Here is an 83099-nt window from a genome sequence, read left to right on the forward strand (position 1 = left end):
TATTTATATAATACGCCTATATGTTCCGTTTTGTGGAATTTGCAGCTGTTTTGGTTCCAGAAACATGAAAGTTTCGAGGGCGTCGAGCGCGTTAACGATGGCGGAAATCTAGAGCAAGCTTGTGTCGATGCGTCGCGTCGGCGCAGGCTTGGCGCCTGCGACACTTGCTAAGCTTGACCATTGCAGGCGCGCCGCTCTCGCGCCGCGGCCCGGCGTGGCGAAACGACGCGCGGGTCGCGACGAAAGAAAAAAGTGCATTGGACCCTAGGCCAGCCGCACGGGCAGCACGGCGCGCACGCCCTCGACGGCAAAAGTCAGCTTGGGTTGGCCGCCCAGGTCGGCCGACAGGCCGCGGTCCAGCAGTCGGGTCCCGAAGCCCTTGCGGTCGGGCGGGGTCACCGGCGGGCCGTCGCGCTCGACCCAGGTCAGGATCGCCCCGCCCTCGCCGGCCTGGTCCCAGGCGATGGCCACCTTGCCGGCCGGTGTCGACAGCGCGCCGTACTTCGCGGCGTTGGTGGCCAGTTCGTGCACGGCCAGGGCCAGGGAGAGGGCGGTGCTGGCGCCGACCCGCAGGCTGGGACCGCCGATGCTCACGCGACCCGGCTCCCGATCGTCGACGAACGGGGCCACCCCCTGGCGCACGATGTCGTCCAGCGCCGCGCCCTCCCAGCTTTCGCGCGTCAGGACGTCGTGGGCCGCCGACATGGCCAGCAGCCGCTCGATCAGCCGTTCGCGCACCCGCACCGGCGTCTCGTCCGCCCGCAGGGTCTGGCGGACGATCGACTGGATCGAGGCCAGGGTGTTCTTGACCCGGTGGTTGAGCTCGTTGATCAGCAGGCGCTGGCGGGCCTCGGCCGTCTTGGTCTCGGTCATGTCCATGGCCATGCCGATATAGCCCTGGAACTGGCCCCGGGAGTCGATCTGCGGCCGGGCGTTGGCCACCATCCAGCGATAGTCGCCGTCGCCGCAGCGGAACCGGCCCTCGAAGCCCCAGGGCCGGGGGCCCCCGGGCGCGCCGCGGGCCGCCGCGCGCTTGGCCCCGATCTCGGCGATGTCGTCAGGATGGATCATGCCGATCCAGGCGTCGCCCAGCAGGGCTTCGGCGTCCATGCCGGCGAACTCGGCGAAGGCCTCGTTGGCGAAGGTGATCCCGCCTTCGGCCGAGGTCATCCAGACCGGCGCTGGCGCCGAATCGGCCATGGCCCGGAACCGGGCCTCGCCTTCGCGCAGGCGTTCCTCGGCGCGCTTGCGCTCGGTGATGTCGGTGTGCACCCCGATCCATTCGCGGATCGAGCCGTCGGCCTCCAGCACGGCGACGGCGCGGACCGCGAAGTCGCGCCAGACGCCGTCGCTCCGACGCACCCGGTGCTCGAAGGTGAAGGGGCCGCCCCGCGCGACGGCGGCGTTCCAGGCCCGGACGGTCGGACCGGCGTCGTCGGGGTGGACCGCGTCGACCCAGCCGAAACCCTGATAGTCCTCCGGGGTCTGGCCGGTCAGGGCGGACCAGCCGGGCTGGTCGCCGACCATCCGGCCCGAGGCGTCGTTGGTCCACAGGATGCCGTCCACCGCGCCGATGGCGGCCCGGAACCGCGCCTCGCTGGCCGCCAGCCGCTCATGGACCTCCACGCGGTCGCCGACATCGCGGATGAAGCCGAGGAACACCGTCGCGTCCGCTTCCCCGAACGCGGCCAGCGACACCTCGATGGGAATCTCGACCCCGTCCTTGCGCACGGCCATCAGCTGGGATTTCTGGCGTTCGACCGGCGGCTCGGCCGAGGCCAGACGCCGGGCCAGGATCTCGCGATAGGTCGCCTGATGGCGCAGCGGCGCCAGTACCTCGATCAGGCCCCGGCCCAGGATCTCCTCGCGCGACCAGCCGAAGGCCGTTTCGGCGCGGGCGCTCCAGTCGAGGATCACGCCCTTGGGGCTCATGACCACCACGGGATCGATCGCGGTTCGCAGGATCGGTTGCAGCGCGGCGAGGTTGGACATCCGCCCCTCCCTCCGGCCGACGCGATCGAAAACAGCTACAGGACGGGGTCGGGACTGTGAATTCCGCCCCCCGGCGCGGGCGTGGGACCTAATGTCGCAGGCGGACGCCCTTCCTAGTGGTCGGCGGCCCGGGCCAGTTTCCAGCGGATCTTGGCGCCCTTCTCGGGGCGGACCTGGCTCTTCAGCACGATGGCCCCGGCCCGCCGCGCGTGGCCGTGGTCGAAATGGGCCGAGGGGGCGATGCTGACGTCGGCGGCGTCGTTGCGCAGCCACCAGCCGACATTGGACAGTCCCTTGATCAGCACGCTCTTGCCGTCGCGGGCCAGCGAAGCCCGGGCGTCCGGGTGCAGGTGGAAGGTGACCGAGAACGGCAAGTAGCGGCGCGGGCCGTCGGGATTGGCCGAGCCGACCGGGATCAGGCTGTCCTCACCGCGCAGCTCGTCGGCCTTGGTGTCGAGATACAGGCGCCGAGCGTGGGTCAGGCCCAGGCGGCGCCAGCCGTCATGGATGATGTCCAGCCACACGCCGACGTCGGCGTCGTGGCGCTTGATCTCGACGTCGGTGGCGCCGTCGATCAGCCAGGGACCCAGGGCCTCGGCGCGCCAGCCCGACAGCGGCCGTCCGGCCGAGCCGTCGCCCACCGACACGGTCGAGGCGGCGGCGGACAGCCGGAAGGCGTTGGCGCCGGTCGCCTCGGGGCTCCAGCCGCAGCTGGTGATCAGCCGGTCCTTGCCGAACACGATCTCGACGGCGGCCGGTTGGGCGCAGGCGGCGACGCTGAGGGCGCCGACGGCCGGCGGCCCGGCGTCGGCCATCACCTGAATGCTGCCGCCCTGCATCTTCTGGTAGCCGACGTGCGGGGCGGAGTGGGGCGGGCGTGGGCCGTGGTCGTCATGGGCCAGGGCCGCCGCGATGCGTCGCGGCTCGACCGCCTCGCCGCCCTGGAAGGCGGCCAGGCGGCCGTCGGCCAGGGTGAAGAACCGCACCGCCGAGCTCAGGCGGTCGATGGCCCGGCCTAGGCTCTCGGGCGCGGGGCGGCCGCGCTGGCCCAGGGCGTCGTCGAGGGTCAGCAGGTCGAACAGCAGCTCCAGCCCCGTCTGCGGCGAGCGGCTGGCGTGGCCGCCGTCGGGCAGGACGGCCGCGTCCAGCAGGGCGTCGACCCGCTTGAGGCCTCGGGCCATCAGCCGGTCGCTGACCTTGCCGGTCAGGGCGCAGCCGGCGATGGCCGCCACCACGGCCCGTTCCAGCCTGCGGTCGGGAGCGTCGGAGGCCTTGAGCAACTGGCGCGCGCCCCGGGCGATGTCCAGCGCCATGGCCGAGATCTCGGCGTCGGAGGCTTCGGGCGACAGGGCGCGGGCCGCGCAGGCCAGGTGGAAGGTGCGCCGCTCCAGGCGTTCGCCGCTCCACGAGAAGACGTTCCAGGTCCCGAACACTCGCCGCCAGTCCTGCAGTAGGCGCAGGGCCAGGCGGGCCGAGCCGGGGCCGGCGGCCAGCAGGTGCGGCAACCAGTCAAAGCCGTGCAGGGCGGTGGCGAATTGGCGCGAGGGGCTGGGCTGGTCGAACGGGTCGCCGGTCTCGCCCAGCCGCAGGGCGCCGCCGTCCAGCACCATCAGGCCTTCCAGCAGCTGTCGCCCGCGCTCGGGATCGACGGGGCGCGGGTCGTGCGGGTGCGCGGCCAGGCCGACCGGGCGGGGCCGGCTGATCGTCGCCCGGTGGGGCGGCGAGCCGAACCATTCGCGCTCCAGGGCGCCGTTGATCGAGGCGCCCAGCGCCTTGAGAAAGACGCCCTTGGTGCGCTTTCCGCGGCCACGGGCCCCCTGGGCGCGACTGAGGGGGCCGCCGGCCAGGGCGGAGGACTTACGGGCGGAACCTGTCTCGGGAGCCCCCTCCATGCCGCTGGATCAGCCCCCTTTCAGAGCGCGGATATTGTCGGCGTAGGCGGCCGGCCCGCCCTTGAACACCGCAGAGCCGGCGACCAGGGCCGTGGCCCCCGCCGCCACGCATTGCGGGGCCGTGACCGGGGTGACGCCGCCGTCGACCTCGATGATGATGTCGGCGCCGGCCTTGTCGACCATCCGGCGCAGGGCCTCGACCTTGCGCAGCTGGCCGGGAATGAAGCTCTGGCCGCCGAAGCCGGGATTGACCGACATCACCAGCAGCAGGTCGACGTCCTCGAGGATCCATTCGACGTGGTCGATCGAGGTCGAAGGGTTGAACACCACCCCGGCCTTGGCCCCCAGTTCGCGGATGCGCTTGAGCGAGCGGTGCAGGTGCGGGCCGGCTTCCGGATGGATGCTGATCAGGTCGGCCCCGGCGGCGCGGAACGCCTCAAGGTACGGATCGGCCGGGCTGATCATCAGGTGGACGTCGAACGGGATCTTGGCGTGCGGCCGGATGGCTTTGACGATGTCGGGGCCCAGGGTGATGTTGGGTACGAAATGGCCGTCCATCACGTCGACATGCACCCAGTCGGCGCCGGCCGCCTCGATGGCGACGACTTCCTCGCCCAGCTTGGCGAAGTCGGAGGCGAGGATGGACGGGGCGATCAGCGGCGCGGTCATGCCCATGGCTTAGCGGGCTAAGGCTCGCGCTACAAGCGAGCCCGTGGCCGCGTCGGGGTTTGCGGCGGTCTTCGGTCCCAGAAGTTCGTGATCTTGACGCCAAAAGGTTGTCATCCCGGAAGCCTCGCAGAGGCTATCCGGGATCCAGGGGCGGCCGCATCGCGTCAGCCCGGTGGATCCCGGCTCTGCGCTTCGCTTCGGCCGGGATGACAACGAGCGGGAGTGGTTACGTCTTCACGAACCGCGCCGCGAAGAAGCCGTCCAACCCGCCTTCGCGATGGTGGGGCAGGATTCGCAGGGTTCCGCGCGGGGTCAGGCTGGCGGCGGGAGCGCCGCCTTCCTCCGCGGCGATCGGGTCCAGGGCCATGTCGGGGCGGCGGGCCAGGAAGGCCTCGACCTGGGCCTCGCCCTCCTCGGGCTCCAGCGAGCAGACGCAGTAGACCAGGCGGCCGCCGGGCTTGAGCCGGCCGGCGGCGCTGTCGAGCAGGCGGCTCTGGACGGCGGCCAGGCTGGCCACGTCGCCGGGGCGGGCGGCCCACAGCACGTCGGGATGACGGCGGAAGGTGCCGGTGGCCGAGCACGGCGCGTCCAGCAGCACGGCGTCGAAGGTCCGCGCGTCGTCCCAGGCCCCGGCGTCGGCGGCGATCACTTCGGCGGTCAGGTTCAGGCGGGCCAGGTTCTCGGTGACGCGCTGCAGGCGGGCGGCCGAGCGGTCGACGGCGACGACGGCCGCGCCGGCGGCGGCCAGCTGCAGGGTCTTGCCGCCGGGCGCGGCGCACAGGTCCAGGGCGGTCTGGCCGGGCCGGACATCCAGCAGGCGGGCGGGGATGGCGGCGGCGGCGTCCTGCACCCACCAGATCCCGTCGTCGAAGGCCGGCCAGGCCGAGACGTCGCCGCGGCGCGAGGTGCGCAGCGTGCCGCCGGGCAGGATCTCGCCCTCCAGCTCGCCGGCCAGGGCGGCCGCGTCGGCGCCGGGCTTCAGCGACAGGTCGGTGGCCGGCTCGAAGCCGATCTGGGCGGCGACGGCGTCGGCGGTCGCCTTGCCCCAGGCCCCGGCCCAGCGGGCGTACAGCCACGGCGGGGCCAGGTGCTCGGGCTCGGCCGAGGGCGCGCCGTCGCGCAGCAGGCCGCGCAGCACGGCGTTGACCAGGCCCTTGAACGGTCGGCTGGCCTTGTGGGCGCCGGCCAGCTCGACGCTGGTGGCCACGGCGGCGAAGGCCGGGACCTCCAGGAAGAAGGCCTGGGTGGCGCCCAGGCGCAGCAGGTTGCGCACGCGCGGCGGCGGCTCCTTGGCCAGCTTGCCGGCCAGGGCGCGGTCGATGGGGCCCAGGTGGCGCAGGGCGGCCATGGCCAGGGCGCGCGCGAAGGCCCGCTCCCGCGGTTCCAGAAAGCGGAAGGCGTTGGCCGAGGCGGCTTCGTCGAGGCCGCCGCGCCGCGACAGGGCCGCGTCGATGAGGGCGAGGGCGCCTTCCCGTGCCGGGAGGCCGTCGTTGAGTTCCTGAGTCACCCGCCCGCCGTGCCCCGAGGCGACGGCGAGCGCAAGCTTTTTGGCGTCGAAGGTGCTAGGAATGGGGTCATGTCCGAGACAGACCTGCCGCCCGGCGCGGCTCCCGACAAGCCGATCACGCCCGCCGCCCGTCGAGCCCTGGAAGAGGCCGCCGCCCGCCGCGCGGCAGAGCATGCGGCGGCCTTGCCCACCGAGGAAGGCGGCCGCGACGGCCCCGAGCCGACTCGCTTCGGCGACTGGGAGCGCAAGGGCGTGGCGGTGGATTTCTAGGGCTAGACCCCCGCCATCTCCGCCACCACCTTCAGCGCCGCCTCGCGCGGATCGTTGGCGGCCGTGATCGGTCGGCCGCAGACCAGGTGGCTGGCGCCGGCCTTCAGGGCGTCGGCCGGGGTGGCGGCGCGGGCCTGGTCGTTCTTGGCCGACCAGAAGGGACGCACGCCCGGCGTCACCACCAGGAAGTCGGGCCCGGCGATCTCGCGGGCCAGGGCGGCCTCCTGCGGGGACGAGACGATGCCGTCGACGCCGCAGTCCACCGCCTGGCGGATCCGCCGGGCGACCAGGTCGCGGGCGCTGAAGGCGTAGCCCATCTCGATCAGGTCGGCGTCGTTCAGGCTGGTCAGCACGGTGACGGCCAGGATCTTCAGGCTCGATCCGCCCTTGGCCTTGACGGCGGCGGCCATCACCTGCGGTTCGGCGTGCACCGTCAGCAGGTCGCAGCCGGCCCCGGCCAGCACCCGCGCCGAGCGCTCCACGGTCGCGCCGATGTCGTGCAGCTTCCAGTCCAGGAAGATCTGCTTGCCCTCGCCCTTCAGCGCGCGCGCCAGGCCCATGCCGTCGGTGGCCAGCAGCTCCAGCCCGATCTTGTAGAACGACACCGCGTCGCCCAGGGTCTCGACCATGGCTCGGGCCTCGGCGACGCTGGGCAGGTCGAGCGGCAGGATCAGGCGCGGATCAGCGGTCATGGGCGTTCCCCGGGTGTGGCGCGCGGGGTCGCATCACCCTAAGAAGGATGCGGATCCGCGCGAATTGAAGGCTAAGCACCCCGAATGAGCCAGGCTGAGCTCGCCGTCAACTTCTTCGTCGCCCTGTTCGCCCTGATCGATCCGATCGGCAACGTGCCGCTGTTCGCCGCCGCGACCCTGGGGGCGGCCGCCGCCGGCCGGCGGATGGTGGCGGTCTATATCGGCCTGTTCGTCGCCGCCTTCCTGATCTTCTTCTACTTCACCGGCGTCAGCTTGCTGGAATTCTTCGGCATCTCGATGCCGGCCTTCCGCATCGCCGGCGGCATCATCCTGTTCATACTGGGCCTGGACATGGTGCGCGACGACTTCACCACCATGTTCGCCGACGCGGCCGAGGGCATCGAGGGCCAATCGGCCCGGGTCTACGCCAAGCAGCGGTTCGAGCGGCTGATCGTGCCGTTCGCCATGCCCCTGTTGATCGGGCCGGGCGCGATCTCGACGGTGATCATCTACGCCAGCGAGGCCAAGGCCTTCGGCCTGGCCGGCATGGCCATCGGCTGCGGGGTGATCGCGGCCGTGGCGGTGGTGCTGGTGGCCACCTTCTGGGCCTCGCCGATCATCAGCAAGGTGCTGGGCCGGATCGGCATGAGCATCGTGGTGCGGGTCCTGGGCCTGATCCTCTGCGCCCTGGCGGTGCAGTTCGTGCTGATCGGCGTGGGCGACGCCACGCGCGGCCTGGTGCGCCAGGACGCCAAGGCGCCGTACGCGGAGCATCGGTAGGCCGGTTAGATCTTCCTGAACCGCGAGCCCTGGCTGGCCATCAGCGCCAGGGCCCAGTCGTCGGGGATCAGCTTGGCCAGCACCGCGATGGCCTTGTTGGGCGAACCCGGCACGCAGATGGCGCGGTTGGCCTCAGCGGCCTCGTAGCCGGCGGCGGCCACCTCGTCGGCCCCCAGCCACAGCCAGGCGGGCAGGCTCTGGCTGACCTGGGCGCGGGTGCCGTTGACGTCGTGGAACTCCGAATAGGTGAACCCAGGACAGAGGGCGGACACGTGGACGCCGGCCCCTTGGGTCTCCAGGTGCAGGCTCTGGGAGAACTTCACCAGGAAGCTCTTGGTCGCCGCATAGAGGGTGTGGCCCGCCGCGCCGGGCGCCAGGCCCGCCAGGGAGGCGACGTTGACGATCCGGCCGAAGCCGCGCTCGACCATGCCCGGCAGCACCTTGTGGGTCAGGCCGCAGACCGAGACCAGCAGCACCTGCAGGAAGGCGCCCTGGTCCTCCCAGCGGGTCTGGGCGTAGGCGCCCGGCAGGCCGTAGCCGGCGTTGTTGACCAGGGCGTCGACCACCCGGCCTTCGGCCTCGACGGCGGCCAGCACCTTGTCGACGGCGTCGGGCTGGGCCAGGTCGGCGGCGATCGGATAGGCCTCGACGCCGAACCGCAGGCGGATCTCGGCGGCCAGGGCCTCCAGCCGATCCAGCCGGCGCGCGGTCAGGGCCACGTCATAGCCGTGGCTGGCGTAGATGCGGGCGAAGGCGGCCCCGATGCCGGCGGAGGCGCCGGTGATCAGGGCGAGACGGCGGGCCATGCGGGGCTCAAGTCCAGGCGAAGCGGTGAAACTCGGCTGGAGTCGAGCACGGGCGGGGATTTGGTTCAAGGCGGGGGAAGAGGGGAGGGGGCGCTCGGGCTCAAACGCCCCCTCGGCGGCGCCGGAGCGCCGCGGGCCCGTCCTTCAGGCTGGGGGATCAGGAAGGGCGGGCGGACCTCATCAGGCAGCTTCGCTCAGAGCCGGCTGGGCGCCGCGCGTCCAGCGGACGGCGGCCTCGGCGATGCGGACGCCGAACAGGCGGGCGGTTTCGCGGTCGCCGGCCGGCGGGGTGATCTCGGGCGAGGCGTTGTCCGACTGGGCGGCCAGGCCGATGAACGAGCCGACGCGGTTGATCGTGTCCGGGCCGCGTTCGGCGGCGGTGACTCCGGGAGGGGCCAGGCCCAGGTTCACCCAGTTCATGCCGTGCTGGGCGGCCAGGATGGTCAGGCTTTCCAGGGCGTGGCCCTTGTCGCCGGCGAAGCTGTGCGAATTGGTGAAGCCCGCGGCCAGCTTGTCCTTCCAGGCGCCGGTGAAGAACACCCCGGCGGTGGCGTCGGCGAACACTTTGAACACGCCCGAGACGTCGCCCATGTAGGTGGGAGCGCCGAACACGACGGCGTCGGCCTCGGTGATCTGCTCGATGATCGGCGCGAAGTCCTGGGCGGCGCTGTCGATCTTCAGCACCACCGGGGTCTGGCCGGCGTCGCGGACGCCCTCGGCGATCTTGTCGGCCAGGACGGCGGTGTGGCCGTAGCCCGAGTGATAAACGATGGCGACCTTGGTCATTGGATCGAGCCCTGAAAAGATGGTTGCGGTCTCGCAACTGAAACCGTGTCGATTACTTATGTCACGGGTCGCGGCTTTCCAGGGGATCAGCAACAGAAGGTGGTGCAGTTATTCTGAAAGCGCATTCAGCGACGATATCGCTCTCGTCGATGGCGCGAAGCTCGACAAGGCGGACGGACCTCTCCAAGCTCGGCGCGAGTTTGGGGGAAATCCAATGCCGTTCTTGAGATCCGCATCGTTCGGCGGCCTGTTCGCCGTGACATTCACCGTCGCGGCGACCAGCCAGGTGGCCTTCTCGCTGTTGGGACTGCTGATGGTCGCGACCTCGCCCACGATGTTCAAGATGAATGGCGCGCCGGCGACCAATCCGGCCCAGGCCCTGGGCGTGCTTGTACTTCTGCTGGCCATGCTGCTGATCATGAACGCCGGCATGTCGGCGATCGGCGCCGGCATCTGGGTGCTGGTGCGGCGGGCGCTGCCGGGCATGAAGCCGGCTCCCGCCGCCGACACGGACGTTTTCTAGCGCGTTCTAGGCCGCGGCCTCGACCGCCGCGCTGTTCAGCAGGTCGGCCACCGAGATCTGCGACAGCCGATCGGCGACGGCCGTGTCAGCGGCGATCATCGCCCCGCGCACGGCGTCGGGGATCTTCTCGCCGACCGGGCAGCCCTTGACGCCCTTGGGGGCCACGCCCAGGTGGGCGCAGCCGTTCACGGCCCGAAGGACGACGTCCAGGGTGATGGTCTCGGGCGGCTTGAGCAGCCAGGCCCCGCCGTTGGCGCCGGCGCGCGCGCCGATCAGCCCCGCCTTGCCCAGCATGGCCGTCACGCGACGCACCACGACCGGGTTGGTCGGGACCGAGGCGGCGAGCTCGGCGCTGGCCACGGCGCGGTCGGCCGAGAAGGCGCTCTTGTGCGCCAGATAGGCCAGGGCGTGCGCGGCGACGGGGAATTTCTGACTGTCGGACATTTTTCTATGACAGGACCCTAAGGGCGTCGCTCGTGCGTTCAACCAAAAACTATCGTTGTCATCCGGCTTCAGGTCGCGATTGAACCGGAGCAGGATTGGGTGTATCGCGCCCCGCTTGATCGATATGGGGCTCCGCATCGCGTTTTGCGAGGGCGACCCCGGAGGGATTGAATGGCTTCCGAAGCCTCTGGCGCTCCCGCTTCCGACAGCGCCGCCCCCAACACCGCTGTGTGTGACGTCCCTCCGCAAGCCGGCCATGACCTGAAAGGGCATAGCTTCCTGGCGCTCGCGCTCGGCGCCGTGGGCGTGGTGTTCGGCGACATCGGGACCAGCCCGCTCTACGCCATGCGCGAGGCCCTGGCCCATTCGCGCAGCACCACCGCCACCGAGCACGCCGTGCTGGGGGTGGTGTCGTTGGTGCTGTGGACCCTGACCCTGTTCGTCACGATCAAGTACGTGATCTTCTTCATGCGGGCCGACAACAAGGGCGAGGGCGGCACCCTGGCCCTGATGGCGCTCGCGCAGAAGGCGCTGGGCAAGGTCGGCAACAAGCGCTCGACCGCGGTGTTCTTCCTGGGCGTGATCGGCGCGGCCCTGTTCTACGGCGACGGCATCATCACCCCGGCCATCTCGGTGCTGTCGGCGGTGGAGGGCATGAAGGATGCGCCGCACGTCGGCCACGCCCTGTCGGCCTATGTGCTGCCGATCTCGGCCGGGATCCTGGTGGCCCTGTTCCTGGTCCAGGCCAAGGGCACCCATCGGATGGCCGCCCTGTTCGGCCCGGTCATGGCCGCCTGGTTCCTGATCCTGGGCGCCCTGGGCCTGTTCCACCTGGTCGACGACCTGTCGATCCTGCGCGCCTTCAATCCCTGGTACGGCGTGCGCTTCTTGCTGGAGAACGGCTTCCTGGGCTTCGTGATCCTGGGCAGCGTGTTCCTGGCGGTGACCGGCGCCGAGGCGCTGTACGCCGACATGGGCCATTTCGGCAAAGGCCCGATCCGCGCCGCCTGGCTGTACCTGGCCTTCCCCTGCCTGGCCCTGAACTATCTGGGCCAGGGCTCGCTGGTGCTGGACCATCCGGCCTCGCGGCACAATCCGTTCTGGGACATGGTCCCGACCTTCGCCTACTGGCCGGTGCTGCTGATGGCCACGGTGGCCACGGTCATCGCCAGCCAGGCGGTGATCACCGGCGCCTTCTCGATGACCCAGCAGGCGGTGCAGCTGGGCCTGCTGCCGCGGCTGGACATCAAGCGCACCTCCGAGACCCAGGCCGGGCAGATCTACGTGCCTTCGGTCAACACCTTCCTGCTGGTCGGGGTGCTGATCCTGCTGGTGATGTTCCAGAGCTCGCACAAGCTGGCCAGCGCCTACGGCATCGCCGTGACCGGTGCGATGTTCGTCGACACCCTGCTGGCCTATGTGGTGCTGCGCCTGGTGTGGAAGTGGAACCTCTGGCAGACCGCCGCCCTGCTGATCCCGCTGGCGATGATCGACCTGGTGTTCATCGCCTCCAACATGCTGAAGATCCCGGACGGCGCCTGGCTGCCCCTGGCCTTCGGGGCCGTGCTGGTGCTGATCATGTGGACCTGGACGCGCGGCGCCCAGATCCTGACCGACAAGACCCGCCGCGACAGCGTGCCCCTGGTCGATCTGATGGAGATCCTGCGGGCCCGCGCGCCGCACCGCGCTCCCGGCACGGCGATCTTCCTGACCTCCGACCCGGACATGACCCCGGTCGCGCTGATGCACAATCTCAAGCACAACAAGGTGCTGCACGAGCGCAACGTGATCTTGACCGTCCGCACCGCCGAGACCCCGCGCGTCGCCGACGAGGACCGCGTCCGCACCCAGGCGATCAACGCCGACTTCAAGAAGGTCGAGATCTATTACGGCTTCATGGAAAGCCCGAACGTGCCCAAGGCCCTGGCCATCCTGCGCAAGCAGCAGGGCCTGAAGTTCGACATCATGGCCACCAGCTTCTTCCTCGGCCGCCGCTCGATCGTGCCCTCGGCCAACAGCGGCATGCCGCTGTGGCAGGACCGGATCTTCATCTTCCTGATGAAGAACGCCACCAACCCGACCGACTTCTTCAAGATTCCGCCCGGCCGCGTCGTCGAGCTGGGCGCCCAGGTGACGGTCTAGCCGATGGAAGCGGCCCTTCGCATCCTCGGCGACGGCCTGTCGATCGCCGCCCTGGCGATCATCGCCTCCACGGCCCAGACCGCCTGGAAGCGGATCCCGGACGGGACGCGGATCCCGATGCAGTGGGGAGCGGACGGCAAGCCGACCTGGCGGGTGTCCAAGGCCGTCGGCCTGCTGGCCATCCCGATCCTGGCGATCGTCATCCTGCTGTCGTTCACCCTGACCCAGCTGACCTTCACGGCCGAAGGCGTCGGCGCGGTGATCGTGCTGTGCGTGCGCTCGATCCTGGCCGCCGCCCTGGCGCTGAGCCAGCTGGTCCATCTGCGCAAGGTGATGGAGACCCTGCGCGACGACGGCGACTCCTAGGGTCGGGAGGCGATTTGCGGCGATCGACCCCGGTCGGGCCAACACCTGCGTTTCAATCGACACGAAACCGCGCTAAACGCCCCGCGACCTTGTGTTTCTCCACCGGAGAAACACGCTGCGACTTTGTGTTTCTCGGAAGGACCCCCTCATGGCTGGCAAGCCCGTGAAGAAGGTCGTGCTCGCCTATTCGGGCGGCCTCGACACCTCGATCATCCTCAAGTGGCTGCAGACCGAGTACGGGGCGGAGGTCGTCACCTTCACCGCCGACCTGGGCCAGGGCGAAGAGATCGAGCCGGCGCGGGCCAAGGCCCTGGCCGCCGGCGTCAAGCCGGAGAACATCTTCATCGAGGACGTGCGCGAGGAGTTCGTGCGCGACTTCGTGTTCCCGATGTTCCGGGCCAACACCGTCTATGAGGGCCAGTACCTGCTGGGCACCTCGATCGCTCGTCCGCTGATCGCCAAGAAGCAGATCGAGATCGCCCGCAAGACCGGCGCCGACGCCGTCAGCCACGGCGCCACCGGCAAGGGCAACGACCAGGTCCGCTTCGAGCTGGGCTATTACGGCCTGGAGCCGGACATCCACGTGATCGCCCCGTGGCGCGAATGGGACTTCAAGTCCCGCGAGGCCCTGCTGGACTTCGCCGAGAAGCACCAGATCCAGATCGCCAAGGACAAGCGCGGCGAAGCCCCGTTCAGCGTCGACGCCAACCTGCTGCACTCCAGCTCGGAAGGTAAGGTCCTGGAAGACCCGGCCGTCGAGGCCCCCGAGTTCGTGCACATGCGCACGATCGCGCCGGAAGACGCCCCCGACAAGGCGACGGTCATCACCATCGACTTCGAGAAGGGCGACCCGGTCGCCATCGACGGCGTGGCCATGAGCCCGGCCACCCTCCTGACCAAGCTGAACGAACTGGGCCGCGACAACGGGATCGGCCGCCTGGACCTGGTCGAGAACCGCTTCGTCGGCATGAAGTCGCGCGGCGTCTACGAGACCCCGGGCGGCACCATCCTGCTGGCCGCCCACCGCGGCATCGAGTCGATCACGCTGGACCGCGGCGCCATGCACCTGAAGGACGAGCTGATGCCGAAATATGCGTCGCTCGTTTACAACGGCTTCTGGTTCTCGCCCGAGCGCGAGATGCTGCAGGCCGCCATCGACTACAGCCAGGCCAAGGTCTCGGGTCAGGTGCGGGTCAAGCTCTACAAGGGCAACGTCGCCGTCATCGGCCGCACCAGCCCCTACAGCCTCTACGACCAGGACCTGGTCACCTTCGAGGAGGGCAAGGTCGCCTACGACCACCGCGACGCCGGCGGCTTCATCAAGCTCAACGCCCTGCGCCTGCGCGTGCTGGCCAAGCGCGACAAGCGCGACGCCTAGGCTTTACGGTCCTTCGACACGAGAAAGCCCCGCCGGCGACAGCGGGGCTTTTTTGTTTGGACCGGCTTTTGATCCAGGTCAGGCGTCAGCAGGCGCCGTTCCCGGCCCTACTTCCGCTTTCGAGTGGCCGCGGGCGCCGCTCGGGTTTGGGGCGTCGTCTCAGGCAGTCGCGGGAAAACCGAGAAATCCGGCAGCGGATGCGCCTGAAGTTCGGCGTCGTTCCCGATCGGCAGGATGGAGGCCTTCGACCCATCGAACGCCGGCCAGGCCGGCAGCCCGTCGCCCGTCGGGCCGCCCGTTCGCGCGAACTGGACCACGGTGTCGGCCAGCCGGTCCGCCAGCCGCCGATCCTCCGCGGCCCAGGACCGCGGGTCCACGGCGAGATTGTCGAACATGTACTGGACGTCGACGCCGTGGCCGGCGCCGCAGCCCCAGGAACAGGGCGTCGGCGGTTCCGCCGGGCGATGCGCAAAGTAGTAGACGTACGATCTGGAGCGCCCGTATTTCGCCTGCAGGGCGGCCCAATACTCCATGCGCCAGCCCCACCAGTCGTTGGTCAGTTGGTTGATGGCGGCGGCGGCCTCCGTATCGGTCGGGCCGGGATAGGCGGCCAGCAATCGATCGGACGGCGCATAGCCCAGGAGCTTGGCCATCTGGTCGCGGCGCCCGGCGGCGGTGGATGCGCTGGGGTCGAGGTAGAACCCGATCAGGTCCTTGCCCTCCTCGGCGGTCCATCCCACCAGCAGGGGCACGTCGTTCTGGCCGCCATCGCGATAGGTGGTGGTCAGGTCCGAGCGCAGCAGGCGCCCGTCGACATAGACGCGCGGCAGCCAGGCTTGCTTCTGCAGGTCCTCGACGCTCAGCTTGCGCAGGTCCGCCAGACGTTCCGCCCCGACGGCCTTGGCGAAGGCTAGGCCCTTTGCTTCGGCGGTGGAGTTCCGATCGAAGCGGTGATCGTCCTCGGGGTTGATCGGCATCGCATCGTTTCCGCTCGCGGCGATGGCCCGCTGAAACAGGCCCTTCGCCAAAGGAGACGCGACCAGCACAGCGACCGATTCACCTCCCGAGGATTCGCCCATGATCGTCACGCGGTCGGGATCGCCGCCGAAGGCCGCGATGTTCGTCCTCACCCAGCGCAGGGCCGCGATCTGGTCGAGAATGCCCTGGTTTCCGGACACGTGCTCCGGCGACTCGGCGCTCAATTCGGGAGACGCATAGAACCCGAATATGCCGAGACGGTAGCTGAGGGTGACCACGATGGCCCCGCGCCTGGCCAGATTGGCGCCGTTCTGCACGGGCACGGCGGCGGCGCCGCTGTCCATGGCGCCGCCGTGGATCCACACGATGACCGGCAGTTTCTCGGCCTTGGCCGGCGCCCACACGTTCAAATACAGGCAGTCTTCGCTCTTGGGGTTTGGAACCCAGGTCGCCGTCTGGGCGCAGGCCGGGGCGAAATCCCGCGTCGGCCTTTGGCCCTCCCACGCGACGACGGGTTGCGGCGGCCGCCAGCGGAGGTCGCCCAGGGGCGGCGCCGCGAACGGGATCCCGAAATATTCATTGAGGCCGCCGTTCTGCGATCCCACGATCGCGCCTCCGGTCACCTTCACGGGCTGGGTCGCCGGCAAGGCGTAGCTGGCGTGAGAAAAGAACAGGCTCAAGAGGCCGGCGACAGCGGTCCTCATCCCCAAACGCTTCACGATTTCCCCCTGCGGCGTCTTCCGGCCCCGTCATCGACCGGCTTGTTTTTGTTCGCGAGATTCCATCGCAAACAGACGGCCCATAACATGCCGACCGAGATATCCGTCTTCGATTTCACTGACGGCCGCATCAGCTGAATTGGCCGGCCGGTTTCCGAGGCCGGCGACCCTCGCGCCCTGACACCAGGCGTCGATCCGTTTTCGCGGCCCGGATCAGGGCGGTGTTCCGTTTGTCAGGCCGTCGCCGGCCCGGCCGTCGGCTGCACCAGGCTGGGCGCCAGGTTCACGCCGGTCTTGTTGTAGATCACCCAGCCGATCAGCCGGAACGCCGCGTCCAGCAGCTGCTGGGCCAGGACCAGGGTCATGAACTTGGTGAACTGCAGGGTCTGGTTGAAGGCCAGCTGCTGGTTGCGCATGATCATGTCGGCCGCCTCGGCCGGGATCTGGTGGTTGGCCAGGGCCACCCGCGTCTGCATGGTCGCCTCGGCCAGGCTGCGCAGGTAGCCGGCCACCACCGACTTGTTGGCGTTCCACCACTGGGTGGACACCCCGCCCAGTTCGTCCTCCAGCGCCGAGACCAGGTCGTCCACGTTGTCGATGTCCAGGCTCGCGAAGTCGACCATCGGTTCCCGCCCTCTAGTTCTTCATGGCGCCGACGGCCTTGGCCGCCTGGTCGCAGCTGATCATCATGGCCGTGGTGGCGCCGGTTCCCGGAACCAGGCCGTAGGTCCTGTGCAGCGTCGCCAGGCCCGAGACCTGGGCGCTGCAGCCCTTGATGAAGCCGACGGTGGCGCCGCGCGCGTCCTCGGCCCGCCTGCCGGCCACGGGCGCCGAGGCGGCGCGTACGGCGACCACGGCCAGGGCGCCCTGGATGGTGGCGTAGGTGTCGACCGCGCCCGGATAGGTCGCCTTGTCCTGGTAGAGCCCCATCTCGGCCTGGGCCGCCAACTTGGCCACGCTCTCGTAGGCGGCGGTGGTCTTCTGGTCGAGGGTCGCGTCATAGGGCGGCGCGAACAGCGCGCAGGCGCTCAGGATCAGGGCCAGGCCGGCGACGCCGGAGGCGCGGATCACGGAAACGATGGTCATGCGGCGCCTCCCCCAAGGCCAATCACGGGTGGTGATCGCGCCGGACTCAAGCAGTCGCTCATCGGGCCTCGCCCGGCCGATAGGTCCGCTCGACATGGCCGTTCAGCTGGTCCGGATAGAAATAGACCGCCCGCAGGTCGCCCTTGGCGTAGCGCTGGGCCTGGTCGGCGAAATGCCGGGAGGCCGGGTCGCCGCTCTCGCCGCCGGCCGACACCGCCAGGGCCTTCACCCTCGGCCCGAACTCGACCACGGCCACGAAGCTGTTGCCGCCGGTCCCGTAGTACTTCTTCGTGCCCGGATAGCGCTTGGCCCCGAACGAGGCCAGCGAGCCCCACTGGCCCGAGGTGAACGGCACGGGGATCGAGGGCTTGCGGTCGTCGAAGGTCTGGACGATGGCGCCGTCGTTGCGCTGGAAGCGGTTGATCTGACCCCAGGGCGTGCGCCAGTCGCCGAAGTCGGCCGCCAGGCGGTCCGAGGCCTCGGCCAGGGCCGCCAGCTTCTGGGCCGGCGTCGTGCGCTCGGCCATGTACTTGTAGACCGACACGCCCTGGGTCCTGGCTTCGGCCGCCGACTTCGCCCACAGAGCCTCGCCCCAGAACACCGCTAGCGAGGTCTCGGTCGAGCCTTCCGACCACTTCAGGTCCCAGGCCTTCAGCGCCGCCATCTGGGCCGCGAGCCGGGCCTTGACCGGATCGTGGTCGGGCGTCGCGTCATAGGCCTTGGAAAGCGTCGGGATCAGGTCGGCGAAGGCGGTCAGGTAGGGGTCGTAGGCCGCTTCGACCAGGGTCGGCGGGCTGAAGTCCTTGCGGGCGCTCAGCACCCGCGTGGCGTGGACCCCGCGCGGCGTCTCGCCGACGCTGTCCATGTAGCGCGGATAGTCGGCCTGTTTGGGGCTGTAGGGGCCGGCCGCCGAATAGGGCCAGTTGTTGGTGTTCATCAGCCAGCCGTTGGGCGGGTTCTTCAGGTGGGGCGCCTCGGACAGGGCGTGCAGGCCGTTCCAGTCGGTGGCCGGGTCCGAGCCGTCGACCGGTTTGGTGTAGTCGAAGCGGTCGTCGCGGCGCGGGATGAACTGTGGATGCAGATAGGCCACCTCGCCCTTGTCGTCGGCGAACAGGGTGTTGTTCGAGGAATTGGCCTTCAGCTCGGCCACCTTCAGGAAGCTTTCGTAGTCGATGGCCTTGGTGCGCAGGAACGACTGCTCCAGGGCCTCGACCGGCCGGTACATCATCGCGAAGGCGATCCATTTGTCGCCCGCCGCCCGAACGATCGGACCGTGATGGGTGCGATAGACGGTGAAGGTTCTGTGGGCCAGCGACCCGTCGGCGGCCTTGTAGGCGACCTCGACGGTCGAGGTCGTCACCGGCCGCGCCTCGGCCCCGTACCGGTAGAACAGCTTGCCGTCCTTGCGGACGATGGTCTCGGCGAACTCGTCGACCACGTCGACCGTGCTGGAGGTGTGCATCCAGCCGGCGCGGGCGTTGAAGCCCTGATAGACGAAGAACTGTCCCCAGGTCGCCGCGCCATAGGCGTTCAGCCCCGCGTCGCTGGTCATCTGCAGCTCGGAGCGGAAGAAGAACGAGGTGTGCGGGTTGATCAGCAGCAGGGCGTGGCCGTCCCTGGTGTTGGACGGGGCGATGGCGAAGCCGTTCGATCCGGTGGGCTCGCGGAACGCGACGCCTTGCGCGAACTCCCGGGCCCGGACCTCGGCCGAGGCCTGCCGTTGCGGCTGGCCGTAGAACGCCTCCAGCTCGCCCAGCGAGATCCGCTCGACGTCGCCGCCGATGCTGCCCTCGGTGAAGCTCAGCGCCATCCACGGCTCGAACCGGGTGATGACCTTCGGCTTCACGGCCGGATGGGTCGCCAGGTAGAAGTTCAGCCCGTCGGCCCAGGCGTCCATCAGCGCCTTCAGCCAGGCGGGGCTCTGGGCGTAGCGGGCCTTCAGGTCGGCGGGATCGACGAACAGCTTCATCCGCAGGTCCTGCCAGACGGCCTTCTCGCCTTCGGCTTCCGCCGTGCGGCCCAGGGCCGTCAGGTAGTTGGCCTCGACCCGGTTGAAGTCGTCCTCGGCCTGGGCGTAGACCATGCCGAACACCGCGTCGGCGTCGCTCTTGCCGTGCACATGGGCGATCCCCCAGTCGTCACGGACGATCTGGACCCTGGCCGCGACGGCGCGCTGGCGAGCCAGGTCGGCGGCGGGCGAGGCCGCCAGGGCGGGCGCCGACAGCGCCGCGCAGGCCGCCGACAGCAGCAACAGATTTCCGATATGCAAGACGCGCCCTCCCGATTCACGGGACCGGACCGTCGGGCGCCGCCCTGCCGTTGTCCAGGCCCGGACGGGGCGTCAGTCTTCCGCGACAGGGCGAGCCGCCAGCCAGAGGCAGATCAGGCCCCCGGCTGCGATGACCGGCAGCAGGGCCAGCAGCACCTGGTTGGACGAGCGCCCGGCGCCGATCAGGGCGGCGGCCAGCAGCGGGCCTGCGGCCGAGCCGAGTCGTCCCATGACCACGGCGGCGCCGACGCCCGTGCCGCGCAGGCGGGCGGGATAGAAGCCCGGCGCCAGGCCGTAGACCGTGGACTGCACGCCGGAGACGGTGGCCCCCAAGGCCGCGCCGACCGCCAGATAGACCAGCAGCGAGGCCGGCGCGCCGGCCGCCGCCGCCACCGAGGCCGCCGAGGCGCCGAACACGCCCAGGATGGTCAGGGTCCGCCGCCGGCGGTTGTCCATCAGCCAGCCGGTGGCGATGCTGCCGGCCGCGCCCGCCAGGTTGAAGGCCATCTGCACCAGGCCGGCGTCGGGCCGGCTCAGGCCCCGGCCGATCAGCAGCGACGGCAGCCAGCTGAGCAGCAGGTACATGATCAGCAGGGCCAGGAAGAAGGCGGTCCACAGCAGCAGGGTGGTTAAGGCCCGCCCTTCGCCGGCGATCGCCTCGACGAAACCCGATTTCCGACCGTCGGCCGCGCTCGGGGCCTTCGGCGGGTTGGGCAGCAGCGGGATGGCCAGCAGCAGGGCCAGCAGCGGTCCCACGCCGCCGACGTGGAAGATCATCCGCCAGTCCGACGGCTCGGCCCCGGCCAGGCTGACCAGGGCGGCCACGGCCCCACCGCAGGGCATGCCGGCATAGAGAAAGCCGACGGCCCGGCTGCGCAGCTTGGGCGTGACGCTTTCGGCCACGATGGCGATCAGGTTGGGCAGGGCCCCGCCCAGGCCGACGCCGGTGAGAAAGCGGGCCAGCAGCAAGCTCTTGAGATCCGTGGCCAGGCCCGTGGCGATCGACAGCAAGCCGAACGCGGCCACCGAGACCAGCAGGGTGACCTTGCGGCCGAAGCGATCGGAAAGCCGGCCGCCCATGGCGGCGCCCGCCATCAGGCCAAAGGTGCTGACGCTGAAGAACCAGCCCAGGTCCTCGGGCTTGAGGCCCAGATCCGGCGCCAGGCGCGGCGCGGCGACCCCGGCGGCCTGCAGGTCGAAACCCTCGAACAGGGCTAGGAGGCAGCAGAGGGCGACGGCGATCAGGCCGCCGCGCTGCGGGCTTGCGGTGGGGTCGCCGTGGCGCATGGGTTCTCCTGGGGTTTCCTCGACGTCGAACGTTTTCGTTCGATCTGTTGATTGGCGTCAGCCCAACTTGGACATGACCTCGGCGGCTTCGGTGAAGGCGGTGTTGGCGGCCGGCACGCCGGCATAGATGGCGATCTGCATCAGCACCTCCTTCAGCTCGTCCTCGGTGAAACCGCCCTGTTCGAGGCCGGCGCGGACATGCAGGCGGAACTCCTCCCAGCGGGCCAGGCTGGCGCAGATCGCCAGCACCAGCAGGCGGCGGGTGCGGTGGTCGAGGCCGGGGCGTCCCCAGATCTCGTTCCAGGCGTAGCGGGTAATCATCGCCTGGTAGTCGGCAGTGAACGGCGTGCGGCCGGCCAGCGACTTGTCGACCCAGGCGTCGCCCAGGACCTTGCGGCGGGTGATCAGACCGGCCTCGAACAGCGTGTCCTGGGCCTCGCGGACGGCGGTTCCATGCTGGACCTCGGCCAGGAAGGCGCGCACCGCCCCGGCGAAGGCGATCGGGGCTTCCAGGCTGGGCAGGTGGGCGCCTTCGACCACGGCGTGGCGGGCGCCGGGGACGGCGGCGACGATCCGCTCGCCGTGCCCCTCGAAGGGGGTCGCGGCGTCCAGGGTTCCGGTGATCACCAGGGTCGGGACGCGGATGGCGGGCAGGCGCTCCAGCAACGCCATGTCGCGGATGGCCGCGCCGCAGCCGCAGTAGCCGTCGGGGTTCTGGGCCAGGATGCCGGCCCGGACGGTCTCGACGATCTCGGGGCGCCGCGCGCGGAAGCCGTCGGAGAAGAAGCGACCCAGCACCATCTCGACGATGGCGGCCAGGCCCTCGGCCCGGATCAGGGCCAGGCGCTGGTCCCAGACCGCCGGATCCATGGCTGGGGAGGTGCAGGCCAGCACCAGCGCCTCGATCCGCCCGGGCGCCTTCGTGGCCAGTTCCATGGCGATCATGCCGCCCAGCGATGTGCCGCAGAGGCTGGCCTTGGCGATCCCCGCCGCGTCCATGACCGCCAGCACGTCGTCGGCCAGCAGGTCCAGGCTGTAGTCGCCCGCCGGCGCGTCCGAGGCGCCGTGGCCGCGCGTGTCCAGCCGAAGCACGCGGAAATCGGGCGTCAGGTGCGGGACGGCCAGGTCGTAGAGGGAAAGGTCCAGGCCGATCGAGTTCAGCAGCACCAGGACCGGCTTGTCGGCGGCGCCGTCCAGCCGCCAGTAGATGCGGGCGCCGTGCGAGATGGCGAAGGGCATCAGCGATCCTTCTTTCGGTGTTCGGCGAGCGCGCGGGCGACCAGCGTTTCGGCCTCGCCGAGGTCGGTTCCGACCTCGGCGGCGGTCAGGTTGGCGGCCATGCGGTCCGCATCGACCTCCAGCCCCTCGACGACCGGCGCCATGGCGCAAAGGGCGCCGTGGGCCAGCTGGAACAGGTCGGCCAGCACCGGCCCCTCGGCCTGCCAGCCGCCCAGGCCGCGCTCGTGCTGCTGGAAGGCTAGGGCGGAGACGGCGGTCGCGGCCAGGTGCGGCGCACGCACCGCGGCGGACAGGGCGACCTGACAGGCGGTGGGATTGCGCTTGTGGGCCATCGCCGACGAACCGCCGCGGCCCGTCACGCGCGGCTCGAACGCCTCGGCGACCTCGGCCTGGGCCAGCAGGGCGATGTCGCCGGCGATCTTGCCGACCGCCCCGACCAGGATGGCCAGGCTGGAGGCCAGGCCGGCGACGCCGTCGCGCTGGGCGTGCCAGGGCGTCCCGCTGGCGGGCAGGTCCAGAAGCGCCGCCATGCGCTCGGCGACCGCCTGTCCCTGGCCGTCCAGGCCGGCCAGCGTCCCGGCCGCGCCGCCCAGCTGCAGGCGGATCGCGGCGGCCTGCTCGGCCTCGAAGCGCGCGAGGGCGGCGTCCAGGCCCCGCAGCCAGCCGGCGACCTTCAGGCCGAAGGTGATCGGCAGGGCGGGCTGCAGCAGGGTGCGGCCCAGCATCGGCGTCGCCGCGTGGCGTTCGGCCAGGATCGCCAGGGCGTCGGACAGCCGCGCGCCCTCGGCCCGGACCAGCCCCGAGCCGGCCTTGGCCTGCAGCATCAGGGCGGTGTCGGCCAGGTCCTGGCTGGTCGCGCCCTTGTGCAGCCATGGCGCGACATCGGAGGGCAGCCGGCCGCGCAGGGCGTTCACCAGCGGGATGGCCAGGGTTCCGGCGTGGGCCGCCTCTTGGGCCAGCGTCTCGACGTCCAGCGGCCGCGCGCAGGCCTCGGCGATGGCGTCGGCCGCCGTCGCCGGGATCAGGCCGACCTCGGCCTGGGCGCGGGCCAGGGCGGTCTCGAAGTCCAGGGCCGCGCGCAGCAGGGCCTCGTCGCCGAAGGCCGCCAGCATGGCGGGGGGCGAGGCGGGAAGATCGCGCAGCAGGGACAAACGGAAACCTTTCGATCAGACGTCGAAGAAGACGGTTTCCCGCTCGCCTTGCAAGATGATGTCGAAACGCCAGGCGTCATTCCGCCCCTTGCGGGCGACCAGGGTGTCGCGGCGCTCGGCCGGCACGAGGGCCAGGATCGGGTCGGCGTCGTTCTCGGCCGCGTCCTCGAAATAGATGCGCGTGGCCAGGCGCTTGATCAGGCCGCGGCCGAACACGCCGACGGCGATGTGCGGCGCCTGCAGGCGGTTGCCGGGACCTGGGACGGGACCGGGCCGCACGGTCCTGAAGCGGTAGAGGCCGTTCTCGTCGGTGGCCGCGCGGCCGAAGCCGATGAAGCCCTCGTCGAGCGGGACGTCCGGGCGATCGTCGTCGGGGCTGGCGTAGCGGCCGGCCGCGTTGGCCTGCCAGATCTCGATCATGGCGTCGGGCACGGGCTTGCCTTCGGCGTCGTAGACCACGCCCTCCAGGACGATCGTCTCGCCGCCGACCGCGCCACGCGGCGGCGACCGGTTCAGCACGTAGTGCTCTTCCGGGAAGAGCTCCGGCCGCGCGCCCATGTCGGACTGCCCCACGAGGTCGGCGCCGCCCTTCCAGGGAAGGCCGTAATGGAAGAACGGGCCGACGGTCTGGGACGGGGTCTGGCCGAACAGGGCCGGGTCCTGGTTGTCCAGGCGGGGGGCGGGGTTGACCGGATCAGTCGTCATGGTCGTCCTCGCCATGTTCGGTGTCTGGGGGCGTCGCCTCGCGGCCGCGAAGCACGACGTCGAACAGATAGCCCAGCGCCCAGTTGGGCTGGGTCGTGGCGAGGTCGAACCGCGAGACCATGCGCTGGCGGAACGGCGTCGGCACGGCGTTGGCGATCGGGTCGATCTCGATCAGCGGGTCGTCGGGAAAATACATCTGGGTGACGAGGCGGGTGGCGAAGGCCGGGCCCAGCAGCGACAGGTGGATGTGCGAGGGCCGCCAGGCGTTGTGGTGGTTGCCCCACGGATAGGCGCCGGGGCGGACGGTCACGTAGCGATAGCGACCCTCGGCGTCGGTGACGACCCGGCCCGCGCCGGTGAAGTTCGGATCCAGCGGGGCGTCCCACTGGTCCTTCTTGTGGATGTAGCGGCCGGCGGCGTTGGCCTGCCAGATCTCCATCACCGTGTTGGGGACCGGACGGCCGTTCTCGTCCAGCACGCGGCCCGAGACGATGATCCTCTGGCCCTGGGGCGTTCCCTTGTGCTGGGTCGTCAGGTCGGCAAGGGCGCCGCCCATCAGGCTGTCCCAGCAGCCGGCCGGACCGGTGGTCTCGGTCAGGGTGTGCGGGATCTCGACCAGCGGCTGGCGCGGCGAGCGGGCCACGGTCGAGGCGTAGCCCGGGTGCAGCGACGGCGGTTGGCCGGCGTCCTCGCGGGCATAGGGCAGGATCAGGGACATCAGACGCTCCTAGACGCGCTCGAAGGCCAGGGCCGCGCCCTGACCGACGCCGATGCAGAGGGTGGCCAGGCCGCGCCGGCCGCCGGTCGCTTCCAGCTGGCGCAGGGCGGTCAGCACCAGCCGCGCGCCCGAGGCGCCGAGCGGATGGCCCAGGGCGATGGCGCCGCCGTTCGGGTTCACGTGCGCGCCGTCGTCGGGCAGGCCCAGCTGGCGCAGCACGGCCAGGCCCTGGGCGGCGAAGGCCTCGTTCAGCTCGACGGTGTCGAAGTCGCCGATCGAGAGGCCGGTCCTGGCCAGCAGCTTGCGGACGGCGGGGACCGGACCGATTCCCATCACGCGCGGCGCCACCCCGGCCGCGGCGTAGCCGGTGATGCGGGCGCGGGGCGTCAGGCCGTGGCGCTTCACGGCGTCCTCGGAAGCGATGACCAGGGCCACGGCGCCGTCGTTGACGCCCGAGGCGTTGCCGGCCGTCACCGTGCCGCCCTCGCGGACGATGGGCTTCAGCTTGGCCAGGGCCTCCAGCGTGGTCTCGCGCGGGTGCTCGTCGCGATCGACGATCGTGGGGCCGGCCTTGCCGGGGATCTCGACAGGGGTGATCTCGCCGGCCAGGAAGCCCGAGGCCTGGGCCGCCGCCGCCCGCCGCTGGCTGCGCAGGGCGAAGGCGTCCTGGTCTTCGCGGTTCACGCCATAGTCGGCGGCGACGTTCTCGGCGGTCTCCGGCATCGAGTCGACGCCATAGGCCTTGCGCATGGCCGGATTGATGAGGCGCCAGCCGATCGTGGTGTCGAAGATCTCGGCGTTGCGCGAGAAGGCGCTGTCGGCCTTGCCCATCACGAACGGGGCGCGGCTCATGCTCTCGGCGCCGCCGGCGACGACCAGGTCGTTGTGGCCCGACAGGATGGCGCGGGCCGCGTAGCCGACGGCCTCCAGGCCGGAGGCGCAGAGGCGGTTGACGGTGACGCCCGGAACCTCGACCGGCCAGCCGGCCAGCAGCAGGGCCATGCGGGCGACGTTACGATTGTCCTCGCCGGCCTGGTTGGCGCCGCCCAGCACCACCTCGTCGATCGCCGCGAGATCGAGCCCCGGGTTGCGGGCCGCCAGGGCCTTCAGCGGGATCGCCGCCAGATCGTCGGCCCGGACCTTGGCCAGCGCGCCGCCGTAGCGGCCGAAGGGGGTGCGGATTCCGTCACAGATATAGGCGGTGGTCATTGGAAGGCTCCCGGATCGAAGGCGGCGCGGGTCTTGGCGCGGACCTCATCCAAACGAACGTTTGGAGCCAGTTCAATGAGTTTCAGGCTCTTCTCACCCTTGGGGCCGCGCCGCTCCAGGTCGAAGACGCAGAGATCGGTGATCACCAGGTCGACGCAGCCTTGGCCGGTCAGGGGCAGGGCGCAGCGCTCCAGGATCTTGCTCTCGCCGGCCTTGTTGGCGTGGTCCATGACCACGATCACCCGCTTGACGCCGGCCACCAGGTCCATGGCCCCGCCCATGCCCTTCACCATCTTGCCGGGAATGGTCCAGTTGGCGATGTCGCCGTTCTGGGCCACCTCCATGGCGCCCAGCACCGTCAGGTCGATATGGCCGCCTCGGATCATCGCGAAGCTCTGGGCGCTGTCGAAGAAGCTGGAGGTCGGCAGCTTGGTGATCGTCTGCTTGCCGGCGTTGATCAGGTCGGGATCGGCCTCGCCCTCGTAGGGGAAGGGGCCCATGCCCAGCATGCCGTTCTCGCTCTGCAGGGTGACATGCACGCCGTCGGGAATGTGATTGGCCACCAGGGTCGGGATGCCGATGCCCAGGTTCACGTAGAAGCCGTCCTGCAGCTCGCGGGCGGCGCGGGCCGCCATCTCGTCGCGGGTCCAGGCCATTATGCTTGCTCCTGAGCCGCTTCACGCGGGCGGGTGGTCAGCTTCTCGATGCGCTTCTCGTTGATCGTCGAGCGGATGATGCGGTCGACATAGATGCCCGGCGTGTGGATCGTGTTGGCGTCCAGCTCGCCCGCCTCGACGATCTCCTCGACCTCGACGATGGTCACCTTGCCGGCCGTGGCCATCACCGGGTTGAAGTTGCGGGCCGTCATCCGGAACATCAGGTTGCCCTCCGGATCGGCCTTCCAGGCCTTGATGATCGCCAGGTCGGCGCGCAGCCAGGTCTCGCGGACATAGTCCTCGCCCTCGAACGCCTCGACCGGCTTGCCCTGCGCCACCACCGTGCCGACGCCGGTCTTGGTGTAGAAGGCCGGGATGCCGGCGCCGCCGGCCCGGATGCGCTCGGCCAGGGTGCCCTGCGGGTTCAGCTCCAGCTCCAGTTCGCCCGACAGGTAGAGCTGCTCGAACAGCTTGTTCTCGCCCACGTACGAGCTGATCATCTTCCGGATCTGGCCGTTGTTGAGCAGCATCCACAGGCCGAAGCCGTCGGCCCCGCAGTTGTTGCTGATCACGGTCAGGTTCTTCACCCCGGTGTCCTTCAGGGCCGGGATCAGGGTCTCGGGATTGCCCGACAGGCCGAAGCCGCCCGACATCAGGGTCATGCCGTCGAAGGCCACGCCTTCCAGGGCGGCCGCGGCGGACGGGTAGATCTTGGACTTCATGGGCGGATCCTAGACAAGCGGCAGGCCGACATAGTTCTCGGCCAGCGTCACCTGAGCGGCGCGCGAGCCTTTGATGTAGGCGAGTTCGGCGACCTGCATCTTGCGGTCGAAGCCGTCGCGGTCGGGGAAGCGGTGGGTCAGGCTGGTGAACCACCACGAGAACCGCTCGGCCTTCCAGACGCGGGCCAGGGCGCGGGCCGAATAGCCGTCGATCCCGGCGGACGAGCCGCCATGGAAGTAGTCGACCAGGGCCTCGGACAGCATGACCACGTCCGAGACGGCCAGGTTCATGCCCTTGGCGCCGGTGGGCGGCACGATGTGGGCGGCGTCGCCGGCCAGGAACAGGCGGCCGTGGCGCATGGGCTCGGCGACGAAGCTGCGCAGCGGCGCGATCGATTTCTCGAACGAGGGGGCGCGGACGATGCGCGAGGCCGCCTCGGGACCCAGCCGGATCGACACCTCGTCCCAGAAGCGCTCGTCGGGCCAATCTTCGATACGGTCGTCCAGCGAGCACTGCACGTAGTAGCGGCTGCGGGTGGGCGAGCGCATCGAGGCCAGGGCGAAGCCGCGCTCGTGGTTGGAATAGATCAGCTCGTGGTCGCATGGCGGCGCCTCGGCCAGGATGCCCAGCCAACCGAACGGATAGACGCGCTCGAAGGTCTTGAGCACGCCCTCGGGGATCGCCGCCCGGCTGACCCCGTGATAGCCGTCGCAACCGGCGATGAAGTCGCAGTCGAGCCGGTGCTCGACCCCGTCCTTGCGCCAGGTGACATAGGGATGATCGCCGTCGACATCGTGGGGCTGGACGTCCTCGGCGTCGAAGACGATCGGGACGTCGCGCCGCTCGGCCGCGTCGAACAGATCCTTCATCACCTCCTGCTGGCCGTAGACCATGACGGTCGAGCCGCCGGTCAGGTCGGCCATGTCGATGCGAAAGACCTCGCCGTCGCTGGCCAGGTTGGTCCCGCCGTGGACGAGGCCCTCGCGCCGCATCCGCTCGCCGAGACCCAGGCGCTGCATCAGGTCGACGGTGATCTGCTCCAGCACGCCGGCGCGCACGCGGCCTTCGACATAGGACCGATCCTTGCGCTCGAGGATGACGGCGTCGACATCGGCCCGCCGCAGTAGGTGGCCGAGGAACAGCCCGGCCGGGCCCGCGCCGATGATGGCGACCTGGGTTCGCACGATGGAGCTCTCCGCCCTGACGCCGCCTCTCGCGACTTGCGGTCAGCCTGACCCCGGCGCTCCGCGATGGGGATGGACAGAGCATCACAAAAGTTGGACTTTTCGAACAGGGGCGCCAGCGCCCGATCCCGGGCGTGGAGTTCCGAGCGTGTCCAAAAACCCCGCCGTTCCGAGCTTCTTCCTGTTCGGAGAGCCCTTGAGAACCGTCGAGGGCAAGTTCATCCATCTCGAGGAATTGGACGATCGGACGCGGCCCAACGACTGGAGCATCCGCGCCCACGCGCACGCGGACCTCAACCACGTGTTCCACATAACCGCCGGAGGCGGGGTGATGCACGTGGACGGCGAGGTGATCGCCTTCGCCGCGCCGTGCCTGTTGCTGGTGCCGTCCGGCCGGGTCCACGGCTTCGCCTACGAGGTCGAGACGGCCGGTTCGGTGCTGACCATCGCCGACAGCTATCTTCGCGACCTGACCGCGCGCGAGCCGGCCTTCGCCGGCCTGTTCCGCGCCCCGCGCCAACTGCCGCTCGGGCCGGAATCGACGATCGCCGCGTCATTGCGGGAGCTGTCGCGCGAGTTGGTCTGGACCGCGCCGGCCGGCGGGGCGGCGGTCGAGGGCCACCTGCTGACCATCCTGGTCGAGGCCTTGCGGCGGCTGGTCCGGGTCGAGGCCGCGACGCCCGCGGTCCAGGGCGGTCACGTCACCCTCGTGGCCCGGTTCCGCGAACTGGTCGAAGCGCACTATCGCGAAGGCCTGCCGATGGAGGCCTATGCAGGGCGGCTGGGCGTGACCGTCGCACGGCTGAGGGGCGCGTGCTTGCGGGTGGCCGGCGCGACACCTCTGCGCCTGGTGCAGGACCGGCTGATGCTGGAGGCCAAGCGCGCGCTGCTCTATTCGAACATGACGGTGGCCGAGGTGGCTTATCATCTGGGCTTCGACGACCCGGCCTATTTCTCGCGTTTCTTCGCCAAGGCCGAAGGCCTGTCCCCGAAACGCTACCGCGACGGACGGGCGGACTTCCCGTCGACCACCGTCGACTAGGCTTGGGCGTGGTCGAGAACCCTCGCTTGCGTACATTGTATGTCTGGTATACAAATTGCCGAGCATACAATGACGAGCGCCACGGTGCGCCTCGCGCCAAGGGAAGGAACCATCATGAGCTCGACCCAGGCCGTCTTCGAGCGTCTGGACCCGGTCACGGGCGCTGTCGCGACCACCACGATCGCCATGAGTCCGGACCAGGCCCGCGGGGCCGCCGACGCCGCCCAGGCGGCCTTTCCGGCCTGGAGCGCGCTGGGGCCGAACGCCCGTCGGGCCCTGTTGTCCAAGGCCGCCGCGGCGCTCGAGGCCCGGGCGGACGCCTTCGTCGAGGCGATGATGGGCGAGATCGGCGCCACCGAGGGCTGGGCGCGCTTCAACCTGATGCTGGCCGCGTCGATGGTGCGCGAGGCCGCGGCCCTGACCACCCAGATCAGCGGCGAGGTGATCCCCTCCGACAAGCCCGGCTGCCTGGCCATGGCGGTGCGCGAGCCGGTCGGCGTGATCCTGGGCATCGCGCCCTGGAACGCGCCGATCATCCTGGGCGTGCGCGCGGTGGCCACGCCGCTGGCCTGCGGCAACACTGTCGTGCTCAAGGCCTCCGAGAACTGCCCGCGCACCCACGGCCTGATCGCCGAAGCCTTCGCGGCCGCCGGCCTGCCGCCGGGCGCGCTGACGATCGTCACCAACGCGCCGAAGGACGCGGCCGAGGTGGTCGGAGCCCTGATCGACCATCCGGCCGTGCGGCGGATCAACTTCACGGGCTCGACCGCGGTCGGCAAGATCATCGCCAAGCGCGCGGCCGAGCATCTCAAGCCGGTGCTGCTGGAGCTGGGCGGCAAGGCCCCGCTGATCGTGCTGGAGGACGCCGACCTGGACGAGGCCGTCAAGGCCGCCGCCTTCGGCGCGTTCATGAACCAGGGCCAGATCTGCATGTCGACCGAGCGGATCATCGTGGTCGACGCCGTCGCCGACGCCTTCGTCGAGAAGTTCGCCGCCAAGGCCGCCAGCCTGGCGGTCGGCGACCCGCGCGAGGGCAAGACCCCGCTGGGCGCGGTGGTCGACCTGAAGACCGTCGCCCACGTCGAGGGCCTGGTGGCCGACGCGGTGGAGGCGGGCGCCGTCCAGGTCAGCGGCGGCCCGGCCCAGGGCGTGCTGATGCCGGCCACGGTCGTCGACAAGGTCACGCCGGCCATGCGCCTGTTCCGCGAGGAGAGCTTCGGCCCGGTGGTCGGCGTGATCCACGCCCGCGACGAGGAGCACGCCGTCGCCCTGGCCAACGACACCGAATACGGCCTGTCGGCCTCGGTGTTCACCCGCGACATCGCCCGCGGCCTGAAGGTGGCGCGGCGGATCCAGTCGGGCATCTGCCACGTCAACGGGCCGACCGTGCACGACGAGGCCCAGATGCCGTTCGGCGGCGTCAAGGCCTCGGGCTACGGCCGCTTCGGCGGCAAGGCCGGGATCGACGCCTTCACCGAGCTGCGCTGGATCACCGTCGAGACCCAGGCCGGCCATTTCCCGATCTGACACCCCCTCCGGGCGCCCCGCGCCGCCCTCTTCCAGTTCCAAGGACCGAGCATGACCGACGCCAACGACACCGCGACCTTCACGGTCGAGAACCGCATCGCCTGGGTGAAGTTCAACCGTCCCGACAAGCGCAACTGCATGAGCCCCACCCTGAACCGCCGGATGATGGAGGTGCTGGACGAGCTGGAGTTCCGCGACGACGTCGGCGTGCTGGTGCTGACCGGCGAGGGCTCGGCCTGGTCGGCGGGCATGGACCTGAAGGAGTATTTCCGCGAGACCGAGGCCAAGGGCCTGGGCGCGACCCGCCAGGCCCAGCGCGAGTCCTACGGCTGGTGGCGACGCCTGCGCTGGTACCAGAAGCCGACCATCGCCATGGTCAACGGCTGGTGCTTCGGCGGCGGCTATGGCCCGCTCTATTCCTGCGACCTGGCGATCGCCGCCGACGAGGCTCAGTTCGCCCTGTCGGAGATCAACTGGGGCATCCTGCCGGGCGGCGGCGCCACCAAGGTGGTGGTCGACCTGATGCCGCTGCGCGACGCGATGTACCACGCCATGACCGGCGAGCTGATCGACGGCCGGAAGGCCGCCGCCTGGCGCCTGGTCAACGAGAGCGTGCCGCTGGAGCGCCTGGAGGCCCGGGTGCGCGAGCTGGCCGAAGTGCTGCTGAAGAAGAATCCCGTGGCTCTGAAGGCGACCAAGGACGCCGTCCGGCGGGTCAAGGAGATGACCTACGACAACGCCGAGGACTACCTGGTCCGCGCCCAGGAGGCGGCCAACGCCTTCGACAACGAGGGGCGCAAGGAAGGCATCAAGCAGTTCATCGACGACAAGACCTACAAACCGGGGCTGGGCGCCTACGATCTCGCCAAACAGAGCTGAGACGGGGCCGGGTGGAGGAAACGACGACGGGAAAGATGTCCGCATGACCCCGATGGACCATGTCGCCCTCCAGGCGCGCCTGCAGCCGAACCGGCCGGCGGCGGTCGACCTGGCCGGCGGCCGCCGCTGGACCTATGCCGAGCTCGACGCGGCGATCGCCCGGGCCGCGGGCGTGCTGCGGCGGCGCGGGGTGGGCGAGGGCGACCGCCTGGCGGCGCTGGCCCGCAACCGGGTCCTGCTGGTGGTCCTGCACCTGGCCTGCGCCCGCCTCGGGGCGATGTTCGTGCCGCTGAACTGGCGGCTCTCGCCCACCGAGATCGCCGCCCTGGTCGAGGACGCCGAGCCCGGCCTGATCGTCGGCGACGCCCAGCTGGTCGCCGCGGGCGTGGACGGCGTCGATCTCGACGCGCTGCAGGCCGAGATCGACGCGGCCGAACCTGAGGCGCCGACCAGCGCCGACCGCGAACGCCCGTCGCTGATCCTCTACACCTCGGGCACCTCGGGCCGTCCCAAGGGCGTGCTGCTGTCCGAGCGCAACCTCGACCAGACGGCGATCAATTTCGGCCGGCTGGGCAAGGTCACCCATCAGAGCGTCTTCCTGGTGGACTCGCCGATGTTCCACATCATCGGCCTGGTCACCTCGGTCCGCCCCGCATTGATGCACGGCGGGACGGTGCTGGCGTCCGACGGCTTCGAGCCGGCGCGCACCCTGGCCCGCCTCGGCGATCCGGCGCTGGGCGTCACCCACTATTTCTGCGTGCCGCAGATGGCCGCGATGCTGCGCAGCCAGCCGGGCTTCGACGCCTCGGCGCTCCGGGGGCTGACGGCCCTGTTCACCGGGGGCGCGCCGCATCCGGCCGCCGACATCCGCGCCTGGCTGGCCGACGGCGTGCCCGTGGTCGACGGCTATGGCATGAGCGAGGCCGGCACGGTGTTCGGCATGCCGCCCGATCCGGCGCTGATCGACGCGCGGGCCGGCTCGGCGGGCCTGGCCATGCCGGCGGTGGCGACCCGGATCGTCGACGACCAGGACCGCGACTGCCCGCCCGGCGTCGCAGGCGAGCTGCTGCTAAGGGGCGACAACCTCTTCCAGGGCTACTGGCGCCGTCCCGAGGAGACCGCGCGGGCCTTCACCGCCGACGGCTGGTTCCGCACCGGCGATATCGTTCGCGCCGACGCCGAGGGCTACCACTGGCTGGTGGACCGCAAGAAGGACATGTTCATTTCGGGCGGCGAGAACGTCTATCCGGCCGAGATCGAGGCGGCCCTGGCCGACCATCCCGGCATCGTGGAATGCGCGGTGATCGGCATGCCCGATCCGCGATGGGGCGAAGTCGGCCATCTGGTGGCCAGGCCCTGCGACGGGGTCGTCCTCGACCTGGCCGCGATCCTGAGCCACCTCGAAAACCGGCTGGCGCGCTATAAACTGCCCAAGGCCCTGGTCCTGGTCGCGGCGCTGCCGCGCACGGGCTCGGGCAAGATCCAGAAGACGGTCCTGCGCGAACGGCTGATCGCGGGGGACCCAAGAACCTGAACGCCGGCGGACCTTTGGGGGCGACCGGCGAACCATAGGGAGGATGAGATGGCGCCCAGTCTCGACAGACAGGACGGCCGGACCGGGATGGGGCTCGACGCCTGGAACGCGATGGTCGCCTCGACCTTCGACAACCTCGTGGTGGACGCCGACCGCGAGGCGTTCCAGGGCGCCATCGATGTCCGCGACCTGGGCGGCATGGACCTGTCCCGGGTCGCGTCCAGCGCCGCGGTCGTGCGCCGCGGCCGTTCGTCCTCGGCGCACCGGCCGTATTTCAAGCTGCATGTCCAGGACGTCGGCCGCAGCCTGAACCTGCAGGACGGCCGCGAGGCGGTGCTGGGCGAGGGCGACCTGATGCTCTGCGATCCGGCGCGGCCCTACACGATCCGGTTCGACGATCCCAACCGCATGCTGGTCCTGCGGATCCCGTCCGAGCGCCTGACCGAGCGGACGCCCGATCCGGAGGCGCTGTGCGGCCGGCGGCTGGCGGGGAACGGCATGGCCGGCGCCCTGCTGGCGTCCTTCATCCGCACGCTGTGGATCAACGCCGGCCGGGACGGCGTCCCCATGGGCCAGGCGCTGCAGGACGCCGCCCTCTCCCTGCTGGCCGCCGCCCTCCAGGAGAGCGAAGGGCAGACCGGGCGCGGCCGCGATCTCGAGCCCGGCCACGGCGCGGGCGGCCGGATCAAGCGCTTTATCGACGAGAACCTCTGCGATCCAGACCTCAGCGTCGGTCGCGTGGCCGGCGCGCTGGGCGTGTCGCCGCGCTATGTCCAGATGGTGTTCGCCGGCATGGCGACCACGCCGCTGGCCTATATCCGCCGCAAGCGGCTGGAGCGGGCGGCCCGGGCCCTGCGCGAGGACGGCGCGGCCTGCAACATCACCGACCTGTCGTTCGGCCTGGGTTTCAACGACCTTTCGCATTTCAGCCGTGCTTTCAAGGCCTTCTACGGCGTGGGCCCGCGTGAGTTCCGGGCCAGCTGAGTCCCGGTCGAGCCCGAAAACGACGCCGGGCTTCGCATCCGTGAAAGTCGCCTTCGCGCCTGGCCAAGTCTGACGCCGCCGCCCGTGCTCCTCTGTCGTCAACGACATAAAAGGGAGGACGGGCCATGGGGCGCAAGCTCGGGTTACATCAGATGTTGGCGGCGGCGTCGGTGCTGGCGTTGGCGGCCGGCGCGGCGCACGCGCAGACCCAGATCGAGGAAGTCGTCGTCACGGCCCAGAAGCGGGCCGAAAACGTCCAGGACGTGCCGATCGCCATCTCGGCCTTCTCGGCCAACGCCCTGCAGGAGCGGGCGGTCGGCAATGTCGCCCAGCTGTCCAACCTGGCGCCCAACGTCACCCTGGACGGCGGCACGCCGTTCTCGGGATCGCCGTCGGTGCTGTCGGCCTATGTCCGCGGCATCGGCTCGGACGACTTCGCGTTCAACATCGATCCCGGCGTCGGCATCTATGTCGACGGCGTCTATCTGGCCCGCACCGTCGGCGCCAACCAGGACCTGCTGGACGTCGAGCGCATCGAGATCCTGAAGGGCCCGCAAGGCACGCTGTTCGGCCGCAACACCATCGGCGGCGCGATCTCGATCGTCACCCGCGAGCCGGGGGACGCGTTCAAGTTCAAGGGCGACGTCACCGTCGGCAGCTTCAACCTGATGCAGGCCCGCGGCAGCGCCGACCTGCCGCTGGCGGAGGGGCTCTCCTCGTCGATCACCTTCGGGATCAAGAGCCGCGAAGGCTATGTCGAGCGCCTCCCCTATCCGGATGCGCGGGCCCGCAATTCCACCTCGTACACCGCCTTTCCGTCGTCCGATTTCGACACCGCCTCGCGCGAGGGCGGCGAGAACAGCTGGAACCTGCGCGGCAAGCTGAAGTGGAAGAGCGAGGCGACCAAGGTCGTGCTGTCGGCCGACTACACCCGCGAGGACAGCGGCGGCCTGGCCAACACCCTGATAGGCACGACCGAAACCGTCCCGGGCAATTTCGCGGGCACGACCAACCTGCCGGGCACGGCCTTCGACCCGACCGGGACCACCGGCTTCCTGTTCGCGGGGCTCTACAACTTCTGCATCGGCGCCAACTCGACCCAGATCGCCGCCCGCAACGCCCAGGCCCTGTGCGGCGTGCGCGGCACGCAGTACAGCCCGAGCCTGCACGTGGCCTCGATCGCCGGGGTCAATGTCGACGGCAATCCCGCCAACGACCTGCTGCCCTATGACGGCCGCTTCATCAGCAAGGACATCGACAAGAGCTACGCCACCGGCAACAGCTTCTCGAACCTGGTCAACTGGGGCCTCGGCGCGACCGTCGAGCACAGCCTGGCCGACAACGTGACGCTGAAGTCGATCACCGCCTACCGCAAGCTGCTGTGGAAAAGCGGCACCGACGCCGACGGCTCGCCCCTCAACATCGCCCAGCTCAGCTTCGACATGAAGCAGTGGCAGATCAGCCAGGAGCTCCAGCTGCTGGGCTCGGCCTTCGACAAGAAGCTGAACTACGTGCTGGGCGGCTACTACTTCAAGGAGAAGGGCTCGCTGCACGACTTCGTCACCTTCGACGAAGGCCTGCTGCAGGTCGACGGCCCGAACCAGCTGGAGACCAAGAACTACGCCGCGTTCGGCCAGATCGACTGGCGGCCGATCGACTTGATCAGCGTCACCCTCGGCGGTCGCTACACCAAGGAAAAGAAGCTGTTCGAGGGCGGCCAGCAGGACCTGAACGGCTTCAACTACAAGCTCTTCGGCTGTTCGGACGCCAACGGGAACATCACCCCGAACGGACCTTTCCCCCTGGCCCCGATCTCATGTCAGACGGGCCTGAACTATCCCGATCCGGCCAATCCGGTGCGGGTCTACGCCCCCGGCGTCAACGAGCAGACCTTCAGCAACTTCTCGCCCAAGGTCGGGGTGCAGCTGCACCCGGGCGACGACCTGATGGCCTATGTCAGCTGGTCCAAGGGCTACAAGACCGGCGGCTGGACGACCCGCCTGACCAACCCGCAGCTGCTGGCCCAGCCGTTCGGCGAAGAGACCGCCACCACCTGGGAAGCGGGCTTCAAGTCCAAGCTCCTCGACCGCCGCCTGCAGCTGAACGGCTCGGTGTTCAAGACCCAGTACGACGGCATCCAGCTGAACTTCCAGCAGGGCACATCGCCGACCATCCGCAACGCCGGGAACGCCGAGATCAAGGGCGTCGAGTTCGAGGCGGTCGCCGTGCCGATGGAGGGCCTGACCCTCAACGCCTCGGTGGGCTATCTGCACGCCCGCTACACCGACGTGCTGGCCGGCGTGCTGGCGGTCAGCGGTCCCAATCCGTTCCAGGCAGGCACCTTCGTCGACGCGCCGCTGCCCAAGACCCCCAAGTGGAAGATCAACTTCAGTCCGCGCTACGAGTTCAAGCTGGCCAACGGCGGCTCGATCACCGCCATCGGCGACTGGACCTATACCTCCGGCATCTGGAACAACGCCCAGCGCACCTATCTGCTCAGGCGCCCGGCCGTGCAGGTGGTCAACGCCAGCCTGGCCTACGCCGACCCGGGCGGCGCCTGGACCGTCACGGTCGGCGGCACGAACCTGACCGACAAGCGCTACCTGACGACCGGCAACGAGAACATCGCCGCCGGCACGATCTTCGGCACCTACAGCCGGCCGCGCGAGGCCTATGTCCGCCTCGGCGTGACGTTCTAACCCCTGTGGCGGCGCGATCGCCGATCGCGACGACGCGCCGCCTCCCTGTTCCCGAGATCTTCGCATCGAGGCCGATATCGTCATGACCCTGCTCAAGGACCGCCCGACCGCCGAGGCGCCGCCGCCCTTCCTCGCCGACACGATCTGGAGCGACCGCCTGTTCTCGGGCGGCTGGGTCGCCAGCCGGGGCGGACGGCTGGAGGTCGTCGAGCCCGCCACCGGCGGCGTGCTGAGCCGGGTGGGACGGGCCGGGCGCGACGACGTGGCGGTCGCCGCCGCCGCCGCACGCGCGGCCCAGCCGGCCTGGGCGGCCCTGCCGCCGGACGCGAGGCAGGCGGTGCTCCTGAAGGCCGCCGCCCTGCTGGTCGAGAAGGCCGACGAGGCCGCGCCGTGGATCATGCGCGAGACCGGCTCGGTCGGCGCCAAGGCCGCGGTGGAGCTGGAACACGCCGCCGGCTTCGTGCGGCAGGCGGCGATGATGGCGACCGAAGCCCAGGGCCTGCTGCTGCCCTCGTCCGACGGCCGGCTCAGCATGGCCCGGCGCGTCCCGCTGGGCGTGGTGGGCGTGATCTCGCCGTTCAACTTCCCGCTGGTGCTGTCGATCCGCGCCGTGGCGCCCGCCCTGGCGGCCGGCAACGCCGTGGTCCTCAAGCCCGACCCGCGCACGCCGATCAGCGGCGGCTTCCTGATCGCGCGGCTGTTCGAGGCCGCCGGCCTGCCGACGGGGCTGCTGCACGTCCTGCCCGGCGACGCCGAGGCCGGCGACGCCCTGTGCCGCGATCCCAACATCGCCATGATCGCCTTCACCGGCTCCACCGCCGCCGGGCGCAAGGTCGGCGAGGTGGCGGGCGCCCACCTCAAGAAGGTGGCCCTGGAGCTGGGCGGCAAGAATGCGCTGATCATCCTCGACGACGCCGATCCGGACGTGGCCGCGTCCAACGCCGCCTGGGGCGCCTGGCTGCATCAGGGGCAGATCTGCATGACCACCGGCCGCGTACTGGTCCAGCAGGGGCTGCACGACGCGGTGGTCGAGCGGCTGGTCGCCAAGGCCGCCCACCTGCCGGTCGGCGACCCGACCACGGGCCGGGTCGCCCTGGGGCCGCTGATCTCGCAGCCGCAGCTGGACCGCGTCCGCGCCATCGTCGCCGACACGGTCGCGGCCGGTGCGACCCTGGCGGCCGGCGGTCCTGGCGAGGGGCTGTTCTTCCCGCCCACGGTCCTGACGGGCGTGCGGCCCGGGATGCGGGCCTTCGACGAGGAGATCTTCGGGCCCGTGGCGGTGGTCACCGCCTTCGCCGACGACGCCGAGGCCGCCGCCCTGGCCAACCGCGGCGACTACGGCCTGTCGGCCGGGATCATCACCGGTTCGGTCGGACGCGGCATGGCGCTGGGCGAGCAACTGGACGTCGGCCACCTGCACATCAACGACCAGACCGTCGAAGCCGGTCCGCATGCGCCGTTCGGCGGCATGGGGGCGTCGGGCAACGGCAGCCGGATCAGCGGCCCGGCCAATCTCGACGAGTTCACCACCTGGCGCTGGACCACGGTGAAGACCGCCGCCACGCCCTATCCCTTCTAGCCGCGTCCCGCCCGGTCCTGGCTGGGCGGGACATCCAGTTCTACAGTTCCCCGTCTTCGCAGGATCCTTCCATGCAGATCACCGCCGCCGTCCTTCGCAGCCGCTCGGGTCCCTTCGGCCTGGAGGCCGTCGAGCTGGAGGAGCCTCGCGCCGGCGAGGTGCTGGTTAGGGTGGTGGCCACCGGGGTCTGCCACACCGACATGGTCATGCGCGACCAGGACCTGCCGACGCCCCAGCCGGTGGTCCTGGGGCACGAGGGGGCTGGAGTCGTCGAGCGGGTGGGTCCAGGGGTCACCAAGGTCGCGCCCGGCGACCACGTGGTGATGACCTTCAATTCCTGCGGGACCTGCCCGTCCTGCCACGACCACGCCCCGACCTACTGCCACGAATTCTTCCCGCGCAACTTCATGGGCGCGCGGGCCGACGGCAGCTCGGGCCTGTCGCGCGACGGCGAGACGATCCACGCCAACATCTTCGGCCAGTCCTCGTTCGCCACCTTCGCCCTGTGCCACGAGCGCAACGCGGTGAAGGTCTCCAAGGCCGCGCCGCTCGAGATCCTCGGCCCGCTGGGCTGCGGGGTGATGACCGGGGCGGGCGCGGTGATGAACGCGCTGAAGGTCCCCGCCGGACGGTCGCTGGCGGTGTTCGGCGCCGGCGCCGTGGGCCTCAGCGCCGTGCTCGCGGCCAAGGCCTCGGGCGCCGGCCCGATCATCGTCGTCGACATCAACCCCGCCCGGCTGGCCCTGGCCCTGAGCCTGGGCGCCGACCACGCGCTGGACGGCCGCGGCGAGCCGGTGGTCGAGCGGATCCAGGCGATCACCGGCTTCGGCGTCGACTATTCGATCGACACCACGGCCAATCTGAAGGTCATGCGCCAGGCCGTCGACGTGCTGGCGCCGCGCGGGACCTGCGGTCTGGTCGGGGCCTCGAAGATGGGCGACGAACTGGCGCTGGACGCGGTGGCGGTGATGAGCGGCGGCCGGGTCGTGCGCGGCGTGGTCGAGGGCGACGCCGATCCCGACACCTTCATCCCCGAGCTGATCGACCTGCACCTGGCGGGCAGGTTCCCGTTCGAGAAGCTGATCGCCTTCTATCCGCTGGAGCAGATCAATGAGGCGGTGGCCGACGGCGAGGCCGGTCGCGTGATCAAGCCCGTCGTGCGCATGGGCTGACGGAAGCCGCTCGGCCTTCAACGACGGGATGACCCCCGGCTGGCTTGGCCCGAGCCGGCTGGGGTTTTTTACAGATCCAGCACCAGGACTGGCGAGCGCGCCCGCGAACAGCAGGGCGTGAACTGGGTGTTGGCGGCTTTCTCTTCGTCGGTCTGGAAGAGGTCGCGGTGGTCCGGCTGGCCCTCCAGGACCGGTGTCAGGCACGTGCCGCAGACGCCCTGTTCGCAGGACAGCGGCACGAAGACGCCGGCCGCCTCCAGCGCCTGGGCGGCGGTCTGGTCCGGCCCGACCGCGATGAGCTGGCCGGTGCTGGCGATCCGCAGCGAGAACGGCTGGGCTCCGGCCTCCAGGGACGCGGCGGCGAACGACTCCTGGTGGATCTGGGCTTCGGTCCAGCCGCGCGCCCGGGCGCCGGCGACCACGAAATCCATGAAGCCCCGCGGACCGCAGACGTAGAGATGTCGCCGCGACGACGGATTGGCCAAGGCCTGGTCGAGGTCCAGCCGCGTCTCCGGGGCGGCGTCGAAATGGCGCTGCAGCTGGGCGGGGAACAGGGCGCCGGCCTCGTCGAGGAACGCCGCGCGGGCGGCGTCGCGGGCGCAATAGTGCAGGGCGAACGGCTTGCCCAGCGCGGCCAGGCGATGGGCCATGGAAAGGATCGGGGTGATTCCGACGCCGCCGGCCAGCAGGACGAAGTCGTCGCCGTCCTCGTCCAGGGCGAACAGGTTGCGCGGCGGGCCGATCGTCAGGGTCGCGCCCTCGCCCAGGGCCTCGTGGACGACGGCCGAGCCGCCGCGCGACGCCGGGTCGCGCAGCACCGCCACCCGATAGTGCTCGCGCCTGGCCGGATCGTTCGACAGCGAGTACTGGCGGACCAGGCCGTTCGGCAGCATCAGGTCGATGTGGGCGCCGGCCGTGAACGGCGGCAGCGGCGCGCCGTCCAGCGCCACCAGGTCGAGGCGCACGATGTCCTGGGCGACCGTGGCGCGGGACGCCACCCGGACCTGGATCATCATGCCTGCGCCGGGACGGGCGCGGCGCCGAGCGCTTGCTCGGCCGCGATGGCCTTGTCGATCAGCATCCGCGAGCGCACGCCGCCGGCGTCGATGTTCAGCTTCAGCAGGCGACGGTCCGGATGCCGCAGCAGGTTCTGCTGCTGTTGCTCCAGCATCTCCAGGTCCTCGGAGAAGATCTTGCCCTGGCCCTCGCGGATGGTGTCGGTCAGGGCCGCGTCGGCCACCGCGAAGCTGCGGGCCATGCCCCAGAAGTACCAGTGCGAGGTCTCGGTCTCGGGCGTGATGAAATCGACCACGACGCTAGCGGCCTTCTTGTCGGGCGGGGCGGCGTGGCCGCCATGGCCTTCCAGCGCCACCCCGACCTCGATCATGACGTGGCTGGGCAGGGAGAAGCGGCAGATCTGCCAGCGGTCGACGACGGCGTCCTCGGGCAGGCCGGCGCCGCGCAGGGCCATGCGCCAGAAGGGCGGGGCCGAGATCTTCTCCATGAACCGGCTGGTGACGACCTCGTCGCCGTCGAGGCGGGTGGTCACCGGGGCCTCGTCGATCTCCTTCTGGCCGATGCTGCCAGCGTGGACATAGGTCTCGTGCGTCAGGTCCATCAGGTTGTCGACCATCAGCCGATAGTCGCAGGCGATGTGATAGAGGCCCCCGCCATAGGCCCAGTCCGGACTCTCGGCCCAGGGCAGGGGGTGAAGCTTGGCGGGATCGGCCAGTTCGGCCTCGCCGGGCCAGACCCAGACGAAGCCGTAGCGCTCCAGGACGGGAAAGCTGCGGATGGCCGGGAAGCCGGCCACGCGCTGGCCCGGCATCGCGGTCGCGCGACCCTCGCAGCCCATGGTCAGGCCGTGGTAGCCGCAGACCAGTTCGCCGTCGCGCACGAAGCCCAGCGACAGCGGCGCGCCCCGGTGCGGACAGAAGTCCTCCAGCGCCACGACCTGGCCGGCCTTGCCGCGGTGGAACACCATCCGCTCGCCGCAGATCCGCCGGCCCAGGGGCTTGTCGGCGATCTCGTCGGGCGTGCAGGCGACATACCAGGCGTTTCGCGGCCAGGGCGCGGCCTTGGCCGCTGTCTCGGGAGCCATCGTCGTTTCCTCGCGTCGTTGTTCTCGGCTGCTTGGCCTATTGGATCCAATCTTGATCGCAAAACCGGTCACGTCAAGATATTGGATCCAATTGTGAGCTTGTGGATGCGGAAGCCCGTCCGCTAGGGTCGCCGCCATGGAGACGCCGAGCATGAAGCCGGGCCAGCGCGTGATGATGGCCCTTCGCAAGATGATCGCCTCGGGCGAGCTCAAGAGCGGCGAGCGGATCGCCGAGATCCCGACGGCGGCCGCGCTGGGCGTCTCGCGGATGCCGGTGCGCACGGCGCTGCGGTCCCTGGAGCAGGAGGGGCTGGTGGTGCGGCTGGGCGCCCGGGGCTACGCGGCTCGCGGCGTGTCCAGCGCGGGGATCCGCGACGCCATCGAGGTGCGCGGCGTGCTCGAGGGCTTCGCGGCCGGCCGCCTGGCCGAACGCGGGATGCCGCCCGAAACGCGGACGCGGCTGGCCGGCCTGATCGCGGAAGGGGAGGCGCTGTTCGCGGCGGGCCGGCTGAGCGCCGAGGACCTGGACCGCTACGGCGCCTACAACCTGGCCTTCCACGACGCCCTGGTCGCCGCCTCGGGCAATGCGGCGGTGGCGACCGCCCTGGCGCGAAACAGCTTCGAGCCCTTCGCCGGCGCCGGGGCGATGGCGCTGGACCTCGCCGACCTGGCGGCCGAGTACGACCATCTGCTGGCCGCCCACCGCCAGCACCAGGCGGTGTTCGACGCCATCGCGCGCGGCGACGCCGAGGCGGCGGAGCGGATCATGCGGGACCACGCCTTCGCGGCGATCCGCAACGCCAAGGTCTTCGAGGCCGCCGCCGGCGCCGGCCGCCCGCTGGCGGCGGCGCGGACCATCCGGTCCGACTGATCGCCGCCGGGCGCCGGGGCTTGGAGGGGGCGTCCGGCTTGTTGTAATGTCGCCAGGGATACAGTTTGCTTGGCGTCCTAATTCGGGGCGACGCGAGGGGTCATGGAAGAAATCACCGCTTTCGGCGCCTTGGGCCAGCGATTGGGCTTGCAGCTCCACTATGCGGACGTGCGCGCCATGGCGGGACTGGCGGGGCGCCTGGCGCCCCTGAAGGTCACGCCGGCGCGGGCCACGGCGATCGTCTATATCGCGCTGCACGCCGGATGCGACCAGACGGCCCTGGGCCGCGCCCTGGGCGTCAACCGGGCCAGCACGATGAAGGCCGTCGACGAGCTGGAGATCCTGGGCGCGATCGAACGCCGTCCTGGTCGCGACCGCCGCACCAACGCGCTGCATCTGACCGCCGCCGGCGAAACCCTGCGCGAACGGATCGAGCAGGAGACCCTGGCGCACGACCAGGAAGCCTTCGCCAGCCTGACGGCCGCCGAGCGCTCCGAATTCAGCCGACTGCTGGCCAAGCTCCGATCGGTCGACGCCCGTCTCGAACCGGCCTGACGGGGCGAAGCAGTCTTTAAGCGTCTGAAGGAAGGTCCTTGGTGGAGCCGAGGGGAATCGAACCCCTGACCTCCTCATTGCGAACGAGGCGCTCTACCATCTGAGCTACGGCCCCAAGGAAGCGCGGAGATACGTTGGGGCGGCGGCCTCGTCAAGCGCTCGGTTGGCTCCGTCGGCGGCCTTTGCTTGCCAGGGCCGCCGAGGCGCGGCAAGAAGCGGTGTCACTGGACGGGAAGCTCATGGTCGACATCCTCAAGTTCGTCTTCTTCATCCTGGATGCGCTGCTGGGCCTGCTGTGGTGGGCGATCATCGTCTCGGCCGTGCTGAGTTGGCTGGTGGCGTTCGACATCATCAATCTGCGCAATCGCGCGGTCTATCAGATCAGCACCTTCCTCGACCGGGTCACCGACCCGGTCCTGCGGCCGTTCCGGCGGATCATCCCGCCGCTGGGCGGCGTCGACATCAGCCCGATCATCGTGCTGCTGATCATCACCGGCGTGCGCGCCATCCTCCTGCCGGGCCTGCTGCGGACGCTGATCGGCCTGAGCGGCGGTTACTACTAGCTCATGCGCCTGGCGGTCCGCCTCACCCCGCGCGGCGGGCGCGAGGCGATCGACGGCTGGGCGGCCGACGGCGACGGCCGGCCCTATCTGAAGGTGCGGGTCGCGGCCCCGCCGGTCGAGGGCGCGGCCAATGCGGCGCTGATCGCCTTCCTGGCCAAGACCCTGGGCGTGCCCCGGTCGTCGGTGACGCTGGCCTCGGGGGCCGGGGCGCGGCTGAAGCTGATCGACATCGCCGGTTGCGACCCGTTGTCGCTGGAACGCGCGCTGGGCCGTCCGCCCGAATCCACGCGATGAAACGCCCGGACAAGGCCTGAGCGGAAATCTCAGCTTGACCGCCGCCCGCGCCTGGAAATGCCCGCCTGGACCCGGAATGGGGGCAGGTTTCGACGGTTCCGGCCGAAAAAGGCGTGAGCGAACCCTGGTTTTTCATCCCCTCTTAGCGACGATGTTTCATGCTATGGGCTCTTGGTCGCGGGCGGGGGTCGCGCGGCGCGGGGGGCGGCGTGGGCGACGAACGACATCGGTCGGGAGAGGTGAGGGTGGCGCTCGCGCGGCGCGGCAACCTCCATCTGCGCGTCGTCGCCACGGTGATGATCGCCTTCATCCTGCACGTCTTCATGAACGCGGGCTGGGTCTGGCTGTGGGCCGGGACCTACGCGGCCGCCCAGCTGGTCGAGCTGGTCCTGATCCGCCAGCTGCTGCGCCGGCCCCATCCCGGCCGCGCCCTGCGGCTGGCCGTGGCGGCCATGCCGGCGATCACCTCGATTATCTTCGGCTTCCTGTCCGTGCCGCTGTTCGCCTCGGCCGTGCGCTTCGCCCCGACCCTGGGCGGCCTGCTGCTGGCCGGAGCCCTGTTGAACGTCATCGTCGTCAATTCCAGCCTGAGGTCGGCGACGATCTCGGCCGCCGCCCCGCACGTGGTCTACCTGCTGATCGCGCCGTTCGTGGCCCGGGCGGCCAATCCGCAGGCGCCCCTGGCCAACGCCCTGTGGTTCGGCGTGCTGCTGCTGATCGTCTCGGTGTTCGTGGCCGCCCGCACCCTGGAGCGGGCCCTGCGGGCCGAGGCCGCGGCCAAGGAAGAGGCCGAGCGCCGCCGCCACGAGGCCGAGGAGGCCGTCGCCGCCAAGTCGGCCTTCGTGGCGATGATCAGCCACGAGTTGCGCACCCCGATCAGCGCCATCCTGGCCGGGGCCGCCCGCCTGCACAGCGACGCGCCCGACGCCGCCTCCAAGACCCATGCCCAGCTGATCGGCGACGCCGGGGCGATGATGCGCACCCTGCTTAACGACCTGCTGGACCTGTCGCGTCTGGACGCCGGGCGGATGGCGGTCGAACAGGCCCCGTTCGACCTGCGCCAGGCCATGGCCGACACCCTGCGCCTGTGGCGTCCCGACGCCCACAAGAAGGGCCTGCGTCTGCGGGTCGAGGGCGCGGCCCATCTTCCGCGGTGGGTGGCGGGGGATCCCCTGCGGCTGCGCCAGGTGCTCAACAACCTGCTGTCCAACGCCATCAAGTTCACAGGGCGGGGAGCGGTCACCGTGCGGCTGGCCGCCCGCGAGGCCGGCGATCATCTGGTGTTCGAGGCCGTCGTCGCCGACACCGGCCGGGGCCTGACCGAGGACGAACTGGCGCGGCTGTTCACGCCGTTCGACCAACTGGCCGCCAACGTGGCGCGCGAGCACGGCGGCTCGGGCCTGGGCCTGGCGATCAGCCGCGAGCTGGCCCGGCTGATGGGCGGCGACCTGACGGTGACCAGCAAGCCCGGCAAGGGCTCGCGCTTCCGGCTCGAGGTCCGGCTCGGGGCCGCCCAGGCGCCGGACGTCCGGGCCGGCGGGATCATCGTCGAGGGGGCGCGGGTGCTGGTGGTCGACGACCACGTCGTCAACCGCCGGGCCATCGAGCTGGTGCTGCAGTCGTTCGGCATCCAGCCCACCCTGGCCGAGTCCGGCGAGCGGGCCCTGGAACTGCTGCGGTCCGAGGTGTTCGACGTGATGCTGATGGACGTCTACATGCCCGGCATGGACGGCCGCGACGCCACGCGGCAGCTGCGGGCGGCCGATGGCCCCAACCGCGACATCCCGGTGATCGCCGTCACCGCCTCGGCCACCGCCAAGGATTGGGACGCCTGCCGCGCCGCCGGCATGGACGCCCACGTCGCCAAGCCGATCGATCCCGGCCAGCTGCATGCGGCGCTCAGCGAGGTGCTGCGGGCGGGCGCGGACAGGGCGGCGGCCTAGGGGGTTTTCCGCGGCGCGGTCTCTTCCAGCAGCCTCGCCAGCCGCTCCCGCAACGCCCCCTGGTCCTTCATCTGGCACTCCCACACCGTCTCCACCCGCCAGCCGGCGGCGGCGAGGTCGGCGCGGTTGCGGGCGTCGCGGGCCACATTGCGCGCCACCTTGGCCAGCCAGTAGTCGCGATTGGCCTTGGGCGCCCGCGAACCCCGAGGGCAGTCGTGGCCGTGCCAGAAGCAGCCGTGGACGAAGATCGCCAGCCGTCGGCCCGGCATCGCCACGTCGGGCGAGCCGGGCAGATCCTTGCGGTGCAGGCGGTAACGCGCGCCCAGCCCGGTCAGCAGGCGGCGCAGCAGCAGCTCGGGCCGGGTGTCCCGGCTCTTGACCCGGGCCATCACGGCCGAGCGCTTGGCGGGGTCGAAGACGTCGGTCATGACGCCCTAACGCCCCCGCCGCCGCGGCGGATCAAAGGCCCTCGAACAGCGCCGTCGACAGGTAGCGCTCGGCGAAACTGGGGATGATCGCCACGATCAGCTTGCCGGCATAGTCGTCGCGCATGGCCAGGTCGAAGGCGGCGGTCAGGGCCGCGCCCGAACTGATGCCGACGGGCAGGCCCTCGGTCGAGGCGGCCTTGCGGGCCATGGCGAAACTGTCGTCGTTGCTCACCTGGATGATCTCGTCGATCACCCCGCGATCGAGGATGCCCGGCACGAAGCCGGCGCCGATGCCCTGGATCTTGTGCGGGCCGGGCGCGCCGCCCGACAGCACGGCCGAGGCCTCCGGCTCGACGGCGACCATCTTTACCGACGGCTTGCGGGCCTTCAGCACCTGGCCGACGCCCGAGATGGTGCCGCCGGTGCCGACGCCCGAGACCACGGCGTCGACGGCGCCGGCCGTGTCGTTCCAGATCTCCTCGGCGGTCGAGACGCGGTGGATCAGCGGGTTGGCGGTGTTCTCGAACTGCTGGGGCATTACCGCGCCGGGGGTGGCCTCGATGATCTCCTGGGCCCGGGCCACGGCGCCGCGCATGCCTTTCTCGGCCGGAGTCAGCTCAAGCTTGGCGCCCAGCAGCAGCAGCATCTTGCGGCGCTCGATCGACATGCTCTCGGGCATGACCAGGGTCAGCTTGTAGCCCTTGGCGGCGGCCACGAAGGCCAGGGCGATGCCGGTGTTGCCGCTGGTCGGCTCGACGATCACGCCGCCCGGCTTCAGCAGCCCCTTGGCCTCCAGATACTCGACCATCGCCACGCCGATGCGGTCCTTGACCGAGGCCAGCGGGTTGAAGAACTCCAGCTTGGCCACGACCGTGCCCTTGGGCTTCAGCTCGGCGGTCAGGTTGGGCAGGCGGACCAGCGGCGTGTCGCCGACCGTGTCGAGGATCGAATCGAAGATCTTGCCGCGGCCGGCGCGCTTGAACCGCGCGGCGTCGTAGATCGAGGAGGCGTCATCCATGGGAAGTCTCGCTTGGGTGTGGCGTTGGCGGCGTGGGCCTAACCCACCTTAGGCCGTGGGATTTGGCGTGTCAGCGGCTCATTCGGCCGCGAGCGGCGCAGTTTTCCTGAAGGCCAGAGGAGTCAGAAGCCCCTCGGCCAGCCAGCGCACGACCGGGGCGGCCACGCCGTCTCCGATCACATGCAGGCCGGCGGTGGCGCTGCGGGGCAGGCGGTAGCCGTCGGGCAGGCCCATCAGGCGGGCGCCCTCGCGCGGGCTGAGCAGGCGCGAGCGCACCCGACCCTTGTCGATGACCAGCAGGGTCTGGCGGGACGAGCCGCCACGCGGGGTGCGCAGGCAGCCGGCCAGGCCGTCGAACCGCACCTCGGCCCGCTGCTCGCCGCCGCGCATGCGCCGAAAGACCGCGCCGACCGCGCGCTCGCCGCTTTGGACCCTGGCCTCGACGGCGGCGCGGTGGGCCGGAGCCATCAGGTCGAGCAAGGTCTGGGTGGTCTCGTCGGTCCGCCAGGCGGCCTGGTCGTCGGGTTCGAGCAGAGCGGAAAGATTGGTGTTGCGGGCCGGCGGGGCGGCAAGGCCCCACCAGGTCCACAGGGCTTGCAGGTCGGCGGGCAGGCGGGCCTGGGCCTCGCGCACGGCGCGGGTCTGGAACGGGCTAGGGCCGGCCAGACCGTCGACCGGCAGGCGGGTGGCGATCACGAACACCCGCGGCCGCGACTGCGGGACGAAGCGGGCGGCGTCGATCTCCAGCGCCCCGAAGCGATAGCCCTGGCCGGCCAGGGCGCGGCACAGGGCGGTGAAGTCGGCGCCGCCGTGCGAGGTCAGCAGGCCGACGACGTTCTCGACCACCACCGTGTCGGGACCGCGGCCCTCGGCGGAGAGCGCCTCCATCAGCCGCCAGAAGCCGAAGAAGGCCGAGGAGCGGCCGCCCTGCAGGCCTGCTCGCGCGCCGGCCAGGCTGAAGTCCTGGCAGGGGCTGGAGGCCCAGGCCAGGTCCGCCTGTCCGGGCAGGTCGGCCGGCGCGATCTTCCACACGTCGCCTTCGTGGAAGTGTCCCGCCGCGTCCGGATGGTTGTCGCGATAGGTGGCGGCCTTGACCGGGTCGAAGTCGTTGGCGAAGGCGCAGGTCCAGGCCTCGCCCAGGCCCAGGCGCGCCATCCCGCCGCCGGCGAAGAATTCGTAGAAGACAGGTCCGGGCGGGGCGTTCCGATTCATCGCGCGGGAGTCTAGCGTGAGCCGCCCGTCCGAGGATAGCGCCGCCATGCTCCGTTCCGCCGCCGCCGTTTGCCTGATCCTGAACCTCGCCGCCTGCGGGCAGGCGCCGATGGGGGCGTCCGAGGGCGCGTCGAGCGCGCCGGCCGACGCCCCGGCCTCGGCGCCGCCCGGACCGGACTTCTCCGGCGACTTCGACCTGGTCGGGACCGAGCCGTTCTGGGGCGGCAAGATCCGCCGGGACGGCCTGAGCCTGACGCGGGCCGGCCAGGCGGAGGTCGCGTCCGCCAACACCGGCGTGCGTGTCGAGGGCGATGTCGGCGTCTGGGGCGTGGGCGGTCTGGTGCTCAAGTTGCGGCCCGAGCCCTGTTCGGACGGCATGTCGGACCGGCGGTACGGCTATCGCGCCGAGGTGACGATCAACGGCCAGGTCCTGAGGGGCTGCGCGGCAAGGCCGGAGGACCTGGCGCGCCAGCCGAGGCCTTAGGGGGCGGGGCGACCTCACAGTTGCCATCCCGGAAAGCGCGCAGCGCTTGCCCGGGATCCGGGTGAACCGCACCGCCTGAGCCCAGTCCCCTGGGTCCCGGACAGCCTCTGCGAGGCTTCCGGGATGACAACCGTTGGGGGCTCTGACGCCTGGCGTCTCGCGGGCGTCGAAGCCTAGTGCCCCACGTCCATCAGCTCATAGTGGCCGCGCGCGTCGAGGTTCTGGCGCACGCTGCCGGGCACGGGCAGCAGCAGGCCGATCGAGACGGCGGCGACGGCGGCGAGGGCGAAGAGGGCCTTGACGGGGGAGGTCATGGCGGCGGGTCCTGTTGACGATCTCCGCCGGGATGGGCGGTCAATCGGCAACAAAGATGGTTGCGGTTGGGCGGTGTTCAAGAGGGGCGCCGGCGCGCGACGCGAAGTTCGCCGATTGTCGAGCTGGAGGGCAGGGGTGGGACGCCGGCGCGCGCGAACCATGGTAGAGCTCGACGGAACCTTGGGGGAGGGGCATGTGACCGCCGAAGAGACACTGGAAGCCGGGGCGCGTGGCGCGCGCCGTTTCCTTCGCGGGCCCGTGGCCGGATGGATGGGCTTGGCGGGCTTGGGCGCGGGGCTCTGCGTCGGGGGCCTGGTCCTGGCCTCGCGGCTGACGGCGATCCCCTATTGGCAGATTCCCTTCATCACCTCGATCGCCCTGGTGATGGGCGCGCCGGAATCGGAGCCAGCCCGGCCGAGGGCCTTGATCGGCGGACATCTGGCCTCGGCGGGCGTCGGCTATCTGGCGCTGCTGGCCGGCGGCCCTTCGCCGACCCTGGCGGCGATCGCGGTGGGACTGGCGGTGGTCGTCATGCTGCGCCTGAGGGTCTTCCACCCGCCGGCGGCCGTCGACGCCTTCCTGGTCGTGAACCTCGGCCTGAAGATCGGCTATCTGTTCGAGGTGATCCTGCCGGGCGCGATCCTGCTGGCCGGTTTCGCGATCGTCTGGCGGAAACTGTCCGACCTCGTGGCGCCTCGGCCGGGCGAAGAGGCCGAGCAGGGTTAGGGGCGCGCGCATCCGCGCCCCTAACCCTTCGTCGCCTAGAAGATCTCGAACAGTCCGGCCGCCCCCATGCCGCCGCCGATGCACATGGTCACCACGCCCAGCTTGGCCTTGCGGCGCTTGCCTTCCAGCAGCAAGTGGCCGGCGCAGCGGGCGCCGGTCATGCCGAACGGGTGGCCGATGGCGATCGAGCCGCCGTTGACGTTGTACTTCTCCGGATCGATGCCCAGGCGGTCGCGGCTGTAGAGGCATTGGCTGGCGAAGGCCTCGTTCAGCTCCCACAGGTCGATGTCGTCGACCTTCAGGCCGTGGCGTTCCAGCAGGCGCGGCACGGCGAACACCGGGCCGATGCCCATCTCGTCGGGTTCGCAGCCGGCGATGGCGAAGCCCTTGAACAGGCCCAGGGGCTCCAGGCCGCGGCGGGCCGCCTCCTTGGCCTCCATCACCACCACGGCGGCGGCGCCGTCCGACAGTTGCGACGCGTTGCCGGCGGTGACGAAGTTGCCCGGACCCTTGACCGGCTCCAGCTTGGCCAGGCCTTCCAGGGTGGTGTCGGGCCGATTGCACTCGTCCTTGGTGACCACGTAGTCGACCAGGCTCTCTTCCTTGGTCTCCTTGTTGACCACCTTCATCTGGGTGGCCATCGGCACGATCTCGTCGTCGAACAGGCCGGCGGCTTGCGCGGCGGCGATCCGCTGCTGGCTGCGCAGCGAATATTCGTCCTGATATTCGCGGCTGACGCCGTAGCGCTTGGCGACGATGTCGGCGGTGTCGATCATCGCCATCCACAGGGCCGGCTTCTCGCGCATCAGCTTGTCTTCGGTGATGTGGAAGCGGTTCATGTGGCCGCCGCCCTGGACCAGCGAGATCGACTCCACCCCGCCGCCGATGGCGACCGGCGCGCCGTCGTTGCGGACATAGTTGGCGGCCGTGGCGATGGCCTGCAGGCCCGACGAGCAGAAGCGGTTGACGGTCTGGCCCGAGGTGGTGACCGGCAGGCCGGCCCAGATGGCGGCGTTGCGGGCGACGTTCATGCCGGTGGCGCCTTCGGGGCCGCCGCAGCCCAGCACGACATCCTCCACTTCCGGACCGTCCAGCTTGGCGCGCGACACGGCGTGCTGGATGGCGTGGCCGGCCATGGCCGCGCCGTGGGTGTTGTTGAACCCGCCGCGGTTGGACTTGGCCAGGCCGGTCCGGGCGTAAGAGACGATGACCGCTTCGCGCATGGGCGCACTCCCCTTTAAACGTTAGTTTGAATTGGGGTCACCCTAGACCGGGATTTCCGTCGGCGAAAGGTCACGCGAACGTAAAGCAAGGCCGAGCCGAAAAGCCGGTCTATGGCCGGTAGCGTTAACATTTCCAGGAAAAGCCTCAAAGCTTGACCATGGATCGACGTTCCCGGAAAGACCATCGCGGCATTGTTGCGTCTATCTCACGCTTCCTGCGAAAGATCCCATGTTTCTAAGATCCTGTTTGCTTTGGTGTTGACTTTCAACGATTCGGCCAAGAACGCTCAGGTTGTGGCCAAGGATTGAAAATCCGGAGGGCCGCCAGGATTGTGGAACCGGAGGAACACATGCGTCTTGTGACCCATCGCCGAGGGGCGCGACACGCGCTGCTGGCCGCCGCCTCGCTGGCGGCGCTCGTCGTCCCGCCGGCGGTCGCCTCCGCCCAGCAATCGAGCGACACCGTCGAGGAACTAATCGTCACCGCCACCAAGCGCGACGCCACGATCCTGGACGTGCCGTTCTCGATCAACGCCCAGAGCCAGGCCGACATCCAGAAGTCCGGCGCGGTGACGCTGGAGGACCTGTCGCGCAGCGTCGCCGGCCTGACGATCCAGAACCTCGGCCCCGGCCAGAGCCAGGTGTCGGTGCGCGGCGTCTCGGCCGGCCAGGTGGTCCGCGACCAGCCTGGGGTCAAGGAGCAGGTCGGGGTCTATCTCGACGAGTCGGTGATCTCGCTGTCGCTGTTCACGCCGGACATCGACCTGTTCGACCTGAACCGCGTCGAGACCCTGCGTGGGCCGCAGGGCACGCTGTTCGGCTCGGGCTCGGTCGGCGGCACCATCCGCTACATCACCAACCAGCCCAAGCTGGGCGCTCACGAGGGCGTGGTCGAGGGCAATTTCAACGTGCTGCGGAGCGGCGACGTCGGCGGCTATCTGAAGGGCGCGGTCAACCTGCCGCTGTCGGACAAGGCCGCCCTGCGGGTGGTGGGCTATGACACCGAGTACGGCGGCTTCGTCGACGCGCTGGGCGAGGGCGGCGCGCGCAAGAACAACGTCAACGACGGCTATCGCCGCGGCGGCCGGGCGTCGCTGCTGTTCCAGCCGACCGACGACATCAAGATCACCCCGCGCCTCGTCTATCAGAAGATCCACGCTGGCGGCTTCAACCGCCAGGAATCCTTCAACCTGTTCGCCAACCCGTTCACCACCACCCGCCCGGCCATCACGATGGGCGAGCGCGAGCAGTACCTGCTGCTGGACGAGAGCTTCGACGACAAGACCTTCCTGGGCGACCTGACCGCCTCGTTCGCCTTCGACGGCGTCGAGCTGACCTCGGTGACCAGCTATATCGACCGCAAGATCGCCGTGAACCGCGACGCCAGCGCCCTGACCGGCAGCGTGTCGGTCGACCTGGGCTTCCCGGCGGCGGCGGTGACCCTGCCGTCCAAGCTGGTCGACACCACCGATCTCGAGCAGTTCACCCAGGAGGCGCGCCTCAGCTCGAACAACGACAGCCCGTTCCAGTGGCTGGTCGGCGCGTTCTATTCCAAGGTCGACCGGGTCTATAACCAGCGCCTGCCGACGCCTGGCTACGACGCCTATACAGACGCCACCCTGGGGGCGGGCACCTCGGCCGCCGTGGCCAACGGCTTTCCGGCCAATTCGCCCTACAACGCCTCGCTGCCCTACAACATCAAGCAGAAGGCGGTGTTCGGCGAGGCCAGCTATGAGATCGACAAGCTGACGATCACCGCCGGCGGCCGCTACTACGACTTCAGCGAGAAGCGCCGCTTCACCTCCGGCGGCCTGTTCGCCAACGGCGACGACCAGGTCGACAAGACCTCGTCCGACGGCTTCACCCCCCGCGTCCTGGTCAGCTACAAGGCCACGCCGGGCCTGACCTTCAACGCCCAGGCGTCCAAGGGCTTCCGGCTGGGCGGGGTCAACGATCCGCTGAACCTGCCGCTGTGCACCCCGCAGGACGCGGCGATCTTCGGCGGCTTCCAGTCGTATGACGACGAGACGCTGTGGAACTATGAGGGCGGGGTGAAGTCGCGGTTCGGCGGCGTCACCTTCAACGGCGCGGTGTTCTACACCGACATCAAGAACCTGCAGACCACGCTGGACGCCGGCTCGTGCTCGTCGCGCGTGGTGTTCAACGTGCCCAAGGCCCACACCAAGGGGATCGAGGGCGAGCTGTCGGCCCGCGTGGCGCCGGGCCTCGACCTGCGCGTCTCGGGCAGTCTGCTGGAGGCCGAGTTCGACTCCACGGTGCGCGACGGCACGGGCGCGGTGATCGGCGGCATCCGCGAAGGCAACCGCCTGCCGTCGGTGCCCAAGTTCCAGATCTCGGTCAGCGCCACCTATACGCGGACCCTGACCGCGACGATGGACGGCTATGTCACCGCCTCTTACCAGCACGTGGGCAACCGCTTCACCCAGGCCAGCGACCAGGAGAACAACCCGCGCTCGTTCGTCTCGGGCCTGCCGTTCGGCGGGGCCACGGGCAACGACGCCACGGTGCTGAACCTGCAGCTGCCCAGCTACGACATCATCAACCTCAGCGCCGGCCTGCAGATGGACAACGGCCTGGACATCATCGCCTATGTCAACAACGTGGCCGACGAGAACGCCCTGCTGTCGTTCGATCGCGAGCGCGGCGGCCGGGCCCGGCTGGGCTATTCGATCGGCCAGCCGCGCACGGCGGGCCTGACGATCCGCAAGTCGTTCTAGGCTTCGATATCGATCCGGGGCGGCCGGGAGACCGGCCGCCCTTTCTATTGGCCCGCCGCCTTGGCTTCGGACAGGAAATCGGCGTGGCGGTGGATCATCTTCCAGGCCCCGTCTTCGCGTCGGAAGATCTCGGTGACGCGCAGGTGCATCTCGGCCGGCTCGTCCCGGCCGACGAACCGCACGGTGGCGTGCTGCAGGCCGGTCCAATAGGCCAGGTCGCCGTCGGCCTGGCTGTGCAGGATCTCCAGTGTCGTCTCGCCGCCGGCCGCCATGCTCCGGGCGCCGCGGGCGTTAACGGCGGTGACGTGGCCCGCGCCCTCTTCGCGTCCGCCGCCGGGCGGGAAGAAGGTGGCCGGATTGGCCTGAGCGGCGATCTCGCTCAGCGGCCCGGCGTCGCCGTTGACATAGGCCTGGGCGACACGCCGGCGCTGGTCGAGGAAGGTGGTGAAATCGTCCTGGTCGCTCATGGGATCCTCCTGCGTCACGCCCACAACGCGCGACGGGGGCGAACGGACCCTAGGAGGCGCTGACCAAAAGCGCTTGTCGTCCCGGACGAGCGCGCAGCGCGAAGATCCGGGACCGACGCCCGGGCGCATGCGCTTCCGGCGGTCCCGGATCTGCGTCCGGCTTGGCCGAGCTTGTCCGGGATGACAGCTTTCTTCGCGGCGATCCTTATGTGAATACCATTGGCTTCCGGAGACCAGGTTCTCTAACGCGGCAGCACCGTCAGCCCGTCGGGCAGTTCGTTGGGGTCGTCCGGCCGAGGCGGCGCGTGGGCGGCGAGGATGGCGCCGGTCCGGGCGATGGCGGCCACGAAGCCGTCGGCGACGGCCCCGCGCTTGAGACCCGCGACCAGGTCGGCCACCACCTCGTCCCAGACCCCGCTGGGCGCGGCGGCGTGGACGCCCTCGTCGGCGATCACCTCGACCCGGTGCTCGGCCAGGGCGGCGAAAATCAGCACCCCGGTGCGCTCGCGGGTCAGGTGCAGGTCCTTGGCCAGGAAATAGTCCAGCGCCGCCTGGCGGACCCGGGCCTTCTTGACCGCGGCGGGGATCAGGGCCCGGCGCACGGCGGGGATCCAGACCAGGGCGGCGACCACGGCGAAGATCGCCGCCTGCAGGCCGATATAGGTCAGCAGGGCCGAGAGGATGGCCACGTCCTGGGCCGCGGCGTGGCCGATGCTCCAGCCGCCGAACAGCCGGCTCAGCATCTCGGGCCGGAAGCCGGCCAGCAGGGCCAGGGCCGGCAGCAGCAGGGCCGCGCCGGTCGCCCAGATCAGCGGGACCGCGCGGTCGTCGCCAACCTCGGGGGCCAGCACGCAATAGATCTCGCCGGCGGTGGTCTTCTCGGCCTCGGCCACCGCCCGGGCGATGCGGACCTGGTCGGCCTGCGAAAGCGTCTGCATCACCAGCTCCCCGAAGATCCGCCGCCGCCGAACGAGCCGCCGCCGCCGGAGAAACCGCCGCCGCCGCCATCGCCGCCGCTCCAGCCGCCGCCTCCGCCACGGCCGCCGCTGAGCATGCCGTTCAGGATGATCCAGGGCAGGGCGGGGCCCAGGCCGCCACCGCGCCGCCCGCGGCGGCCGAACACCTGGCTCAGCACCACAATGACGACGAACAGGATCAGCAGGGCCAGGATCGGCGAGGCGCCGGCGCCGCGCTGGGCCTCCTCGGAGACCTTGAAGGCCTGGGCCGCCTTGGCCTTGGCCTCGTCGTCGGGCAGGGCCAGCTGGGCGATGACCGCGTCGGTCCCGGCCGTGACCCCGCCTTCGAGATCGCCGGCCTTGAACTTCGGCAGGATGGCGGTCTGGATGATGACGCTGGACAGGGCGTCGGTCAGGATCGGCTCCAGGCCGTAGCCGACCTCGATGCGCACCTTGCGCTCGTTGGGGGCGACGATCAGCAGGGCGCCGGTGTTGGTTCCCTTCTGGCCGATGCCCCAGGTGCGGCCCAGCTGATAGCCGTAGTCCTCGATCTCGTAGCCCTGCAGGCTGGGCACGGTGGCCACCACCAGCTGGCGGCCGGTGGTCTTTTCCAGGTTCTCCAGCTTGGTCGTCAGCTCGGTCTCGACCTGCGGCGACAGGATGTCGGCGCCGTCGACGACGCGGCCGGTCAGGGCCGGGAAGGTCGGGGCGGCGGCCAGGGCTGGGAGGGCGAAGATCCAGAGCGCCAGGAAGGCGAGCACATAGAGCCTCACCCGCGCAGCGGGGGAGGTGGCGCGATGCGGATACGCATCGTGACGGAGGGGGCGTCGAGCGGGCGCATTGCGGCGGCCGGACGCCCCCTCCGTCCGCTGCGCGGCCACCTCCCCCGTTTCACGGGGGAGGAGAGATGCGCGCGCCGCGCCCACCTACTGCGCCGGGCCGGGCTGGGTGTTGACGGCCGGCGCGGCCGGGGCGTCGAAGTTGACGTTCGGCGCCGACTGGGCGTTGGCCGTGGCCTGGAACAGCTGGGCGGGCTTTTGCGAGCCGTACAGGGTCTTGGCCCAGATGATGCTGGGGAAGGTGCGCAGCGTCGTGTTGTAGATTTGGGCCGTCTGATTGTAGTCGCGCCGGGCGATCGAGATGCGGTTCTCGGTGCCTTCCAACTGGCTCTGCAGGGCCAGGAAGTTCTGGTTCGACTTCAGCTCCGGATAGCTTTCCTGGATCATCATCAGCCGGCCCAGCACGCCCGACAGCTTGTCCTGGGCGGCGGCGTACTGCTGGAACTGGGCCGGGTCGGTAATCGTCGAAGCGTCGACCTTGACCTGGGTGGCGCTGGCGCGGGCCTGGGTGACCTCGACCAGCACGCCCTTCTCCTGGGCCGCGTAGCCCTTCACCGTCGCCACCAGGTTGGGGATCAGGTCGGAGCGGCGCTGATACTGGTTCTGCACCTCGGCCCAGGCGGTCTTGGTCGCCTCGTCCTGGGTGGGGATGGTGTTGATCCCGCAGCCGGCCAGGAACAGGCTCACGGCGAGGACGGGGGCGAGACGGGTGAGGGTTCTGAGCATCCGCATGAAGTCCCTTCGGGCCTGGTTGGATCCGGCGTGACCGGGTCGTTCGATGCACACTAAGGGCCAGCTTCGCGTCGATGCAAACGCGATGACGACCTGTGCGTGCATTCTCTCGCAATGCGCGCTTTTGTCATCCCGGAAACGTCGGGGGCGCAACCGAGCGGGATTCAGCAAAGCCTCCCCGAGTCCTGCGCTCCGCGACGATCGGTCGCCGACCCCGACCCAAGCGTCTTAATCCCTGACTCACCGACGTCCGGCACGATCGCGGTCATGATCGCGATGTTCGCCTGCGCCGTCCTGGGAGCCATGCTTGGCCTCTACGCCAAGCCGCGCTGGCTGGGCGCGGCCATCGCCCTGGGTCTGGCCGCCGGGGTGTTCGGGGCCGAGCGTTTCGTCGTCGCCCTGATCGACGACCAACCCAATCGCGAGCTGCTGATCGGCCGGCTGCAGGCGATCTTTGGCGAGGGCTGGCGTGACGCGACCGGGCCGACGGCGGCGGCCGTGATCGGCGCCGTCTTCGCGGCGGTCATGGGCAAGGCCCTGGAGCGCGAGAGCCGCACCGTGGTGATCAACGCCGACGACATCCGTCGCAAGGCCGGCAAGAACGGCCGCTACGCCCGGCTGGACGGCATGGTCGAGGAACGGCCCATCCAGACCGCGGCCGAGAGCCGTTTCGACTCGATCCTCGGGCTTTAGAGCGAGCCCTTCCTCGGTCTCCGGGCAATCGCATAGGCCCGAAAACGGTTGTCATGCCGGATCTGCGCCCGGCTTCGCCGGGCTTGTCCGGGATGACAGCTTTTGCAGCCAATCTCCAGGCGATCGCCCTTCATCCGGTCTCGGCGTCGGACTCCTCCGACCCGTTCCGGTCGCAGCGGCGGAACGCGCATCGCCAAAACGCCCGTTTCATTAAAAAATGCTCATGCGAAATAAATTCCGCTTGCGCAATTTCTGAACGCTGATATCTAAGCAGTGCTTAGTTCTGATCCGGCGCCCCGGTGGGGATACCGGCGCCGCCATCCCCGGGTTGGAACGTCCAGTACAGCTTATCGCCGATCATTCGATCCAACTCCCCCGTACACGCTGGAGGGCTCTCTGATGAAGCTCCAATCCCTGGCGGCTGTCGCCGCCCTGTCCGCGACCATGGCCACCTGCCTGTTCGCCGGTTCGGCCTTCGCCGACGGCCGCATCGCCGTCGCCCTGGAAAACCCGCTGGCCGCCAAGACCAAGGTCGTCGCTGGCGGCGCCGTCTTCGTCTGCGAAGGCGCCGAGTGCGTCTCGACCGCCGCGCCGTCGCGGGCCCTGACCGCCGTCTCGTGCAAGGCCTTGGCCAAGGAAGTCGGCCGCGTGGCGGCCTTCGGCGGCGAGACCCGGTCGCTGGACGCCGACGACCTGACCCGCTGCAACGCCTCGGCCAAGGCCGGCGTGCAGACGGCCGCGAAGTAGGCGCTCTCTTTAGTACCCGGACGCCTTGGGGCCCTCCCGCCCCGTCCGGCTGTTTCCTCGAACATTCGCCTGAGGGGCGGCGGGCCGGTCTCGCCGCCCTTTTTCTCGACCCTCTTTGTTATTAGGCAGGGTTCGGACCAAGGGACCTTCCATGACCGCCTCGACCGCCGCCCTGCTGGAGGACGCCCTGCGCCGGATCGCCGGGCCGGACGCCGAACCCGCCTCGATGACCGTCGACTACGCCGCCGCCGCCCAGGTCGCCGCCAGCAAGGCCTGGATCGAGCGTTCGACCCGCAGCCTGGTCTTCGCCCAGGCCGAGGCCCGCACCGAAGACGGAAACCTGGTCGCCACCGCCTCGGCGGTGTTCCGCAGGGTTCCGTCGGCCTAACACACCTGTTTTACGAAACGGCGGCGCTCCTTACGCATTGGCCTTGGTTGCGACTGCGAAGGCTGCGTGTTATCAGGCGCGCGGCTTCGGACAGGGCAGCGCGTCAGCGCCGGCCGTCCATGCGCTTTTCTAGAGCGCGCTCAAGCCTTTAAGCCGGGACGAGGGTTAATCTTCTTGTCCGCGGCGATTGCAACGCACCGGGCGGAACAAGTGGCGGACGAAACCAAGGCGACGGATGCGGGTCAGCGCTATGCGCAGTCCCTGTTCGAACTGACGATCGAGAGCAACCAGCTGGCCCAGGTCGAGGCCGACCTGAAGGCGCTGCGGGCGATGGCGGCCGAGAGCGCCGACCTGCGCCGCCTGATCGACAGCCCGGCCTTCTCGTCCGAGGACAAGGCCAAGGGCCTGACCGCCGTGGCCGCCAAGGCCAAGTTCCAGCTGCTGACCGCCAAGTTCCTGGGCCTGGTGGCCAGCAACGGCCGGGCCGGCGACCTGCTGGGCGCCATCAGCGCCTTCGTCGAGCTGTCGGCCCAGCACCGCGGCGTCGTCACCGCCGAGGTCGTCACCGCCAAGGCCCTGACCGCCGCCCAGCTGAAGGGCGTGTCGGCCGCGGTGGCCACGGCCGTCGGCAAGACCCCCGAAATCTCGACCCGCGTCGATCCGTCCATCCTGGGCGGCATCAAGGTGCGTGTCGGCTCCCGCCTGTTCGACGCTTCGCTCCGCAGCAAGCTCGATTCCCTGAAATTCGCCCTGAAGCGCGCCTAAGCGTATAAGCGCGCCCAAAAGATAGATCGCAGAGAGCCCAAACAGCCATGGACATCCGCGCCGCCGAGATTTCGGCCATCCTCAAGTCGCAGATCGCCAATTTCGGCGAAGAAGCCGCCGTCTCGGACGTCGGCCAGGTGCTGTCCGTCGGTGACGGCATCGCCCGCATCTACGGTCTGGACAACGTCCAGGCCGGCGAGATGGTCGAGTTCCCGAAGGCCGGCGTGAAGGGCATGGCCCTGAACCTCGAGCGCGACAACGTCGGCGCCGTGATCTTCGGCCAGGACCAGGCCATCAAGGAAGGCGACGAAGTCCGCCGCCTCGGCGAGATCGTCGACGTGCCGGTCGGCCGCGGCCTGCTGGGCCGCGTCGTCAACCCGCTGGGCGAGCCGATCGACGGCAAGGGTCCGATCGTCTCCACCGAGCGTCGCCGCGTCGACGTCAAGGCCCCGGGCATCATCCCGCGCAAGTCGGTGCACGAGCCCGTGCAGACCGGCCTGAAGTCGATCGACACCCTGATCCCGGTCGGCCGCGGCCAGCGCGAGCTGATCATCGGCGACCGCCAGACCGGCAAGACCGCCGTCGCGATCGACACCATCCTGAACCAGAAGGCCGCCAACGCCGGCAAGGACGAGAGCGCCAAGCTCTACTGCGTCTATGTCGCCATCGGCCAGAAGCGTTCGACCGTCGCCCAGATCGTCAAGACGCTCGAAGAGCAGGGCGCCCTGGAATACACGATCGTCGTGGTGGCCTCGGCCTCGGAGCCGGCCCCGCTGCAGTACTTGGCCCCGTTCTCGGGCTGCGCCATGGGCGAGTGGTTCCGCGACAACGGCCTGCACGGCCTGATCATCTATGACGACCTGTCCAAGCAAGCCGTCGCCTACCGTCAGATGTCCCTGCTGCTGCGCCGCCCGCCGGGCCGCGAAGCCTATCCGGGCGACGTGTTCTACCTGCACTCCCGCCTGCTGGAACGCGCCGCCAAGCTGAACGAGGACAACGGTTCGGGCTCGCTGACGGCCCTGCCGATCATCGAAACCCAGGCCAACGACGTCTCGGCCTACATCCCGACCAACGTGATCTCGATCACCGACGGCCAGATCTTCCTGGAAACCGACCTGTTCTACCAAGGCATCCGCCCGGCCGTGAACGTCGGCATCTCGGTGTCGCGCGTCGGTTCGTCGGCCCAGATCAAGGCCATGAAGCAGGTCGCCGGCGCGATTAAGGGCGAGCTGGCCCAGTATCGCGAAATGGCCGCCTTCGCCAAGTTCGGCTCGGACCTGGACGCCTCGACCCAGAAACTGCTGGCCCGCGGCGAGCGCCTGACCGAGCTGCTGAAGCAGCCGCAATACGCGCCGCAAGCCGTCGAAGAGCAGGTCTGCGTGATCTACGCCGGCACCCGCGGCTATCTGGACAAGATCCCGACCGCGTCGGTCCGCCGCTTCGAAAGCGAGCTGCTGGCCCGCCTGCACAGCCAGCACAAGGACCTGCTGGACGGCATCCGCACCAAGAAGGCCCTCGACAAGGACCTGGAGAACACGCTGAAGAGCGTGCTCGACAGCTTCTCGGCGACCTTTGCCTAACTGATCGATGGCCCATCAACCCAAATCCCTGGACGCATGGACCGGCGAGTTCGGCGACCGCTACACGCAACGTAGCGGCGCCACCGTCGAGGCCGTTCGCGGCCGTGCGCGGGTTTGGGGCGAGGTGCTTCGGCGCATGACCGGCGACATGCCCAGGAGCGTCCTGGAGGTCGGCCCCAATGTGGGTCTCAACCTCCTGGGCCTCCAGGCGCTGTCGAACATGGAGCAGTGGGCCATCGAGCCCAACGCTTCGGCCCGCGAGCAATTGGTCCAGAACGGCGTCCTGCCGGCCGACCATCTGTTCGAGGGCTTCGGTCACAGCATCCCGCTGGCGGACGGCGCGGTGGACATGGCCTTCACGGCCGGCGTCCTGATCCACGTCGATCCCAGCCAGCTGGAGGCGACGATGCGCGAAGTGCACCGCGTGGCTTCCAAGTACGTCTTCTGCTCCGAGTATTTTTCGCCGAAGGCCGAAACGATTACCTACCGTGGCGAACAAGATCTTCTGTTCAAGAACGATTTTGGCTCGCTCTACATGGATATGTTCCCAGATCTGCAGTTGGTCGATTACGGGTTCTTCTGGAGAAGAACGACCGTGATGGACGACAGCACCTGGTGGTTGTTTAGGAAGGTCTGATAGGCGGATGGCAAGCCTAAAGGAAATGCGCAATCGGATCGCAAGCGTCAAGGCGACGCAGAAGATCACGAAAGCGATGCAGATGGTGGCGGCGGCCAAGCTGCGCCGCAGCCAGGACGCGGCCGAGGCCGCGCGCCCCTATGCGCGCCGGCTGTCGAACGTCATCGCCAACCTGGCGAGCGGCGTGTCGGGCGAGGGCGCTCCGGCCCTGCTGGCCGGCACCGGCCGCGACGACCGCCATCTGGTCATCGTCGCCGCCGCCGACCGCGGCCTGGCCGGCGGCTTCACCTCGTCGATCGTCCGCGCCGCCCGCGAGCGCATCGAGAGCCTGATCGCCGAGGGCAAGGACGTGAAGATCGTCTGCGTCGGCAAGAAGGCCACCGCCCAACTGCGCCGTCCGTACGGCGACAGGGTCATCGAGAACTTCGACCTGTCGGCCTATCGCCAGTTCACCCTGTCGGTCGCCCAGCCGATCGCCGACGTCGTCACCCGCCTCTACGAAGCCGGCGAAGTCGACGTGGTCACCCTGTTCTACAGCCGCTTCAAGTCGGTGGTGCAGCAGATCCCGACCGCCCTGCAGCTGGTCCCGGCCGTGGTCGAGGGCGCGGACGCGGCCTCGGGCCCCGCCGCCGTCTACGAGTACGAGCCCTCGGAAGAGGCCATCCTCGAGACCCTGCTGCCGCGCAACCTGACGGTCCAGATCCTGTCGGCCCTGCTCGACAACATGGCCGGCTTCTACGCCAGCCAGATGACGGCGATGGACAACGCCACGCGCAACGCCGGCGACATGATCAAGCGCTACACCCTCGAATACAACCGCTCTCGCCAGGCTCAGATCACCAAGGAGCTGATCGAGATCATCTCCGGCGCCGAAGCCGTCTGATCCTGAACCCACCCATAAAACGCCCGCAGAAGACGCACGAAAGACCCTGAACGCCATGGCCAAGACCCCCGCTAAGGCTCCCGCCGCCGCTGCTAAGCCGGCCGCCGTGAAGAAGCCCGCCGCTCCGAAGGCCGCCGCCGCCGCGGCCGCCGCCCCGAAGGCTGCTCCGAAGGCCGCCGCGCCCAAGGCCCCGGCCGCCGCCAAGGCCCCGGCCCCGAAGGCCGCCGCCACCATCGGCGCCGCCACCGGCAAGCTGGTGCAGGTCATCGGCGCCGTCGTCGACGTCGAGTTCGAAGGCCCGCTGCCGGCCATCCTGAACGCCCTGGAGACGGTCAACACCGCTTCGGGCCAGCGTCTGGTGTTCGAAGTCGCCCAGCACCTGGGCCAGAACACCGTCCGCGCCATCGCCATGGACGCCACCGAGGGCCTGGTCCGCGGCCAGGCCGTGCGCGACACCGGCGAGTCGATCCGAGTTCCGGTCGGTCCGGGCACCCTGGGCCGCATCATGAACGTCATCGGCGAGCCGATCGACGAGCAGGGCCCGATCAAATCGGACATCTACCGCACCATCCACCGCGACGCCCCGTCGTTCGCCGACCAGACCAACACCGCCGAGGTGCTGGTCACCGGCATTAAGGTCATCGACCTGATGTGCCCCTACACCAAGGGCGGCAAGATCGGCCTGTTCGGCGGCGCCGGCGTCGGCAAGACCGTGACGATGCAGGAGCTGATCAACAACATCGCCAAGGCTTACGGCGGTTACTCGGTTCTGGCCGGCGTGGGCGAGCGCACCCGCGAAGGCAACGACCTCTATCACGAGATGATCGAGTCGAACGTCAACGTCGACCCCAAGGCCAACAACGGCTCGACCGAAGGCAGCCGCTGCGCCCTGGTCTACGGCCAGATGAACGAACCCCCGGGCGCCCGCGCCCGCGTGGCCCTGACCGGCCTCTCCATCGCCGAGTACTTCCGCGATGAAGAAGGCAAGGACGTGCTGCTGTTCGTCGACAACATCTTCCGCTTTACGCAAGCCGGCGCCGAAGTGTCGGCGCTGCTGGGCCGCATCCCCTCGGCCGTGGGCTATCAGCCCACCCTGGCCACCGAGATGGGCAACCTGCAGGAGCGCATCACCTCGACCAACAAGGGTTCGATCACCTCGGTCCAGGCCATCTACGTGCCCGCCGACGACCTGACCGACCCGGCGCCCGCCGCCTCGTTCGCCCACCTGGACGCCACCACCGTTCTGTCGCGCGACATCGCCGCCCAGGCCATCTTCCCCGCCGTCGACCCGCTGGACTCGACCTCGCGGATCATGGACCCGCTGGTCATCGGCGAAGAGCACTACAACGTGGCCCGCTCGGTCCAGGAAGTGCTGCAGCAGTACAAGGCCCTGAAGGACATCATCGCCATCCTGGGCATGGACGAACTGTCGGAAGAGGACAAGCTGACGGTCGCCCGCGCCCGCAAGATCCAGCGCTTCCTCAGCCAGCCGTTCCACGTCGCCGAGCAGTTCACCAACACGCCCGGCGCCTTCGTCCAGCTGAAGGACACCATCCGCTCGTTCAAGGGCATCGTGGACGGCGAGTACGACCACCTGCCCGAAGCCGCCTTCTACATGGTCGGCCCGATCGAGGAAGCGGTGGCCAAGGCTGAAAAGCTGGCTGGCGAAGCCTAATGACCGACGAACACGAGCTGGTGAACTTCTGCTGCGAAGAGCTCGAGGATGCGGTGTCTTCGGATCCCGAGGACGCGCTGATCGAGCACGACAGCGGGCTGATCCTGCTCAACCTGGGTCATCGGGAAGAGGATGGCGAGACCGGCGTCGTGCTGGCCACCATCCGCTTCTGCCCGTTCTGCGGGACCGAGATCCAGACCGACGAAGACATCGAAGCGGCCCTGGGCGCCGTGGAGACACACGACTGATGGCTAAGCTGCACTTCTCCCTCGTCGCGCCCGAGCGCGAACTGTTCTCGGCGGAGGTCGACCAGGTCGACGCCCCGGGCGCGGAAGGCGACTTCGGCGTCCTGCCGAACCACGCGCCGTTCATGACCACCCTGCGCGAAGGCCGGGTCACGGTCCGCGACGGTTCGACCGTGCGCCTGTTCGACATCCAGGGCGGTTTCGCCGACGTCGGCCCGGACGGCTTCACCATCCTGGCCGAGCACGCGGTCGAGGCGGCTTAGAGCCGTCCACGCGTGTTCGCGCGGGCGCTAGCTGAAGATATCGTCCGATCTCACCATGTGGTGGTTTTCGGTCATTAGGCCGTCGACCAGCGCGTTCGGGGTGAAGTGATCCCCGGTCGAGGTCCAGATCGAAAAGGTGCTCTCGCTGTCTTCCCAGACGATGTCGGCCTTGCCGTCGCCGTTGAAATCCCCCGAGGCGACCACATTCCAGTCGGCGTCCACCTGCTGGGATTCGTACTGCTTGGTGAAACCGTCGCCGTTCGAGAACCAGGTGCTGACAACGCCGCTGTCATGTCGCCACAGCAGATCGGCCTTGCCGTCGCCGTTGAAATCGGCGGACGCTTCCAACTGCCAGGTCGGGTTCATCGAAAAGTCGACATAGGTGTTCTGGTCAAAGCCCGAGTCGGTGGACGTCCAGATGGTCGTCCCGCCATCAAGGTGGCGCCAGAGCAGGTCGTCCTTGCCATCCCCGTTGAAGTCCTCGGCGCCGACGAGCCGCCAGTCGGGGGAGACGCCGCCCTGCATGAAGACGTTCTGCTGGAAGGCGGCGCCCGTCGATCGCCACTCGGTGAAGAAGCCGTCGGCGCTGCGCCAGATCAGGTCCGTCTTGCCGTCGCCGTCGAAGTCGCCCGTCCGGGCCAGCGTCCAGTCCATCGAGACCGTGCCGTCCACGACAACGTTGGGCGTGAAGACGTCGCCGGTCGATGTCCAGACGCTGAAGACGCCCTGATCGTTTCGCCACAGAAGATCGGACTTCGCATCGCCGTCCAGGTCGATGATCGCCGCGATGTTCCAATCCAGCCCGACGCCCTGGATGTCGAAATGGGAGGTGCGCAGGGGCTGGGCGTTGGGAACGCCGAGTTTCACCAGGGTGACATTGAAGTCGCCGTTGTTCGCCGCGCCGTCCAACAGGAAGCGCCACGCCAGGTCGTTGTGGCCGTCGCCATCGAAGTCCGCGTCGAAATCGCTGGCCGACCTGAGAGTCGGCCTGAGCACGAGGTCGACCCCATTCGCCGTTTCGGAGATCACGCCCAGACGGCCCGGTTGGCCCAGGTGCAGGACCTCGCCGCTGCTGAAGGTCACGTCGCGGCCGTCCTGCGTCATTCCCAGGGTCGATGCGGTCGCACCGGTGATGCGGATGCGATCGATCGACGACAGATCCTGGATCGTGTCGCCCGCGAAGTCGGCGAGCACGCCTTGGAAAATGTCGGCTCCCGCGCCGCCGGACAGGAGGTCGGCTCCCAGTCCGCCCTTGAGCAGGTCGGCGCCGTCGCCGCTCGAAAGCACGTCCTCGCCGGCGCGGCCCTCGAGGACGTCGTCGCCGCCCAGGCCGGTCAAGGTGTCGGCACCGGCGCCGCCCGTCAGGACGTTCTGAACGCTGGTGCCCGTCAACATCGCGCCGAAGTCGCCGCCCCAGACATCCTCGAAGGCCACGATCGTGAAGGCGCCCATGCCGGTGTTCTGCTCGGCGGTCCACCCAATCCTCAGATCGACTTGCACCGCCCCGGCGGCCCGAGTGAGATCCAGCACGTCGTGGTCGTTGGCGCCGTACATGTCCGACCCGCCATCCAGCAGGACGCCGCTGGACCCCAGGTTGTCCAACAGGCTGAAGATGTCGCGCGTGCCCACGGCGTGGAAGTCGTCGCCTCTCAGCGTGAACGCGCGAGCCACTTCCCCGGCGGGCGCGCTGGAGATGAAGAAGTGATCGTTTCCGCTTTCAACCGAGAGGGGATTCTGGTCTGAGACCGTGTAGTAGACGTCGTCGTCGCCGCCGCCGCCGCTGAGCCAGTCGGCGCCGGAGCTGCCCTTGACCACGTCGTGACCATCGCCGCCATCCAGGCGGTCCTCGCCTTCGCCCCCGGAAAGCTCATCGTTGCCGCCGAAACCCTGGAGGACGTCGTTCCCCGCGCCGCCAAACAGGCCGTTCGCCATTCCGTCGCCCGTCAGCCGGTCGCCGAAGTCGCCGCCCCAGACATCCTGGATGTTGACGAGGGAAAGGCTTCCCATCCCGGTGTTCTGGTAGCCGGAGATATTCAGGTCGACGTTCACCGCCGCCGTCGCGCGCGTCAGGTCCAGGGTGTCGTGATAGTTGGATAGCTGCCCGTAGTTCCAGGGAATGCCGAGATTGTTGGGAACGCCGATCACATCGAGCCCGCCATCGAGCAGGAGCTGATGGGTCCCGAGATCCTCGAGCAGACTGAAAATCTGCTGCGTGCCGGTACCGGCGCCCTCGCCCTTGAGCGTCGTGAGATGCTGGGTCTTGCCGGCGGGCAAGCCGGCGATGAAGAAGTGGTTGGCGCCCGTCTCCACGGAGGTCTGGTCGTAGTCCTCGAGATCGAAGTAGAGCTCGTCATTGCCCAGCCAGCCGCCCGACAGGTGGTCGGCGCCCGGGCCGCCCTTGACCACGTCGTTTCCTTCGCCGCCGTCTATGGTGTCGTCGCCGGCGCCGCCCGAGAGCTGGTCGTCGCCGGAATTGCCCTGAATGTCGTCGTCTGCGTCCGTCCCATCATAGACGTCGTCTCCATAACCTCCGACGAAAATGGCCATGCGACGCCTCCGAACATAAGCAGCGAATGCAATGTCTAGCTGATAAGGGCGACCCGGCAAACCAGAACGCTGATTTGTTCGCCCCATCCCCTGGGGCGTCACGCCGCATCCCTCTGGCGAGAAAATTACACCTGTGACCCATTCTCCGCCTTAATCGGCCACCATAAGGGTTGCGAGGGACCGCTTGTCGGTTTTAATGCCGACCTCTTGCCTAACGGGGATAACTCGACCATGCGCCTTGCGCTCGCCAGCCTGATCGCCCTCGGCGCGGTTTCGACCGCCGTCGCCCAGGAGCAAACCGCTCCGACTGCTCCGACCGCTCCGGCTCCCGCCACCGCGCCCGCCGCCGATCCGGCGGTCCAGACCCCCGCCGCGCCGGCCGATCCCATGACGGCCACGCCCACCGTGGCCGCGCCGCCCGCCGGTCAGGCGCCGGACTATGTCGCCCCGACCCGCGGCCCGCCCACCACCGATCCCGTCTCGCTGCAGCTGCTGGGCGTGCTCGACAAGGTCTGCAAGCCGGCCGTGGTCGGCGGCGACTTCCCGACCCTGGCCAAAGCCGCCGGGATGAAGAAGAAGAAAGAGCAGTGGGTGATGGATATCGGCAAGCCGTATCTGATCGCCATCGACAATCCGGGCAGCAACAAGAACGTCTGCACCGTCACCATCCAGTACGCCCAGGGCGACGCCCAGGCCCAGGCCCTGGCCAACGCCCTGCACGACTGGGCGACCTGGGAGAACAAGCCGCAGCTGCGCCTGATCCGCAACGACCTGACGGTCAGCGACGTCAAGCGCCTGACGGTGTCGTGGGACGACGCCTGGGCCGACGGCCACGCCGGCCTGGTCTATATGCGCCTGAAGAAGCTGGACGACACCTCGATCGGCAAGAACTACGAGCAGGCCCAGATCCTGTACTCGACCACCAGCCGTTAGGCGGTCGGCGGATCCGGGGCTTGCCCCCCGGTCCGGTGGTCCTATCTAGAAAAGGCGCGGGGACGACCCCGCGCCTTTTTCGTGTTTCCGGGGACGACCCCGCCCTGAAGTCTGGGAGCCGGTCGTGGCCTGGATCATCCTCTTCGTCGCCGGTCTGTTCGAGATCGGCTGGGCCGTGGGCCTGAAGTTCACCGACGGCTTCACACGCCCGGTCCCCACCCTGCTGACCGGGGTCAGCCTGGTCGCCTCGATGGGCCTGCTGGGCTGGGCCGTGAAGTCCCTGCCGCTGGGCGCGGCCTATGCGGTCTGGACCGGGGTCGGCGCGGTCGGCACGGCCATCGTCGGCATCTTGCTGTTCAAGGAGCCGGCCACGGCCGGGCGGCTGGTCTGCCTGGCGTTGATCGTCTCGGGCATCCTGGGACTGAAGCTGTTCACCCCGGCGCACTGACCGGGGCGCTCGCCTGGGGTCAGCAGCAGGCCGGCGTCGCGCAGCCGCACCCCGCGGGCGATGCTGGCCGTCCACCAGACGATGAACGGCGCGGCGACCAGGCTGGCCGCCGCCACCGCCAGCCATGGCGACAGGCCCGCGCCCGTCAGCGGACCCAGGGCCGCCAGGGCTAGGCCGATCAGCATCTCGGGCCAGTGGAAGGCCATGGCCGCCCGGCCGCTCAGCCTGCCCTCGTCGCGCTGCTGGGCCGACCAGCCGGCGTCGCGGCCCAGGGCCACCGACAGCAGGGCGCGGGTATGGGCGGCCATGATCACCGGCGCGGTCAGGGTCGAGGCCAGGGTCTCCAGGCCGACGCTGGCCAGGGCGCGCCAGGCGCCGCCGAACCGCCGGGCCCGGCCCTCGGCCAGCATCATCGCGTAGGACAGCAGCTTGGGCAGCAGCACGAAGGCCAGGCTGACGGCCAGCACGGCCGCCCCCGCCAGCGGATAGCCGCCGGCCTCGCCCGTCCCCGCGTCGGGCGCCGACAGCAGGGCGCCGGTCACCACCAGGGCGATCCACAGCGGGGCCAGGGCGTAGCTCAGCACCCCGCGCGCCAGATGCAGGCGGCTGACCGGGTGCAGGCCCTTGGCGCCCAGCACGCCCAGGTGCTGCAGGTTGCCCTGGCACCAGCGCCGGTCGCGGATCAGGTGGTCGATCAGGGTCGGCGGGCTTTCCTCGAAGCTGCCGCCCCAATCGCCGTTCAGCGGGGCGGGGGCCAGCCGCACGCCCCAGCCCGCCCGGCGCAGGAAGGCGGCCTCGACGAAGTCGTGGCTCAGGATGTGGCCGCCGAACGGCTTTCTTCCTTTTAGGTGTGGCAAGCCTCCGGCTTGCGCGAACGCCTCGACCCGCAGGATGGCGTTGTGGCCCCAGTAGTTGCCGTCGGCTCCGCTCCACCAGGCCACGCCCCAGGCCGCCAGCGGGCCGTACAGGGTGTTGGCGAACTGCTCCAGCCGGCCGAACACCGTGCTGCGCCCGACGATGGCTGGGGCCGTCTGGATCAGGCCCAGCGACGGGTCGCGCTCCATGGCCGCCGCCAGCCGCCACAGGGTGGGGGCGTCCATCAGGCTGTCGGCGTCCAGCACCACCATGTGGTCGTAGGCCCCGCCGTGGCGGCGCACCCATTCGGCGACATTGCCGGCCTTGCGGTCGATGTTCTCCGGGCGATGGCGGTAATAGGCCCGGGGGCCGACGCCGTCGCGCCGGAAGGCGGCGAAGCCCCGCTGCTCGTCGGCGACCACCTCGGGCCGTCGGCTGTCGCTGAGCACGACGATGTCGAACATCGGCGTCAGGCCCAAGGCGTGCAGCTCGGCCCGCATGGCGGCCAGCCGCGCGAAGAACGGCCCGACATCCTCGTGATAGATCGGGGCCAGCAGGGCCGTGCGGGTGGTCAGGGGCGACAGGGGCGCCTGGGCGACGGCCCGTTCCCAGGCGTCGGCTTGGCGCGACAGCCACAGCCCGCCCAGGCTGGCGGCGAACGAGAAGGCCATCCAGCCGAACAGCACCAGGATCAGGCTCACATGCGCGACCTCCAGCGGGTCCAGCCCATCCCCGGCCATGGCCGCGGTCACCGCGAACACCGCCAGGCCGGTGGCCATGACGCAGAACGCCGCCAGGGCCGCTCGCCGCCGTCCCAGGCCGGGGACCGGCGCGAAGCGGCGCGGCTCGGCGGCGCGGTGCAGCGGCTGGTCGGGCATGGCCAGGGGCGCCGGCGGCGGCGCGGCGGGGTCCGCGCGCCGGTCCGTTCCCGCGAAGGAACGGCGTTCCGATTCGCGTTGTTGTAGCGGGTGGGTATAGGCGTGCATGAAAACCTCTTCCGCGCGGAAACTCGTCCCGTGCGTCAAGGTTCCTGAAGTTTAGACGATCTGTCGCATTAGTGTATCGACGCCGAATTTCTGAGCAAGCCAGCTTCGAATACTGTCAAATTTCAGCCTGTTCGCCGCGCATAGGTCGAAGATCGGCCGCGAAAGCGCCGCAATCAGCAGGGGGCGCATCCCGGCCTGAATCCGACTTCAGGCGGCCGCGCGGCTTTCGTCGGCGATGAAGTCCAGGCAGGTCTCGGCGACCTCTTCCCAGCCCGGCTCGCCCGGCAGCCAGTGGCTCATCGCCGGGAAGATCTCGCAGGCTCCGCCCAGGCGCGCGGCGGTCTGGCGGACGGTGGCCGGCGGATGGACCACGTCCTGGCCGCCGGCGATCGCCAGGGTCGGCGCGCCCGCCGGCCCGACATTGGTGGTCATGAACGGGTCCATGAACCAGTTCAGCGTCTCCCACAGCGCCCGGCCGCTTTCGGCGACCATGCGCCCGTACAGCGCCTTGCGCCGGTCGCGGGGCAGGCGGTCCAGGCTGTAGCGGCGCACGACGCCGTAGTCGGGCTCGACCGCCTGCAGCCAGTAGGGGCCCAGGGCGTAGAGGCTGACGGCCGAAGCCGCTTCCTCGATCGTCGAGCCGGAGACGCCCCAGGGCGGGGAGGGGGCCAGCAGGATCAGCTGCGAGACCGGCGCCCGGCTCGCCGCCATCTGGGCCACCAGCCCGCCCATCGAGTGGCCGATCAGCACCGGCGGCTCGTCGCAGGCCCGGCACAGGGTCGCGATCTGCCGGGCGTAGTCGGCCATCGAGCGGCCGGCGACCAGGGCGCCGTCGCCATGCCCCAGCAGGTTCGGGGTCTGGACAAGGTGACCGGCGGCCTCGAACGGCCGGCGGAACGCGTCGAACGTCCAGCCGCCGCAGAAGGCGCCGTGCACCATGATCACCGGAGTCGTCACGCTCGCCTCGCCGTTACGGTCGGCCAGGACGCCGAGCCTTCAGCCTACACGCTCTTCTTGGTCGATGGCGAAGATTTGGCGGCCGATTTCGTTGCGGGCGCCTTGGCCGTTTTCGCGGCGGCCGGAGTCTTGGCCTCGGCTTTGGGCTTGGCGGCCGGCTTGGGCGCGACGGTCTTGGCCGGAGCCTTGGCGGCGGCGGGCTTGGCTTCGGCTTTCGGCTTGGCCGCCGGCTTTGGGGCCGGAGCCGCCTTGGCCGCCTTCGGAGCGGGCGCCGGCTTGGGCGCGACGGTCTTGGCCGGGGCCTTGGCGGCGGCGGGCTTGGCTTCGGCCTTCGGCTTGGCCGCCGGTTTCGCGGCGGGCGGCGCCTTGGCGGCCTTCGGGGCGGCCTTCGGCGCAGGCGCGGCTTTCGGGGCGCTGGACTCGGCGGGCGCCTCCGCAGCCGGCGCGGCCGGCGCGGCCTTTGTCGCCTTGGGCTTCGCGGCGGCTTTCGGAGCGGCCTTTGCGGCCGCCTTGGCGGCCGGAGCGACCTCGGCCGCGGGCTTCTCGACGGCCGGTTTGGGCGCCGGGGTCTTGGCCGGGGCTTTCGCGGCCGCCGGTTTCGGGGCCGGGGCGGCCTTGGGGGCCGGCGCCGCCTTGGGAGCGGCCGCCTTGGCCGGAGCGGGCTTGACCGCGGCCTTCGGCTTGGCGGCCTTGGGCGCCGGAGCAGCCTTCGCCGTGGTCTTGGGACCCTTGGGCTCGGGGGTGATCGCCGTCGGCGCGGCGGGGGCCTTGGCGGCCGGGGCCGGCGCGGGTTCGACCGGGGCCGGGGCCGGGGCGGGTGGCGGCGAGGGCTCCGCGGCCTCCACGGGTTCTGGCTCGGGCGCCGGGGTGGGAGCCGGAGCGGCTTTCGGTTTGCCCGTCAGCCAGGCGATCACGTCGTCGAGAATGCTCATCGTGTTTGGCTCGTCTATCAGGTAATGGGCGTTGTTGGGGTAGATCTTGAGGTCGGCGGCCGGATATTTCCGGCCGACTCGCCGTACGTCCTCGAGCGGCGTGGTGCGATCCAGGGCGCCGGCCAGGACCAGCACGGGGACGGTCACTTTCGCGGCGTCGACATGGGCGGTCCGGTTCGGATCCTTGTGCGGCCAGGCGAGGTCGGCCAGCACCTGCCCGCTGTCGTGGACCATGGTCGCGTACAGCGCGTCGTGGCGCGCGGCCGGCACGGCGTTCATGACGCCGAACTTGAAGCCCATCTTCCACATCTTGCCCGCCCTGGTCTCGGGCTTGGGCTGGAGGGCCATGTTCAGGAAGGTGAAGACCGGCGAGAGCTTGGGCTTGCCGCGGGCGTCGGCCGGCGAGGCGGGGGCGAACAGCACCAGGCGATCGGCGTGGCCGGCCTCGGCGATCTTCTGAGCGATCAGTCCGCCCATGGAATGGCCGAAGACGATCGGCTTCCTGCCGTCCTCCTTGGCCAGGGCCTGGGCCAGGGCGTCCATCTCGGCGACATAGTCGGCCAGGGTCAGGCCGGCCAGGCCCGCCCGGGGGCCATCGACCGTACGCACGGCCGAGCGGATGGTCGGCGACACGACCCGGTAGCCCTCGGCCCGCAGCCGCGCGGCCATGGGATCCCAGACGTCTCCAGCGCAACCGTAGCCGTGGATCAGCAGGATCGTGTCCGCCATTCCATGCTCCCCAGCGCGGCGAGATTTCAGCCGCCGCGCGCGAACCCACCGAACGCGGCGACGACTTGTTCGTACACCGCGCGCTTGAAAGGTACGATCAGTTCGGGCGTTTCGTCGAGAGCGCCCCATTTCCAAGCGTCGAACTCGACATGGGCGTCGGCCTCCAGGTCGATCTCGGACTCGTCGCCGAGGAAGCGGAAGGCGAACCAGACCTGCTTCTGGCCCTTGAATCCACGGGCTTTCTTCGACCCGGCGAACTCGGCGGGGAAGTCGTAGATCAGCCAGCTCTCGGTGCGGCCCAGATAGTCGACCGAGGTGACGCCGGTCTCCTCGGCCAGCTCCCGGCGGGCCGCGGCCAGCAGATCTTCGCCGTCGTCGACCCCGCCCTGGGGGAATTGCCAGTTGTGGGGCGGCGCCTGGTTGCAGCGCCGGCCCAGCCAGACGCGACCGTCGGGGTGGAACAGCACGACGCCGACATTGGGGCGATGCTCGGGGTGCAGGTCGAGGTCTAGGTCGCTGGCGCTCATCGCTTGGCCATGGCCGAGGCGGGGGCCAGTTGCAAGCCCCTCCCGGACAGGCCGGCGGCCCACAGCCGCACCTGGTTGATGGTCACCGGATAGGCGAAGCCCGAGCCCAGGGCCTGGCCGCGGCCGGCGGCGCCGGCCTCCAGCATCTTCAGCTGGCCGTCGATCGAGCCGGCCGCCAGTTCGTCGTCGATGATCCGGTCGGCCGAGGCGCGGGGGATCGGGCCGCCGCGCAGGGACGCCTGGCCGTCGTCGATGAAGGCCAGGCCCCGAGCCTTCAGGGCCAGGGTGAAGGTGGTCATGGCCGTGTCGCTGGTGACGAACCGCGAGCCCAGATAGTTGGTCAGGCCGTAATAGCCGGTGGCGCGCGACATCAGCCATTCCAGCTTGCGCACCGTGTCCTCGGGCCGGTTGGCGGCGATCAGGGTGTAGGGGCCCGGATCGTTGGCCGGATAGTCGACCGGCTCCATCGGCGCTTCCAGCAGCACCTCGTGGCCGTGGCTGCGGGCCAGGTCGATCCAGCCTTGCAGCCCTTCCGAATAGGGGGCGAACGACAGGGTGATCTCGGGCGGCAGGGTCTCGATGGCCGCGCGGGTGGTCTGGGGATTGAGGCCCAGGCCGCCGATCACCAGGGCCACCTTGGGGCGGCCGTCGGCGGTGAACGGACGGGCGTAGGCGTCGGCGGCCGTGCGGCCGTCGGGCGCGATCACCGGCAGCGAGCCGCCGCCGGGGCCGGGGGCGTAGAGGCCGGCGATCGGGGCGGCCGGCAGCGGGCCGGTGGCCGAGGCGACGGGCGGCGGGGCGGCGATCGCGCCGGCCTCGGCGTCGTCGGCCGGGTCGGCGCGGCTTACGAACGGCAGGTTCGACAGGTCCAGGGCGCCCGGCAGCAGCGGGGCCTCCTGCTCGCTCTCGCCGGCCAGGGCCTCGCGCCAGCCGGGCGGAACGTTGCGGGTCGTGCCGATCTGGTCCAGCGCCACCCGCACCAGGGGCGAGCCCTTGTTGGGGTCGCCGGTGATCAGCACCAGCAGGGCCAGGCTCAGCAGGAACAGGAAGGCCGCGGCGCTGGCGCCGATATAGGGATTGGCCGCCGCCGCCAGGATCTTGGCGCGCAGGTCGCCGTCCTGGCGCCCGTCCCCGCGACTTGGCGCGGGCGCGTCGGCGCTGTAGGCGGGCTTGCGGGAGAAGGTCACGGCCATGGGTCCGAGCCTAGGGGCAAGCGCCGAATATATGGTTAATGGGGGTGCGGCGGAATGGTTCGAATTCCCTCTCCCCTTGCGGGAAAGGGTGTCGTCCAGAGGACGACGGGCGAGGGGTCGAAGAACGAGACCGCCGCGCCCAGCGGTCAGGCTGGACACGGCGGATCAGTCTGGAAAACCCCTCATCCGACCTGCTCCGCAGGCCGCCTTCTCCCGCAAGGGGAGAAGGAAGATGGACCTACTTCTTCTCCACCGGCGCCTTGCCGGCCGCGGCGGCGGCCTTGGCGGTGACCTCGGCGATCTTGGCCTGGGGCTTGGGCAGTTTCGGCACGGCCTCGACCGAGCCGGCCTTCAGCACGGCGATGGCGCGCTGCAGCTGGAAGTCGCCCTTCTTCTCGTCGAAGCCGGCCGGCGGGGCCTCGGCGGGCGTGTGGACGCCCTGGCGGCTCTTGCCCTCGTCGGCGTTCAGCGCGTTCTTGAAGCTGGCCTCGCTGAACCATACGCGGTTGGCGATGTCCTGGGCCTGGTCCTTGGTCTGGGCCACTTCCAAGTTGGGTTCGATGCCGGTCTTCTGGATCGAGCGGCCCGACGGGGTGAAGTAGCGAGCCGTGGTCAGCTTCAGGGCGCCGTCGGCCCCGCCGCGCAGCGGGATCACCGTCTGCACCGAGCCCTTGCCGAAGCTGGTGATGCCCACCAACTCGGCGCGGTGGCGGTCCTGCAGAGCGCCGGCGACGATTTCGGCCGCCGAGGCCGAGCCCTGGTTGATCAGCACCACCATCGGCAGGCCGTTCAGCAGGTCGCCCGGCTTGGCGTTGTAGCGCTGGATGTCGCGCGGGTCGCGGCCGCGCTGGCTGACCACCTCGCCGCCGTCCAGGAACACGTCCGAGACGCCCACGGCCTGGTCCAGCAGGCCGCCGGGATTGTTGCGCAGGTCGAAGATCAGCCCCTTCATCTGGGGGTTCTTGGCCTTCAGGTCGTTGATCGACGCGGTCAGGGCGTCGGTGGCCTTCTCGTTGAAGCCGGGCAGGCGGACATAGCCGTAGTCGCCTTCCATGCGGGCGATGGCGGCCTTGGGCTTGATCACCTCGCGCACCAGCTTGACGTCGAACGGGTCGGTCTTCTCGCGGGCGATGGTCAGGGTGACCGCCTCGCCGGCCGCGCCGCGCATCTGCTTGACCGCCTCGTTGACGGTCAGGCCCAGCACCGACTGGCCATTGACGGCGGTGATGTAGTCGCCGGCCTGGATGCCCGCGCGCGAGGCGGGCGTGCCGTCCATCGGCGAGATCACCTTGACCACGCCGTCCTCGCTGGTGACCTCGATGCCCAGCCCGCCGTATTCGCCGCGGGTGGTGTCCTGCATGTCCTCGAAGCTGTCGGGCGACAGGTAGCCGGAATGCGGGTCCAGGCTGGTCAGCATGCCGTCCAGGGCCGCCTCGATCAGCTTCTTGTTGTCGACCTCCGAGACGTACTGGTTGTCGACGGTCTGCAGGACGTCGCCGAACAGCTCCAGCATCTTGTAGGTCTGGCCCTTGCTCGCGCTGGTCGCCTGGGCGATGGGGCTGACATAGGCCATGGTCCCCGCGCCGAGGACGAAGGCCGAAACACCGATGAGCAGATACTTGCGCATGTGGCCGAAAGGGCTCCCTGACGACGCCGTCGCGCCGCGTTAAAACTTGTCGTTCCGTCCGACTACGACGGACTCTTGTTCATCTGACGGCCATCATCGCTGAAAAAGCCGTTTACCGCGATCCCTGTTTCAACCAACGCTCCGGATCGACCGGGGCGCCGTCCTCGCGAACCTCGAAATAGAGCTCTGGCTCCGAGGAACCATGATCCGCCATCCGGCCAACCGTCGCACCGGGTGCGACCGATTGTCCGGGCCCGACCGAAACCTGGTCCATGCCGGCCAGCACCAGATGGTAGGCGCCCTGGGCGCGCAGGATCAAGACCGAGCCCCAGCCGTTCAGCGGTCCGGCGTATTCGACCACGCCGGCGGCGGGACTGGCCACGACATGACCCTTTTGCGTGCGGATCGTCAGGCCGGTGGCGCGGCCGCCGGCCGGCATGGCCTGGCCGAAGCGGCGCTCCAGCGGGCCGGGGGCGGGCGAGGCCAGGACCAGCGGCCCGGTCGCCGGCCTGGGCGCCAGGCCGTCGGTCAGGGCGCCCAGCGTGCCCTGGTCGTCGCCCGTCAGCGCTTCTTGCGCATAGGCCCGCTCCAGCTGGGTCTTCTCGACGATCATCCGCTCCAGGTCGCCCTTGCGGTCGGCGACCAGGCTCTCGGCGGTGAACAGCTGCTCGGAGGCGGCGGCGGCCTCGCGGCGCAGGGCCGAGACGGCGCGGGCCTGGCGGGCGTAGCCGTCGGCCCGGGCCTGCAGCTCCGGGGTCATGGCGCGGATCAGGATCGCGGCCCGCACCGCGTCGCGGGCGTCGTTCGGGCTGACCAGCAGGGCCGGCGGCGGATCGCGGCGGAAGAGCTGCAGGGCGCTGAGCAGCCGGGCCAGCTGTCCGCGGTCGCGGCCCAGCTCGGCCACCAGGGCCGACTCGCGCTGGTGCAGGGCCTCCAGCCGGGCGCGCTTGGCGGTGACGTCGTCGCCGGCGTCGACCCGCTGGCGGCCCAGGGCGTCCAGCTCGCCGCGCAGGTCGGCGATCTCGCGCCGGGTGTCGGCGGCGGCCTGCTCGTCCTTGGCCCGCTGGCTGGTCGCCGCCTTCTGGGCCGCCGCGACCACGGTCGCCCCGCCGAGCGCGAGGCTCAGCAGACTGACGGCGATCAAGGCGACGCGGCGGGACATGGAAGGATGAATGCCTTCATCCAGACGTGGCGACAAGCGGCGGGACGCCCCCTCCGTCACGCTGCGGACGGAAGGGGGCGTTCCGCCGATCAATCCCGATGGTACGGCGAACCCGCCAGGATGGTGACGGCGCGGTAGACCTGCTCGGCCAGCATGGCGCGGGCCAGGGCGTGCGGCCAGGTCTGGGGGCCGAAGGCCAGGGTCTCGTCGGCCGCGCCCAGGATCGACGGGTCCAGCCCGTCGGCCCCGCCGATCAGGAACACCAGCTTGCGATGGCCGTCGTCGCGCAGCCGGCCGACGTGCTCGGCGAAGGCGCGCGAAGGCCGCACCTTGCCGTGCTCGTCGCAGGCGATCACATAGGCGCCCTCCAGGTGCGGGCGCAGCACCTCGGCCTCGGCCGCCTTGCCGGGCTTGCGCGCCTCGACCTCGACGATCTCGACCGGCCCCAGGGCCAGGGCGCGGCCGGACGCGGTGGCCCGGGACGCATAGTCCACGGCCAGCTGCGCCTCGACCATGCGGCCGAGCTTCCCGACGGTGAGGAGGGTGATCTTCATGCAAGCCTTTGGCGCCGCCCGCCGATAGCGAAGAGGGCTACAGGGGCGGTCTCGAAGCCGCCGCGAGGGTTCGAGCGCGTTCGATCGTCGCCTCGAAGAGATCGGGATCTGTCGCCAAGGTTCCCAGGCAGACGCCAATGCAATCGTCGCAGATGGCCACGTCGTGCGAGGCGACCATCTTCGCCGCCTCGGTGGAGTCTCGCCGACAGAATGAGCATGAGATTGAGGAAGGCGGGCGTTCGTCGCTCATGGATTGGCTCCCGTCGCGGTCGAACAGCCCGCCCGCGCAGGTCTCAGTTCGACGCCATCCGGTGCGGCGCGTCGACGGCCCAGATCTTCTCGATGTTGTAGAACGAGCGGACTTCCGGGCGGAACAGGTGGACCACCACGTCGCCGGCGTCGATCAGCACCCAGTCGCAGTGCGGCAGGCCTTCGACCCGCGCCTTGCCGAAGCCGCTCTCCTTGAGCGCCCGGATGATGTGGTCGGCCAGGGCGCCGACATGGCGGTGCGAACGGCCGGACGCCACGATCAGGCTGTCGGCGACCGAGCTCTTGTCCGTCAGGTCGATGTGGACGATGTCCTGGGCCTTGTCGTCGTCGAGACGGCTCAGGATCAGGGTCTCGAGGGCCTTGATACTCAGGTCCAGCTCGGACTCGGTCTTGGTCGAGGTTTCGGTGGAAACCGTGCCCTCGTGCGCCTGGGGCGCGGGGTCGCTACGCAGCGGAAATGCTCCTTGATGGGTTCGCGCAAGCCCTCCCATAGCACGGATGACTCCAAATGATGAGGGGGAACGTGGTCGCGGGCGGATTTGGAGCGTCTGGGTGTGGCTTCGCGCTGCGCGTTATCCGCCGTTAGGCGGGCCGCTTGCGCGCCCCGAGGCCGGGATGACAGCCATTTCTAGGTCGCCCTACCCCTTGGTCTGCCGCTTCCGCAGCGCCGTCGACGAGGCGAAGTTCAGCGGGCCGGTCAGGTAGACCCAGGCCGGGGCCGTGGCGTCGGCCAGGATCGCCGCGGCGCTGGCCGGCTTGCGAGCCCAGGCGAAACGGCGGGCGGCGGGCGAGGTGCGGGCCTTCAGCGCCGCCCAGGGCCGCGAGATCACCGCCACCGGCACCTCGCGCATGATCTGGGTCCAGCCGCGCCAGCGGTGGAAGCTGGCCAGGCTGTCGGCCCCCATGATCCAGACGAACTTGACGCCCGGGAACCGCGCCCGCAGCACCCGCAGGGTGTCGATGGTGTATTGCGAGCCCAGCCGCGTCTCGGCGTCGGAGACGATCATGCCGCTGCCCCGCGCCCACTGCCGGGCCCCGGCCAGGCGCTCGTCCAGCGGCCGGGTCTCGTGCGCCGACTTCAGCGGGTTCTGCGGCGAGACCAGCCAGATCACCTTGTCCAGCTCCAGGCGTCGCAAGGCCGTCTCGGCGACGTGGGCGTGGCCCTCGTGCGCCGGGTTGAAGCTGCCGCCGAACAGCCCCACGCGCATGCCGGGCTCCAGGTGGAACCCCAGCCTCTGCGCCGAAGGCCGGCCGGCTTCAGGGACGAGTCTGGCCGGTCCCGCGAACCACATATTTGAACGTCGTCAGTTGCTCGGCCCCGACCGGACCGCGGGCGTGTAGCTTGTCGGTGGCGATGCCGATCTCGGCCCCGAAGCCGAACTCGCCGCCGTCGGCGAACTGGGTCGAGGCGTTGACCAGCACGATGGCGCTGTCGACCAGGGCCACGAAGCGCTCGGCCGCCGCGGCGTCCTCGGTCAGGATCGCGTCGGTGTGGCCCGAGCCGTAGGCGGCGATGTGGGCGGCCGCGCCCTCCACCCCGTCGACCACGGCCACCGAGATCACCGGCGCCAGGTATTCGGTCGACCAGTCGGCCTCGACGGCCGGTTTCATGGTCGGCTCGATGGCCCGCGAGGGGCCGTCGCCGCGCAGCTCGCAGCCGGCCTTGATCAGGGCGTCGGCGATCGGCGGCAGCAGCTTGCCGGCCGCCGCGCGGTCGACCAGCAGGGTCTCGGCCGAGCCGCACACCGACACCCGGCGCATCTTGGCGTTCAGCACGATGTCGACGGCCTTCTTCGGATCGGCCGCGGCGTGGACGAACACGTGGTTCAGCCCCTCCAGGTGGCCCAGCACCGCCACCCGCGCCTCCTTCTGCACCCGCGCCACCAGGCTCTTGCCGCCCCGGGGGATGATCAGGTCGATGGTGCGGTCCAGGCCCGACAGGATCGCCCCCACCGCGTCGCGGTCGGGGGTGCGGACGATCTGCACCGCGTCGGTCGAGATCCCCGCCGCCTTCAGCCCTTTGGCGATGGCCGCGTGGATCGCGAGGTTGGAGTTGATGCACTCCGAACCGCCGCGCAGGATCACCGCATTGCCCGAGCGCACGCACAGGGCCGCGGCGTCGGCGGTGACGTTGGGCCGGCTCTCGAAGATCATGGCGATCACCCCGATCGGGGTGCGCACCCGGGCGATGTCCAGGCCGTTGGGGCGCGTCCAGCGGGCGGTCTCGACGCCCAGCGGGTCGGGGATGGCGGCCACGGCCTCGACCCCGGCGGCCACGCCCTCCAGGCGCTCGGCGTTCAGCATCAGCCGCTCGACCATCGGCGCGGTCAGGCCGCCGGCCCCGGCCTTGTCGAGGTCGCGGGCGTTGGCGGCCAGGATGGCCGGCGCGTCGGCGCGGATGGCGGCGGCCATGGCGTTCAGCGCGGCGGTGCGCTGGTCTGGCGTGGCCACGCGCAGGGCCTGCGCCCCACGCCGCGCCGCCTGTCCCATCGCCGTCATCGTCGCCTGCAAGCCCATGCCCGCGTCGTCCATCGCCTTCATCCGATCCCGGATATGCTCAGAGTGAGGCTTACCTAGGCGCTTTGGGGCGGCGGGGGAATGGGGAAAGGGTGGTGGGGGTGTTAGCGGGGCTGTTGGGGGAATGGCTTGGCCTTCAGCGACGTCCGATCCCGGGGCGGTCCCCGGCTTCCTACTTCGACCCACTGCGGACTGTGTCTCCTCCGCCCGATAGCAAAAGCTAAGCTTACACGCAGCCAAAGGTAGCGACAGAAGCCTTGACGGCAGGCTAGGGAGGGCTCGCTTGAGTGGGGAGAGCATCATGCGGCGGCTGAAGATGATCGGGATCGTGCTGGCGGCGTTTGCTCTGGCCTCGTCAGGGCCGACGCCGACACCACTATCCTACCAATTCATCGATCGGCCTGACGATGGTGGCATTTCGCTCAAGTATGAAAACACCTCGAACGGAGCCGTATGCGTCCGGGGCGATTGGCCCTTCAACAGCGGCCCCGGCGGCGGACCAGTTGTCCTTGAGGTCGCCGGCCGGCGGTTTCCGTTACGACCACCGGAATGGGCAGTCTGCAAAAAGAACTGCACCGAACGCATGTGGACCGGAACCAGCCGGGGCTGGAATTTGCCCTATACGGCCTTTGGCCTGCCCGAAGATTTGGCCTCCGCTCCGAAAACTATCGACGGCTCCTTGGTCGCCGCCTCCTGCAATGGCACCAAGCCCTTGCCCGAGGAGCTGTTCAAGACTTCGGAATGGATTCCTGTCGGCTCGACGGAAAAGCAAATCTGCGCAGCCTTCCGTCAGGTGACCCAATGGGACAACCGCGACAGGGTCAGGTACGCTCGAGATATGGGCGACCCGATACGCGGCTACGATCGCGAACAGTTCCCGGGCGGGTCGATCTATAACTACTTCCTGTCTATGTCTGATAGCCAGCTCGCCGATCCGGCAGAAGACGGCGGCCGCCGCTTCAGATTTTATATTCTGGCCGAACGCCAAAGGCTGAAAGGGGCGTCAACTCTCGAGCGCATGCGCGCCCTGTTTGTCAGCGCGCTGCCGCCGGCGTCGGAAATCAGGGACTTCGACAGTCCGAATGAGAGTGTTCAGCTCAAGCAGAGCAGAGTGATCGGCGCATACATGCCTGCGATTTGCCGTCTTCAGGACCTGTGCCGATCCCATGGCATTGTGCGAACCGCCTACAAGCTGCCGTGCGGCGACTTAGACGCTAACACCAAGGTAAAGGCACCGATCCCGCCGTCCCCTGCTTTGAGCATTGTTCCGGAAACTACCCAAGGCACGACCGTCGTGACCAGGACAACGGATGCCCGCGTCTCACCTGAGGGACGGCCGATCGGCTACTCCGCCGCGATTGAGATCAGGCTTCCGTCTGGCTCCGACGGATTTCCATGTTCGTTGGGCGGAGGGGTCTGCACGGCACGCTTCGCCACGTGGACATCTTTGCCGGACCATGCTCAGGCGACAAAGATCTTGTCTCAAGCCGGCCGCGTCGAGGGCGTGACCGAAACCACCTGCCGGGTCGGACCCAAGGGCGATCTCGTTCGGTGCCGCTCGAAAGGAGTGATGGACAAGCATGTCAGTGCAGCCATCGACAGCTCCATCGCGCTGATGCGCGTTCCAGAAACGATGCTTGGTCTGCCTACTAAAGGCGGCGTCGTGTCGATATCATGGGACTGGCATGAATTGAGCCAAGGTCTTTGGCTAAACCCCGGGCCAAAAGTTGCCAGCGACTAAGCATCGCCACGGTTTCGGCCCGATGGAGCCTAGAGGCGGGCGTCCGCGCCCCACCCCTAACGGACGTTCCGAACGCCTGCTCGCGGCGCAAGCCCCCATCCGCCCCGGATGGGGCCGCGCCTTAAAGCCTTGGTGGATCGGAGCTCTGGCGTCTGGCCGTGTCAAGGACGGCGCGTCGCGCCGCCGCGACGCG

Annotated in this window: 79 protein-coding genes, 1 tRNA gene and 1 pseudogene; 35 read left to right on the forward strand and 46 right to left on the reverse strand. The window is 69.9% G+C overall.

What is annotated here, in order from left to right:
• Positions 1-264 precede the first annotated feature (264 nt).
• From BM066_RS08525 to BM066_RS08540, 4 genes are all read right to left on the reverse strand, one after another.
• Positions 265-1992, reverse strand: a complete 1728-nt coding sequence (locus tag BM066_RS08525; protein ID WP_089926285.1) for a PAS domain S-box protein — start codon at positions 1990-1992, stop codon at positions 265-267.
• A 113-nt stretch (positions 1993-2105) separates the two neighbouring features.
• Positions 2106-3884 carry a heparinase II/III family protein gene (locus BM066_RS08530; protein ID WP_089926289.1) on the reverse strand — a complete coding sequence of 593 codons (1779 nt, stop codon included), beginning with the start codon at positions 3882-3884 and terminating at the stop codon, positions 2106-2108.
• Between the two features lie 9 nt (positions 3885-3893).
• Entirely contained in the window at positions 3894-4553 is a 660-nt protein-coding gene (gene rpe / locus BM066_RS08535; RefSeq protein ID WP_089926434.1) for a ribulose-phosphate 3-epimerase, read from the reverse strand.
• A gap of 226 nt (positions 4554-4779) precedes the next feature.
• Positions 4780-6060: an RsmB/NOP family class I SAM-dependent RNA methyltransferase gene (locus BM066_RS08540; protein ID WP_089926291.1), complete on the reverse strand. Its 1281-nt coding sequence runs from the start codon at positions 6058-6060 to the stop codon at positions 4780-4782.
• 69 nt (positions 6061-6129) lie between these two features.
• On the opposite strand from BM066_RS08540, the gene BM066_RS08545 reads away from it, so the two are divergent.
• Positions 6130-6330 (forward strand): DUF1674 domain-containing protein, encoded by a 201-nt coding sequence (locus BM066_RS08545; RefSeq protein WP_089926294.1) that lies wholly within the window; start codon positions 6130-6132, stop codon positions 6328-6330.
• Between the two features lie 2 nt (positions 6331-6332).
• Here the strand turns inward: BM066_RS08545 and pyrF are convergent, their stop codons facing one another.
• Entirely contained in the window at positions 6333-7022 is a 690-nt protein-coding gene (pyrF, locus tag BM066_RS08550) for an orotidine-5'-phosphate decarboxylase (RefSeq protein ID WP_089926298.1), read from the reverse strand.
• 84 nt (positions 7023-7106) lie between these two features.
• Here pyrF and BM066_RS08555 point away from each other — a divergent pair, with 84 nt between their 5' ends.
• Positions 7107-7802, forward strand: a complete 696-nt coding sequence (locus BM066_RS08555; RefSeq protein WP_089926301.1) for a MarC family protein — start codon at positions 7107-7109, stop codon at positions 7800-7802.
• A gap of 5 nt (positions 7803-7807) precedes the next feature.
• Here the strand turns inward: BM066_RS08555 and BM066_RS08560 are convergent, their stop codons facing one another.
• Together BM066_RS08560 and BM066_RS08565 are read right to left on the reverse strand one after the other, a co-directional pair.
• On the reverse strand, positions 7808-8608 hold the full coding sequence (locus tag BM066_RS08560) for an SDR family NAD(P)-dependent oxidoreductase (protein ID WP_089926304.1): 801 nt from the start codon (positions 8606-8608) through the stop codon (positions 7808-7810).
• A gap of 180 nt (positions 8609-8788) precedes the next feature.
• Positions 8789-9394 (reverse strand): flavodoxin family protein, encoded by a 606-nt coding sequence (locus BM066_RS08565; protein WP_089926307.1) that lies wholly within the window; start codon positions 9392-9394, stop codon positions 8789-8791.
• Positions 9395-9608: 214 nt separating this feature from the next.
• On the opposite strand from BM066_RS08565, the gene BM066_RS08570 reads away from it, so the two are divergent.
• Complete coding sequence (locus tag BM066_RS08570) at positions 9609-9917, forward strand: hypothetical protein (protein ID WP_089926310.1); 309 nt, start codon at positions 9609-9611, stop codon at positions 9915-9917.
• A gap of 6 nt (positions 9918-9923) precedes the next feature.
• Here the strand turns inward: BM066_RS08570 and BM066_RS08575 are convergent, their stop codons facing one another.
• Complete coding sequence (locus BM066_RS08575; RefSeq protein ID WP_089926314.1) at positions 9924-10361, reverse strand: Rrf2 family transcriptional regulator; 438 nt, start codon at positions 10359-10361, stop codon at positions 9924-9926.
• A 171-nt stretch (positions 10362-10532) separates the two neighbouring features.
• Here BM066_RS08575 and BM066_RS08580 point away from each other — a divergent pair, with 171 nt between their 5' ends.
• The 3 genes from BM066_RS08580 (at position 10533) to BM066_RS08590 (ending at position 14247) form a co-directional block, all read left to right on the forward strand.
• Positions 10533-12503: a potassium transporter Kup gene (locus BM066_RS08580; protein ID WP_089926316.1), complete on the forward strand. Its 1971-nt coding sequence runs from the start codon at positions 10533-10535 to the stop codon at positions 12501-12503.
• 3 nt (positions 12504-12506) lie between these two features.
• The gene (locus BM066_RS08585; RefSeq protein WP_089926319.1) at positions 12507-12869 is read left to right on the forward strand and encodes a DUF1648 domain-containing protein; all 363 of its coding nucleotides are present in this window, start codon (positions 12507-12509) and stop codon (positions 12867-12869) included.
• Positions 12870-13017: 148 nt separating this feature from the next.
• Positions 13018-14247 carry an argininosuccinate synthase gene (locus tag BM066_RS08590; protein WP_089926322.1) on the forward strand — a complete coding sequence of 410 codons (1230 nt, stop codon included), beginning with the start codon at positions 13018-13020 and terminating at the stop codon, positions 14245-14247.
• Positions 14248-14354: 107 nt separating this feature from the next.
• On the opposite strand, the gene BM066_RS08595 is transcribed toward BM066_RS08590, so the two are convergent.
• From BM066_RS08595 to pobA, 13 genes are all read right to left on the reverse strand, one after another.
• Entirely contained in the window at positions 14355-15929 is a 1575-nt protein-coding gene (locus tag BM066_RS08595) for a carboxylesterase/lipase family protein (protein ID WP_089926325.1), read from the reverse strand.
• Between the two features lie 248 nt (positions 15930-16177).
• Positions 16178-16567, reverse strand: coding sequence for a hypothetical protein (locus BM066_RS08600; protein WP_089926328.1), 390 nt, complete (start codon positions 16565-16567; stop codon positions 16178-16180).
• Positions 16568-16580: 13 nt separating this feature from the next.
• Positions 16581-17030 carry a hypothetical protein gene (locus BM066_RS08605; protein WP_089926331.1) on the reverse strand — a complete coding sequence of 150 codons (450 nt, stop codon included), beginning with the start codon at positions 17028-17030 and terminating at the stop codon, positions 16581-16583.
• A 58-nt stretch (positions 17031-17088) separates the two neighbouring features.
• On the reverse strand, positions 17089-19299 hold the full coding sequence (locus BM066_RS08610; RefSeq protein WP_255367528.1) for a penicillin acylase family protein: 2211 nt from the start codon (positions 19297-19299) through the stop codon (positions 17089-17091).
• Positions 19300-19371: 72 nt separating this feature from the next.
• Entirely contained in the window at positions 19372-20586 is a 1215-nt protein-coding gene (gene mhpT / locus BM066_RS08615; protein WP_089926334.1) for a 3-(3-hydroxy-phenyl)propionate transporter MhpT, read from the reverse strand.
• Positions 20587-20643: 57 nt separating this feature from the next.
• Complete coding sequence (pcaD, locus tag BM066_RS08620) at positions 20644-21825, reverse strand: bifunctional 3-oxoadipate enol-lactonase/4-carboxymuconolactone decarboxylase PcaDC (protein ID WP_089926337.1); 1182 nt, start codon at positions 21823-21825, stop codon at positions 20644-20646.
• The gene (gene pcaB / locus BM066_RS08625) at positions 21825-22976 is read right to left on the reverse strand and encodes a 3-carboxy-cis,cis-muconate cycloisomerase (RefSeq protein ID WP_255367529.1); all 1152 of its coding nucleotides are present in this window, start codon (positions 22974-22976) and stop codon (positions 21825-21827) included. The genes pcaD and pcaB overlap by 1 nt, the downstream gene beginning before the upstream one ends.
• A 15-nt stretch (positions 22977-22991) precedes the next feature.
• Entirely contained in the window at positions 22992-23681 is a 690-nt protein-coding gene (gene pcaG / locus BM066_RS08630) for a protocatechuate 3,4-dioxygenase subunit alpha (protein ID WP_089926340.1), read from the reverse strand.
• Positions 23671-24399 (reverse strand): protocatechuate 3,4-dioxygenase subunit beta, encoded by a 729-nt coding sequence (gene pcaH, locus BM066_RS08635; protein WP_369823239.1) that lies wholly within the window; start codon positions 24397-24399, stop codon positions 23671-23673. The genes pcaG and pcaH overlap by 11 nt, the downstream gene beginning before the upstream one ends.
• 9 nt (positions 24400-24408) lie before the next feature.
• The gene (gene pcaF, locus BM066_RS08640; protein ID WP_089926344.1) at positions 24409-25608 is read right to left on the reverse strand and encodes a 3-oxoadipyl-CoA thiolase; all 1200 of its coding nucleotides are present in this window, start codon (positions 25606-25608) and stop codon (positions 24409-24411) included.
• Positions 25605-26264 (reverse strand): CoA transferase subunit B, encoded by a 660-nt coding sequence (locus BM066_RS08645; protein WP_089926347.1) that lies wholly within the window; start codon positions 26262-26264, stop codon positions 25605-25607. The genes pcaF and BM066_RS08645 overlap by 4 nt, the downstream gene beginning before the upstream one ends.
• Positions 26264-26986: a CoA transferase subunit A gene (locus BM066_RS08650; RefSeq protein WP_089926349.1), complete on the reverse strand. Its 723-nt coding sequence runs from the start codon at positions 26984-26986 to the stop codon at positions 26264-26266. The genes BM066_RS08645 and BM066_RS08650 overlap by 1 nt, the downstream gene beginning before the upstream one ends.
• Before the next feature lie 9 nt (positions 26987-26995).
• Complete coding sequence (pobA, locus tag BM066_RS08655) at positions 26996-28171, reverse strand: 4-hydroxybenzoate 3-monooxygenase (protein WP_018113030.1); 1176 nt, start codon at positions 28169-28171, stop codon at positions 26996-26998.
• A 148-nt stretch (positions 28172-28319) separates the two neighbouring features.
• Here pobA and BM066_RS08660 point away from each other — a divergent pair, with 148 nt between their 5' ends.
• The 8 genes from BM066_RS08660 (at position 28320) to BM066_RS08695 (ending at position 39587) form a co-directional block, all read left to right on the forward strand.
• Complete coding sequence (locus BM066_RS08660; RefSeq protein ID WP_029589429.1) at positions 28320-29213, forward strand: helix-turn-helix domain-containing protein; 894 nt, start codon at positions 28320-28322, stop codon at positions 29211-29213.
• A 114-nt stretch (positions 29214-29327) separates the two neighbouring features.
• Positions 29328-30740, forward strand: coding sequence for an aldehyde dehydrogenase (locus tag BM066_RS08665; protein ID WP_018113032.1), 1413 nt, complete (start codon positions 29328-29330; stop codon positions 30738-30740).
• Positions 30741-30791: 51 nt separating this feature from the next.
• The gene (locus BM066_RS08670) at positions 30792-31619 is read left to right on the forward strand and encodes a p-hydroxycinnamoyl CoA hydratase/lyase (RefSeq protein ID WP_018113033.1); all 828 of its coding nucleotides are present in this window, start codon (positions 30792-30794) and stop codon (positions 31617-31619) included.
• 43 nt (positions 31620-31662) lie between these two features.
• A complete protein-coding gene (locus BM066_RS08675; RefSeq protein WP_089926352.1) occupies positions 31663-33153 on the forward strand; it encodes an AMP-binding protein in 1491 nt (496 codons plus the stop codon).
• Between the two features lie 48 nt (positions 33154-33201).
• Positions 33202-34137 carry an AraC-like ligand-binding domain-containing protein gene (locus BM066_RS08680; protein WP_029589434.1) on the forward strand — a complete coding sequence of 312 codons (936 nt, stop codon included), beginning with the start codon at positions 33202-33204 and terminating at the stop codon, positions 34135-34137.
• Positions 34138-34262: 125 nt separating this feature from the next.
• On the forward strand, positions 34263-36836 hold the full coding sequence (locus BM066_RS08685; protein ID WP_029589435.1) for a TonB-dependent receptor: 2574 nt from the start codon (positions 34263-34265) through the stop codon (positions 36834-36836).
• 82 nt (positions 36837-36918) lie between these two features.
• On the forward strand, positions 36919-38415 hold the full coding sequence (locus BM066_RS08690) for a benzaldehyde dehydrogenase (protein ID WP_089926355.1): 1497 nt from the start codon (positions 36919-36921) through the stop codon (positions 38413-38415).
• Positions 38416-38486: 71 nt separating this feature from the next.
• Positions 38487-39587: an NAD(P)-dependent alcohol dehydrogenase gene (locus tag BM066_RS08695; protein ID WP_018113021.1), complete on the forward strand. Its 1101-nt coding sequence runs from the start codon at positions 38487-38489 to the stop codon at positions 39585-39587.
• Positions 39588-39655: 68 nt separating this feature from the next.
• Here BM066_RS08695 and BM066_RS08700 read toward each other — a convergent pair whose 3' ends face one another.
• Complete coding sequence (locus BM066_RS08700; protein ID WP_018113020.1) at positions 39656-40603, reverse strand: PDR/VanB family oxidoreductase; 948 nt, start codon at positions 40601-40603, stop codon at positions 39656-39658.
• Positions 40600-41688, reverse strand: coding sequence for an aromatic ring-hydroxylating dioxygenase subunit alpha (locus BM066_RS08705; RefSeq protein WP_018113019.1), 1089 nt, complete (start codon positions 41686-41688; stop codon positions 40600-40602). The genes BM066_RS08700 and BM066_RS08705 overlap by 4 nt, the downstream gene beginning before the upstream one ends.
• Before the next feature lie 136 nt (positions 41689-41824).
• On the opposite strand from BM066_RS08705, the gene BM066_RS08710 reads away from it, so the two are divergent.
• Positions 41825-42559, forward strand: coding sequence for a GntR family transcriptional regulator (locus tag BM066_RS08710; protein WP_018113018.1), 735 nt, complete (start codon positions 41825-41827; stop codon positions 42557-42559).
• 102 nt (positions 42560-42661) lie between these two features.
• A complete protein-coding gene (locus tag BM066_RS08715) occupies positions 42662-43114 on the forward strand; it encodes a MarR family winged helix-turn-helix transcriptional regulator (protein WP_089926361.1) in 453 nt (150 codons plus the stop codon).
• A 39-nt stretch (positions 43115-43153) separates the two neighbouring features.
• Here the strand turns inward: BM066_RS08715 and BM066_RS08720 are convergent.
• Positions 43154-43229 (reverse strand) — tRNA-Ala (locus BM066_RS08720).
• 124 nt (positions 43230-43353) lie between these two features.
• Here BM066_RS08720 and BM066_RS08725 point away from each other — a divergent pair.
• The 3 genes from BM066_RS08725 (at position 43354) to BM066_RS08735 (ending at position 45914) form a co-directional block, all read left to right on the forward strand.
• Positions 43354-43677 (forward strand): YggT family protein, encoded by a 324-nt coding sequence (locus BM066_RS08725; protein ID WP_018113002.1) that lies wholly within the window; start codon positions 43354-43356, stop codon positions 43675-43677.
• 3 nt (positions 43678-43680) lie between these two features.
• Positions 43681-43971 (forward strand): DUF167 family protein, encoded by a 291-nt coding sequence (locus tag BM066_RS08730; protein WP_018113001.1) that lies wholly within the window; start codon positions 43681-43683, stop codon positions 43969-43971.
• A 158-nt stretch (positions 43972-44129) separates the two neighbouring features.
• Positions 44130-45914 carry an ATP-binding protein gene (locus BM066_RS08735; RefSeq protein WP_029589424.1) on the forward strand — a complete coding sequence of 595 codons (1785 nt, stop codon included), beginning with the start codon at positions 44130-44132 and terminating at the stop codon, positions 45912-45914.
• Here the strand turns inward: BM066_RS08735 and BM066_RS08740 are convergent.
• The 3 genes from BM066_RS08740 to BM066_RS08750 form a co-directional block, all read right to left on the reverse strand.
• Positions 45911-46342 (reverse strand): very short patch repair endonuclease, encoded by a 432-nt coding sequence (locus BM066_RS08740; protein WP_089926363.1) that lies wholly within the window; start codon positions 46340-46342, stop codon positions 45911-45913. The two genes, BM066_RS08735 and BM066_RS08740, sit on opposite strands and share 4 nt — an antisense overlap.
• Positions 46343-46373: 31 nt before the next feature.
• Positions 46374-47360 carry a cysteine synthase A gene (gene cysK / locus BM066_RS08745; RefSeq protein WP_018113084.1) on the reverse strand — a complete coding sequence of 329 codons (987 nt, stop codon included), beginning with the start codon at positions 47358-47360 and terminating at the stop codon, positions 46374-46376.
• A 78-nt stretch (positions 47361-47438) separates the two neighbouring features.
• The gene (locus tag BM066_RS08750; protein WP_018113083.1) at positions 47439-48572 is read right to left on the reverse strand and encodes a DNA cytosine methyltransferase; all 1134 of its coding nucleotides are present in this window, start codon (positions 48570-48572) and stop codon (positions 47439-47441) included.
• A 46-nt stretch (positions 48573-48618) separates the two neighbouring features.
• Between BM066_RS08750 and BM066_RS08755 the strand changes: the two genes are divergently transcribed.
• Entirely contained in the window at positions 48619-49056 is a 438-nt protein-coding gene (locus BM066_RS08755; protein WP_018113082.1) for a membrane protein, read from the forward strand.
• Between the two features lie 173 nt (positions 49057-49229).
• Here the strand turns inward: BM066_RS08755 and BM066_RS26395 are convergent, their stop codons facing one another.
• Positions 49230-49370, reverse strand: a complete 141-nt coding sequence (locus tag BM066_RS26395) for a hypothetical protein (RefSeq protein ID WP_018113081.1) — start codon at positions 49368-49370, stop codon at positions 49230-49232.
• Positions 49371-49566: 196 nt separating this feature from the next.
• Between BM066_RS26395 and BM066_RS08760 the strand changes: the two genes are divergently transcribed.
• Positions 49567-50097 (forward strand): HPP family protein, encoded by a 531-nt coding sequence (locus BM066_RS08760; RefSeq protein WP_255367530.1) that lies wholly within the window; start codon positions 49567-49569, stop codon positions 50095-50097.
• 35 nt (positions 50098-50132) lie between these two features.
• Here the strand turns inward: BM066_RS08760 and BM066_RS08765 are convergent, their stop codons facing one another.
• Positions 50133-51320 carry an acetyl-CoA C-acyltransferase gene (locus tag BM066_RS08765; RefSeq protein ID WP_018113079.1) on the reverse strand — a complete coding sequence of 396 codons (1188 nt, stop codon included), beginning with the start codon at positions 51318-51320 and terminating at the stop codon, positions 50133-50135.
• Positions 51321-51670: 350 nt separating this feature from the next.
• Between BM066_RS08765 and BM066_RS08770 the strand changes: the two genes are divergently transcribed.
• Positions 51671-54058 carry a TonB-dependent receptor gene (locus tag BM066_RS08770; RefSeq protein ID WP_018113078.1) on the forward strand — a complete coding sequence of 796 codons (2388 nt, stop codon included), beginning with the start codon at positions 51671-51673 and terminating at the stop codon, positions 54056-54058.
• 44 nt (positions 54059-54102) lie between these two features.
• Here the strand turns inward: BM066_RS08770 and BM066_RS08775 are convergent, their stop codons facing one another.
• The 4 genes from BM066_RS08775 to BM066_RS08790 all read right to left on the reverse strand — a co-directional run bounded on the left by BM066_RS08775 (position 54103) and on the right by BM066_RS08790 (position 57052).
• Positions 54103-54525, reverse strand: coding sequence for a YybH family protein (locus BM066_RS08775; protein WP_049801612.1), 423 nt, complete (start codon positions 54523-54525; stop codon positions 54103-54105).
• Between the two features lie 242 nt (positions 54526-54767).
• Positions 54768-55463 (reverse strand): TPM domain-containing protein, encoded by a 696-nt coding sequence (locus BM066_RS08780; RefSeq protein ID WP_089926366.1) that lies wholly within the window; start codon positions 55461-55463, stop codon positions 54768-54770.
• Positions 55463-56242: a TPM domain-containing protein gene (locus BM066_RS08785; protein WP_029589370.1), complete on the reverse strand. Its 780-nt coding sequence runs from the start codon at positions 56240-56242 to the stop codon at positions 55463-55465. The genes BM066_RS08780 and BM066_RS08785 overlap by 1 nt, the downstream gene beginning before the upstream one ends.
• A 165-nt stretch (positions 56243-56407) precedes the next feature.
• Positions 56408-57052 (reverse strand): LemA family protein, encoded by a 645-nt coding sequence (locus tag BM066_RS08790; RefSeq protein WP_049801602.1) that lies wholly within the window; start codon positions 57050-57052, stop codon positions 56408-56410.
• 267 nt (positions 57053-57319) lie between these two features.
• Here BM066_RS08790 and BM066_RS08795 point away from each other — a divergent pair, with 267 nt between their 5' ends.
• From BM066_RS08795 to BM066_RS08840, 10 genes are all read left to right on the forward strand, one after another.
• Positions 57320-57745 carry a hypothetical protein gene (locus tag BM066_RS08795; protein ID WP_018112961.1) on the forward strand — a complete coding sequence of 142 codons (426 nt, stop codon included), beginning with the start codon at positions 57320-57322 and terminating at the stop codon, positions 57743-57745.
• Positions 57746-58144: 399 nt separating this feature from the next.
• Positions 58145-58492 (forward strand): CC_3452 family protein, encoded by a 348-nt coding sequence (locus BM066_RS08800; RefSeq protein ID WP_018112927.1) that lies wholly within the window; start codon positions 58145-58147, stop codon positions 58490-58492.
• Positions 58493-58643: 151 nt separating this feature from the next.
• Positions 58644-58880 carry an acyl-CoA thioesterase domain-containing protein gene (locus BM066_RS08805; protein WP_089926371.1) on the forward strand — a complete coding sequence of 79 codons (237 nt, stop codon included), beginning with the start codon at positions 58644-58646 and terminating at the stop codon, positions 58878-58880.
• A gap of 210 nt (positions 58881-59090) precedes the next feature.
• Complete coding sequence (locus BM066_RS08810) at positions 59091-59645, forward strand: F0F1 ATP synthase subunit delta (protein WP_018112958.1); 555 nt, start codon at positions 59091-59093, stop codon at positions 59643-59645.
• Between the two features lie 47 nt (positions 59646-59692).
• Complete coding sequence (gene atpA / locus BM066_RS08815) at positions 59693-61225, forward strand: F0F1 ATP synthase subunit alpha (RefSeq protein ID WP_089926373.1); 1533 nt, start codon at positions 59693-59695, stop codon at positions 61223-61225.
• Positions 61226-61232: 7 nt separating this feature from the next.
• Entirely contained in the window at positions 61233-61862 is a 630-nt protein-coding gene (locus tag BM066_RS08820; protein WP_018112923.1) for a pseudaminic acid biosynthesis-associated methylase, read from the forward strand.
• Between the two features lie 7 nt (positions 61863-61869).
• Positions 61870-62745, forward strand: coding sequence for a F0F1 ATP synthase subunit gamma (locus BM066_RS08825; RefSeq protein WP_089926376.1), 876 nt, complete (start codon positions 61870-61872; stop codon positions 62743-62745).
• A 55-nt stretch (positions 62746-62800) separates the two neighbouring features.
• On the forward strand, positions 62801-64420 hold the full coding sequence (gene atpD, locus BM066_RS08830; RefSeq protein ID WP_089926378.1) for a F0F1 ATP synthase subunit beta: 1620 nt from the start codon (positions 62801-62803) through the stop codon (positions 64418-64420).
• Complete coding sequence (locus BM066_RS08835; RefSeq protein ID WP_089926380.1) at positions 64420-64668, forward strand: hypothetical protein; 249 nt, start codon at positions 64420-64422, stop codon at positions 64666-64668. The genes atpD and BM066_RS08835 overlap by 1 nt, the downstream gene beginning before the upstream one ends.
• A complete protein-coding gene (locus tag BM066_RS08840; RefSeq protein WP_089926382.1) occupies positions 64668-64928 on the forward strand; it encodes an ATP synthase F1 subunit epsilon in 261 nt (86 codons plus the stop codon). Before BM066_RS08835 ends, BM066_RS08840 begins: the two co-directional genes overlap by 1 nt.
• 27 nt (positions 64929-64955) lie before the next feature.
• Here BM066_RS08840 and BM066_RS08845 read toward each other — a convergent pair whose 3' ends face one another.
• Positions 64956-67577 (reverse strand): FG-GAP-like repeat-containing protein, encoded by a 2622-nt coding sequence (locus tag BM066_RS08845; RefSeq protein ID WP_143093694.1) that lies wholly within the window; start codon positions 67575-67577, stop codon positions 64956-64958.
• A gap of 129 nt (positions 67578-67706) precedes the next feature.
• Between BM066_RS08845 and BM066_RS08850 the strand changes: the two genes are divergently transcribed.
• Together BM066_RS08850 and sugE are read left to right on the forward strand one after the other, a co-directional pair.
• The gene (locus tag BM066_RS08850) at positions 67707-68408 is read left to right on the forward strand and encodes a hypothetical protein (RefSeq protein ID WP_089926387.1); all 702 of its coding nucleotides are present in this window, start codon (positions 67707-67709) and stop codon (positions 68406-68408) included.
• Positions 68409-68532: 124 nt separating this feature from the next.
• On the forward strand, positions 68533-68856 hold the full coding sequence (gene sugE, locus BM066_RS08855; RefSeq protein WP_089926390.1) for a quaternary ammonium compound efflux SMR transporter SugE: 324 nt from the start codon (positions 68533-68535) through the stop codon (positions 68854-68856).
• A 17-nt stretch (positions 68857-68873) separates the two neighbouring features.
• Here the strand turns inward: sugE and mdoH are convergent.
• The 12 genes and pseudogenes from mdoH to BM066_RS08915 all read right to left on the reverse strand — a co-directional run.
• Positions 68874-70697 (reverse strand): annotated as a pseudogene (mdoH, locus tag BM066_RS26955) (glucans biosynthesis glucosyltransferase MdoH); the annotation flags it as partial.
• A 207-nt stretch (positions 70698-70904) separates the two neighbouring features.
• Positions 70905-71654, reverse strand: coding sequence for an alpha/beta fold hydrolase (locus BM066_RS08865; protein WP_089926403.1), 750 nt, complete (start codon positions 71652-71654; stop codon positions 70905-70907).
• A gap of 44 nt (positions 71655-71698) precedes the next feature.
• Positions 71699-73315 (reverse strand): alpha/beta hydrolase, encoded by a 1617-nt coding sequence (locus tag BM066_RS08870; protein WP_089926406.1) that lies wholly within the window; start codon positions 73313-73315, stop codon positions 71699-71701.
• Positions 73316-73341: 26 nt separating this feature from the next.
• The gene (locus tag BM066_RS08875) at positions 73342-73842 is read right to left on the reverse strand and encodes an RNA pyrophosphohydrolase (protein WP_089926409.1); all 501 of its coding nucleotides are present in this window, start codon (positions 73840-73842) and stop codon (positions 73342-73344) included.
• Complete coding sequence (locus BM066_RS08880; protein ID WP_089926412.1) at positions 73839-75035, reverse strand: divergent polysaccharide deacetylase family protein; 1197 nt, start codon at positions 75033-75035, stop codon at positions 73839-73841. Before BM066_RS08880 ends, BM066_RS08875 begins: the two co-directional genes overlap by 4 nt.
• 238 nt (positions 75036-75273) lie before the next feature.
• Positions 75274-76662, reverse strand: coding sequence for a S41 family peptidase (locus tag BM066_RS08885; RefSeq protein WP_089926415.1), 1389 nt, complete (start codon positions 76660-76662; stop codon positions 75274-75276).
• 112 nt (positions 76663-76774) lie between these two features.
• Positions 76775-77824, reverse strand: coding sequence for a murein hydrolase activator EnvC family protein (locus tag BM066_RS08890; protein WP_089926418.1), 1050 nt, complete (start codon positions 77822-77824; stop codon positions 76775-76777).
• Positions 77825-77913: 89 nt separating this feature from the next.
• Positions 77914-78378 carry a 23S rRNA (pseudouridine(1915)-N(3))-methyltransferase RlmH gene (gene rlmH / locus BM066_RS08895; protein WP_089926421.1) on the reverse strand — a complete coding sequence of 155 codons (465 nt, stop codon included), beginning with the start codon at positions 78376-78378 and terminating at the stop codon, positions 77914-77916.
• Positions 78379-78415: 37 nt separating this feature from the next.
• Complete coding sequence (locus tag BM066_RS27340) at positions 78416-78628, reverse strand: ClpX C4-type zinc finger protein (protein ID WP_089926422.1); 213 nt, start codon at positions 78626-78628, stop codon at positions 78416-78418.
• Between the two features lie 43 nt (positions 78629-78671).
• The gene (gene rsfS / locus BM066_RS08905) at positions 78672-79100 is read right to left on the reverse strand and encodes a ribosome silencing factor (protein WP_177218413.1); all 429 of its coding nucleotides are present in this window, start codon (positions 79098-79100) and stop codon (positions 78672-78674) included.
• Positions 79101-79286: 186 nt separating this feature from the next.
• Positions 79287-79940 (reverse strand): nicotinate-nucleotide adenylyltransferase, encoded by a 654-nt coding sequence (locus tag BM066_RS08910; RefSeq protein WP_089926425.1) that lies wholly within the window; start codon positions 79938-79940, stop codon positions 79287-79289.
• Positions 79906-81180: a glutamate-5-semialdehyde dehydrogenase gene (locus BM066_RS08915; RefSeq protein WP_089926446.1), complete on the reverse strand. Its 1275-nt coding sequence runs from the start codon at positions 81178-81180 to the stop codon at positions 79906-79908. Before BM066_RS08915 ends, BM066_RS08910 begins: the two co-directional genes overlap by 35 nt.
• Positions 81181-81466: 286 nt before the next feature.
• On the opposite strand from BM066_RS08915, the gene BM066_RS25920 reads away from it, so the two are divergent.
• Complete coding sequence (locus BM066_RS25920) at positions 81467-82906, forward strand: hypothetical protein (protein ID WP_143093695.1); 1440 nt, start codon at positions 81467-81469, stop codon at positions 82904-82906.
• The last annotated feature ends 193 nt before the right edge of the window (positions 82907-83099 follow it).

It is taken from the genome of Caulobacter sp. UNC279MFTsu5.1, from assembly GCF_900114015.1.
Lineage (GTDB): Bacteria > Pseudomonadota > Alphaproteobacteria > Caulobacterales > Caulobacteraceae > Caulobacter.

Bases quoted from the DNA above. Each gene is read 5' to 3' on its own strand.
- BM066_RS08705 (WP_018113019.1), bottom strand. From the start codon at position 41,688: ATGGCTCCCGAGACAGCGGCCAAGGCCGCGCCCTGGCCGCGAAACGCC.
- BM066_RS08730 (WP_018113001.1), top strand. From the start codon at position 43,681: ATGCGCCTGGCGGTCCGCCTCACCCCGCGCGGCGGGCGCGAGGCGATC.
- BM066_RS08555 (WP_089926301.1), top strand. From the start codon at position 7,107: ATGAGCCAGGCTGAGCTCGCCGTCAACTTCTTCGTCGCCCTGTTCGCC.
- BM066_RS27340 (WP_089926422.1), bottom strand. From the start codon at position 78,628: ATGAGCGACGAACGCCCGCCTTCCTCAATCTCATGCTCATTCTGTCGG.
- pyrF (WP_089926298.1), bottom strand. From the start codon at position 7,022: ATGACCGCTGATCCGCGCCTGATCCTGCCGCTCGACCTGCCCAGCGTC.
- atpA (WP_089926373.1), top strand. From the start codon at position 59,693: ATGGACATCCGCGCCGCCGAGATTTCGGCCATCCTCAAGTCGCAGATC.
- pcaD (WP_089926337.1), bottom strand. From the start codon at position 21,825: ATGCCCTTCGCCATCTCGCACGGCGCCCGCATCTACTGGCGGCTGGAC.
- BM066_RS08750 (WP_018113083.1), bottom strand. From the start codon at position 48,572: ATGAATCGGAACGCCCCGCCCGGACCTGTCTTCTACGAATTCTTCGCC.
- BM066_RS08670 (WP_018113033.1), top strand. From the start codon at position 30,792: ATGACCGACGCCAACGACACCGCGACCTTCACGGTCGAGAACCGCATC.
- BM066_RS08650 (WP_089926349.1), bottom strand. From the start codon at position 26,986: ATGAAGTCCAAGATCTACCCGTCCGCCGCGGCCGCCCTGGAAGGCGTG.
- BM066_RS08570 (WP_089926310.1), top strand. From the start codon at position 9,609: ATGCCGTTCTTGAGATCCGCATCGTTCGGCGGCCTGTTCGCCGTGACA.
- BM066_RS08685 (WP_029589435.1), top strand. From the start codon at position 34,263: ATGGGGCGCAAGCTCGGGTTACATCAGATGTTGGCGGCGGCGTCGGTG.
- BM066_RS08680 (WP_029589434.1), top strand. From the start codon at position 33,202: ATGGCGCCCAGTCTCGACAGACAGGACGGCCGGACCGGGATGGGGCTC.
- BM066_RS08740 (WP_089926363.1), bottom strand. From the start codon at position 46,342: ATGACCGACGTCTTCGACCCCGCCAAGCGCTCGGCCGTGATGGCCCGG.
- BM066_RS08575 (WP_089926314.1), bottom strand. From the start codon at position 10,361: ATGTCCGACAGTCAGAAATTCCCCGTCGCCGCGCACGCCCTGGCCTAT.
- BM066_RS08875 (WP_089926409.1), bottom strand. From the start codon at position 73,842: ATGAGCGCCAGCGACCTAGACCTCGACCTGCACCCCGAGCATCGCCCC.
- BM066_RS08560 (WP_089926304.1), bottom strand. From the start codon at position 8,608: ATGGCCCGCCGTCTCGCCCTGATCACCGGCGCCTCCGCCGGCATCGGG.
- BM066_RS08790 (WP_049801602.1), bottom strand. From the start codon at position 57,052: ATGCGGATGCTCAGAACCCTCACCCGTCTCGCCCCCGTCCTCGCCGTG.
- BM066_RS08695 (WP_018113021.1), top strand. From the start codon at position 38,487: ATGCAGATCACCGCCGCCGTCCTTCGCAGCCGCTCGGGTCCCTTCGGC.
- BM066_RS08880 (WP_089926412.1), bottom strand. From the start codon at position 75,035: ATGGCCGTGACCTTCTCCCGCAAGCCCGCCTACAGCGCCGACGCGCCC.
- BM066_RS08770 (WP_018113078.1), top strand. From the start codon at position 51,671: ATGCGTCTTGTGACCCATCGCCGAGGGGCGCGACACGCGCTGCTGGCC.
- BM066_RS08580 (WP_089926316.1), top strand. From the start codon at position 10,533: ATGGCTTCCGAAGCCTCTGGCGCTCCCGCTTCCGACAGCGCCGCCCCC.
- BM066_RS08590 (WP_089926322.1), top strand. From the start codon at position 13,018: ATGGCTGGCAAGCCCGTGAAGAAGGTCGTGCTCGCCTATTCGGGCGGC.
- BM066_RS08605 (WP_089926331.1), bottom strand. From the start codon at position 17,030: ATGACCATCGTTTCCGTGATCCGCGCCTCCGGCGTCGCCGGCCTGGCC.
- BM066_RS08595 (WP_089926325.1), bottom strand. From the start codon at position 15,929: ATGAGGACCGCTGTCGCCGGCCTCTTGAGCCTGTTCTTTTCTCACGCC.
- BM066_RS08775 (WP_049801612.1), bottom strand. From the start codon at position 54,525: ATGAGCGACCAGGACGATTTCACCACCTTCCTCGACCAGCGCCGGCGT.
- BM066_RS08755 (WP_018113082.1), top strand. From the start codon at position 48,619: ATGCTCCGTTCCGCCGCCGCCGTTTGCCTGATCCTGAACCTCGCCGCC.
- pcaF (WP_089926344.1), bottom strand. From the start codon at position 25,608: ATGACCACCGCCTATATCTGTGACGGAATCCGCACCCCCTTCGGCCGC.
- BM066_RS08735 (WP_029589424.1), top strand. From the start codon at position 44,130: ATGCTATGGGCTCTTGGTCGCGGGCGGGGGTCGCGCGGCGCGGGGGGC.
- BM066_RS08780 (WP_089926366.1), bottom strand. From the start codon at position 55,463: ATGCAGACGCTTTCGCAGGCCGACCAGGTCCGCATCGCCCGGGCGGTG.
- BM066_RS08690 (WP_089926355.1), top strand. From the start codon at position 36,919: ATGACCCTGCTCAAGGACCGCCCGACCGCCGAGGCGCCGCCGCCCTTC.
- BM066_RS08600 (WP_089926328.1), bottom strand. From the start codon at position 16,567: ATGGTCGACTTCGCGAGCCTGGACATCGACAACGTGGACGACCTGGTC.
- BM066_RS08710 (WP_018113018.1), top strand. From the start codon at position 41,825: ATGGAGACGCCGAGCATGAAGCCGGGCCAGCGCGTGATGATGGCCCTT.
- BM066_RS08890 (WP_089926418.1), bottom strand. From the start codon at position 77,824: ATGTCCCGCCGCGTCGCCTTGATCGCCGTCAGTCTGCTGAGCCTCGCG.
- BM066_RS08525 (WP_089926285.1), bottom strand. From the start codon at position 1,992: ATGTCCAACCTCGCCGCGCTGCAACCGATCCTGCGAACCGCGATCGAT.
- BM066_RS08715 (WP_089926361.1), top strand. From the start codon at position 42,662: ATGGAAGAAATCACCGCTTTCGGCGCCTTGGGCCAGCGATTGGGCTTG.
- BM066_RS25920 (WP_143093695.1), top strand. From the start codon at position 81,467: ATGCGGCGGCTGAAGATGATCGGGATCGTGCTGGCGGCGTTTGCTCTG.
- BM066_RS08795 (WP_018112961.1), top strand. From the start codon at position 57,320: ATGATCGCGATGTTCGCCTGCGCCGTCCTGGGAGCCATGCTTGGCCTC.
- rlmH (WP_089926421.1), bottom strand. From the start codon at position 78,378: ATGAAGATCACCCTCCTCACCGTCGGGAAGCTCGGCCGCATGGTCGAG.
- BM066_RS08665 (WP_018113032.1), top strand. From the start codon at position 29,328: ATGAGCTCGACCCAGGCCGTCTTCGAGCGTCTGGACCCGGTCACGGGC.
- BM066_RS08645 (WP_089926347.1), bottom strand. From the start codon at position 26,264: ATGGCCTGGACCCGCGACGAGATGGCGGCCCGCGCCGCCCGCGAGCTG.
- BM066_RS26395 (WP_018113081.1), bottom strand. From the start codon at position 49,370: ATGACCTCCCCCGTCAAGGCCCTCTTCGCCCTCGCCGCCGTCGCCGCC.
- BM066_RS08765 (WP_018113079.1), bottom strand. From the start codon at position 51,320: ATGCGCGAAGCGGTCATCGTCTCTTACGCCCGGACCGGCCTGGCCAAG.
- BM066_RS08870 (WP_089926406.1), bottom strand. From the start codon at position 73,315: ATGGCGGACACGATCCTGCTGATCCACGGCTACGGTTGCGCTGGAGAC.
- BM066_RS08820 (WP_018112923.1), top strand. From the start codon at position 61,233: ATGGCCCATCAACCCAAATCCCTGGACGCATGGACCGGCGAGTTCGGC.
- pcaH (WP_369823239.1), bottom strand. From the start codon at position 24,399: ATGTCCCTGATCCTGCCCTATGCCCGCGAGGACGCCGGCCAACCGCCG.
- BM066_RS08545 (WP_089926294.1), top strand. From the start codon at position 6,130: ATGTCCGAGACAGACCTGCCGCCCGGCGCGGCTCCCGACAAGCCGATC.
- BM066_RS08530 (WP_089926289.1), bottom strand. From the start codon at position 3,884: ATGGAGGGGGCTCCCGAGACAGGTTCCGCCCGTAAGTCCTCCGCCCTG.
- rpe (WP_089926434.1), bottom strand. From the start codon at position 4,553: ATGACCGCGCCGCTGATCGCCCCGTCCATCCTCGCCTCCGACTTCGCC.
- BM066_RS08565 (WP_089926307.1), bottom strand. From the start codon at position 9,394: ATGACCAAGGTCGCCATCGTTTATCACTCGGGCTACGGCCACACCGCC.
- BM066_RS08675 (WP_089926352.1), top strand. From the start codon at position 31,663: ATGACCCCGATGGACCATGTCGCCCTCCAGGCGCGCCTGCAGCCGAAC.
- BM066_RS08850 (WP_089926387.1), top strand. From the start codon at position 67,707: ATGCGCCTTGCGCTCGCCAGCCTGATCGCCCTCGGCGCGGTTTCGACC.
- BM066_RS08910 (WP_089926425.1), bottom strand. From the start codon at position 79,940: ATGTGGTTCGCGGGACCGGCCAGACTCGTCCCTGAAGCCGGCCGGCCT.
- mhpT (WP_089926334.1), bottom strand. From the start codon at position 20,586: ATGCGCCACGGCGACCCCACCGCAAGCCCGCAGCGCGGCGGCCTGATC.
- atpD (WP_089926378.1), top strand. From the start codon at position 62,801: ATGGCCAAGACCCCCGCTAAGGCTCCCGCCGCCGCTGCTAAGCCGGCC.
- BM066_RS08585 (WP_089926319.1), top strand. From the start codon at position 12,507: ATGGAAGCGGCCCTTCGCATCCTCGGCGACGGCCTGTCGATCGCCGCC.
- BM066_RS08700 (WP_018113020.1), bottom strand. From the start codon at position 40,603: ATGATGATCCAGGTCCGGGTGGCGTCCCGCGCCACGGTCGCCCAGGAC.
- pcaG (WP_089926340.1), bottom strand. From the start codon at position 23,681: ATGACGACTGATCCGGTCAACCCCGCCCCCCGCCTGGACAACCAGGAC.
- BM066_RS08840 (WP_089926382.1), top strand. From the start codon at position 64,668: ATGGCTAAGCTGCACTTCTCCCTCGTCGCGCCCGAGCGCGAACTGTTC.
- BM066_RS08725 (WP_018113002.1), top strand. From the start codon at position 43,354: ATGGTCGACATCCTCAAGTTCGTCTTCTTCATCCTGGATGCGCTGCTG.
- BM066_RS08885 (WP_089926415.1), bottom strand. From the start codon at position 76,662: ATGCGCAAGTATCTGCTCATCGGTGTTTCGGCCTTCGTCCTCGGCGCG.
- BM066_RS08805 (WP_089926371.1), top strand. From the start codon at position 58,644: ATGACCGCCTCGACCGCCGCCCTGCTGGAGGACGCCCTGCGCCGGATC.
- cysK (WP_018113084.1), bottom strand. From the start codon at position 47,360: ATGGATGACGCCTCCTCGATCTACGACGCCGCGCGGTTCAAGCGCGCC.
- BM066_RS08800 (WP_018112927.1), top strand. From the start codon at position 58,145: ATGAAGCTCCAATCCCTGGCGGCTGTCGCCGCCCTGTCCGCGACCATG.
- BM066_RS08915 (WP_089926446.1), bottom strand. From the start codon at position 81,180: ATGGACGACGCGGGCATGGGCTTGCAGGCGACGATGACGGCGATGGGA.
- BM066_RS08835 (WP_089926380.1), top strand. From the start codon at position 64,420: ATGACCGACGAACACGAGCTGGTGAACTTCTGCTGCGAAGAGCTCGAG.
- BM066_RS08825 (WP_089926376.1), top strand. From the start codon at position 61,870: ATGGCAAGCCTAAAGGAAATGCGCAATCGGATCGCAAGCGTCAAGGCG.